Annotated in this window: 97 protein-coding genes, 8 tRNA genes, 3 rRNA genes, 1 riboswitch and 2 other annotated features (2 of these 111 running past the window's edge); of the genes, 93 read left to right on the top strand and 15 right to left on the bottom strand. The window is 50.2% G+C overall.

All coding sequences use genetic code 11. The annotated features are described in order from the left end of the window. The 6 genes from alaS to trxA all read left to right on the top strand — a co-directional run. Positions 1-594: the final stretch of an alanine--tRNA ligase gene (alaS, locus tag ACYVUU_RS07925; RefSeq protein ID WP_484500579.1), read on the top strand. The gene continues 2,040 nt to the left of window position 1, outside the view; 594 of the gene's 2,634 nt are visible here — the last part of the coding sequence; its start codon lies beyond the left edge, outside the window; the stop codon is at positions 592-594. A gap of 64 nt (positions 595-658) precedes the next feature. After that, positions 659-916, top strand: a complete 258-nt coding sequence (locus ACYVUU_RS07920) for an IreB family regulatory phosphoprotein (RefSeq protein WP_002876574.1) — start codon at positions 659-661, stop codon at positions 914-916. Further along, positions 916-1,344: a Holliday junction resolvase RuvX gene (gene ruvX / locus ACYVUU_RS07915; RefSeq protein ID WP_439775406.1), complete on the top strand. Its 429-nt coding sequence runs from the start codon at positions 916-918 to the stop codon at positions 1,342-1,344. The genes ACYVUU_RS07920 and ruvX overlap by 1 nt, the downstream gene beginning before the upstream one ends. Positions 1,345-1,346: 2 nt before the next feature. Next, complete coding sequence (locus ACYVUU_RS07910) at positions 1,347-1,670, top strand: DUF1292 domain-containing protein (protein ID WP_002876576.1); 324 nt, start codon at positions 1,347-1,349, stop codon at positions 1,668-1,670. Between the two features lie 67 nt (positions 1,671-1,737). Beyond that, complete coding sequence (locus ACYVUU_RS07905; RefSeq protein ID WP_484500901.1) at positions 1,738-4,098, top strand: endonuclease MutS2; 2,361 nt, start codon at positions 1,738-1,740, stop codon at positions 4,096-4,098. A 92-nt stretch (positions 4,099-4,190) separates the two neighbouring features. Then, positions 4,191-4,502 (top strand): thioredoxin, encoded by a 312-nt coding sequence (gene trxA / locus ACYVUU_RS07900; protein WP_439775405.1) that lies wholly within the window; start codon positions 4,191-4,193, stop codon positions 4,500-4,502. A 92-nt stretch (positions 4,503-4,594) separates the two neighbouring features. Here the strand turns inward: trxA and ACYVUU_RS07895 are convergent, their stop codons facing one another. Continuing rightward, a complete protein-coding gene (locus tag ACYVUU_RS07895; protein ID WP_484500578.1) occupies positions 4,595-4,990 on the bottom strand; it encodes a YslB family protein in 396 nt (131 codons plus the stop codon). 238 nt (positions 4,991-5,228) lie between these two features. Here ACYVUU_RS07895 and ACYVUU_RS07890 point away from each other — a divergent pair, with 238 nt between their 5' ends. Next, on the top strand, positions 5,229-5,849 hold the full coding sequence (locus tag ACYVUU_RS07890; RefSeq protein WP_484500577.1) for an XTP/dITP diphosphatase: 621 nt from the start codon (positions 5,229-5,231) through the stop codon (positions 5,847-5,849). Positions 5,850-5,891: 42 nt separating this feature from the next. On the opposite strand, the gene ACYVUU_RS07885 is transcribed toward ACYVUU_RS07890, so the two are convergent. After that, positions 5,892-6,743 (bottom strand): mechanosensitive ion channel family protein, encoded by an 852-nt coding sequence (locus tag ACYVUU_RS07885; protein WP_484500576.1) that lies wholly within the window; start codon positions 6,741-6,743, stop codon positions 5,892-5,894. 129 nt (positions 6,744-6,872) lie between these two features. Between ACYVUU_RS07885 and ACYVUU_RS07880 the strand changes: the two genes are divergently transcribed. Both ACYVUU_RS07880 and ACYVUU_RS07875 read left to right on the top strand, forming a co-directional pair. Further along, positions 6,873-7,298 carry a DUF948 domain-containing protein gene (locus ACYVUU_RS07880; RefSeq protein WP_439775091.1) on the top strand — a complete coding sequence of 142 codons (426 nt, stop codon included), beginning with the start codon at positions 6,873-6,875 and terminating at the stop codon, positions 7,296-7,298. Positions 7,299-7,314: 16 nt separating this feature from the next. Beyond that, positions 7,315-7,701: a DUF1269 domain-containing family protein gene (locus tag ACYVUU_RS07875; RefSeq protein ID WP_484500575.1), complete on the top strand. Its 387-nt coding sequence runs from the start codon at positions 7,315-7,317 to the stop codon at positions 7,699-7,701. 60 nt (positions 7,702-7,761) lie between these two features. Here ACYVUU_RS07875 and pepQ read toward each other — a convergent pair whose 3' ends face one another. Beyond that, on the bottom strand, positions 7,762-8,868 hold the full coding sequence (gene pepQ, locus ACYVUU_RS07870) for a Xaa-Pro dipeptidase (RefSeq protein WP_439775089.1): 1,107 nt from the start codon (positions 8,866-8,868) through the stop codon (positions 7,762-7,764). Positions 8,869-9,020: 152 nt separating this feature from the next. Here pepQ and ACYVUU_RS07865 point away from each other — a divergent pair, with 152 nt between their 5' ends. The 6 genes from ACYVUU_RS07865 (at position 9,021) to ACYVUU_RS07840 (ending at position 13,801) form a co-directional block, all read left to right on the top strand. Beyond that, on the top strand, positions 9,021-10,022 hold the full coding sequence (locus ACYVUU_RS07865) for a substrate-binding domain-containing protein (protein WP_439775088.1): 1,002 nt from the start codon (positions 9,021-9,023) through the stop codon (positions 10,020-10,022). A gap of 104 nt (positions 10,023-10,126) precedes the next feature. Then, positions 10,127-10,459, top strand: a complete 333-nt coding sequence (locus tag ACYVUU_RS07860; RefSeq protein WP_439775087.1) for a hypothetical protein — start codon at positions 10,127-10,129, stop codon at positions 10,457-10,459. 10 nt (positions 10,460-10,469) lie between these two features. Continuing rightward, complete coding sequence (locus tag ACYVUU_RS07855) at positions 10,470-11,882, top strand: bifunctional metallophosphatase/5'-nucleotidase (protein ID WP_484500573.1); 1,413 nt, start codon at positions 10,470-10,472, stop codon at positions 11,880-11,882. Then, positions 11,848-12,432 (top strand): YutD family protein, encoded by a 585-nt coding sequence (locus tag ACYVUU_RS07850; RefSeq protein ID WP_484500572.1) that lies wholly within the window; start codon positions 11,848-11,850, stop codon positions 12,430-12,432. The genes ACYVUU_RS07855 and ACYVUU_RS07850 overlap by 35 nt, the downstream gene beginning before the upstream one ends. Then, complete coding sequence (locus ACYVUU_RS07845) at positions 12,429-13,199, top strand: TIGR01457 family HAD-type hydrolase (protein WP_484500571.1); 771 nt, start codon at positions 12,429-12,431, stop codon at positions 13,197-13,199. The genes ACYVUU_RS07850 and ACYVUU_RS07845 overlap by 4 nt, the downstream gene beginning before the upstream one ends. Further along, the gene (locus ACYVUU_RS07840; protein ID WP_484500569.1) at positions 13,196-13,801 is read left to right on the top strand and encodes a TIGR01906 family membrane protein; all 606 of its coding nucleotides are present in this window, start codon (positions 13,196-13,198) and stop codon (positions 13,799-13,801) included. The genes ACYVUU_RS07845 and ACYVUU_RS07840 overlap by 4 nt, the downstream gene beginning before the upstream one ends. Positions 13,802-13,880: 79 nt before the next feature. Here ACYVUU_RS07840 and ACYVUU_RS07835 read toward each other — a convergent pair whose 3' ends face one another. Both ACYVUU_RS07835 and ACYVUU_RS07830 read right to left on the bottom strand, forming a co-directional pair. Beyond that, on the bottom strand, positions 13,881-14,540 hold the full coding sequence (locus tag ACYVUU_RS07835) for a VTT domain-containing protein (protein WP_484500568.1): 660 nt from the start codon (positions 14,538-14,540) through the stop codon (positions 13,881-13,883). Positions 14,541-14,588: 48 nt separating this feature from the next. Further along, positions 14,589-15,515 (bottom strand): NAD(P)/FAD-dependent oxidoreductase, encoded by a 927-nt coding sequence (locus tag ACYVUU_RS07830; RefSeq protein WP_484500566.1) that lies wholly within the window; start codon positions 15,513-15,515, stop codon positions 14,589-14,591. A 548-nt stretch (positions 15,516-16,063) separates the two neighbouring features. Here ACYVUU_RS07830 and ACYVUU_RS07825 point away from each other — a divergent pair. From ACYVUU_RS07825 to ACYVUU_RS07770, 12 genes are all read left to right on the top strand, one after another. After that, a 16S ribosomal RNA gene (locus ACYVUU_RS07825) occupies positions 16,064-17,626 on the top strand. A gap of 114 nt (positions 17,627-17,740) precedes the next feature. Beyond that, positions 17,741-17,814, top strand: a tRNA-Ile gene (locus tag ACYVUU_RS07820). 68 nt (positions 17,815-17,882) lie between these two features. Continuing rightward, positions 17,883-17,955: transfer RNA gene (locus ACYVUU_RS07815), tRNA-Ala, on the top strand. Between the two features lie 127 nt (positions 17,956-18,082). Next, positions 18,083-20,988: ribosomal RNA gene (locus tag ACYVUU_RS07810) — 23S ribosomal RNA — on the top strand. Positions 20,989-21,057: 69 nt separating this feature from the next. Next, positions 21,058-21,174, top strand: a 5S ribosomal RNA gene (gene rrf, locus ACYVUU_RS07805). The 16S, 23S and 5S rRNA genes sit together here with 7 tRNA genes alongside, the layout of an rRNA operon. Positions 21,175-21,181: 7 nt before the next feature. After that, a tRNA-Asn gene (locus ACYVUU_RS07800) sits at positions 21,182-21,254 on the top strand. Between the two features lie 8 nt (positions 21,255-21,262). After that, positions 21,263-21,353, top strand: a tRNA-Ser gene (locus ACYVUU_RS07795). Positions 21,354-21,359: 6 nt separating this feature from the next. Further along, positions 21,360-21,433: transfer RNA gene (locus ACYVUU_RS07790), tRNA-Met, on the top strand. 135 nt (positions 21,434-21,568) lie between these two features. Next, a tRNA-Glu gene (locus ACYVUU_RS07785) sits at positions 21,569-21,640 on the top strand. A gap of 3 nt (positions 21,641-21,643) precedes the next feature. Next, positions 21,644-21,716, top strand: a tRNA-Val gene (locus ACYVUU_RS07780). A 65-nt stretch (positions 21,717-21,781) separates the two neighbouring features. Then, positions 21,782-21,869: riboswitch (SMK box riboswitch) on the top strand. After that, positions 21,867-23,063 (top strand): methionine adenosyltransferase, encoded by a 1,197-nt coding sequence (gene metK / locus ACYVUU_RS07775; protein ID WP_484500565.1) that lies wholly within the window; start codon positions 21,867-21,869, stop codon positions 23,061-23,063. Its footprint overlaps the riboswitch before it by 3 nt. A gap of 63 nt (positions 23,064-23,126) precedes the next feature. Continuing rightward, positions 23,127-24,575: an MDR family MFS transporter gene (locus ACYVUU_RS07770; protein WP_484500564.1), complete on the top strand. Its 1,449-nt coding sequence runs from the start codon at positions 23,127-23,129 to the stop codon at positions 24,573-24,575. A 59-nt stretch (positions 24,576-24,634) separates the two neighbouring features. Here the strand turns inward: ACYVUU_RS07770 and ACYVUU_RS07765 are convergent, their stop codons facing one another. Beyond that, positions 24,635-25,294 (bottom strand): phosphatase PAP2 family protein, encoded by a 660-nt coding sequence (locus ACYVUU_RS07765; protein WP_484500562.1) that lies wholly within the window; start codon positions 25,292-25,294, stop codon positions 24,635-24,637. A 69-nt stretch (positions 25,295-25,363) separates the two neighbouring features. Then, positions 25,364-25,546 (top strand) — a binding site (T-box leader). A gap of 43 nt (positions 25,547-25,589) precedes the next feature. Here ACYVUU_RS07765 and leuS point away from each other — a divergent pair. The 5 genes from leuS (at position 25,590) to spxB (ending at position 35,920) form a co-directional block, all read left to right on the top strand. Further along, a complete protein-coding gene (gene leuS, locus ACYVUU_RS07760) occupies positions 25,590-28,004 on the top strand; it encodes a leucine--tRNA ligase (protein ID WP_484500560.1) in 2,415 nt (804 codons plus the stop codon). 93 nt (positions 28,005-28,097) lie between these two features. Continuing rightward, positions 28,098-29,717 carry a putative polysaccharide biosynthesis protein gene (locus ACYVUU_RS07755; RefSeq protein WP_484500559.1) on the top strand — a complete coding sequence of 540 codons (1,620 nt, stop codon included), beginning with the start codon at positions 28,098-28,100 and terminating at the stop codon, positions 29,715-29,717. A 396-nt stretch (positions 29,718-30,113) separates the two neighbouring features. Further along, a complete protein-coding gene (ppsA, locus tag ACYVUU_RS07750) occupies positions 30,114-32,528 on the top strand; it encodes a phosphoenolpyruvate synthase (protein WP_484498970.1) in 2,415 nt (804 codons plus the stop codon). 161 nt (positions 32,529-32,689) lie between these two features. After that, a complete protein-coding gene (locus tag ACYVUU_RS07745; protein WP_484500557.1) occupies positions 32,690-33,847 on the top strand; it encodes a hypothetical protein in 1,158 nt (385 codons plus the stop codon). Positions 33,848-34,069: 222 nt separating this feature from the next. After that, positions 34,070-35,920: a pyruvate oxidase gene (gene spxB / locus ACYVUU_RS07740; protein ID WP_484498971.1), complete on the top strand. Its 1,851-nt coding sequence runs from the start codon at positions 34,070-34,072 to the stop codon at positions 35,918-35,920. 234 nt (positions 35,921-36,154) lie between these two features. Here the strand turns inward: spxB and ACYVUU_RS07735 are convergent. Further along, positions 36,155-36,238 (bottom strand) — tRNA-Leu (locus ACYVUU_RS07735). A 99-nt stretch (positions 36,239-36,337) separates the two neighbouring features. On the opposite strand from ACYVUU_RS07735, the gene ACYVUU_RS07730 reads away from it, so the two are divergent. The 12 genes from ACYVUU_RS07730 to ACYVUU_RS07675 all read left to right on the top strand — a co-directional run bounded on the left by ACYVUU_RS07730 (position 36,338) and on the right by ACYVUU_RS07675 (position 53,026). Continuing rightward, positions 36,338-37,624 carry a serine hydrolase gene (locus ACYVUU_RS07730; RefSeq protein WP_484500556.1) on the top strand — a complete coding sequence of 429 codons (1,287 nt, stop codon included), beginning with the start codon at positions 36,338-36,340 and terminating at the stop codon, positions 37,622-37,624. A gap of 1 nt (position 37,625) precedes the next feature. Next, on the top strand, positions 37,626-38,477 hold the full coding sequence (locus tag ACYVUU_RS07725) for an NAD(P)H-hydrate dehydratase (protein ID WP_484500554.1): 852 nt from the start codon (positions 37,626-37,628) through the stop codon (positions 38,475-38,477). Between the two features lie 15 nt (positions 38,478-38,492). Beyond that, entirely contained in the window at positions 38,493-40,046 is a 1,554-nt protein-coding gene (locus tag ACYVUU_RS07720) for a Rib/alpha-like domain-containing protein (protein ID WP_484500553.1), read from the top strand. A 467-nt stretch (positions 40,047-40,513) separates the two neighbouring features. Further along, positions 40,514-44,557, top strand: coding sequence for a SpaA isopeptide-forming pilin-related protein (locus ACYVUU_RS07715; protein WP_484500551.1), 4,044 nt, complete (start codon positions 40,514-40,516; stop codon positions 44,555-44,557). 164 nt (positions 44,558-44,721) lie between these two features. Further along, positions 44,722-45,381 carry an IS607 family transposase gene (locus tag ACYVUU_RS07710; RefSeq protein ID WP_484500548.1) on the top strand — a complete coding sequence of 220 codons (660 nt, stop codon included), beginning with the start codon at positions 44,722-44,724 and terminating at the stop codon, positions 45,379-45,381. Continuing rightward, a complete protein-coding gene (locus ACYVUU_RS07705) occupies positions 45,305-46,903 on the top strand; it encodes an RNA-guided endonuclease TnpB family protein (RefSeq protein ID WP_484500546.1) in 1,599 nt (532 codons plus the stop codon). Before ACYVUU_RS07710 ends, ACYVUU_RS07705 begins: the two co-directional genes overlap by 77 nt. Positions 46,904-47,302: 399 nt before the next feature. Next, positions 47,303-48,919 carry an isopeptide-forming domain-containing fimbrial protein gene (locus ACYVUU_RS07700; protein WP_484500545.1) on the top strand — a complete coding sequence of 539 codons (1,617 nt, stop codon included), beginning with the start codon at positions 47,303-47,305 and terminating at the stop codon, positions 48,917-48,919. Next, a complete protein-coding gene (locus ACYVUU_RS07695) occupies positions 48,909-49,730 on the top strand; it encodes a class C sortase (RefSeq protein WP_484500544.1) in 822 nt (273 codons plus the stop codon). The genes ACYVUU_RS07700 and ACYVUU_RS07695 overlap by 11 nt, the downstream gene beginning before the upstream one ends. Positions 49,731-49,746: 16 nt before the next feature. Then, a complete protein-coding gene (locus ACYVUU_RS07690; protein ID WP_484500543.1) occupies positions 49,747-50,553 on the top strand; it encodes a pilin N-terminal domain-containing protein in 807 nt (268 codons plus the stop codon). Then, positions 50,550-51,110 carry a sortase gene (locus ACYVUU_RS07685; protein ID WP_484500542.1) on the top strand — a complete coding sequence of 187 codons (561 nt, stop codon included), beginning with the start codon at positions 50,550-50,552 and terminating at the stop codon, positions 51,108-51,110. The genes ACYVUU_RS07690 and ACYVUU_RS07685 overlap by 4 nt, the downstream gene beginning before the upstream one ends. A 174-nt stretch (positions 51,111-51,284) precedes the next feature. Then, positions 51,285-51,989, top strand: a complete 705-nt coding sequence (locus ACYVUU_RS07680; protein ID WP_484500540.1) for a L,D-transpeptidase — start codon at positions 51,285-51,287, stop codon at positions 51,987-51,989. Positions 51,990-52,114: 125 nt separating this feature from the next. Continuing rightward, positions 52,115-53,026, top strand: coding sequence for a ketose-bisphosphate aldolase (locus ACYVUU_RS07675; protein WP_215440933.1), 912 nt, complete (start codon positions 52,115-52,117; stop codon positions 53,024-53,026). A gap of 94 nt (positions 53,027-53,120) precedes the next feature. Here ACYVUU_RS07675 and ACYVUU_RS07670 read toward each other — a convergent pair whose 3' ends face one another. Beyond that, positions 53,121-53,966: an RluA family pseudouridine synthase gene (locus ACYVUU_RS07670; protein ID WP_484500539.1), complete on the bottom strand. Its 846-nt coding sequence runs from the start codon at positions 53,964-53,966 to the stop codon at positions 53,121-53,123. A 170-nt stretch (positions 53,967-54,136) separates the two neighbouring features. Here ACYVUU_RS07670 and ACYVUU_RS07665 point away from each other — a divergent pair, with 170 nt between their 5' ends. The 12 genes from ACYVUU_RS07665 to ACYVUU_RS07610 all read left to right on the top strand — a co-directional run bounded on the left by ACYVUU_RS07665 (position 54,137) and on the right by ACYVUU_RS07610 (position 68,559). Further along, the gene (locus ACYVUU_RS07665) at positions 54,137-56,194 is read left to right on the top strand and encodes a PBP1A family penicillin-binding protein (protein ID WP_484500900.1); all 2,058 of its coding nucleotides are present in this window, start codon (positions 54,137-54,139) and stop codon (positions 56,192-56,194) included. Positions 56,195-56,237: 43 nt separating this feature from the next. Continuing rightward, positions 56,238-56,591, top strand: coding sequence for a YlbF/YmcA family competence regulator (locus tag ACYVUU_RS07660; RefSeq protein WP_439775169.1), 354 nt, complete (start codon positions 56,238-56,240; stop codon positions 56,589-56,591). A gap of 2 nt (positions 56,592-56,593) precedes the next feature. Further along, on the top strand, positions 56,594-57,799 hold the full coding sequence (locus ACYVUU_RS07655; RefSeq protein ID WP_484500538.1) for a metallophosphoesterase family protein: 1,206 nt from the start codon (positions 56,594-56,596) through the stop codon (positions 57,797-57,799). After that, complete coding sequence (locus tag ACYVUU_RS07650) at positions 57,796-60,222, top strand: ATP-binding protein (protein ID WP_484500537.1); 2,427 nt, start codon at positions 57,796-57,798, stop codon at positions 60,220-60,222. The genes ACYVUU_RS07655 and ACYVUU_RS07650 overlap by 4 nt, the downstream gene beginning before the upstream one ends. After that, on the top strand, positions 60,215-61,165 hold the full coding sequence (locus ACYVUU_RS07645; protein WP_484500536.1) for a 3'-5' exoribonuclease YhaM family protein: 951 nt from the start codon (positions 60,215-60,217) through the stop codon (positions 61,163-61,165). The genes ACYVUU_RS07650 and ACYVUU_RS07645 overlap by 8 nt, the downstream gene beginning before the upstream one ends. A 379-nt stretch (positions 61,166-61,544) precedes the next feature. Continuing rightward, positions 61,545-62,081, top strand: coding sequence for a shikimate kinase (locus tag ACYVUU_RS07640; protein ID WP_484500534.1), 537 nt, complete (start codon positions 61,545-61,547; stop codon positions 62,079-62,081). A gap of 97 nt (positions 62,082-62,178) precedes the next feature. Further along, complete coding sequence (gene aroC, locus ACYVUU_RS07635) at positions 62,179-63,345, top strand: chorismate synthase (RefSeq protein ID WP_484500532.1); 1,167 nt, start codon at positions 62,179-62,181, stop codon at positions 63,343-63,345. Further along, positions 63,345-63,575, top strand: a complete 231-nt coding sequence (locus ACYVUU_RS07630; RefSeq protein WP_439775816.1) for a hypothetical protein — start codon at positions 63,345-63,347, stop codon at positions 63,573-63,575. Before aroC ends, ACYVUU_RS07630 begins: the two co-directional genes overlap by 1 nt. A gap of 146 nt (positions 63,576-63,721) precedes the next feature. Continuing rightward, positions 63,722-65,428 carry an RNA-guided endonuclease TnpB family protein gene (locus tag ACYVUU_RS07625; RefSeq protein WP_484500531.1) on the top strand — a complete coding sequence of 569 codons (1,707 nt, stop codon included), beginning with the start codon at positions 63,722-63,724 and terminating at the stop codon, positions 65,426-65,428. A gap of 327 nt (positions 65,429-65,755) precedes the next feature. After that, entirely contained in the window at positions 65,756-66,094 is a 339-nt protein-coding gene (locus ACYVUU_RS07620) for a hypothetical protein (RefSeq protein WP_484498976.1), read from the top strand. Between the two features lie 46 nt (positions 66,095-66,140). After that, positions 66,141-67,430 carry a 3-phosphoshikimate 1-carboxyvinyltransferase gene (gene aroA / locus ACYVUU_RS07615; RefSeq protein ID WP_484500530.1) on the top strand — a complete coding sequence of 430 codons (1,290 nt, stop codon included), beginning with the start codon at positions 66,141-66,143 and terminating at the stop codon, positions 67,428-67,430. Positions 67,431-67,473: 43 nt separating this feature from the next. Then, on the top strand, positions 67,474-68,559 hold the full coding sequence (locus ACYVUU_RS07610) for a prephenate dehydrogenase (protein ID WP_484500528.1): 1,086 nt from the start codon (positions 67,474-67,476) through the stop codon (positions 68,557-68,559). A 71-nt stretch (positions 68,560-68,630) separates the two neighbouring features. On the opposite strand, the gene ACYVUU_RS07605 is transcribed toward ACYVUU_RS07610, so the two are convergent. The 3 genes from ACYVUU_RS07605 to pyrF form a co-directional block, all read right to left on the bottom strand. Then, positions 68,631-69,554 carry a peptidylprolyl isomerase PrsA gene (locus ACYVUU_RS07605; protein WP_439775832.1) on the bottom strand — a complete coding sequence of 308 codons (924 nt, stop codon included), beginning with the start codon at positions 69,552-69,554 and terminating at the stop codon, positions 68,631-68,633. 126 nt (positions 69,555-69,680) lie between these two features. Beyond that, positions 69,681-70,304 carry an orotate phosphoribosyltransferase gene (gene pyrE / locus ACYVUU_RS07600; protein ID WP_439775831.1) on the bottom strand — a complete coding sequence of 208 codons (624 nt, stop codon included), beginning with the start codon at positions 70,302-70,304 and terminating at the stop codon, positions 69,681-69,683. Continuing rightward, on the bottom strand, positions 70,294-71,016 hold the full coding sequence (pyrF, locus tag ACYVUU_RS07595) for an orotidine-5'-phosphate decarboxylase (protein ID WP_279189185.1): 723 nt from the start codon (positions 71,014-71,016) through the stop codon (positions 70,294-70,296). Before pyrF ends, pyrE begins: the two co-directional genes overlap by 11 nt. Before the next feature lie 272 nt (positions 71,017-71,288). Between pyrF and ACYVUU_RS07590 the strand changes: the two genes are divergently transcribed. Next, entirely contained in the window at positions 71,289-72,218 is a 930-nt protein-coding gene (locus ACYVUU_RS07590; RefSeq protein WP_484500527.1) for a dihydroorotate dehydrogenase, read from the top strand. Positions 72,219-72,291: 73 nt separating this feature from the next. On the opposite strand, the gene ACYVUU_RS07585 is transcribed toward ACYVUU_RS07590, so the two are convergent. Both ACYVUU_RS07585 and ACYVUU_RS07580 read right to left on the bottom strand, forming a co-directional pair. Continuing rightward, a complete protein-coding gene (locus ACYVUU_RS07585) occupies positions 72,292-72,642 on the bottom strand; it encodes a YtxH domain-containing protein (protein WP_484500525.1) in 351 nt (116 codons plus the stop codon). A gap of 16 nt (positions 72,643-72,658) precedes the next feature. Then, positions 72,659-73,096, bottom strand: coding sequence for an HIT family protein (locus ACYVUU_RS07580; RefSeq protein ID WP_300616976.1), 438 nt, complete (start codon positions 73,094-73,096; stop codon positions 72,659-72,661). A 103-nt stretch (positions 73,097-73,199) separates the two neighbouring features. On the opposite strand from ACYVUU_RS07580, the gene ACYVUU_RS07575 reads away from it, so the two are divergent. From ACYVUU_RS07575 to ACYVUU_RS07525, 11 genes are all read left to right on the top strand, one after another. Then, the gene (locus tag ACYVUU_RS07575; RefSeq protein ID WP_484500899.1) at positions 73,200-73,940 is read left to right on the top strand and encodes an ABC transporter ATP-binding protein; all 741 of its coding nucleotides are present in this window, start codon (positions 73,200-73,202) and stop codon (positions 73,938-73,940) included. Then, complete coding sequence (locus ACYVUU_RS07570) at positions 73,933-75,156, top strand: ABC transporter permease (RefSeq protein WP_484500523.1); 1,224 nt, start codon at positions 73,933-73,935, stop codon at positions 75,154-75,156. The genes ACYVUU_RS07575 and ACYVUU_RS07570 overlap by 8 nt, the downstream gene beginning before the upstream one ends. 81 nt (positions 75,157-75,237) lie before the next feature. Then, the gene (trmB, locus tag ACYVUU_RS07565; protein WP_484500522.1) at positions 75,238-75,894 is read left to right on the top strand and encodes a tRNA (guanosine(46)-N7)-methyltransferase TrmB; all 657 of its coding nucleotides are present in this window, start codon (positions 75,238-75,240) and stop codon (positions 75,892-75,894) included. Positions 75,895-75,972: 78 nt separating this feature from the next. Continuing rightward, a complete protein-coding gene (locus ACYVUU_RS07560; protein WP_484500521.1) occupies positions 75,973-76,293 on the top strand; it encodes a thioredoxin family protein in 321 nt (106 codons plus the stop codon). 22 nt (positions 76,294-76,315) lie between these two features. Next, complete coding sequence (gene ytpR / locus ACYVUU_RS07555; protein ID WP_484500519.1) at positions 76,316-76,963, top strand: YtpR family tRNA-binding protein; 648 nt, start codon at positions 76,316-76,318, stop codon at positions 76,961-76,963. A 118-nt stretch (positions 76,964-77,081) separates the two neighbouring features. Further along, complete coding sequence (gene murC / locus ACYVUU_RS07550; RefSeq protein WP_439775128.1) at positions 77,082-78,401, top strand: UDP-N-acetylmuramate--L-alanine ligase; 1,320 nt, start codon at positions 77,082-77,084, stop codon at positions 78,399-78,401. 47 nt (positions 78,402-78,448) lie between these two features. Further along, positions 78,449-79,126 carry a response regulator transcription factor gene (locus ACYVUU_RS07545; RefSeq protein WP_484500518.1) on the top strand — a complete coding sequence of 226 codons (678 nt, stop codon included), beginning with the start codon at positions 78,449-78,451 and terminating at the stop codon, positions 79,124-79,126. A gap of 4 nt (positions 79,127-79,130) precedes the next feature. Then, positions 79,131-80,453, top strand: coding sequence for a HAMP domain-containing sensor histidine kinase (locus ACYVUU_RS07540; RefSeq protein WP_484500517.1), 1,323 nt, complete (start codon positions 79,131-79,133; stop codon positions 80,451-80,453). A gap of 176 nt (positions 80,454-80,629) precedes the next feature. Next, positions 80,630-81,247 (top strand): VTT domain-containing protein, encoded by a 618-nt coding sequence (locus tag ACYVUU_RS07535; protein WP_439775125.1) that lies wholly within the window; start codon positions 80,630-80,632, stop codon positions 81,245-81,247. Positions 81,248-81,251: 4 nt separating this feature from the next. After that, entirely contained in the window at positions 81,252-83,042 is a 1,791-nt protein-coding gene (locus tag ACYVUU_RS07530) for a hypothetical protein (RefSeq protein ID WP_484500516.1), read from the top strand. Between the two features lie 20 nt (positions 83,043-83,062). After that, on the top strand, positions 83,063-83,887 hold the full coding sequence (locus ACYVUU_RS07525) for an undecaprenyl-diphosphate phosphatase (RefSeq protein WP_484500514.1): 825 nt from the start codon (positions 83,063-83,065) through the stop codon (positions 83,885-83,887). Between the two features lie 51 nt (positions 83,888-83,938). Here ACYVUU_RS07525 and ACYVUU_RS07520 read toward each other — a convergent pair whose 3' ends face one another. After that, positions 83,939-84,838 carry a helix-turn-helix domain-containing protein gene (locus ACYVUU_RS07520; protein WP_484500513.1) on the bottom strand — a complete coding sequence of 300 codons (900 nt, stop codon included), beginning with the start codon at positions 84,836-84,838 and terminating at the stop codon, positions 83,939-83,941. A 137-nt stretch (positions 84,839-84,975) separates the two neighbouring features. Here ACYVUU_RS07520 and ACYVUU_RS07515 point away from each other — a divergent pair, with 137 nt between their 5' ends. The 12 genes from ACYVUU_RS07515 (at position 84,976) to thrS (ending at position 105,981) form a co-directional block, all read left to right on the top strand. After that, entirely contained in the window at positions 84,976-86,460 is a 1,485-nt protein-coding gene (locus tag ACYVUU_RS07515) for an FAD-dependent oxidoreductase (RefSeq protein WP_484500512.1), read from the top strand. Positions 86,461-86,476: 16 nt separating this feature from the next. Continuing rightward, on the top strand, positions 86,477-87,676 hold the full coding sequence (locus ACYVUU_RS07510; protein WP_484500511.1) for an MFS transporter: 1,200 nt from the start codon (positions 86,477-86,479) through the stop codon (positions 87,674-87,676). Between the two features lie 331 nt (positions 87,677-88,007). Further along, complete coding sequence (locus ACYVUU_RS07505; RefSeq protein WP_484500510.1) at positions 88,008-94,871, top strand: mucin-binding protein; 6,864 nt, start codon at positions 88,008-88,010, stop codon at positions 94,869-94,871. A gap of 158 nt (positions 94,872-95,029) precedes the next feature. Beyond that, positions 95,030-95,446, top strand: a complete 417-nt coding sequence (locus tag ACYVUU_RS07500) for a MarR family winged helix-turn-helix transcriptional regulator (RefSeq protein WP_484498985.1) — start codon at positions 95,030-95,032, stop codon at positions 95,444-95,446. A 10-nt stretch (positions 95,447-95,456) separates the two neighbouring features. Then, positions 95,457-96,842: a DHA2 family efflux MFS transporter permease subunit gene (locus ACYVUU_RS07495; protein WP_484500508.1), complete on the top strand. Its 1,386-nt coding sequence runs from the start codon at positions 95,457-95,459 to the stop codon at positions 96,840-96,842. Positions 96,843-96,914: 72 nt separating this feature from the next. Continuing rightward, complete coding sequence (polA, locus tag ACYVUU_RS07490) at positions 96,915-99,578, top strand: DNA polymerase I (RefSeq protein WP_484500507.1); 2,664 nt, start codon at positions 96,915-96,917, stop codon at positions 99,576-99,578. Between the two features lie 10 nt (positions 99,579-99,588). Beyond that, positions 99,589-100,410: a DNA-formamidopyrimidine glycosylase gene (gene mutM, locus ACYVUU_RS07485; RefSeq protein ID WP_484500506.1), complete on the top strand. Its 822-nt coding sequence runs from the start codon at positions 99,589-99,591 to the stop codon at positions 100,408-100,410. An 8-nt stretch (positions 100,411-100,418) separates the two neighbouring features. After that, positions 100,419-101,003, top strand: a complete 585-nt coding sequence (gene coaE, locus ACYVUU_RS07480; RefSeq protein ID WP_484500504.1) for a dephospho-CoA kinase — start codon at positions 100,419-100,421, stop codon at positions 101,001-101,003. A gap of 13 nt (positions 101,004-101,016) precedes the next feature. Beyond that, on the top strand, positions 101,017-101,484 hold the full coding sequence (gene nrdR, locus ACYVUU_RS07475; protein ID WP_002879222.1) for a transcriptional regulator NrdR: 468 nt from the start codon (positions 101,017-101,019) through the stop codon (positions 101,482-101,484). Between the two features lie 3 nt (positions 101,485-101,487). Continuing rightward, entirely contained in the window at positions 101,488-102,816 is a 1,329-nt protein-coding gene (locus ACYVUU_RS07470) for a DnaD domain protein (RefSeq protein ID WP_484500503.1), read from the top strand. 10 nt (positions 102,817-102,826) lie between these two features. Beyond that, the gene (gene dnaI, locus ACYVUU_RS07465) at positions 102,827-103,750 is read left to right on the top strand and encodes a primosomal protein DnaI (protein WP_439775440.1); all 924 of its coding nucleotides are present in this window, start codon (positions 102,827-102,829) and stop codon (positions 103,748-103,750) included. Between the two features lie 299 nt (positions 103,751-104,049). Next, positions 104,050-105,981 (top strand): threonine--tRNA ligase, encoded by a 1,932-nt coding sequence (gene thrS / locus ACYVUU_RS07460; RefSeq protein WP_484500502.1) that lies wholly within the window; start codon positions 104,050-104,052, stop codon positions 105,979-105,981. A gap of 98 nt (positions 105,982-106,079) precedes the next feature. On the opposite strand, the gene ACYVUU_RS07455 is transcribed toward thrS, so the two are convergent. Next, the gene (locus ACYVUU_RS07455) at positions 106,080-107,480 is read right to left on the bottom strand and encodes an ATP-binding protein (RefSeq protein WP_484500500.1); all 1,401 of its coding nucleotides are present in this window, start codon (positions 107,478-107,480) and stop codon (positions 106,080-106,082) included. Between the two features lie 125 nt (positions 107,481-107,605). Between ACYVUU_RS07455 and ACYVUU_RS07450 the strand changes: the two genes are divergently transcribed. The 13 genes from ACYVUU_RS07450 to ACYVUU_RS07390 form a co-directional block, all read left to right on the top strand. Then, positions 107,606-107,968: a hypothetical protein gene (locus tag ACYVUU_RS07450; RefSeq protein ID WP_484500499.1), complete on the top strand. Its 363-nt coding sequence runs from the start codon at positions 107,606-107,608 to the stop codon at positions 107,966-107,968. A 71-nt stretch (positions 107,969-108,039) separates the two neighbouring features. Beyond that, complete coding sequence (locus ACYVUU_RS07445) at positions 108,040-108,354, top strand: hypothetical protein (RefSeq protein ID WP_484500498.1); 315 nt, start codon at positions 108,040-108,042, stop codon at positions 108,352-108,354. Positions 108,355-108,421: 67 nt separating this feature from the next. Then, positions 108,422-108,533: a sequence feature (ribosomal protein L20 leader region), on the top strand. A 47-nt stretch (positions 108,534-108,580) separates the two neighbouring features. Further along, complete coding sequence (infC, locus tag ACYVUU_RS07440) at positions 108,581-109,102, top strand: translation initiation factor IF-3 (RefSeq protein ID WP_270447633.1); 522 nt, start codon at positions 108,581-108,583, stop codon at positions 109,100-109,102. A 20-nt stretch (positions 109,103-109,122) separates the two neighbouring features. Then, complete coding sequence (rpmI, locus tag ACYVUU_RS07435) at positions 109,123-109,323, top strand: 50S ribosomal protein L35 (RefSeq protein ID WP_002879235.1); 201 nt, start codon at positions 109,123-109,125, stop codon at positions 109,321-109,323. Between the two features lie 44 nt (positions 109,324-109,367). Then, positions 109,368-109,724: a 50S ribosomal protein L20 gene (gene rplT / locus ACYVUU_RS07430; protein WP_002879237.1), complete on the top strand. Its 357-nt coding sequence runs from the start codon at positions 109,368-109,370 to the stop codon at positions 109,722-109,724. Positions 109,725-109,832: 108 nt separating this feature from the next. Continuing rightward, complete coding sequence (gene yqeH, locus ACYVUU_RS07425) at positions 109,833-110,942, top strand: ribosome biogenesis GTPase YqeH (protein ID WP_484500497.1); 1,110 nt, start codon at positions 109,833-109,835, stop codon at positions 110,940-110,942. Between the two features lie 10 nt (positions 110,943-110,952). Then, on the top strand, positions 110,953-111,591 hold the full coding sequence (locus ACYVUU_RS07420) for a nicotinate-nucleotide adenylyltransferase (protein ID WP_296225406.1): 639 nt from the start codon (positions 110,953-110,955) through the stop codon (positions 111,589-111,591). After that, a complete protein-coding gene (gene yqeK / locus ACYVUU_RS07415; protein ID WP_484500496.1) occupies positions 111,584-112,177 on the top strand; it encodes a bis(5'-nucleosyl)-tetraphosphatase (symmetrical) YqeK in 594 nt (197 codons plus the stop codon). Before ACYVUU_RS07420 ends, yqeK begins: the two co-directional genes overlap by 8 nt. A 42-nt stretch (positions 112,178-112,219) precedes the next feature. Then, entirely contained in the window at positions 112,220-112,567 is a 348-nt protein-coding gene (gene rsfS / locus ACYVUU_RS07410; RefSeq protein WP_439775376.1) for a ribosome silencing factor, read from the top strand. Between the two features lie 3 nt (positions 112,568-112,570). After that, positions 112,571-113,725, top strand: a complete 1,155-nt coding sequence (locus ACYVUU_RS07405) for a nucleotidyltransferase (RefSeq protein ID WP_484500495.1) — start codon at positions 112,571-112,573, stop codon at positions 113,723-113,725. Beyond that, complete coding sequence (locus ACYVUU_RS07400) at positions 113,725-114,303, top strand: DUF177 domain-containing protein (RefSeq protein ID WP_484500493.1); 579 nt, start codon at positions 113,725-113,727, stop codon at positions 114,301-114,303. Before ACYVUU_RS07405 ends, ACYVUU_RS07400 begins: the two co-directional genes overlap by 1 nt. Before the next feature lie 185 nt (positions 114,304-114,488). Further along, positions 114,489-115,202 (top strand): response regulator transcription factor, encoded by a 714-nt coding sequence (locus tag ACYVUU_RS07395; RefSeq protein WP_050952641.1) that lies wholly within the window; start codon positions 114,489-114,491, stop codon positions 115,200-115,202. Further along, positions 115,195-115,343, top strand: the 5' end (the start) of a protein-coding gene (locus ACYVUU_RS07390) for a HAMP domain-containing sensor histidine kinase (protein ID WP_484500492.1). 1,438 nt of this gene lie beyond the right edge of the window; 149 of the gene's 1,587 nt are visible here — the first part of the coding sequence; it begins with the start codon at positions 115,195-115,197; its stop codon lies beyond the right edge, outside the window. The genes ACYVUU_RS07395 and ACYVUU_RS07390 overlap by 8 nt, the downstream gene beginning before the upstream one ends.

Genomic DNA, 115,343 nt, shown 5'->3' with positions numbered 1-115,343 from the left:
GGCGTCTTCAAGATCATTTCTGAACAAGCCATCGGTGCCGGGGTCAGAAGAATTGAAGCCGTAACTTCCAAGCTGGCTTACGAATACTTAGCCGGCCGCTCAGACATCCTGGACCAGATCCAGGCTGAAGTTAAGGCTACTAAGGCAGATGGCATCCAAAGCAAGATTGCCAGCCTGCAAGAAGAACTCAGAAGTGCTGAAAAGCAAAATGCCGCTTACGAAGCACAAATCAACGCTTCCAAGGCCGGCAAGATCTTTGACCAAGTCAAGACGGTTGGCGACTTGACGGTTATCGCCACGATTGCTGACGTCAAGGGGATGAACGACTTGCGGGAAATCGCTGACCAATGGAAGAGCGAAGGCAAGTCTGACGTCTTGATCCTGGGCGCTAAGTCAGAAGACAAGGCCAACATGCTGATCAGCCTGGGCCAAAAGGCCCTGGACAAGGGCCTGAAGGCCGGTGACTTGATCAAGAGCGTGGCAGCCATCTTCGGCGGTGGCGGCGGCGGCCGGCCAAACATGGCCCAAGCCGGCGGCAAGAAGCCTGAAGGCCTGCAGGATGCCATTGACGCTGCAGTCAGCCAGCTGGACTAATTAGGCTAAATAATTGAGTTAAGGAAAATTTTTAAGTAGAATAGACAAAAGAGGGGGAATAACAATGAGTTCGCTTGATAAGACGATGCACTTTGATTTTAACCAGAATAAGGGAAAGAACATCCGCGACACTCTGGAAGACGTATACAAGGCCCTGGAAGAAAAGGGCTACAGCCCGATCAACCAAATCGTGGGTTACCTGCTTTCAGGCGACCCAGCGTACATCCCACGCCACAACGACGCCCGGAACCTGATCTTGAAGCACGAACGCGATGAAATCATCGAAGAACTGGTCAAGAGCTACCTGGGCAAGGACAAGTAATGCGCCTGCTGGGTTTGGACGTCGGCTCCAAGACCATCGGGGTGGCCGTCAGCGACCCTTTGGGCATCACCGCCCAGGCAGTGATGACGATCCCGATTGATGAAGACCGGCACAATTTCGGCATGCGGTCCTTAAAGAAGCTGGTCCGTGAGTATGACGCGGACGGCTTCGTCCTTGGCCTGCCCAAGAACATGGATGGAACGGCCGGCCGGTCGGTCAGCCGGAGCAAGGCCATGGGCGAGCGCCTGGAGCAGAAGTTCGGCTTGCCAGTCTACTATGACGATGAACGCTTGACGACCGTGGCCTCGGAGAGGATTTTGGTTGAAGAGGCGGGAATGCATGATCGCCGGCAGCGCAAGGAGGTCGTTGACCAAATGGCAGCTGTGTTGATTTTGCAGAACTATTTGGATTTACAGCGAAAGGAATAACTATGGCTTTTGAAGTTAGCGCCGAAGATCAAGACAGACAACTGACCTTGATCGATGAAGACGGCAACGAAGAATTATTTGAAGTATTGTTTACTTTCCATTCTGACGACAATGACAAGTCCTACATCCTGCTTTACCCGGCAGCTGTAGAAGATGACGACGAAATTGAAGTCCAGGCTTTCAGCTACGATGCCGACGAAGACGGCGACGTAACCAGCAGCGACCTGCACGAAATCACTTCTGACGCTGAATGGGACATGGTTCAAGGGGTGCTCAACACCTTCCTTGAAGATGACCGTTTGAGCGGCGACGATTCTGCAGAATAAGAAAGAAGCGGGTGCTTAGCCCGCTTTTTTTGTTAGGAAAAAATTTTTAGACAAAATTACTGAGATGATGAATCACAAAATTTTAGACATACTGGAATACCAGGAAATTACCAGCCGCCTGGCCGACCAGGCGGTAACGGCCCCGGCTAAAAGCAAGGCCTTAAAGCTTCAGCCGGCCAGCGACCGGGAGACGGTCAGCCGGGCCTTAAGCGAAACCAAGGCACTGGTTGATTTGGACCGGATCAAGGGACAGCTGCCCCTAACCGACTTTCAAGATGTTGAGCCAAGCCTCAAGCGTTTAAAGGTCAAGGCCGACTTGAACGCCCTGGAATTAGGCAATATCCTGCTGATTTTCACCCTGGCCCAGGAAAGCAGCCGCTTTGTAGAAGACGCGGAAGAAAACGAAACTTTGGATTTGGCGGCAATTGATGCCTTGCTGGAGGGTCTGGAACTGCCGGATGACCTTTACCGGCGCCTGCGCACTTCTCTGACTTATGACGGGGAAGTCCTGGATACCGCTTCAGCTGACCTGGCCCGCCTGCGCCACGGCCGCTTGGCAACCGAAGCAGAAATCAAGGAAAAGATGACCGCCTACACCAAGGGCAAGAACGGCCAATACCTGTCAGAACAGATTGTGACTATCCGGGATGACCGTTATGTTATTCCGGTTAAGCAGGAATACCGTAACAAGTTTGGCGGGGTGGTTCATGACCAAAGTGCCTCCGGCCAGACCTTGTTTGTCGAACCGGCCGCCATCCTGCCCTTGAACAACCGCCTGCAGAACCTGCTGGCTGAAGAGCGGCAGGAAGTTCGCCGGATTCTCCACGAATTGTCTTTGGACGCCAGAGAAGAGATGGAGGCCATCAAGCGGGTGGCCGCGGCTTTAAGCGAATTGGACTTCCTCCAGGCCAAGGCAAAATTAGCCAAGCAAATGCGGGCCAGCCAGCCGCTTTTATCTGCTGACCAGTCCTTTAAGCTCCTGGGGGCGCGTCACCCCTTGATCGATCCAGACAAGGTTGTGGCCAACGATATCGCTTTGGGCCAGGACTTTGACACGATCTTGATCACCGGGCCCAACACGGGTGGTAAGACGATCACTTTGAAGACGGCAGGGCTGCTGCAGCTGATGGCCCAATCCGGCCTCTTTATTCCGGCTAATGAAGGTTCCAGCGTGGCCGTTTTTGACCAGATCTTTGCCGACATCGGGGACGAACAGTCAATCGAGCAGTCGCTGAGTACTTTTTCATCCCATATCAACGACATCGTGGCGATCATGAAGCGGGTCAGTGACCAAAGCCTGGTCTTGATCGACGAAATCGGGGCCGGGACCGATCCAGAAGAAGGGGCCAGCCTGGCAATCTCGATTTTGGACTTCTTCAGAAAGAAGGGGGCCAAGATCATCGTCACGACCCACTACCCGGAACTCAAGCTCTATGGCTACAACAGAGAGCGGACGACCAACGCCTCCATGGAATTTGACATCAAGACCCTGTCGCCAACCTACCGCCTGCAGATGGGGATCCCGGGCCACAGTAACGCCTTTGCCATTGCCCGCCGTTTGGGCATGCGGGAAGACGTGGTAGTTGGGGCTGAGAAGCTGATGAGCAGCGATGATTCTGACATCAACCACATGATCGACGAATTAAACAAGCAGACAAAACTGGCTACGGAAAACAAGCAGAAGCTGCAGACCAGCCTGGACCGGGCCAAGCAGCTGGAAAAGAAGCTGCAGGATGCCCTGGACATCTACAACCAGCGGGTCCAAAAGCAGCTGGACTTTGCCCAGGACCGAGCTAACGAAATTGTGGCTAAGAAGCGCAAGAAGGCCGACAAGATTATTGCCGAGCTGGAAGAAGCCCGCAAGGAAGGGATGCAGGTCAAGACCAACCAGCTGATGGACGCCAAGGGCGAATTCAACCAGCTGGCCAAGCAGGAGGCCAACTTGGCCAAGAACAAGGTCTTGCAAAAGGAAAAGAAGCGCCACCATGTCCAGGTGGGTGACAAGGTCAAGGTTCTGTCTTACGGGCAGACCGGGACGGTCACCAAGAAGCTGGGCGAGCATGACTATGAGGTTTCCCTGGGCCGGATCAAGCTCAAGGTGACCGACAGAGACATCGACAAGCTGGCCGCCGGACAGAAGCAGCAGGCCCAAAGACGGGCTACTTCCGCCTCCCGGTCCAGCCGGGCCCACAGCTCACTGGATTTACGCGGGCAGCGCTATGAGGAAGCTATGGTCAATTTGGACCGGTACTTTGACACCATTCTTTTGTCCGGTCTTAGCACCGTCACCATCATTCACGGGATCGGGACCGGGGCCATCCGGCAGGGAGTCCAGCAGTACCTCAAGCGCAACAAGCACGTCAAGGCTTACAGCTACGCGCCAGCCAATGAAGGCGGGACTGGGGCCACGATCGTGACCTTAAAGTAAGCAAGTCACTTGCAAAAAGTAAGTAGATCTAGTAAACTAAAAACATCAAGTAGAAAATAATGTTTTTAAGATTAATGATTTGAGGTATTTACATGGTAGATGCAATTACTGACGCAACTTTTGAAGAAGAAACCAAGGATGGCGTAGCTCTGGTTGACTTTTGGGCAACTTGGTGCGGCCCTTGCCGGATGCAGTCACCAGTCATCGAAGCTTTGGCTGAAGAAAGACAAGACGTTCACTTCACTAAGATGGATGTAGACGACAACCCGGAAACGGCCAAGAACTTTGGCATCATGGCCATTCCAACCCTCTTGATCAAGAAGAACGGGCAAGTAGTTGACCGTTTGACTGGCTACACTCCAAAGGAAAAGCTGAACGAAATTCTTGACCAGTACGCTGACTAAGAAATAAAAAATCGAATAGAAACAAAAATACCAGAGCCGTTGGCTCTGGTATTTTTTATATATTCTTTTATCTAGCCCAATCTTCTGGCTTACTAGAAGAAGGCAGTGATCTGGACGGTCTGCTTCTTGTCGTCAATGCTGATTTCAGCTTCAGCTGACCGGCCCCGGTTTTGTTCAACCGCTTCGGCGATCATCCCGCTCTCCAGGGAGAATTCCCGGCTGCCGGCAGCCAGGCGGTCGCTGATTGGCTGCCCGCTCAAGGAGAAGATGACTGAGGAGCGGCGCTCCTTGACGATGGTCAAATCGCCAAATTCAGCCATCTTGAAGAATTCGCTTAAGTCTTCAAATTCACTGAGGGCATATTTGCGGGTGATCCGCTTGCCGGCCCAGTAAAGAATCGCCGGCGTGTCTCCGCCTAAAATCGTTGGCAACAAGAAGTCGCGGTATAGTTGATTGACAAAGTATACGTGTTCGTTGTGTTCTGACATAATCCTCATCCTTATTCGCTGTTTTCATTCTACCCTAAATATTACAGGATGGTGAAATTTTTTAACAAGTTTTAGAAAAAGGCTAGGAAATCGCCGGAAAATAGAAAAAAGTTCTCCAGGACTGAAAAAGCGGTGAAAATAGCAGAAATTACTCTCTTTGTAAGTTCGAAAAGGCTTGAATAAGTGGTAAAATTTCAGTAGAGAGATTTTTTATTTTTTGAAATGATAGGAGCACTATATGACTCAAGTACTATTGTTTGCTACAGATAATCAAAACAAGGTTAAGGAATTGCAAGAAGCTTTCAAGAAGGCTGGTCTGGACATCGAGCTTAAGTCAAATGCAGATTTGGACAACCCGCCATACGTCAACGAAAAGGGCACGACTTTTGAAGCCAACGCTAAGCTGAAGGCCCACGCTTTGGCAGACTTCAGCAAGCTGCCAACTTTGGCTGACGATTCAGGCTTGCGGGTTAAGAAACTGAACGGCGCTCCTGGCGTTCACTCAGCCCGCTACGGCGGTGAAGCCCACAACGATGCTAGAAATAACGGCAAGCTTTTGGCAGCCTTGGGCGGGGTTCCGCAAGACCAGCGGCAAGCCAAGTTTGTCACTGTCTTGGTTTTGACCATGCCGGGCCACGAAGACAAGGACCTGGTTGTAACTGGCACCTGCGAAGGCGAAGTGCTGGCAATTCCTCGCGGCAAGGATGGCTTCGGCTACGACCCGCTCTTCTACGTACCAAGCAAGGGCAAGACTTTCGCTGAAATGACCACTGAAGAAAAGAACGAAGTTTCCCACCGGGGCAAGGCAGTCAAGGCTTTGATCGAAGAACTGCCAGCCTGGTTCGCTCAATTCAACTAAGATCAAATAAAAAATGCTGGGCCGCGGCTCAGCATTTTTAGATCAAGCTTTTTTACTATTGTTGATGATGACTGGTTCCTGGCCAAATTTGATCTGGTTGACCCGTAAGTACTGCAGGTAGGTTTGCCAGTAGGCCTGGCGGATTTTGCCTTCAAAGCCCGGCTTGACCTGGAAGTGGACCCGGTAGGTGATGGTCTGTCCCTGCTGGCTGACAACCCCAATTTGGGTTGGCCCGCTGACCAATTTTTCGTGCCAGTCAAGCAGCTTTTCATCAGCTTGGTCAAGCAGGTTGGCCAGCAGCTTGAGGTCAGTGTCCGCATCCAGGTTCATGTCCAGGTTAAGACCAATCCCGCCGTGAGTCAGGTTTCTGACGATGGAAATCTGCCGGTTGGGGATGAAGATCAAGGTACCATCGGTGGTGACGATCTGAGTGGTTCTGAGGCCCAGCTGGGTCACGGTCCCGGTTTCAGTGCCGATTTCGACATTGTCGCCGACGTCATACTGGCCTTCACTTAAGATAAAGAAGCCGTTGACCAGGTCACTCATGAAGCCCTGGGCGCCAAGGCCGATGGCCAAGGAGAAGATCCCGGCACTGGCAATTAGGGTGCCGACGGGGATGCCCAGGATGGTCAAGATGGAGTAGACATAGAAAAAGACCATGGTGTAGCGGAAGAGGCTGTTCACCAGGGCTGAGATGGTCTGGGACCTCTTGGACAGGACCAGCTTGTCGTTGTGCTTGTCCAGGTAGCGCTTGATGATTTTGCGGCCGAAATGGCTGACCAGGTAGAAGACCAGGGTGGAAATCAGCAGCTTCCAGAGGATGGTCACGCCGCTGGTAAAAAGCTTGTCGACGTCGATGGAGATGCCGGCAATTTTGAAATCAAGATTTTTCATTAAAAAAATGCTCCTTTCAGCTATGCTTAAAGGATAACAGAAAAGCGGGCAAAAACTTCGGAAAATCTTTCGATTGTGTCTAAATCGTTTTCATGCTAGACTTTTTTTAGAAAGGAAAGGAAGCAAGCTATGACAATTTCATTTGGCGCTTTAGCCGGTTTGATCGCGGCCATTGCCTTTTTGGTACTGGTCCTGTTCACGATTCCCATGTTGCTTAATGTTTCTAAGACTTTGAAAGAGGCTGAGAAGACAGTCCAATTGACCAATGATTCTTTGGCCAAATTGACTAACGACATGGATGACTTGATGAAGCAGACTGGCGGACTCTTGGAAAAGACGGACGCGCTTTTGCAAGACGTCAATGGCAAGATGGAAACTTTGCAGCCGGTCGTGCAGGCCGCCGCTGACCTGGGCCAAAGCGTCTCAGACATCAACGAATCATCCAAGAAGATGATCAACAAGGTTTCCAATGCCCACTTTACCCGGACGGGAATGATCACTTCCGTAATTACGTCGGCTTTTGCCAGACATTTCCGGCGGAAGGGTCAGGATTAAGAAAAGGAGAACAACCATGAGCAAATTTGGTAGCTTTTTATTAGGGGCCGTCTTTGGGGCTGCTGCTGGGGTTGCAGCTGCCAGCCTGATCTCAGACGACAAGATTGAAGAAGTCAAGGACAAGCTTAAGAGCAATCCAAACGTTGAAGACTTGAAGGAAAAGTACGACAACGGGACGGAAATCTTGAAGAACCAACTGGCTTCTTTCCCAAAGAACATTGAAGATGATTCTGAACTGAAGGACTTCGACGACATCGTAATCGATGATTCAGCTAACCAGCCTGGCGAACAAGACGCCAGCGACCTGGACAATGCTGAAAAGAGCGAAGAAGGGGAAGAGAAGCCGGAAGAACCAAGTGCACCGGCTGAACCAACTGCGCCGACTAGTCCAGATCAAGAATAGTAAACGCGAATATAAAAAATGACGAGCCGCAAGACTCGTCATTTTTGTTTGTTTTCAGTCTTATTCCTTAACCGGCAGAACCTTCAATTCCTTGCTGGTGTGGGTGAATGGCTTGAAGCCTTCCTTGGTGAGGACCCCGCAGTCTTCGATCCGGACGCCGGCAAAGCCTGGGATGTAGATCCCTGGCTCAATGGAGAAGCACATGCCTTCTTCCAAAACGACGTCGTTGCCGTTAGCGATGGATGGGAATTCATGAACTTCCATCCCGATCCCGTGGCCCAGGCGGTGGATGAAGTATTCACCATAGCCAGCGTCAGTGATGATCTTGCGGGCTACCCCGTCAAGTTCGCTGGCCGTCATGCCTGGCTTAGCCGCGTCGATGGCTGCTTGCTGGGCAGTCCGGTTGACTTCGTAGATTTCCCGCATCTTGTCAGTCGGTTCCCCGTAAGCGACCGTCCGGCTGGAGTCAGAAGCGTAGCCTTCGTGCATGGTCCCTAAGTCAAAAAGCACCAGTTCATTTGGCTTAACTTGGTTCATGCTTGGGCCTTGGTGGGGGTTGGCCGCGTTCTCGCCGGCTTGAACGATGGTGTCAAAGCTGGTCTGCATCACGCCCTTTTGCAGCTTCAATTGGTATTCAATCTGGCTGACTACTGCCCGTTCGGTAACCCCGTTTCTGAGGGCTTCAAAACCGATCTGGAAGGCAAAGTCGGCTTCTTCCCCGGCCTTGCGCATCTTAACCAGTTCGCTTTCCGTCTTAAAGAGGCGGATGTGGGCGATGAAGTCTGACAAGTCCTTGGAGAAGTCAGCGTCCGGGAATTGAGCGTGCAGGGCCTGGTAGTGGGCAACCGTCAAGCCGTTCTTTTCGACAGCCCAGTTTTGATAGTCCTTGGTCCGCTTCTTGATTTCGTCAGCGATCTTGCTCCATGGGTCTTCGCTGTCCAGGTAGCCGACCACGTCCCCGTCCCAAGCAGATGCCTTGGCTTCTTCATAGTTCAAAGCCGGGCAGAAGAGGAAGGGTTCAGCGTCCTTGAAGGCGAAAAGCTTGAAGATTCTTTCTTCAGGATCAGTAATGAAACCCGTGAAATAGTTGATGGTAGTCGGGCTGGAAACGTAGGCCACGTCCATCCCGTTTTCCTGCAGCCAGTTTTGTAATTTGTCTAAATTCATGGCAAAATTCTCCTTACTAATGAAATTAACCTCAGTATAGCACTAAAAAAACTGAAAAAATCTGAAAAAGTAGCTGTAAGCGATTGCACCAAAAGCGTTCTCATGGTATCATTAAATCAGTAATTAGTATTTAGATAGGTGGGGCTGTTATTATGCATAAGCAAGATGTAACCATTTACGATGTTGCTCGGGAAGCCAAGGTCTCAATGGCCACGGTTTCCCGGGTAGTCAACGGCAACAACAATGTCCGTAAGGAAACCCGTGACCGGGTCATGGAAGTTATCAAGCGTCTGCACTACCAACCAAACGCGGTAGCGCAGGGTCTGGCTTCAAAGCGGACCACAACGGTCGGCTTGATCGTGCCGGACTTGACCAACTTGTACTTCGCTGAATTGTCAAAGGGGATCGACGACATTGCCGTTTTGTACAAGTACAATATCATCATCTCCAGCGTGGAAAACCGCTTGATGAAGGAAGACGCCGTCATTCAAGGCTTGCTCAACAAGCAGGTTGACGGGGTCATTTACATGTCCAACAAGCTGTCTGAAGAAGCAGCTGAAGCCTTCAAGCGGACTGACACGCCAGTAGTTTTGGCCGGAACTGTTTCCGACAACCTGGAATTTCCGTCAGTCAACATCGACTACAAGAAGGCCGACACGGAAGCTTTGAACCTGCTCTTAAACGACGGCAAGAAGAAGCTGGCCTTGGTTGTAGGCGACAAGGAAGCGCCAATCAACCGGGACCACCGGATTCCGGCCTTTGAGAAGTTCGTGGCTGACAATGAGCTGGAAGGCTGCGAGATTTTTGACAGCATCAAGGACTACTCCGACGGCTACAACCTTTACCCGGAACTGGCCAAGAAGGGGATCAACGGGGCCATCGTCACCAAAGACGTTTCCTCAGTTGGCCTGCTCAACTCAGCTTTGGACCGCGGGGCTAAGGTGCCGGAAGACTTTGAAATCGTTACGGCCAGCGCGACCCAAATCGCTTCAGTTGTCCGGCCAGCCTTGACCACGATCAAGCAGCCGCTCTACGACTTGGGTGCCGTGGCCATGAGAATGCTGACCAAGCTGATGAACGATGAAGGCCTGGAAGACAAGCACATCGTTTTGCCATACGAACTGATCAAGAAGCAAAGTACCTTGAACAAGTAAGATTTTTCTAAAGAGCCTGCCAAACGGCGGGCTCTTTTAGTTTCGTCCGGGCAAAGGCAACTGAACTTTGTGTTACAATCTTTTTATAAGAATGGGGGACACAAATGGATCACTTATACGAGCAATTTGACTTGATCGAAGAGATTACCAGAAATGACGGCAGCCAGTACTATGAAATTTCCAACATCGACCAAAATGGCTTCGCGGAACTGGCCGTCAACAATGGCTTAATCAAGAACGTGCGGATTCTGGTCATCAACATCCCGCGTACCAAGGCGCTGGAAACCTACGAGCAGTACATTAACAAGGCCTACCAGCTGCATACTTTGATGAATGAAGAAGACTGGGAGAACCCGCAATGGGTGGAATGGGACAAGCCCAAAGGTCCAGTTAGGGATGCTTATGAAATGGTTTTGAAAGCCAACAAGATCGGCTAGGAGGAAGAAAATGGAAACTTTGCGGATTCTGCATACCAACGACCTGCACTCGCACTTTGAGCATTTTCCAAAAATCAGGCGCTATTTGCATCAGGTGCAAAAAACGGCGACGGCCGACCAGGTATTGACCTTTGACGCCGGCGACTTTATGGACCGGTCCCATCCCTTGTCTGATGCTACAGAAGGCCAGGCCAACATCCGCTTGATGAACGACTTTCATTATGATGCCATTACGATCGGCAACAATGAGGGGATTTCCAACCCCCATGCCGTTTTGGAGCGGCTTTTTGACCACGCCAACTTCCCGGTCCTCTTGTCTAACCTCAGAGAAGAAGACGGCAGCTGGCCGGCCTGGGCCAATGACTACAAGATCATCAAGACCAAGAAGGGGACCCGCCTGGCACTAGTGGGCTTAACCGCCGCTTATCCGCTGACTTACGGGCCTAATCATTGGCAGATCAAGATGCTGGGCGAGACCATGGACCGGGTTTTGCCGGAAATTGCCGGCAAGTACGACTGCTTGATTCTGATCACCCACGTGGGCCTCAGAATGGACCAGTGGCTGGCCAAGCACTACCCGGAAATTGACCTGATCGTGGGCGGGCACAGCCACACCCTTTTGGAAAAAGGGGTCAAGGAAGGCCACACTTGGATCACCCAGACGGGCAAGTGGGGCAATTATGTGGGCGACATCAGCTTGGAAATCGGCGATGACCACAAGATCCTTTCGATTAAACCAACTACTGTGCCAGTGGCGGATTTGCCAAGTGAGGAAGGCGATGAAGCAGAAATTGCTGCCTTATATGATGAAGGGCAAAAAATGCTGCAGAGCCGGCAGGTGGCAGACTTGCCAGAGAAGTTCAAGGATGACAAAATGGCAGCCATTGACGTCTCCCTTGAAGCAATCGCTGACTTCGCCGGAACCGACCTGGCCATGCTGAGTACGGGTCTCTTTTTGACGCCATTTAAGAGCGGGCCAATCAACCAGTTTGACCTCCAGCATGCGCTCCCGCATCCGATGCATGTCGTCCGGACCACGCTTTTAGGCCGGGACTTGTGGCGGCTGGTCATGGAAGTGGAAAAGAACCGGCATTTTTTGGAACATTATCCTTTGATTGGGATGAGCTTCAGAGGGAAGATTTTTGGCGAGGTCTACTACAAGGGGATCAAGTATGACCGGATGACCAGGAACGTTTTCGTCAACGGGCAATTGCTGGATCCAGCACAAGAGTACAAGATTGCCGTTTTGGACCACTATGTCTTGATTCCGTTTTTCCCGACTTTGGCCATTGTTGGTGAAAATGAATTCCTCTTCCCGCAGTTCTTAAGGGAAGTCGTGGCTGGCTACTTAAGCCGCAAATATCCTGTAAAAAAAGAAGGTGAACTTATTGAGGAAAGAGCAGAAAGAAGTGAAAAAAGATAAAGAGAAAAAGCTGAAAGAAGCTAGGGGCAGGAAAGAGCAAAAAGAAAAAACAGCTGAAGCCAAGCCCCTCCACCCTTTGGCAGAAGTCGTGGTTGCCGGCGAAAAGGTCGTGATCAACCAGCGCGAATACCGCCTTTTGGTCAACCAGCGGGATGCTTTAGACCGGGAGGTCTTAAAGCAAAAATACGATCCATACCTGGACCAGTACGATTACCTGGTCGGGGATGTTTCCAGCGAGCATTTGCGCCTTAGGGGCTTTTACAATGACTATGTCAAGACCTCCATTGACCGGAAAAAGTCGACTATCGTTGACTACCTGACTGAATACTGCAACCCGGGCGCGCCTTATTTTATCCTGGAGTCCCTCCAGCCAAGCCGCAAGCCCCGGCCGACCCAACGCCGGCGGCCAGCCAAAAAGCGGCCGAAGAACAAGGCGGCTTTTACCGAGAGAAAGGTCAAGGACGGCCGGCCCAAGAAGGGCAGCTATGCCGAAGGCCGCAAGAAGAACCGCCGGCACAAGGCATTTGTGATTAGAAAGAAGAAGCCGTGAAAGATTACCGCTTATTTTTGATTGATTTGGACGGGACGATTTACCGGGGCAAGGAGACTATTGAATCCGGCGTCCGCTTTGTCAAGCGCCTGGATGAGGCGGGACTTGACTACTTATTTTTGACCAACAACACGACCAGGACGCCCCAGATGGTGGCTGACAAATTGGCCGGGCACGGGGTCAAGACGAACGTTTCCAAGATCTACACGCCCAGCATGGCCACGGCCAGCTATATTTTGGAAAAAGAGGCGAAAAGGCCGATCGGTGTCTATATCATTGGGCAAATTGGCCTGTGGAAGGAAATCCTGGACCGGCCGGAATTCTATTATGACGAGGAAAATCCTGACTACGTGATCGTGGGGATGGACACGGATTTGACTTACCACAAGCTCATGGTGGCCACCCGCTGCATTCACCGGGGGGCGGTCTTTATTGGCACCAATTCCGACCAGAACCTGCCGGTGGGTAAGGAACTGCGGCCGGGCAACGGCTCAATTTGCGCGGCTTTGGAAGTCGCCTCTGGGCAAAAGCCGCTTTTTATCGGCAAGCCGGAAGCCATCATCGTCAACCGCGCCTTGGACTTGGCCGGGGTAAAGGCGGAAGAAGCCTTAATCGTTGGGGACAACTATCCAACCGACATCATGGCCGGAATCAACAGCGGAGTCGACACCCTTTTGACCTTGACCGGGGTGACCCAAAAGGCGGACCTGGCCGGCCTCACGCCGCCGACTTATTTAGTGAATAATTTGGACGAATTTAGCCTATGAAAAATTTTTTGAGCAAACTGGGCCAGCCCCTTTTTCATTTTCTATTTGCGGTCTCCAGTGCCGTCGTCGGCGCGATCGTAATCAGCTGGCCCCTGCTTTTGCTTTTTACCTTGCTGGAGAAAACTTACCAAACGGTCAACCTGACCGTGGGCCAGGTCATGAGCAATTACAACCAGCTCCTGCTTTACCTGGTCTGGCCCGGTCAGACCAAGCTCAAGATGAGCAACTTGCCAACTTCGGCTTCAGCGGCGGCTCACTTTGCCGATGTCAAGAATCTCTTTATTCTGGCCGAGCTGGTTTTCCTCTTATGTTTGGCCCTTAGCAGCTATTTCCGCAATTACAAGAAGCCAATTAAATTGACCCAGACCCAGGCCCTGCTCTTGATGCTGCTGCCGGTCGTGGTCATGCCTTTTGCCTTGACCGACTTTGACAGTTTCTTCCGGGTCTTCCATACTTTCTTTTTCCGCAATGACAACTGGCTTTTTGACCCGGCGACTGATCCAATCATCAACGTCTTGACGGAAGGTTTCTTTGCCTCCTGCTTTGCCGTTGGCGGAGCGATTTATGAGCTCTACCTGGCCCGGTATTTGCTGAAAAAGTAAAGAAAGGCAAGAAAAGCAAGCTAAACAAAATATAGACCGAAAAAAATAAGGACCGTCAGGTCCTTATTTTTTGTCTGCTTTAATTGTCGAACTTTTGCTCGCGCCGCATGGTCATTCTCTTCTTCAAGGCCACAACCATGATTGGCACGACTGAAACCAGGATGATGCCGATCACGATCAAGGAGAAGTGGTCCTTGACGACTGGGAAGTTGCCGAAGAAGTAGCCGATGCTGGTAAAGAGGGCCGTCCAGAGCAGGCCGCCCAGGATGTTGTAAATGACGAAGGTCCGGTAGTGCATCTTGCTGCCCCCGGAAATGAAGGGCACGAAGGTCCGGATGAAGGGGATGAAACGGCCGATCACGATGGTGATGGAGCCATGTCGTTCAAAGAATTTCTCCGCCGCCAGCCGGTTGTTTTCGTTGATCAGCTTGTTGAACCAGCTGTGCTTGGCCCCGGAAGTGACTGACCACTTGCCAATTTCGTAGTTGATGCTGTCACCGATAATGGCGGCAGCCGCGGCAGTAATATAGAGCAGCCAGACATTTAAGCCGTATTTTGGATTGGCGGCCATGGCGGCAGCCGCGAAGATCAAGGAGTCACCTGGCAGGAAGGGGAAGATGACCAGACCAGTTTCGATAAAGATGATGGCAAAAATGATCCAGTAGGTACCCGCCCCAAATTGGTTGACAATGGTGACCAAGTGGTCATCAATGTGCAGGATAAAATCAATCAATGGCATGTGTTAACCTCAGTTCTTATTTCTTAACTTTTCTTTTTACTTTTTCAGCTAAATACTAGTTGAGTGGATAGTTAGGCTCTTTTCCGGAAAGAGGTCTTGCATGATCGCGTTGACCGCGATCTGGGCTTCCCCAAAACCGATCCCGATAACTGGCACCCGGCCCGGGTAACCGCAGGCATCGCCAATGGCATAGATGCCAGGCACGCTGGTCTGCATGGACCGGTCAACAGAAATGAGTCCTTGATCCAGGTCAACTCCCCACTTGCTGACGAAGCGGTTGTCGGCCCGGAAGCCGTAGGCGACCAGGATTTGGTCAAAAGTTTCCTGAGCGACTTCATCTCCGCCGACCTTTTTCAAGGAAATTTGCAGCTGATCATTTTTAACCTGCATGCTCTTTGGCAGGTAAGGGGTCTTCAAGGTTACCTTTTGGTCAGCCTTCAAGTTTTCCACGCTGCTTTCCATACCCCGGAACTGGTCGCGCCGGTGGACGAGGGTGACGTCAGCAATCTGGGAAAGCTCCTGGGCCCAGTCAAGGGCCGTGTCCCCGCCGCCGAAGATGCCGATCTTCTGGCCGGCGAACTGGTCAGGCTTTTTGAAAAAGTAGTGGATGTGGTCTTCAGCCTCCGGGGTTGCCTTGAGCGGAAACTTTTTAGCCTTGAAGGCCCCGTTGCCAGTTGCCACGATAATGCTGCGGACCTGGTATTCGCCATCGATCACGAAGTCGTCAGTTTTCTCCAGCTGGCTGACCTTGTGGCCGGTGACCAGGTCCTGGTCGGTCAAGTTGCCTAAAAGGCGCTTGGTCAAGTCAGCGGCGGTGATTTCATTGAAGACAGGGATGTCCAGGATCTTCTTGAAGGGGTAGAGCATTTCCGGTTGGCCGCCCGGCTCGTTCAAGGATTCAAGGATAACCGTCTTTAAGCCATGCAGGCGGGCGAAGTAGGCCGCGAAGAGGCCGACTGGTCCAGCACCAATCACGGCAAGATCATATTGTTTGATAAGCGAGATCTCCTTTCGAAAATATACTAAAACAACTTTACCATAGAACGCCGGCAAAATTAATTAAGAAGCGAAACGAAAAAAGTAAAAAACTTGTTACAGAAATTTAAAGCTGAAAACGGCAAAAATCGAACTATTCTTTCCGGCAAAAACGAATTTTTTAGCTAAAAACAGAAAAGTGGAATATAAGCAGAAAATTATCTGTCACAACTCTGCCGGGTGCACCAATCATAAAACGAATGAAAAAGCAAATTTGACGAATCAAAAAAAGCTAGTATACTAATATTTGTTGCCGCGTGAGACAAGCAAGTCTTGCGGAGGCACGAAAAAGAAAATATCAAAAACTTGTTGACAAGAAGTCAACAAGCGAGTAAGATATAAAACGTTGCGTCACTTGACGCAAGTTGGTACTTTGAAAACTGAACAAAGTTTCGCAGTGTGCGGGTCAAACATTGTTTGATCCAAACAAATAAGCGAAGTCAATTCGCAAGCAAATAATCTGGAGCAGATTAAAAAGGCTCAATTTTCAAATTGAGAGTTTGATCCTGGCTCAGGACGAACGCTGGCGGCGTGCCTAATACATGCAAGTCGAGCGAGCTGAATTCAAAGATTCCTTCGGGATGATTTGTTGGACGCTAGCGGCGGATGGGTGAGTAACACGTGGGCAATCTGCCCTAAAGACTGGGATACCACTTGGAAACAGGTGCTAATACCGGATAACAACATGAATCGCATGATTCAAGTTTGAAAGGCGGCTTTTAGCTGTCACTTTAGGATGAGCCCGCGGCGCATTAGCTAGTTGGTGGGGTAAAGGCCTACCAAGGCAATGATGCGTAGCCGAGTTGAGAGACTGATCGGCCACATTGGGACTGAGACACGGCCCAAACTCCTACGGGAGGCAGCAGTAGGGAATCTTCCACAATGGACGCAAGTCTGATGGAGCAACGCCGCGTGAGTGAAGAAGGTTTTCGGATCGTAAAGCTCTGTTGTTGGTGAAGAAGGATAGAGGCAGTAACTGGTCTTTATTTGACGGTAATCAACCAGAAAGTCACGGCTAACTACGTGCCAGCAGCCGCGGTAATACGTAGGTGGCAAGCGTTGTCCGGATTTATTGGGCGTAAAGCGAGCGCAGGCGGAATGATAAGTCTGATGTGAAAGCCCACGGCTCAACCGTGGAACTGCATCGGAAACTGTCATTCTTGAGTGCAGAAGAGGAGAGTGGAACTCCATGTGTAGCGGTGGAATGCGTAGATATATGGAAGAACACCAGTGGCGAAGGCGGCTCTCTGGTCTGCAACTGACGCTGAGGCTCGAAAGCATGGGTAGCGAACAGGATTAGATACCCTGGTAGTCCATGCCGTAAACGATGAGCGCTAGGTGTTGGGGACTTTCCGGTTCTCAGTGCCGCAGCAAACGCATTAAGCGCTCCGCCTGGGGAGTACGACCGCAAGGTTGAAACTCAAAGGAATTGACGGGGGCCCGCACAAGCGGTGGAGCATGTGGTTTAATTCGAAGCAACGCGAAGAACCTTACCAGGTCTTGACATCCTGTGCTACACCTAGAGATAGGTGGTTCTCTTCGGAGACGCAGAGACAGGTGGTGCATGGCTGTCGTCAGCTCGTGTCGTGAGATGTTGGGTTAAGTCCCGCAACGAGCGCAACCCTTGTCTTTAGTTGCCATCATTAAGTTGGGCACTCTAGAGAGACTGCCGGTGACAAACCGGAGGAAGGTGGGGATGACGTCAAGTCATCATGCCCCTTATGACCTGGGCTACACACGTGCTACAATGGGCAGTACAACGAGAAGCGAACCCGCGAGGGCAAGCGGATCTCTTAAAGCTGTTCTCAGTTCGGACTGCAGGCTGCAACTCGCCTGCACGAAGCTGGAATCGCTAGTAATCGCGGATCAGCACGCCGCGGTGAATACGTTCCCGGGCCTTGTACACACCGCCCGTCACACCATGGAAGTCTGCAATGCCCAAAGTCGGTGGGATAACCGCAAGGAGTCAGCCGCCTAAGGCAGGGCAGATGACTGGGGTGAAGTCGTAACAAGGTAGCCGTAGGAGAACCTGCGGCTGGATCACCTCCTTTCTAAGGAAAGACACACAATCAGAGAGTGGGAACACTAATAGACGATTGTGAGTTACGGAAGCACACTGCAAAAGAAACTTTGTTCAGTTTTGAGAGTACCAACAATAAGAACTTGGGCCTGTAGCTCAGCTGGTTAGAGCGCACGCTTGATAAGCGTGAGGTCGATGGTTCAAGTCCATCCAGGCCCATTGAAATGCGAAGAAAAGTCTTTACATTTCGGCTAAGATGGAGTAACATCTTAAAAGTTGATATTTACGGGGGCATAGCTCAGCTGGGAGAGCACCTGCTTTGCAAGCAGGAGGTCATCGGTTCGATCCCGTTTGCCTCCATTGGCCTAACGGCCAAGTTTGTACGTTGAAAACTGAATATCTTAATTCCAAGAAAAAACCGAGAATCATTGAGATCAATGAAAACATTGCAAAGCGACCGAGAGAGTTCGAAAGAACTGACTTGCAAGGTCAAGTGAAGAAGGGCGCACGGTGAATGCCTTGGCACTGGAAGCCGATGAAGGACGCGACTAACCGCGAAAGTCTTCGGGGAGCCGTAAGTAGGCTTTGATCCGGAGGTCTCCGAATGGGGGAACCCAGCATGTGCAGACATGCTATTCTTGTGTGAATACATAGCACAAGAAAGGAACACGCAGTGAACTGAAACATCTAAGTAGCTGCAGGAAGAGAAAGAAATATCGATTTCCCAAGTAGCGGCGAGCGAACAGGAAAGAGCCCAAACCGGCAGATTTATCTGCCGGGGTTGTAGGACTGAGACATGGCACTTCAGAGGATAGCAGAAGCGTTTGGGAAGACGCGCCAGAGAGGGTGAGAGCCCCGTAAGCGAAATCCAAAGAAGGCCTATCAGTATCCTGAGTAGGGCGGGACACGTGAAATCCCGTTTGAATCCGCGAGGACCATCTCGCAAGGCTAAATACTAACCAGTGACCGATAGTGAACCAGTACCGTGAGGGAAAGGTGAAAAGAACCCCGGGAGGGGAGTGAAAGAGAACCTGAAACCGTGTGCCTACAAGTAGTCAAAGCCCGTTAAGGGGTAATGGCGTGCCTTTTGTAGAATGAACCGGCGAGTTGCGTTAGTCAGCAAGGTTAAGTCAGAAAAGACGGAGCCGCAGCGAAAGCGAGTCTGAAGAGGGCGAGCAGTTGGCTGACGCAGACCCGAAACCAAGTGACCTACCCATGACCAGGTTGAAGGCGCGGTAAAACGCGCTGGAGGACCGAACCCACGTAAGTTGAAAATTGCGGGGATGAGTTGTGGGTAGCGGTGAAATTCCAAACGAACTTGGAGATAGCTGGTTCTCTCCGAAATAGCTTTAGGGCTAGCCTCGCAAAGAGGATGCTGGAGGTAGAGCTCTGTTTGGACTAGGGGCCCGTCAAGGGTTACTGAATTCAGATAAACTGCGAATTCCAGACATTTATGTGCGGGAGTCAGACTGCGAGTGATAAGATCCGTAGTCGAAAGGGAAACAGCCCAGATCACCAGTTAAGGTCCCAAAATTCATGCTAAGTGGAAAAGGATGTGGAGTTGCGCAGACAACTAGGACGTTGGCTCAGAAGCAGCCATCATTCAAAGAGTGCGTAATAGCTCACTAGTCGAGTGACGCCGCGCCGAAAATTTACCGGGGCTAAGCATGATACCGAAACTGTGGATGTGCGCAAGCACGTGGTAGGAGAGCGTTCTAGCGGCGGAGAAGCATGACCGAGAGGACATGTGGAGCTTCTAGAAGTGAGAATGCCGGTATGAGTAACGAAAGACAGGTGAGAATCCTGTCCGCCGCAAGACTAAGGTTTCCTGGGGCAGGCTCGTCCGCCCAGGGTAAGTCGGGACCTAAGGCGAGGCCGAGAGGCGTAGTCGATGGACAACAGGTTGAGATTCCTGTACTGCACCGAATCGTTATGAGCGATGGAGGGACGCAGGAGGCTAGCAGCGCGTGGTGCTGGATACCACGTTCAAGCGTCAAGTCTGAGAGCGAGTCAAATGCTTGCTCTCATAAGGACAAGGCGTGATGAGGAGCGAAATTATAGTAGCGAAGGCTGCGACGTCACACTGCCGAGAAAAGCTTCTAGCCAGAGACGGTGCACCCGTACCGCAAACCGACACAGGTAGTCGAGGAGAGTATCCTCAGGTGAGCGAGAGAACTCTCGTTAAGGAACTCGGCAAAATGGCCCCGTAACTTCGGGAGAAGGGGCGCTGGTCGCAAGATCAGCCGCAGTGAAAAGGCCCAAGCAACTGTTTATCAAAAACACAGGCATCTGCAAAATCGTAAGATGAAGTATAGGTGCTGACACCTGCCCGGTGCTGGAAGGTTAAGAGGAGAGCTTAGCGCAAGCGAAGGTTTGAATTGAAGCCCCAGTAAACGGCGGCCGTAACTATAACGGTCCTAAGGTAGCGAAATTCCTTGTCGGGTAAGTTCCGACCTGCACGAAAGGTGTAATGATTTGGGCACTGTCTCAACGAGAGACTCGGTGAAATTATAATACCCGTGAAGATGCGGGTTACCCGCGACAGGACGGAAAGACCCCATGGAGCTTTACTGCAGTTTAATATTGGGTATCTGTCAAGCATGTACAGGATAGGTAGGAGCCGGAGAAGATAGGACGCCAGTCTTATCTGAGGCGCTGTTGGGATACTACCCTTGCTTGACGGATGCTCTAACTCAGGCCTGTGATCCAGACCGAGGACAGTGTTTGACGGGCAGTTTGACTGGGGCGGTCGCCTCCTAAAGTGTAACGGAGGCGCCCAAAGGTTCCCTCAGAATGGTTGGAAATCATTCGCAGAGTGTAAAGGTAAAAGGGAGCTTGACTGCGAGAGAGACAACTCGAGCAGGTACGAAAGTAGGGCTTAGTGATCTGGTGGTACCGCATGGAAGGGCCATCACTCAACGGATAAAAGCTACCCTGGGGATAACAGGCTTATCTCCCCCAAGAGTTCACATCGACGGGGAGGTTTGGCACCTCGATGTCGGCTCGTCGCATCCTGGGGCTGAAGTCGGTCCCAAGGGTTGGGCTGTTCGCCCATTAAAGCGGCACGCGAGCTGGGTTCAGAACGTCGTGAGACAGTTCGGTCCCTATCCGTCGTGGGCGCAGGAAATTTGAGAGGAGCTGTCCTTAGTACGAGAGGACCGGGATGGACGCACCGCTGGTGTACCAGTTGTCTTGCCAAAGGCATCGCTGGGTAGCTATGTGCGGACGGGATAAGCGCTGAAAGCATCTAAGTGCGAAGCCCCCCTCAAGATGAGATTTCCCATTTCTTCAAGAAAGTAAGACACCTCAGAGACGATGAGGTAGATAGGCCGGGAGTGGAAGAAGCGTGAGCTTTGGAGCGGACCGGTACTAATCAGTCGAGGACTTGACCAAAAGAGCGAAGCAATGAAGGTTTTGACTTGGAAAAGATATTCAGTTTTGAGCGTGCAAGCTCAAAGAGAGTGCGGTGGCAATGGCAAGAAGGATACACCTGTTCCCATGCCGAACACAGCAGTTAAGCTTCTTAACGCCGAAAGTAGTTGGTGGGAAACTGCCTGCGAGGATAGGAAGCTGCCGCGCTCAACATTCCGCCTTAGCTCAGTTGGTAGAGCGCTTGACTGTTAATCAGGATGTCGTCAGTTCGAGTCTGACAGGCGGAGTTTAATATGGAGTGTTGTCCGAGCGGCTGAAGGAGCATGATTGGAAATCATGTATACGGGTAAATACCTGTATCGAGGGTTCAAATCCCTCACACTCCGTTTTATGGCGGTGTAGCTCAGCTGGCTAGAGCGTCCGGTTCATACCCGGGAGGTCGAGGGTTCGATCCCCCCCGCCGCTATAAGCAATCCACGACATGGTCGTGGATTTTTTGTTTTTATTTTTATCTGTCTTGCTATTTTTCTGAAAATTTTTTCGTAAAAAAGACTTGCATTGGCAGGGAATTGCTGTATACTAGTAAACGTGCTTACGAAACGGCCCGTTGGTCAAGTGGTTAAGACACCGCCCTTTCACGGCGGTAACATGGGTTCAAATCCCGTACGGGTCATATGGAGGATTAGCTCAGCTGGGAGAGCATCTGCCTTACAAGCAGAGGGTCACAGGTTCGAGCCCTGTATCCTCCATTGTTCAGAAGGTTACCGGACGGTAATCTTTTTTTTTACAAAAAACTGAACATATTTAAAATATTATTTGTTACAAGTCCTGATAGGATTCACCAAATTGGTGAAGATGCCTTGTAACCGTGTAGCTAGTCTATAGGGGGACACACATAGATGGAAAAGCACTTATTTACGTCAGAATCAGTTTCAGAAGGACACCCGGACAAGGTCGCTGACCAGATCTCCGATGCCATCCTGGACGCGGTACTCGCGCAGGACCCGCAAGCCCACGTGGCCTGTGAGACTTCTGTAACTACCGGTTTGGTCTTGCTCTTCGGGGAAATCTCGACCACGGCTAATGTTGACTACCAGCAGGTCGCGCGAAAGACGATCCGTGAGATCGGCTATAATGACCCGGACCTGGGCTTTGACGCCGACAACTGCGCTGTATTGGTAGCACTGGACAAGCAGTCGCCTGACATCGCCGGCGGGGTTGATGAAGCCCTGGAAGTCCGGGGAGAAGACGACAGCGATGAACTCGACCAGATCGGGGCCGGTGACCAGGGGCTCATGTTCGGTTTCGCCATCAACGAAACGCCGGAACTGATGCCTTTGCCGATTTCCCTGGCCCACCGCTTGATGCGCAAAGTAGCCCAGCTGAGAAAAGACGGGACTTTCCCTTGGCTGCGGCCAGATGCCAAGGCCCAGGTCACGGTGGAATACGATGGTGCCGGCAAGCCTAAGCGGGTGGACACGGTAGTTATTTCTACCCAGACCAGTCCTGACGTGACTAACGAAGAGATCCGGGTGGCCATGGTCCACGATGTGATCAAGGAAGTCATTCCAGATAAGTTCCTGGATGACGAGACCAAGTACCTGATCAACCCATCCGGCCGCTTTGTTATCGGGGGGCCAAAGGGCGACGCCGGTTTGACTGGCCGCAAGATCATTGTCGACACTTACGGCGGCTATGCCCGCCACGGCGGCGGTGCCTTCAGCGGCAAGGACGCCACCAAGGTCGACAGAAGCGCCTCATACGCTGCCCGCTATGTGGCTAAGAACATTGTAGCTGCTGGCCTGGCTGACCGCTGTGAAGTGCAATTGGCCTACGCCATTGGGGTAGCCCACCCGGTTTCCATCATGATTGATACTGCCGGGACCGGCAAGGTGAGCGACCAGCTTTTGACCGAAGCTGTCCGGGCTAACTTTGACCTGCGGCCAGCCGGGATCATCAAGATGCTGGACTTGCGCCGGCCAATCTACAAGCAGACGGCTGCTTACGGCCACTTTGGCCGCACTGACATCGATCTGCCTTGGGAAAAGACCGACAAGGCTGAAGCTCTCCGAGCTTTCGTTAACGGCCGCAAGTAATATTTTTACGACAACTGAATACACGTAAGACATAACGTAACATAAATTTCGTTGGAGAAAAGAATGAAGAAAACAAACGTGAAAATGGTCACGCTCGCTGTCTTTATCACCACTTTTATGTCCGCGATCGAAGGCACCATTGTTTCGACCGCGATGCCAACCATTATCGCCGATTTGGACGGGCTGGCAATCATGAGCTGGGTGGTGTCTGTCTTTCTGCTGATGACGGCAGTCTCAACGCCAATTTATGGGAAACTGGCTGATAGCGTAGGACGCAAGCCAGTTTTTTTATTTGGCATCGGACTTTTTGTGCTCGGCTCAGCCCTCTGCGGCTTTTCGCATTCAATGGTGGAATTGATCATCTTCCGCGTCCTGCAGGGCCTTGGTTCAGGGGCTATTCAGACAGCCGGGGTGACCGTTTTAGCCGACATGTATGACATTGACAAGCGGGCAAAAATGCTGGGACTGACCTCGGGTTTCTGGGGCCTGGCTTCAGTTATCGCTCCGCTTTTAGGCGGCTTTATCGTCCAGCACTTGTCTTGGCACTGGGTCTTTATGATCAACGTGCCAATCGGCTTGATCGCCTTTTTGCTGGTCGCTTTCTACCTGCATGAGGATATTGCTAAAAACAAATTACAGATCGACCTCAAGGGCAGCTTCAGCTTAGTCATCTTTTTGCTTTCCTTGATGCTCCTTTTGCAGGGTCTGGAAAAAGGCTTCAGCTGGACCTTGCTGGCTTTGGCGGCAATCATGCTGGTCAGCCTCTGCCTTTTTGTCAAGGTGGAAAAAACTGCCGCTGACCCGATCATTCCCTTCAGCATTTTGAAAGACAAGGAATTTCTGTCGGTCAACATCTTACAGCTCCTGGTGTCCGGGGTCGTGATCGGCTTTGAATTCTATATCCCGACCTGGCTGCAGGGGATCAACGGGGTCAGCGCTTCAATCGCCGGCTTTGCCATTACGCCAAGCTCCCTTTTATGGGTCTGTGGATCCTTCCTGGCCGGCGACCTTATGGGTCGGTGGGGAACGCAGAAGTTCTTTGACGCCTCACTCTTTCTTTTGCTTGGGGCTGACCTGGCCTTTATCTTGATTCCAACCTACACGCCATTTTGGGTCTTCTGCTTGATTGCCGTCTTCAACGGGATTGGCTTCGGCAGCATCGCCACGGCCAGCCAGGTCCGGGCCCAGATGGTGGTCGACAAGAGCCAGGTAGGGGTGGCAACTTCTTTTAACACCTTGATGAAGTATCTGGGGCAGACCGTGATGATGGTCTTTTACGGGATGACCTTCAACGCGGTCGTGGCCAGCGGGCTCAAAAAGCACCCTTCCTTGACCAGTGAGATGATGAACAAGATTGTCTCCCCAGCCCAGGCTAAAAGCCTGGATCCGGCCGTTTTGGCTCCTTTGCGGGAAATCCTGCACTCAGCCATGCGGGGGATCTACATCGTTTCTTTGATTGCCTTGCTTTTGTCTTTGGTCTTCAACCATATCTACCGGCAGAAGAAGGACTAGGCAAAAATCTGAATGCAAACAAAAATCTGCTCACGGACTGGTGAGCAGATTTTTTGTTATTAAGGATTTAGTTTATTCTTTTTGTCCAAGGCCTTGAAAAAGAGCCAGCTAGCCAGGGAACTGAAGGCCAGGCCCTCACACCAGCCGCCTAAGACGTCGCTTGGCCAGTGAACGTGCAGGTACATTCTGGTAAAGCCAATCGACAGGGTGAAGAAGACGCAAAAGCCTATCAACCAGTATTTCAGCGGCTTCTTTTTTACCAGGACGACGATCAAGGCGATCAAGACCAAGGCCAAAGTCATAGAGCCGACTGAGTGGCCAGACGGGAAGGAGAAGCCGTCGGCGTGAACCGTTTTGTCCATCCGGGGCCGCTGGCGCTGAATGATGTTCTTGATAACCGAGTTGCAGTAATTAGCCGCGATCATGGTCAAGCTGGCGAAGACGGCGTGGATATAGTTCCGCCGGTAGATCAGGAAAAGGACCAGAATCACCGTAAAGACCGTGATGGTTAGCGTGTTGCCAAGCTGGGTCCAGTAAAAGGTCAGCTGCTTTTCGACTGGACTGTTGTTTCTGATGGCATTGTAGACTACCGTGTCAAAAGTTTTGATAAAGGGATTCTTGCTGGCGATCAGGTAGACCCAATAGGCAAAAAAGATGCTGAAGGCGCCGCCAAAAATTAAAAGCGGCTGATAATTAACTTTATTTTCTTTCGTATTCAATTGTTTTTAATTTTTCTCCTTGTAAAATTTTGGCCATGTGGTAAAGTATAATCGTTATAGAGAAAATAATAAAGGGCAGGGAGTAGTAGAAATTTTTCTTTCTTCAGAGAAGAGCCGGTGGCTGCGAGGCTTGAAAGAGAAATTTTGAACTCACCCGGACAATGCCAAAGTGTTGTTTCGCTTTAAGAAACATTTGAGTGTCACGCGAAAGCGTGGAACTTAGGTGGTACCGCGAAACAATTCGTCCTATGTTTGAACATAGGGCGTTTTTTGTTTTTAGGAAAGGATTTAGCAGATGTACAACCATAAAGTTGTCGAAAAGAAGTGGCAAAAGTACTGGCTGGAAAACAAGACTTTTAAGACTGGGACTGACCCAAAGAAGCCAAAGTACTACGTACTTGACATGTTCCCTTACCCATCAGGCAAGGGGCTGCACGTTGGTCACCCGGAAGGCTACACGGCTACTGACATCATGGCCAGAATGAAGCGGGCCCAAGGCTACAACGTCTTGCACCCAATGGGCTGGGATGCCTTCGGCCTGCCGGCTGAACAATACGCCCTGCAAACTGGTAACGACCCGGCTACTTTCACTGACCAAAACATTGCCCACTTCAAAAAGCAGCTGCAAGCTTTGGGCTTCTCTTATGACTGGGACCGGGAAATCAAGACCACTGACCCGAACTACTACAAGTGGACCCAGTGGATTTTTGAACAAATGTACAAGATGGGCCTGGCTTATGAAGCTGAAGTGCCAGTTAACTGGTCACCAGACCTGGGCACGGTTGTCGCCAACGAAGAAGTTATCGACGGCAAGACTGAACGGGGCGGCTACCCGGTTTACCGGCGCAAGATGCGGCAATGGATGCTGAAGATCACCGCTTACGCTGACCGTTTGCTGGATGACCTGGATGACTTGGACTGGCCAGAACCGATCAAGGAAATGCAAAGAAACTGGATCGGCCGCTCAGTTGGGGCTCAAGTAACCTTCAAGATCAAGGATTCAGACAAGAGCTTTGACATCTTCACCACCCGGCCAGACACCCTCTTTGGCTGCTCATACACGGTTTTGGCACCGGAAAACGACCTGGTCAAGGAAATCACTACGCCAGAACAAAAGGAAGCAGTTGATGCCTACATCAAGTCCATCGAATCCAAGTCTGACCTGGAAAGAACTGACTTGAACAAGGACAAGACCGGGGTCTTCACTGGTGCTTACGCCATCAACCCAGTCAACGGGGAAGAAGTGCCGGTCTGGATCTCTGACTACGTACTGGCAACTTACGGGACCGGGGCAGTTATGGCTGTTCCAGCCCACGACGAAAGAGACTACGCTTTTGCCACTAAGTTCGACCTGCCAATCAAGGAAGTCGTTGAAGGCGGCGACATCAGCAAGGAAGCCTTTGCTGGCGACGGTGCCCACGTCAACTCAGAATTTTTGAACGGCCTCCGCAATGAAGAAGCCAAGGCCAAGATGGTTGACTGGCTGACTGAAAAGGGCGTCGGCGAAAAGAAGGTCAACTACAAGATGCGGGACTGGAACTTCTCCCGTCAGCGCTACTGGGGTGAACCAATTCCGGTTATCCACTGGGAAGACGGGGAAACCACTTTGGTTCCAGAAGACGAATTGCCGCTGCGTCTGCCAAAGGAAACCAACATCAAGCCATCTGGTACTCCGGAAAGCCCGCTGGCTAACCTGACTGACTGGGTCAACGTTGTTGACGAAAACGGCAGAAAGGGCAAGCGGGAAACCAACACCATGCCGCAATGGGCTGGTTCAAGCTGGTACTTCCTCCGCTACATCGACCCGCACAACGACAAGGCTCTGGCAGACCCGGAACTCTTGAAGAAGTGGATGCCGGTTGACCTCTACATCGGCGGGGCAGAACACGCGACCCTGCACCTGCTTTACGCTAGATTCTGGCACAAGGTTCTTTACGACCTGGGTGTCGTGCCAACCAAGGAACCGTTCCAAAAGCTCTACAACCAGGGCTTGATCCTGAAGAACCATGAAAAGATGTCCAAGTCCCGCGGCAACGTGGTCAACCCAGACGATGTCGTTGACGAATACGGTGCAGACAGCCTGCGGACTTACGAAATGTTCATGGGGCCACTGAATGCTTCAATCGACTGGGACGACAACGGTCCTTCCGGTGTCAAGAAGTTCCTTGACCGGGTATGGCGGACTTTTGTCAACGACCTGGACCTGGACCCGATCCCGTCTGAAAAGATCAGTGACGAAAACGACGGCAAGCTGGACAAGATCTACAACGAAACGGTCAAGGTCGTTACGGAACACTTTGAAGAATTGCGCTTCAACACTGCTATTTCCCAAATGATGGTCTTCATGAACGCCTGCCAAAAGGTCGACAAGATTCCGCGGGAATACGCTGAAGGCTTCGTCAAGCTGATGGCGCCAGTTGCTCCGCACATGATGGAAGAAATCTGGCATGTCTTCGGCCACGACGAAAGCGTGCAGTTTGCTAGCTGGCCAACTTACGACGCAAGCAAGCTGGTTGAAAGCACGGTTGAAATGGCTGTTACGGTCAACGGCAAGAAGCGGGGCAACTTCCAAATCGCCAAGGATGCAAGCAGAGAAGAAGCCCAAGCAGCCGCAACCGCTCTGCCGCACGTCAAGGAATTTTTGGAAGGCAAGGAGATCAAGAAGGTCATTGTCGTGCCAAACAAGATCGTGAACATTGTTGCCAAATAATCTAAAATTTTCCTAAAAAATCAATTTATGGTATATTTCAAGCTGGATCAGGAATATGATAGTAGGTTGAAGTATAAGGATTAGGGAAGTTTTATGGCAAAAAACAAATCACAGACCAACTCCCAGGCCCAGCTTTTAAAGGGCTCGGCCTGGATGACTATTGGCTCTATCCTGTCGCGGATTCTTGGGGCGATCTATATCATCCCTTGGTATGCCTGGATGGGAAAGTATGGCAACTTGGCCAACTCACTGACGGCGAAGAGCTACAACATCTATAGCCTGTTCATTATCATCTCCACCGCGGGCATTCCAGGGGCAATCGCCAAGCAGATTGCCAAATACAATGCCCTTAATGAATACGGGGTCGGCCGCAAGCTCTTTAGGCACGGCCTGGTCTTGATGGGAGCTTTCGGGATTATCTCGGCGGCCTGCATGTACTTTTTGGCCTTGCCGCTGTCTGGCTTTAACCCCCAGGAAGTTCCGGTGATCCGGAGCCTGTCCATCGCGGTTTTGATCATCCCGATCTTGAGCATTTTGCGGGGCTATTTCCAGGGCTTCAACGACATGATGCCAAGTGCCATGTCCCAGTTTGTGGAACAACTGGCCCGGGTGATCTGGATGCTTTTGACGGCCTATGTGATCATGCGGGTCCAGCATGGCAATTATGTTGACGCGGTAACTCAGTCCAACCTGGCTGCCGCGATCGGGGCCGTGTTCGGTATTGGCCTGCTGGTGATTTTTTACCTCAAGCAGAAGCGGACGGTGGATCCCTTGATCGCCCAGTCCAACAATCAGGTGCAAGTTTCGACCAACAGCCTGCTTTTTGAAATCATTCAGCAGTCGATTCCCTTCATCATCATTGACTCCGGGATCAACATCTTCCAGCTGGTGGACCAGTATACCTTCCACCCGATGATTGCCAGCTTCATGCACGTGCCTTTTGATGAAGTAGAAAGCTGGTACGCCTTGTTCGGCTTGAACGCCAACAAGCTGATCATGATCGTGGTTTCCTTGTCAACGGCCATGGCCGTTACCGCCATTCCGCTTTTGTCAGGGGCCCACGCCAGAAGGGACTACCGGGATATTTCCCGCCAGATCGGCAATACCTTGGAACTTTTCCTGTTTGTCTTATTGCCGGCTTCACTGGGGATGGCCGCGATTTCAGATCCTCTGTACACGATCTTCTACGGCTATGACCGGCTGGGAGCCCATGTCTTGTACTTGTCCTCCTTCACGGCCATCAGCTTGGGGATGTTTACGGTCCTCATGGCCATCTTGCAGGGGCTGGATGAAAACATGTACGCGATCCGCTATCTGATTCTCGGTTTGGTCATCAAGTCAATCGTCCAGTACCCGATGATCCGTCTCTTCAAGGTCTATGGCCCGCTTCTGGCGACCAATCTGGGCCTTTTGGCGGTCATCGCCATGTCCCTCAAGCACCTCAGCGTGAAATACCGCTGGCGGGCTGACCGGACCATGCGGCGCTTTATCGGGATTGCCAGCTTCTCCTTAGTGATGTTCGCGGCAGTATTTGCCACGGTCAAGCTGGGCGGGCTCTTCCTCAGTCCATACCGCCGCCTGTCAGCTATGCTGCTCAGTGCTCTTGCGGTTGGGGTAGGCGTAATAGTCTACGGGGCCTTGAGCCTTAAAACCGGCTTGGCTGAAAACATCTTGGGCAGCCGGGTGACCCGGATCATGCAAAAGTTCAGATAAGTTTGGATAAAAAGAATAAGAGTCATTGAAAGATCCTCCTTTTGGAGGGTCTTTTTTTCGCCATTTTTGGAATTTTTTCATTCGCTTTTTTGCCCAAATCGTCTATTCATGGCAAAAATCTTGCGAAAAAAGTTGCAAAAGGTCTTGGTCTGACGGGGGATAGGCGGTCTTTTTGATAAAACTATTTTTTAGTTTGTGAATAAAAACAATTCGATGGTTGCCAGTACTTTAACAGAAAAGTCTTTTGGAAAGATTGTTATTTTGGCAAAGGAAACGGTTACAAGAAATTCCTCCAAAAAACTTGTAAGAAACTGTTGACATTTTTTCACAAAAGGGCAATAATCAATAGTGAAAAGTGAAAAGGCTTACAAGCTCTAGTGATATGAGGTGAAAACAATGGAAGTTAACGACAAGAAGGAATTGACTGAGGAAGAACGCCAAAATGCATACGTTCTTTGGTTTAACCAACTGCGCCGCGAAGACGTGGCCCTGGTTGGGGGCAAATCATCATCATTGGGTGAATTGACTTCAGGTACTGACGTGCCAGTGCCTTATGGCTTCGCGACTACTGCTCACGGCTACCGGCACTTCATGGAAGTCAATGGCTTGAACGAGAAGGTAAATGCCTTGCTGGCAACTTTGAAGGACCCAGAAGACTCAGAAGAACTGCACCGGGTCTGCAGCCAGATCAGAAAGATCATGCGTGAGGCACCAATGCCGGAAGACTTGGCCGAAGACATCGGCAACTCATATGACGAACTGGCCAAGATGACCGGGCAAAACGAACCATACGTTGCGGTTCGTTCAAGTGCTACGGCCGAAGACCTGCCAGATGCTTCATTTGCCGGGGAACAGGACACTTACCTTAACGTTAGAAGCCGCAAGGATGTTATCCGCAAGGTACAAGACTGCTACGCTTCCCTGTTCACGGACCGGGCAACCTACTACCGGATCAAGCAGAACTTCCCGCAAGAGAAAGTTGCTTTGTCAGCAGCTGTCCAAATGATGGCCTTCTCCAAGTCAGCCGGGGTTATGTTCACGGTTAACGTTGCCAACGGTGACGACACCAAGGTCATGATCGAAGGTTCATGGGGCCTGGGCGAATACATCGTTCAAGGGACAGTTACCCCGGACAACTTCGAAGTTGACAAGGAAAGCATGCAAATCGCAAGCAAGACCATCAACAACAAGAACATTGAATTGATCCGTCTGCCAGGCGGCGGGGTTGAACAAAGAGACGTCCCGGAAGACGTAGCCAAGACTCCATGCTTGACTGATGAAGAAGTCATTGAACTTGCCGGCTACGCTAAGCAGATTGAAAAGCACTATGGCTGCTACATGGACATGGAATGGTCCAGAGACCAGGACGACAAGCTCTGGCTCGTTCAAGCCCGTCCGGAAACTGTTTGGTCACAAAGAAAGAAGGAGGGCGGCGCCAAGGAAGAAACTGACGTTAAGGCTCCAAGCTCCAACAAGGTTTTGGTCAAGGGTCTGCCAGCCAGCCCAGGCGTAGCTTCTGGTATCGTGCACGTAATTGACGACCCGAAGGACATCGGTGAATTCAAGGAAGGCGAAATCCTGGTTACCTTGATGACCTCACCAGACTGGGTACCAGCCATGAAGAAGGCGGCCGCTATTGTTACCAACAACGGTGGGATGACCTGCCACGCCGCTATCGTTTCCCGGGAAATGCAGATTCCATGTATCGTTGGTACCGCCAGCCGGGGGACTTTTGCAACCAGATTGCTGAAGACTGGCCAGGAAGTAACGGTTGACGCCAAGAACGGGGTTGTCTACCAAGGTGTAGCCGAGGAAGTCGTTAAGCCAAAGAAGGCTGAGACCGCGCCAATGGCCGCTGCTGAATACTTCCCGCCAACGGCAACCAGAGTCATGATGAACCTGGGTGACCCAGACCTGGCTGAAAAGTACTCAACTCTGCCAGCTGATGGTATCGGTTTGATGCGGGAAGAATTCTTGTGGACCACTTACATCCACCAGCACCCGCTTTACTTGATTGAAACCGGCCACCCAGAACGGGTTGTCAACGAACTGGCCAACGGGATCAGCAAGGTCTGCCGGGCCATGAACCCAAGACCAGTTGTCTTAAGATTCTCTGACTTCAAGTCCAGCGAATACCGGAACTTGAAGGGCGGGGAGAAGTACGAACCGCATGAACCAGCTGACCTGCTTGGCTGGCGCGGGGCAAGCCGCTACTACGACCCGAAGTACATTGAAGCCTTCAAGCTGGAACTGGAAGCAGTCAAGAAGGTTAGAAACGAATTCGGCCTCAAGAACTTGAACGTCATGATCCCATTCTGCAGAACTGTTGAAGAAGCAGAAAAGGTAACCAAGATCATGGCTGACGAAGGGCTTGAGCGCAGCCGTGACTTCAAGGTCTTCATGATGGCGGAAATTCCATCCAACATCATTTTGGCTGACAAGTTCAACAAGTTTGTTGACGGCTACTCAATCGGGTCAAACGACTTGACCATGCTGATCATGGGGACTGACCGGAACAACGACGCCGTTTCCGCCCTCTACGACGAACGCAACCTGGCTGTTAAGCGGGCAATCCGTCACTTGATCAAGACCGCCCACAAGGATGGCAAGACCGTTTCCATCTGCGGCCAGGCACCTTCAGAATACCCAGACTTCACTGAATTCTTGGTTAAGAGCGGGATTGACTACGTTTCCGTAAACCCGGACATGGTTAAGGAAACCAAGCTCAACGTGGCTCACTTTGAACAAAGAATCCTGCTGGACAAGGCTACTGGCCTGGGGATGCAGGACACTGAAGATTACGAATGGTAATTAGACTGATTTGATCATCAAGTCGCTCCTTATGGAGCGGCTTTTTTGTTGAATATTGCAAAAATCAAGCATTTCATGTCAATTTGACGTAAAATTGAAAATGAATTATCATAATTTTTTTAGCAAAAATCAGCACTTTAAGTTAAGAGGAAAGCAGATACATGGCACAACAATACTACTCAATGGATCAAATCGCAAAATTGGCACAGGTTTCCCAGCAGCAGGTCTACTACCTGATCAACATGAAGTTTAAGTTCAAGCCGACCTTGACTGACCCAAGCGGAAATAAATTTTATGACGAGCGAGCGGTGGGCCAGATCTTCCAAGAGCTGGGCAAGGTTTTGCCCAAGTCGGCAGCTTCGCCGGCAACCGACAACGGCCTTTTGGACATCAATGCCCTGGCAGAAACCACTGGCCTGGGCAAGAAGAAGCTGCGGATCTTTTTGCGGGAACACAAGGAATTGAAGCCAGACTTCGTTGATGAAAAGAACCACAACAAGAAGTACTGGGGACCAAACGCCATCCAGTACATCAACGACCACTTCGCAGCTGAAGAGGAAAAGGCTGAAGAAAAAGCAACAGACCAAAAGACTGAAGCTGAAGAAAAGAGCTCTGAGGCTGAAGTCAAAGAAGAAAAAGCTGCAGAAGCAGTAGAAGTAGCAAAGACTGAAGACAAGCCAGCAGAGGAAGAAAAGCAAGAACAAGAAAGCCAGGAAAAGCAAGTAGAGACTACTGATACAGCCGAAGAAGAAAAGGTTGCAGAAGAAGCAGAAGATAAGCCAGCTGGTCCGCGCTTTATCAAGAAGGCACCGCGCCAGGCAACGGAAAAATTAGTTGAACACCCGCAAGTTGAATTGCCTTTTGCCTTTGATGATACCGAGGAAGCCGAAAACAAGGCTGAGGAGGCCGAAAAGCCTGCTCCTAAGCCAGAGGCCGGGGAAGAAGCAAAGCCGGCCGAAAAGGCTGAAAAGAGCCATGAGCCGGCAAATGACCAGCAGTTTGTCGTCCGTAAACGTACTAGCGACGACAAGCGGGGCCGGGGCAATTACGGCAAGCGCAGAAACAACCAGAGAAATGGTTACCAAAACCAAAACCGGACCAACAATTACTCTAAGCGGCGGGAACTTTTTGCCGGCAAGATGAAGCTGGTTACGGAAAAGGGGACTTTCTACACTGACCAGTTTGCCAGCCTGGAAGAACTGGCAGAATTCGTCTTTTCATCTAAGGACGGCTTCATGAAGGTGGAGAAGTACAACCGGGGCGAATTTTCACCAGCTTACATCTCAACCAAGAGCATTATCGAATTTGAAGAAGCTTAAAAAAAGCGGATCGGATGATCCGCTTTTTGCATGCTTTCATTGATAAAATTTTGTCTAATATTCATAGAATCTTTCTTAAAGCTGTGAAAAGCAAGAGATTGTCCTGGCAATATCCAAGAAAATAAAATTAATATTTTCACAATGTTGACAGCGCTTACAAGAAGCCTATAATTATTAATGTAAGTAATTTTTTGAAGGTATTAAATGTAAGGAGATTCACTTATGGCAAAAATTAAGGGTGCTAACGCAGTTTTAGATGTTATGTACAAGTGGGGCATTGACCACCTCTACGGTTTCCCAGGCGGTTCATTCGACTCAACCATGAACGCGATCTATGAAATGCAAGACAAGATCAAGTTCATCGAAGTTCGTCACGAAGAAGCTGCTTCTCTGGCTGCCTCAGCAGAATACAAGCTTACTGGCAAGCTTGGCGTCTGCATGGGTTCAGCCGGCCCTGGTGCCATCCACTTGATGAACGGCTTGTACGACGCTAAGTACGACAAGACCCCAATGGTTGCCCTGGTAGCCAACGTTCCAACTCCTCGTCAAGACATCAACTTCTTCCAAGCCTTTGACGAAATGCCATGGTTCCGTGACGTTGCCGTTTGGGTACACCAAGCCAAGACCAAGGAAGCTTTGCCAGTCTTGATGGACACTGCTATCCGCCAAGCTTACGCAAAGAAGGGTCCAGCTGTTTTGGTAATTCCTAAGGACTTCGGCTGGCAAGAAATCGAAGACAACTACCGCGTTTCCGCAAGCAACCACGTTGCTGACAACTACGCTGCTCCAACTGCTGAATCAATTGAAGCCGCAACTAAGTTGATCAAGGAAGCTAAGAACCCAGTTGTTTACTTCGGTTTGGGTGCTTCCGGCGCTGCCGACGAATTGAAGGAATTCTCTGACAAGTTCAAGATGCCAATGATGTCCTCATACCTGGGCAAGGGTATCGTTGAAGACAGCTTCAAGCCATACTTGGGTACTATCGGCCGTATCGGTGCCAAGGCTCCTAACGAAGTTCAAGGCCACACTGACCTGGTAGTATGGGTTGGTAACAACTCACCATTCTCAGTCTTGTGGTTCCCTAAGAACGCCAAGGTTATCCAAATCGACGTTGACCCAGAAAAGCAAGGCAAGCGTCACTCAGTTGACGTATCAATCCTGGCAGACGCCAAGAAGAGCTTGCGTGCTTTGATCGACGCTGGTGAAGCCCGTGAAGAATCACCACTTTACAAGGCTGCTTTGGCCGACCGTGAAGAATGGGACGCATGGACTGCTTCATTTGCTGACGACCACTTGAAGGACGAAGGCCGCGTACGCCAAGAACCAATCTGGGACGTCATCAACAAGGAAGCCGCAGACAACGCTGTCTTTGCAATTGATGTTGGTAACGTCAACATGGACCACGTACGTCTGTTGAACATGAACGGCAAGCAGCGCTGGACTACTTCCGGTTTGCACGCAACTATGGGCTACGGTTCACCAGCTGCCATTGCAGCCGCAACTGCTATGCCAGACCGTGAAGTATGGCACTTGGCCGGTGACGGTGGCTTCGCTATGATGAGTGAAGAACTGCTGACTTTGGCTCGCTACAACATGCACGTATTGACTGTTGTCTTCACTAACGAAACTTTGGGCTACATCGAAGCAGAACAACGTGACGAATCAAACCAGCCTCTGTCAGGTGTTATCTTGCCAGACAACGACTGGGCAAAGGTTGCTGAAGGTATGAACATGAAGGCCTTCACTGTTCACGACAAGGCTGAATTCCAAGCAGCTGTAGAAGAATGGAAGAAGATGGACGGCCCGGCCTTCATCGACGTTAAGTACACTAAGCACATGGCTTACTCAACTGAACTTAACACTTTGGACGACCCAGAATTCGTGAAGTACTACCACGCAGAAGCTCTGCACCCATTCTCATACTTTGCTGAAAAGTTTGGTTTGGACATTGACGCGGCTTCAGGTGCATCTGGTCACTCAGAAGACAAGGCTGACGCATTGCAAGTTCAAGCAACTACTAGCGCTTCATCTCCAGAAACTGCACCAGACACTACTTCAGGTGCTTCTCACTAATAGTCTAAACGGCGAATAAGAGCAAAAGAAGATCTCCTTTTTTGAGGGAGATCTTCTTTTTTGTCTTTGCCTTCTATTCTTTTTCTATATTTTCTCTTTTAGAAAAAATTAACTCTTTCTTAGAAGCAGTTTTCTATTATTTTGCTAGGCTAAAAAGGCAGTAGAAGCAAAAAAGAGCCGACCCTAAGGTCAGCTCTCAAAACTCCCATGCTGGACGTCCCAGCTATTCATTCATGCCCACTAAAGGAGTCGAACCTTCACTCTGTTGCCAGAACAGCGACCTGAACGCTGCGCGTCTGCCAATTCCGCCAAGTGGGCATCTCGTGCCTCAGCACATATTTAATAATAGCAAAAATTTGGTAAAATGGAAGTGCTAATTCAAAATTTTCGTAATTTTTTTTGAAAAGAGGAGCGATTTTGTTAAAAAAGATAAAAAAGGCGCTGCTGAGTCTGGCAGCCAGTGGATTTTTGCTGACCGGAATAAGTACTTGGCAGGCGGCGCCGGTTTCCGCGGCAACTGCCAACTATCAGCAGCAGGACCTGAACCTGGACGTCAAGGCAGCGATTGCCGTTGATGCCGACAGCGGGCAGATCCTTTATGCCAAGAATGCCACGACTCCGCGGCAGATTGCTTCCATGACCAAGCTGGTGACGGTTTACCTGACCCTGCAGGCCATTAAGCAAGGCAAGCTGTCCTGGACCAGCACGGCCAAGCCAACGTCCGCGATTGCCAAGGTCAGCCAGAACTCCGAGTATTCCAACGTGCCTTTGACCAGTGGCCATGCCTACACGATCAAGGAGCTCTACCGGGCTACTCTGATCGAATCCGCCAATGGGGCAGCTATGACCCTGGCCCAGGCTGTCAGCGGCGACCAGGTGACTTTTGTTAAAAAGATGCGTCAGCTTTTGACCAGCTGGGGGATCAAGGACGCCAAGATCTATAACGCCTGCGGCTTGGCCAACGGCAACCTTGGCTCAGCGGCTTACCCGGGCGTAGGCAAGAATGTTGAAAATGAGATGTCAGCCACTGACATGGCTATCGTCTGCCAGAAGCTCTTAAAGGACTTCCCGGAAGTCTTGCAGACGACTTCAATCACCAGCGCTACTTTCTCATCCGGCTCAACTCAAAGCCAGATGACCAACTGGAACTGGATGCTGAAGGGGCTCAGCAGCTACTATTCTGACCTGCCAGTTGACGGTTTGAAGACGGGGACGACTGACAAAGCAGGTGCCTGCTTCGCCGGGACTGTTAAGAAAAACGGCCACCGGATCATCACTGTAGTTTTGGGCGCCAAGCACGCAAACAGCCAGGACCCGTCCCGTTTCGTGCAGACGGCCAAATTGATGCACTATGTTTACCAAAACTACACGGCTGTTACCTTGAAGAAGGGGTCCAGCATCAGCGGGGCTAACACGGTCAAGGTGCCAGAAGGCAAGGAAACCAGCAGCAAAGTTGTTTTGGGCAAGACGGTGACCATCTGGGCCAAGCAGGGCAGCAAGCTGCAAACCTCTTTGTCCAAGACTGCAGTATCAGCACCTGTAAAGAAGGGGAGCAAGCTGGCCAGCTACAAGTTTTCAGCAACTAGCGGAAAATTGCCATCTCTTAGCGGTAAGACGGTGACCGCGCCAGCTGTAGCAACCAAGGACAATCAGGAGGCCAACTTCTTCGTCCGTCTGTGGCGGAGCATTTTTGGCAGCAAGTAAGATGAAAAGCATTGATGAAGATTTAGCCCGGCAGGTGGTCCGCCCCCGGCCGGCTGAAAGCCACAAGGGCAATTACGGCCGGGTCCTGCTGATTGGCGGAAATCGCCAGTACGGCGGAGCCATCAGCATGGCTGCTGAGGCCGCGGTATGTTCTGGGGCGGGCCTAACGACGGTAGCGACTGACCCGGTCAATTTAGCCGCCCTCCATTCCCGCCTGCCGGAAGCGGCCGTGCTTGACTACAATTCAGATCTGGCTGAGCAGATTTCCAAGTCTGACGTAATTTTGTGCGGTCCGGGCCTGGGCCTGGATGAAAAAGCCTGGAAAATTCTGGAAGCAGTCTGCAAGTATGCAGGCCTAAAGCAGACGATAATTTTTGACGCCAGCGCTTTAGACTTGCTCAGCCAAAAGCCAGACCTGCTCAAAAATCTCCAGGCTGGTTTGGTCGTTCTGACTCCCCACCAGATGGAATGGCAGAGGCTGAGCGGGATCAAGATTACTGACCAGGAAGACCAGGCCAATCAAGCGGCTCTTTCGCGTTTGTTTTCGGGCGAAATGAAAAATGTTATACTGGTCTTGAAGGCACATCGAACGCGAGTATATGGTTTTACAGGTGAAATCTACCGCAATTCAGCCGGCAACCCAGGGATGGCTACGGGTGGAATGGGCGATACTTTAGCCGGTATTATTGCCGCTTTTATTGGCCAGTTTGGACCCAAGCTGACCAGCGTTTTAGCAGCGGTTTACTGCCATTCAAGGGCAGGAGACGACCTTTACCAGTCTTCCTACCTTGTCCGGCCAACGCAAATCTCTGCTTATATGCCGCGCTTGATGAAGCGCCTAAGCACCTGTTAGATATCGGAGGAAATTATGAAAAAGTCAAAGTATCTTACCCTGCTTTCAGTGGCCGCTTTGACCCTGCTGACCAGCGGAATCGGCAGCCAAGCTGTCTTGGCCGACACGGATACGGCGCAAACGACGGACACGACGACCAATACGTCAACTAATACGACTACGGATACGTCGGATGCATCAACTGCTTTAAACCAGCAGGAAGCCAAAGGGCAGAAGATGACCACGACCGTGGGCACTCTGCCGGATGCTTCTGACGCCATCAGCAACAAGTCTGATTTAAAGAGCGTTCAGGGTTACAGCTGGAAGACCACGCCAGACGTGTCAACTGCCGGCAGCCAGAAGGCAACGGTAGTCATCACTTATACTGACGGGACGACCAGTGAAGTTGCAGTCGACTTAGTAGTAACCAGTTATGCCAGCCAGAACAGCCCGGTCGCCAAGACTGGCTTGACTGCCAAGGTTGGCCAGACTTTGTCGGCCAGCTCAGCTATCAGCAACCTTTCCAGTCTCAAGAACGTGGCCAGCGTGACCTGGAAGCAGGCGCCAAGCACCGCCAAGGCTGGCACGGTTAAAGGGATTGTTTTAGTAACCTACACCGACAAGTCGACCGACACGGTAGATATCACGGTTAAAGTGTCTTCAGTCGTGACGACCAAGAAGTCGGTCAAGAAGAGCAAGAAGAAGCAATATGTAACCAAGACCCGGAAGATCATCTTGGACCGTCCGGGCAAGAACAAGACCATCACCCAAAAGGTTAAGCTGTCCAGAACGGTGACGACGACCACCACGACAACTAAAAGCTATACTGATGGCAAATTGACCAAGACTTCGACCAGCTCTAAGAAGAGCTATGGCAAGTGGTCAAAAGGGACCTGGAAGAGTTATAAGGTTCCTACTATAAGCGGCTACAAGCGCAGCACGACTAAGGTTAAGGCCAAGACGGTAACCAGCAAGACCAAGAACGTTACGGTCAAGGTTAGCTACAAGCAGGTCCTTCATAAGCCGGCCAACGCTCCTTACTATGACCCAGCAGACATGCGGGCCAAGACCGGGGACTACTACTTCAAGTCAAGCGAGAAGCGGGCTTACCCGAACCTGGCCAAGTACAAGAATGTTTGGATCCGGGTTTCCATTTTGGGCAACCGGGTCTACGTCATGAGCGGCAAGAAGGTCATCTACACCATGTACTCGTCAGCCGGCCGTTTTGAAATGACTAATGGCAAGTACCAAAGCGACACGCCGCGCGGCACCTTCTCGATCAAGGCAGCCTATGGTCCGTCCTTTGTCTCATCAGACGGCGTAGGGGCCCGCTACTACATGGCCTACTATGGCAGTGACTACTTGTTCCACAGCGTGCCGATCAACAACTACGGCTCTGGTGTCTACTACAAGGGCTACCACTATGGCTACGGCGGCGTCGGCAGCAATGCCCACTTGACTGTGCAGGGGACCAAGCCGGACTCCCACGGCTGCATCCGCTTGACCTTGAGCGATGCCCGCTGGCTGTACGGTCAACGGACTTCAGGCAAGCTGAAGGTAGGGACCAAGGTCGTTATCAAGTATAAGTAGGCCTTTAAGTAGAATTTCTGGTCAAAAGAGCAATATTGCTTGTTAATGTAAAAGTAAACAGGACTTTTTCACAGAAAGTGAAAGAGCCCTGTTTTTTTGTCTTGTATAGACTTAAAACGACTAGTATTACGATATTACAAAGATGTGTAATGGCTGCGTATAGAAAACTATATCTGTAATACAATTCAACTATTTTTGTGAATTAAATTTAAGCCCCATATGATAACTAAAAACTAATTACTTTTTTGTGAAATAATTTTGCGTAAAAGATGATAGAGGCCTATATTTAAGACGATAGTTGAAGGTTTAGCCCCGGCTTTTTAAGGGGTGATGAGTTTGTGTATTAACTTAATGTTATTTATGCCTTATAGGCGTAGGAATAACGTTATAATTAGTTCCTTAACAATTGGATAAAGCAGTATAAAAAGTTTCACTTTGAGAAAAGATGATAAATTGGGTGATTTGAAATGAAATGGGTTAAAAAGAAGAGCTGCTGGAAGCTTCTCCACTCGCTGACGGCACTTGTGCTCACTTTGAGCCTGCTTCTGCCATGTGGGGCCGGAATAGCGGAATATATTCTCGCCCCTTCTTCAGCAGTAGCTGCAGTTAAGAGCAGCGCGGACCTGGCTGAAGAAAAATGGATTAAGGATATAACTATTTCGACCAAGCAAAATATCAATGGCCAGGCCAAATGGGTCAAGGTCGATAGCGGCAGCAGCCTGGAGAACGGGGCAAACGTGCAAGCCAAGATTGACTTTACGATTCCGCATGATTCATTAGCGGCCAAGGGCAAGGTTACTTACCAGTTCCCCGATGGCTTCAAGATCGACAAAGAACTGTCCGGTCATGTCTATGACAAGAAAGACACCAGCAAGATAATCGGTGACTACACTATTTCTACTTCTGGGAAAGTTGAGATCAGCTTCAATGACAATTTTGATCCGGCTGCCGGCCTGGAAAAAGCGGAACTGATGGTCACCGGGACTTTGGAAAAATCCAGCTCCTCTAGCGATAAGCCGATAGTTTTCCCGGGATCGGGAACCAGCATTACGATTAAGAAGCATGAGGAAACGGAAACAAAAGACATTTCCGTCAAAAAGACTGGCCAAGTCTCCAGCGACCAGAATAAAGTAGACTACACGGTTACCGTTTCATCGCAAAACGGCAGCCCGGACAAGGTCAATGTGACTGACCAGCTGGCTTGGATCAACAATGCGACCGGCAAGTATAAAGAGGGCAGCTTCAAGATTGTCAAAGAAGATGCCAGCGGCCAAAAGACAGAGATGAGTCTGTCAGACTACAAGCCGCAGATCGACAACAATACTTTTACAATTAAAGATCTGCCGCAACTGGGCAAGGGTGAATCTTACAAGATCACCTACTCAGTTGGAATTACCCCTAAAGACGGGACTAACGGCTATGTGCAGGTTGGCAACAACGTTAAGGCGACCTCCGGGAAAAAAGAAAGCTATGGTGGAGACCAAGAGACAGTTTCCAAGTCTCTGGTTGACAAATCCGGCAATTACAGCAAGGGCGGGATCGATTGGACGATCACCGTCAATGACGCCCGCCGGGATATCAGCCACTACCAGCTTAGTGATGATCTGCCAAACAAGCTGACTTTGGACGGCGACATAACGATCACTGACAACGATGACTCAAGTCAGTCAGCAAATGTTTTGAATAAAGTGATTGTTAAGGGCAAAAAAGGCGACAGCCAGATTCAGCTGGACTTTTCAAAGTTGCCGGACAGCTTGAAGAAGCACAGTTTCAAGATCGTCTACAAGACAAAGACAGCTTCTTTACCAGCAAACACCAAGGTGACCAACAAGGCTGACTTCAAGGGTGACGGCCACAGCTATACGGCTAGCGGCGAAACAACCGTAACTGAAGAAACTGGCAATTTTGACTTAAAGAAACAGTATGACTCAGAAGAAAAGCTGAATGCCGATGAGCAGCGCTACAAGTGGCACTCAGATATGACCTTGACTGGTGAAAAGCTGTCAACCTTGACTTATGAAGACTACATCTACAATGCTTCAAGCTATACCAGTCACGATGAAGCCGCGGTTGACCGGGGAAACAGCAGTCACTACGCTTTAGCAAGTGAGCTCTACCGGGAATTGACTGACAAGAGCCAGCAAAGTCTGACTGGCGAAAACAGCAGCTATGTTTTAGGCAGAGACTACAAGCTGGAACTGACCTGCTATGACAAGGACGGGAAGGTCGTTGCAAATACTGACTCATCTACTCCAGTCAAGAAGTTCAAGTTGCAGCTGACGGCCGTTTCTGGCAAGACTTTGACGCCGACTAAGTACACGATTCACTATTCAACCCGTGCCAAGGTCAGCGAAGCAGTTGCCGGTGAAACCTGGACCTACTACAACAAGGGGACCTTGGTCAGCGTCAATGACAAGAAGCAAAACAAGGAAAGCTATGACCAGCACAGCTTCTCAGTCAAGAACCACATCAGCAAGCTGGCCAGCTTGACTGGTGATGCGGGCAGTTACCAAAGCAAGCCGATTACGTCAGATATTGACAAGGCCAACGGCAAGATCTACTACAAGCTTTTGCTTGACGTGGACAAGGGTTCAAGCGGCAAATTGGTCGTTACGGACACTCTGCCAAAAGGCTTGACCTATGTTGAAGGATCCCTTAAAGCGGCCTTTTACTCAAACGATTGGTACACTTGGACCAAGCAAGACAACGGCTATGACCTGGACAAGGAACAAAAGCCGCAGATCGCAGCTGAGAAAACTGCTGACGGGCAGACCAAGCTGACTATTACCCTGCCAGCAGGTTACGACAGCAGCAATGACCAAAAGATCCAGCTGACCTACGAAGCATCGTTTGAAGATGACAGTGCTTGGAAAAACATGAAGAATAAGTCCGAGACTTATGTCAACACCGCCAGTTTCAAAGGTGATGAAGACAGCCAGAAGACGACCATCAACCGGGATGTTCCTGTTTTGGCCAAGACTGGCAGCCAGGTCAAGGACGCCAGTGGCAGCTTGACCAATGAAGTTGCTTACCAGGTCAACATCAATCCAGCGGCTGATGACCTTAATCCAAACGGGGACACGGTTATTTTGACCGACCAGTTGTCCATGCCGGACGGGATGCAGGCTTACCTTAAATTGAAAGAAACCAAGCTTTACCAGTATGACCCAACTGCTAAGGACCACTTGGGCAAGGAATTAGATCCAAGCTTATACAGCTTGAACTATGACCCAGACAAGCAGCAATTAAAGCTGGAACTGCCAGACAAGCAGGCCTGCGTTCTGGTCTACCATTACAGTTTTGACAGTGGGGACAACATTGATCCGACTGTTTCCAACAGCGCTTCTCTGGCTGGCCATTACTCAGCAAATACTTCCAGCAAACTGACCAACAGCGACTCCTCCGCTTCCATCGCGGCTAAAAAGGTGACCGTCTACAAGGTCGACGCGGACAACAATGCCAAGACTTTGCCAGGAGCCCAGTTCAGCCTGGAAGAACAGGACAACGGCAGCTGGAAGAAGGTTTCATCAAACTTGACGACAGATAAAGAAGGGAAGGTTGTTGTTGCTGACTTAGACAACAACGCGGTCTACCGGATCAAGGAAACTAAGGCGCCAGAAGGCTACGGCCTCAACCAGAACTACTACTACCTGTCCTGGATGAACGGCAAGAAGAGCAAGAGCGAGATCTACAGCGGTCTTGCTGCAAATATCCAAAATGAAATTGGCGGGCAAAAGAACGTTCACTTCTTTGCCAGTGCCGGCGGCTCAATCTACGTGCCAGACAGCTACTGCCAATTGAAGGTAAGCAAGACCTGGCTGAACCATGACGGCACGGCCGGCCAGGCTGGAGTGCCGGAAATTACGGTTCACCTCTACCGGGCTGTCAAGAAGCTGGATGGGGTGAAGGTCAAGGTAACCGTTATAGATGGCTGGGGCAATACAAATAGCAGCTATGACTGGACAGTCGCCAAGGGCAGCACGGTCAGCCTGTCTTGGGAAAAGCAGGGAGCCATTGATAGTTCCGGCTTAGCCAGCGTCCTGGTTAACGGGATTGACCAGCAGCTGCAGTCTGGCAGCAAGGCTTTTGCTTCCAGTGCCCTTAATGAAGATACAAATATCGTCATTAAGGCCAACAGTTGGATCAATTCACCGGAAATCGACAAGACAGATCCGCAGCTGGCGATTGACCAGACTAGTAAGACCTTGGTTGACACGGTCAAGCTCTCCAGTGCCAACAACTGGCAATATGTCTGGAGTGACTTGCCGCAAGAAGATAAAGATGGAAACAGCTTAGTATATTTCGCAGAAGAGGAGGCGGTGCCAGGATACACCAGCAGCTACCGGAACAACAATGGGATCAAGAATGGGGAGATCACCATCTTGAACCAGGCGAAGAGTGAAAACTTTGCCTTGCCAAAAGCCGGCGCGACCGGTATCTGGGCCTACGCGGCGATCGGCGTCAGCGCGGCCTTGACAGCTAGCTGGACAGCCAGAAGGAAAAAGAAGTAAATCAGCAGAGTAACAAGAGAGAATCAGCATAAAGAGAAAAAAGAAAGAGTAAACAAAGAGGGTGTAACTGCTAAAAATTATTCATTTCATCCGATGCTAAATAGCAACGTTTCTTACCAATTCTTGATATAATATCTATATCGAAAGATTGGAAGGAAGAAACGATGAGCGAATACATGTCCATATCAAAAGCAGCTGAGTACCTTAACGTTGCCAAGTCAACTCTCCGCAATTGGGAAGCTGAGGGATTGATTACACCGCTTAGAACCGCCTCCAATCAACGTCGCTACACTAAAGAAATGCTAGATGAAGTTCTGCAAGGAAATGTGAAGGCATCTAAGCCTAAGAAGCTACTGACCATCGGCTATTGCCGGGTTTCTTCTGGTCATCAAAAAGAAGACCTCCAAAGGCAGAAGGACGTAGTGTCTAGATATTGCGAAGTCAATGGCTATCAGTTTAAGATCGTTCAAGACGTTGGATCTGGTCTTAACTATAAGAAAAAGGGCCTGACAGAGCTGATCAACATGATCTGCAAGAAGCAGTGCGAACGAGTCGTGGTAAATTACCAAGACCGGCTTGTTCGTTTTGGCTTTGAAATGATTGAGACAATCTGCCAGGCAAACGACGTAGACTTGGTTGTCATCAATCAGACAGACAACGTTGATCCAAATTCAGAACTAGTCGAAGATGTTTTATCTATAATCACTGTTTTCTCAGCTAAGCTGTATGGAAAGAGGTCGCATCAGAATGCAAGAGTCATCCAAGAAAGCAAAAAGCTCTTCAATCAAGCAGACAGTGACAAAGACTCAGCCCAAGACAGTTAGAGTCTACTCCAAAAAGTTAAGCGATGAAGAATTTGCCAGAATGTCCGACTTCTTTGAAAGATACGGCAGATGTCGGCATTTCTTTTTGAACCGCTACTGCGGCATCAAGTCGATGCTTGCGGTTAATAGCTGGCAGGCCCTGCGCAACCAAGTTCGCAAGTGGGACAAACCGGTTAAAGGCGCAAAAGGAAAGCTGGAAACAGTCTACAACTTTCAGACCAAGCACTGGGTAGGTGCTCTCCGCGAGGCATGTGCCAACATAAAAAGTATGTGGTCGAATCTGGCTAACCGCTTGAAGAAAGTGATTCAAGGAAATGAAAATCTTTCTGCAGATCAGCGCCACCTTTTGTTCTTTATCTTGAAATTTAAAAGTGCATGGCAAGCCGTTCTTCTTCACAAGCCAATCGATTTGCCGGAAGAATATGCCGAAGCTTTAACTGAAATAGAAGCTAAGCTGACGGATAAGCAAATCAAGCAAGCATACAGCTACTTACGCCGGATTACGTATCGCTATCACTACCGAGCACGCAAGTCGGGCAAGCTTGGCTCTAGCATGAAGTGTGACTTGAATTGGGCATTTGAAGGAAATATTTTTTCATTCAGTTCAGACGTGCCTAGAAAGCAGTTTTCTGTGGAGATGACCAGCCCGTGGAGTTATCCACGCACCGGCGATATCACAGTAGTGCTAGACCGCATCAAGCAGCGCCTCGAAGTTCATAAGCTGATCACTAGCAAGCGTTACAGTAACAATTCAAAGAAGGCGATCGGCATTGACAAGGGGCTTGCCACCCTTCTTTCCTGCAGCAGTGGCAATGAATATGGTGAAAATTTTAGCAAGCTTGCCAATGCCATCGTTGACAAGTACGGCAAGCGAAACGCAAATCGGCAGCCTTATATGAGTTTGCGCTGGCTGCTCAATCAGCAGCTTGAGCAACTGGAAAAGGCAGACAAACCTTTGTCTAGGACAGCTTCGAAGAAGAAAAGAAAACTGCTTGGCAAGCTTAAGAATCTGGAGCAGAACAATATCGGCAGAAAGTCGTATGACAAGAGTTACCGCTCAGCGCAAGAAACTGTCAGAAGCTTTATCAACTGTGCGATAAACAGGATGATTGAGACAGAGCATCCGGCAGTCATTGCCAAGGAAGACTTGACGTTCGTAAAAGAAAAAGGCGTCAAATCAGATAACAGCAGATTCGCAAGAAAAATGCGCAAGCGCTTGAATTCATGGACTAAGGGCCAACTGGATGAACGCATTGAATATCTTTCAAGCAAGAATTCGATTGAAACTCATGATGTCAATCCGGCATATACTTCTCAGTACTGTCCGATCTGCGGGCAGCATTTTGAGGAAAGATACGGCAGTCATCATGAACTGACTAAATGCAAGAAATGCGGCGAGATGAATGCGAACATCGCCGCTGCAAAAAATATATTGAGTAGATTAACTGACGAAGAAATTACGCTTTACACGCCTTACAAGCGAGTTAAGGAAATTCTTGACAGTCGGATAAAAGAAGCATAAGCCTAGTAATACTACAACGTTGAAGGCTCTAGCATGTAAGAGCAGTCAGCTTTAACGAACTTAGTTCGGGGTATTAAAATCGCGGCTTGACTGCTTCGAGAAGGCATCACGATATGCTTGCCTGCTTTTTTGCGGGCAAGATGCCTTCAAGACTGCCATGCTAAAAGTTTTCAGTGGGGTAGATAAAAAGCTATTGGATGACGCCATCCGGCGTTGTTTGACAGCCAACCGTACTCACTGACCTTAACTTCAAAAGGTTAAAAATCTGATTTCTTTTGCCAAGTTGAATCTACCCGTAGATTTAACTAGAAAGGAATATCAGAAAAACTTACCAATACTGATGTGATTATCAAGATTTAGTAAGTTTTATGATTCGGTTAGGAAAACATGACTAGTAAAATGACGAGAAAGCTGAGCAGCCTGTTCAGCGCCCTGGTTTTGCTGTTCGGCCTGCTCGCTGCCATTCCGGCCAGCCTGCAGACTGTCCACGCGGCCAGTTCAATCAAGGTAACAATCAACGGTACTGATTCAAAGTACAATGGCTATCAGCTTTTGAAGGCTGAAGTCGGTTCTGACGATGCCGTAACTTACACTTTAAACAGCAAGTACAAGGACATCGTTTTAAAGGCCGCAAGTGACGCCAGCGGTAAAACCGTCAGCGACTTTGATGGCTTGAAGGATTTCATCAAGGCTCACTCCAAGTCAGACAACTCAACTGCGGGTGAAGACGCAACCTTGCGGAAGTTCGCTGACGCTGCCTACAAGGGGATCAGTTCAGCCAAGCTGGAAGCTGACCAGACCTTCAAGAGCGGGGAAAACACCCTGTCTACTGACAACGCCGGTTACTACCTGCTGGCTGACGCGACCGCGGACAATGCAAGTGACCCGCACAACTACTCAGCAACTCTGCTGACTGGCCTGGTTAACAAGGACGTGACTCTGAACGTTAAGTCCACCACTCCAACTGTTCACAAGAAGGTTCTGGAAGGCAACCCGGGTGCTACTAGCTCAAGAGACTATGTAGACGCTACTGACTACAACATTGGCGACACTGTTCCATTTATGGTTACTGGGACCATCTCCAGCCAAATCAAGTCATACGACAACTACACTTACTACTTTACTGACACCCTGCCAAAGGGCTTGACCTTGGACGAAAGCTCAATCGTTGTTCAAGCTGAAAACGTAACTTCTGGTTATGCTAAGGGGATCAACGCTACTGGCGCTACTAAATTGACCAAGGGTACCGACTACACTGTAACTACTACTAAGAACAACGACGGCAGCACCACTTTCAAGGTTGAATTGACTGACCTTAAGAAGCTGGTTGAAGCTGGCACGGTTAAGACTAGCGACACCATCGTCGTAACTTACAACACCAAGCTGAACGAAAACGCCGTAGTCGGTCAAGCTGGCAACGTCAACAATGTTAAGCTGACTTACTCCAACAACCCATACAGCAACGGTACTGGCACGACTACCAACAAGAATGCCAAGGTTTACACTTACGAACTGGTAGTCAACAAGACTGGTAACGGCAATAAGCCATTGACTGGAGCGGGCTTTACCCTGCAAAAGAAGGATGGCGACACTTACAAGACTATCGCTAAGATCGACCCGGACAAGACTACTGACAACAGCAGCATTGTTGCCAAGATCGTTGACGGGACCAAGTTCGAATTCTCCGGTCTTGACCAGGGTGAATACAAGATCGTCGAAAGCACGGTGCCAAAGGGCTACAAGAAGGCTGCTGACATCGACTTCAAGATTTCAGCAACTTTTGACAAGCAAAACTCTGCTGATGCTGCTTTGACTTCACTGTCTGTTAATAACTCTGCCTTGTCAGCTGACACGGCTTCAGGCGTCATCGAAACCACTGTGAACAACAAGTCCGACAGCGCCTTCGTTCTGCCAAGCACTGGTGGCATGGGCCGCTACATCTTCCTGGCAGCAGGTGCCCTGGTGGTTATTGCCGCTATCGCAGCTCCAAGCTTGAAGAAGAAGCGTGCAAACTAAGAGAAATACGCTGATCATTCGTTTAGTGGTCATTTTGGCCGGCTTTGCCATCTCCCTGTACCCAATCGTCAGCGACCACTTCAATACTCAAAACAGTGGCCGGAAGGCTGACGCCTACGCGAAGCTGGCGGCCAGGCAAAACAAGCGGCTGAAAGCCAACTTGTTTGCCAAGGCCAGAAAGTATAATAGGCGGCTAGCTCAAACGCCAGCCGCCTTTTATCATCCCAAAATTATCCCCGGCTACTGGCAAGACATGGTGGTGCCATCAACAGACGTGATGGCTTATGTCGATATTCACAAGATCCGGGTCCATCTGCCGATTTATCATGGCACGGCCAAGGCAGTCCTGGGGGATGGGATCGGTCATATGGAAGGCACCAGCTTGCCGATTGGCGGTAAGTCGACCCACGCGGTTTTGGTCGGCCACCGGGGCCTGCCCAGCGCGACGCTATTTACGGACTTGGATGAGCTCAAACTGGGTGACCATTTTACAGTGACTGTTTTAGACCGGAAGATCAGCTATAAAGTCGACGCGATTCATGTCGTCAAGCCGGACAGCTCTAAATATTTGAAAGTTGTTAAAGGCAAGGACTATTGCACCTTGCTGACTTGCACTCCTTACGGGATCAATACCAAGCGGCTTTTGATCAGGGGAGTCAGGGTCAAGAATCCGGCAGAGAAGACCAAGGATGCCTTCCATTTGCCGCTTAAAAAAGTTGTATACTATAGTGTAGTAGCCTTGATGTTCCTCCTGGTTCTTATTTGGCTGGGCCAACTGATAAAGGAACACAGGCAAGAAAGACATAAATAGAAGGAGGGTGGACAGCTTGCTTTCCAAGTCGAACAAAGTTGGCTTGTTAGTGGCCTTGCTCAGCTTGTTTTTAGCTTTTGCCGTGGTCAATCCTGTTCAAGCAGCTGATACTGGCTCATTGACAGTGCAGATGCGGGACCAGAAGACTGGCAAGGCGATTTCCGGCGGGAATTTAGTGGTTTATCAAGTTGCCAAGCTTGATTCAGCGAAAAAGTATCAATATACCAGTGACTTTGCCGAAATGAGCCAGAATATCGCTGGCCTGTCGCAAAATGAGATTATGACGGCGAATTTTGCCAACAGTTTGGCTGATTATGTTGCTGACAAGCAGCTCAGCGCGCAGACAACTGAGATTTCATCCAGCGGGGATGCCTCAATCAGCCTGGAGTCAAACGCGGTCTATCTGGTAGTGCAGACAACCAGCGCTGCTGGCTATGAGAAGATCAACCCCTTCTGCTTGGTTCTGCCATATACAATTGACGGGCAGACGGTTAATAATATCGTAGCTCAGCCAAAGGACACCCAGAAGACGCCGTCTAATCCGGCCACACCTAATACGCCAAGTACGCCGTCTTCTTCAAGCTCAAGTAACCGAAAGGTTTCAAGCAAGCCGCAGTACCCAGGCACGCCAACGATTACGGCTAAGAAGAAGACCAGCAAGAGCAATGGCAAGACACCGACAGGCAGCACGGTCCCGACTTTGCCGCAAACTCCGCGCTTGCCGCAGACCGGGCAATTGAACTGGCCGATCCCACTCTTGGCTTTGGCGGGCCTCACCCTGTTTGTCTGGGGCTGGGCTGATCAGAAGAAAGGTGAAAGATGAGAAAAAAGGGCAGAATCAAAATGGCGCTAGGAGCCATCTTTATCTTGCTGGCCGGCTTATTGCTGGCTCACAACCTAATTGAGGACTACCGCGCCGGCAGTTCTGCCAAGGCAATCGTCCGGACGATCGAGCAGGCGCCAAAGACTGAGAAATCAAGCAAGAGCACGATTAAAGTCAACGGAACAGCCTACAGTGGTTATCTTAATTTCCCGACTTTGAACTTGACTTTGCCGGTAGCTAGCAAGTGGCGCTTCAGCCAGCTGGAAGTATCTCCGGCGACTTATACGGGGACGGCAGAAGACCGGGACTGGACCGTGGCCGGGCACAATTTCGTGAACCACTTTGGCCGCTTGAACCAGCTGAAAGTCGGCGACAAGATTTATTTTGAAGCCGCAACTGGCCAGCGTTACGTCTACCAGGTTCAGAAAATGGAAGTCCTGCAGCCGACCGCCATCAGTAAGATGGTCCGCAGTAAGTACGACCTCAGCCTATTCACATGTACTTATGACGGCACGACCCGTTTTACAGTTAGATGTCGTTTATTACAAATCAAATAAGTTTTCATGAAGCAATCCTTTTTGGATTGCTTTTTCTTTAAATTTCGGGCAAACTGAAGTGGTTTGACTAGGTTTTTCATGTGATTTGTAAGATAATAAACTTAATCCTTTGTGAAATCGCTTTGCTGGCGGTTGCAGAGTTATAAAAAGAAGATTAGGAAAAGAGTGTAATTGATGAACAAGGCCCATAAACGTATCGGAATGCTGCTGATTGCCATAATCGCGTGCTTGATGATCATTCCAGTCTTTGAGCCCCTGCCGGAAGTCGGCGGCAAAAGCAAGGTCCAGGAGCATCCCCCTAAGAAGGAGCGGGTCGCCAAGAAAGAAAACAACAGACCATACGCTGATCCAAGCGACATGCGTCCGATGACCGGCCGCTACTACCTGTACTCCAGCGAAACCAAGCGCAAGTACCCAGACCTTGCCAAGTATAAGAATGTCTGGATCCGCGTCTCTATCCTCGGAGCCCGGGCCTATGTCATGTCCGGCAAGAAAGTCATCTACACCATGTATGCTTCCCCGGGCGCGATCAAGAAGAACGGCGAAAGCCGGACCCCAGTTGGCAACTACCGGATCCAGGAAGAAGCTGGTGAGGTCTTCTACAATAATGATGGGGTAGGGGCCCGCTACTACGTTTCCTACCACCAGCACGGGGTCTACCTTTTCCACTCAGTCCCGATCAACAACTTCAATTCCGGGGTCAAGGCCGGCAACTACCACTATGGCTACAAGGGCGGAGCCCACTTAACCACCCTGGGCAAGAAGCCGGACAGTCATGGCTGCGTCCGTTTGTCGGTCAGCGATGCCAAGTGGCTCTATGAGCAAAGACTGAGCGGCGGCCTGCCTGTTGGCAGCAAGGTTGTCCTCAAAATGCGCTAGGAATTCCGCATAGAGAAAGCGAACACAAATATTTTTAGTATAAAACGCTTACAGGCAAGAATTTGTTTGCTCAAATATTCATTATTGGGTACAATAGAGTCGTAAGAAGCTTAGGAGGTATTTTTATGGCTTATTTCGTTAACGGTAATGACATTTTTAAGAAGGCTCGTAAGGAACACTACGCTGTTGGTGCCTACAACACTAACAACTTGGAATGGACCCGCGCTCTTCTTCGTGGTGCTGAAGAAACCAGAACTCCATTGTTGATTCAAGTTTCAACTGGTGCTGCTAAGTACATGGGTGGCTACAAGCTCGTTAAGGACTTGGTAGAAGACTCAATGGACGCTATGAACATCTCAGTTCCAGTTATCTTGAACTTGGACCACGGTGACTACGACTCAGCTGTTGAATGTATCAAGCTTGGTTACTCAAGCGTTATGTTCGACGGTCACGCATTGCCAACTGAAGAAAACTTGGCCAAGACCAAGGAAATCATCAAGCTGGCTCACGAACGCGGCATTTCTGTTGAAGCTGAAATCGGCAAGATCGGTGAAAACCAAGGTGCCGGCGAACTTGCTTCAGTAGAAGACGCTAAGGCCTTCGTAGCTGCTGGCGTTGACAAGCTTGCCTGCGGTATCGGTAACATCCACGGTGTTTACCCAGAAGGCTGGAGCGGCTTGAACTTCGACCGTCTTAAGGAAATCGCTGAAGCTGTTCCTGAAACTCCACTTGTATTGCACGGTGGTTCAGGTATTCCTCAAGACCAAATCGAAAAGGCAATTTCTTTGGGTATCTCAAAGATCAACATCAACACTGAATTCCAACTTGCATTCCAAGAAGCTACTCGCAAGTACATCGAAGAAGGCAAGGACCAAGACAAGAGCAAGAAGGGTTACGACCCACGTAAGCTGCTCTTGCCAGGTACTGAAGCTATCACTGACTCAATGAAGGAAATGATCAGCTGGATGGGTACTCCATCAATCGACGACAAGGAAGCTGACGCTTCATTCGACAGAAGCTCACTTAACGAAGAATAATCTGAATCTTCAGAATGTTTTTCATGAGAAAAGGCTCTGTAACAGCATTTGCTGCTACAGGGCCTTTTCTTTTGCTCTTATTAAGTTTTTGCTGTCATTTGTCCAATCTAACCGTAACCTGGTCAAAGCTGTAGGGTTTGACAAAGGTCAGCTGCCAGCCAGTTAAAGCTAGGTCTTCGCCGGCAAAATTAGGGTTGTAGAGGGGATCGCCTACGATCGGCCAGCCCGAGGCCGACAAGTGGACCCGGATCTGGTGGGTCCGGCCAGTTTCCAAAGTTACCAGCAGTTTAGCCTGCTTTTTTTCCTCGTCTTTTTCTAAAACCTGGAAGTGGCTGACCGCTTTTAAGCCGTCAGCTCTGACCTGTCTTTTTCTTTGATCAAACGGGTCTTGACCGATCGGCAGGTCAATTGTTCCGCTATCGGGTATTGCTTTGTTTAAATCAACCGTGGCCAGGTAGTCTCGCCTTAAAGTCTTGCTAGTCAATTGCCGGTTCAAAATCGGGACGACAGCGGGATTTTTAGCGACCAGCAAGAGCCCGCCCGTCAGCATGTCCAGCCGGTGGACGATGTAAGGGCTGTAGCCTAAGTAGCTGGCGCAGTCATTAAGGGCTGTCCCGTTTTCGCCTTGGTTGGGGTGGGTCTTTTGCCCCTTGGGCTTGTCAATGACTAAAACATTTTCGTCTTCATAGACGACTTTTGGCAAGTGGCCACTGGCCGGGTAGTCCCCCTGGAGCGATTCCACCTGGTCTAAGTTGAGGTCAACTTTTTCATTGCCCTTGACCAGTTGGTTGAAGCTGCGGTATTGGCCATTGACTAAAACCTGCTTCTCAGTTCTTAGATAGTGCCGCCACTTGCGAGGAATTAAGAGCTGCCTGAGCAGGTCGCTGACGGAGACGGGAGGACGGTTTGCGGGATAGATTAAGCTGAAATGATAGATCATGACTGGATGTATTTTCTTTCTAAAAACCTTATTAGCGCAATTAAGAAATGGATAACTTGCTTCTTGGAAGATAGCCGCGGGCAGCTTTTATGTTAAAATCAAACTGTTTAGACTATGTTCTAACGAAGGAGCAGAAATCAATGGAAAACAGGCGCAAAGCGCGTAAACAAATGAACGACTCCCAGCCTAAAAAGGGCTTATGGGGATGGCTGAAAAGGATCAACTACCGCTTCCAACTGATAAGATGGTTGATTTTGATCGTTTTGAGCCTTTTTTTAGCTGTATCTTCTTATTATACCTTTAAAGTCAAAACAGCCAACCTGTCCAACCTCCAGGCTTCCCTGGCTAAGACCACGGTTATCTATGACCAGAATGGCAAAAAAGCCGGGTCCGTCTCTTCAGGCAAGGGGACCTATGTCAGCTTGAGCAAGATTTCCCCCAATGTCCAAAAGGCCGTAGTCGCCACCGAAGACCGGACCTTCTGGACCAACATCGGGATCAGCCCGAAAGGCATTCTCCGGGCGGCGGTCAGTTACGTCATCCATGGCGGCAATATCGCCGGGGGCGGGTCGACCATCACCCAGCAGCTGGTTAAGAACTCTATTTTGACCCAGCAGCAGACCCTGTCCCGGAAGGTAGAAGAAATGTTCTACGCCATCCAGGTGACCAAGGTCTATTCTAAAAAGCAGATTATGGCCATGTACCTCAACAATGCCTACTTTGGCAACGGGGTTTACGGGGTCCAGGACGCCAGCCGCAAGTACTTCGGCAAGAACGCCAGCCAATTGACGGTAGCTGAAGGGGCAACCCTGGCCGGCATTTTGCGGAACCCTTCCTACTACAACCCGATCGATTCCCTCTCGCACTCAGTTTCCAGAAGAAACCTCATCCTGCAGCTGATGGTCGACAACAAGTCCATCAGCCAGAAGACCGCCAACCAGGCCAAAAAAGAGGGGATGAACCTGGTCGACACTTACAAGGCCACCAGCGGCTACAAGTATCCTTACTACTTTGACGCCGTCATCTCTGAAGCCATCAGCAAGTATGGCCTCAGCGAAAACGAGATCATGAGCAAGGGGCTGAAGATCTACACGACCTTGGACCAAAACTACCAAAAGTCCATGCAGGCCAGCTTCAAGAATAAATACAACTTCCCGACCAACCCAGCCGGCACCTCCCGGGCCCAAGGAGCCAGCGTGGCCATGGACCCCAAAACCGGGGCGGTCAAGGCCCTGGTCGGCGGACGCGGCAAGCATGTCTTCAGAGGCTACAACCGGGCCACGCAAATGCAGCGCCAGCCCGGCAGTGCCATCAAGCCCCTGGCCGTCTACGCGCCGGCTTTGGAGAATGGCTACCACTATGACTCTGACCTCTCCAACAAGCGGCAGAAGTTCGGCAAGAACGGCTATGAGCCGGTTAACGTCGACAACCAGTATTCGACCACGATCCCAATGTACCAGGCCCTAGCCCAGTCCAAAAATGTCCCGGCTGTCTGGCTTTTAAACAAGATCGGGGTTTCCACCGGGGTCAGCTACTTGAAGAAGTTTGGCATTACCGTCTCAAAGAGCGACCAGAACTTGGCCCTGGCCTTGGGCGGGGTTTCCACCGGGGTCAGTCCCCTGCAGATGGCCCGGGCCTACTCGGCTTTTGCCAACAGCGGGAAGCTGCCGGACAGCTCTTACATGATTACTAAGATCACTGACGCCAGCGGTAACGTGATCGCGGAAAACAACAATACCGGGACCAGCCAGATCATTTCAGCTGACACGGCCAAGGAGATGACCCAGATGCTGCTCAGCGTCTTCACTTCCGGGACAGCCGTTAACGCTAAACCAGCGGGCTACTCAGTAGCCGGCAAGACCGGGTCTACTGAAGTATCTTTTGCCTACGGGACCAAGGACCAGTGGATCGTCGGCTACACCCCGGACGTGGTCGTGGCTACCTGGGTCGGCTTTGACACAACCGACAAGAACCACTACATGCAGGGGATTTCTGAAACCGGGATCACCACCCTTTATAAGGACGAAATGACCAGGATTTTGCCTTACAGCAAGCAGACCAGCTTCACCGTCCAATCGGCCGATTCCCTGGCCCAGAGCAACGGAACTTCCAGCTCGTCTTCAAGTTCATCGGGCTGGAGTCAGAAGCTGAAAGAATCGATCAGCGATGGGGTAAAGAATGCCGAATCAACGATTCAGTCATGGTACAATAAGATTACTGGAAAATAAGCAAACAGAATTTTTATGGAATAAAAAAAGGAGAAAAGAAAAAATGGTCAACATTTACGACACTGCCAACCAATTAGCTAACGACTTGCGGGAAACCCAACAGTTTGTTGCTTTAAAGCAAGCCATGGACGCCGTTAAGGCAGATGCTGACAGCCTTGCCTTGTTCAAGGAACTGGACGCTGCCCAAATGGAAATCATGGAAGCTCAGCAAACTGGCAAGGAACTGACTGAAGAGCAGCAAGACCACTTCAAGAGCTTGAATGAACGGGTCGGCCAAAACACCACCTTGCAAAACATGCTCTTGGCAGAACAAGCAGTTTACACCCTGCTCAATGACGTACAAAAGAATATCGGCCAGCCCTTGTCTGAAGCATACGAGGATTTGAGAAAAGCCTAATCATGAAATTCATTCATTTAGCTGACGCGCACTTAGATAGCCCCTTTCGTGGACTATCTTTTTTGCCAAACAGGGAATATGCTGAAATCCGTCAGTCAGCTGCCCAGTCTTTGACCCGGATCGTGGACCTGGCCTTAAAAGAAGAGGTTGACCTGGTTTTAATCGCCGGCGACACCTTTGACTCAAACAAGCCGTCTCCAGCCAGCCAGCTCTTTTTAGCCCGGCAGGTAAAGCGGCTGACTGACGCCCAGATCCAAGTGGTCATGATTTTCGGCAACCACGACTACATGACCCGGCAGGATCTCTTGCTTGAAAACAGCCCATACTTCTGCCTCTTGGGCGACCAGGAAAAAGTTGACCGGGAATTTTTCAAGACTAAAAATGGCTTCTCCTACAACGTGACCGGCTTTTCCTACAGCCAGAACCACATTGAAGAAGACCTCTTGGACCAGTTCCCGGAAAAAGAGGGCTATACAATTGGCCTTATGCACGCGGCCCAAAGAGCGGCTAGCGGGAATGTCTACGCTCCTTTCGATTTAAGCAAGATGAAGGAGCTGGGCTACGACTACTTTGCCCTGGGTCACATCCACGCCCGGCAAATTTTAAGTCAAAAGCCGCTGATCGTTTACCCCGGCAATATCCAAGGCCGGGATGTCGGCGAACTTGGGGAGAAGGGCTGCTACCTGGCTGAAGTCGATGAGACCAGCGGGCAGACCAGCCTGACTTTTGTCCAGACGGCCCCAATTACCTGGAAGCAGCTGACTTTAGAGCTGGATCAGGCAATTGATAAAAGCAATTTACATGCTAAAGCCCTGGAGCTTTTGCAAAAAAACAGTCAAGGCAAGACTTACTTCAGCTTGAAGATTTCGGGCTCAGAATATTTGACCAGTGAAGAGCTCGACCTTTGGCAGGACCAGGAGGCCTGGGCCGGCCTGTCCGCGGCTTTGGCGCCATCACAATTGGTTGACGTCCGTTTATCCATCCGGGGCCTGGTCAGCCTCAACAACAGCGACCGGGAAGCCCTGGCCGCTGCTGAAAAAGAAGTTCTGACCGACGAGAAAATCCAGCAGCTGGCCGCTTCTTGGGCCAAGAAGGACCCATATGCCCGCCACCTTTTAGAAGACGAGGAATTCCGCGGTCAGGTCAGGGACTTGGTGGCCGTCAAGCTGGCCAGCCGCCTGCAGGCAATGACTGGGGGAGAAGAATGAGACTCAAGCAGATTCAAATCTACAATTTCGGCCAGTTCAGCCAGGAGACTTTTGACCTGCCAGAGGGCAATTTAGCGGCCTTCTTCGGGGGCAATGAAGCCGGCAAGAGTACGACCGTGGCCTTCATCAAGCAGATCCTTTTTGGCTTCAATTTGAAAAACACCAGCTCAGTCTTTTTTGAAGACTATGAACCCCTGACCAAGAGCTACCCGATGGGGGGCCAGCTGGTCTTTGCCAGCGGCGAAGGAGAATTCACCCTGGAGCGGACCTGGAGCAAGGGGGACAAGAGCAAGACCGGGGCAGTAAAGGTCCTCTTAAACGGCCAGGAAGTCCCAGCCAGCGTCTTTTACGACCAGATTCAAAACATTGACGGGAGCTTTTACGCTGAAAGCTTTATCTTTAACGAAGACCTCCTCCGCCAGGTCAGCTCCTTGTCTGAAGGCGAGATCCTGGAGAACATCTACTATCTGGGGGCAGCCCAGAGCAGCCAGCTTTTGGCCATCCGGGCCGACTTTGACAAGGAAGCCAAAGACCTCTTCAAGCCAAGCGGGAAGAAGGCCCCGGTCAACCAGGACTTGCTCAAATTGGCTGAGCAAAGAGACAAGGTAGCTTCTGACGGCCAGGAATTTGACGCCTACCAGCAGCTGGAAGGCAAGCGGCTGGCTGAAGAAAAAGAAGCTAAAAAGCTGGAAAAAGAAGTCCAGGAAGTAAATGGCCAGTTAAGTAAGCTGGACAAGCAGCTGGAGCAGGTGAAAAACTACCAGACTTATTTAGACCTTAAAAAGCAGGTCAGCCCGGTAGTTTTTGACCAGGAGCTCTACCAAAAGGCCCTGGATCTTAATGCCCAGATCAAGGCCCTCAAGGCTTCCATCAAGGAGGAAGAAGCAGCAGTCGACCCAGCCCTTTTGGCCAAAAGAAAGGACCAGGTCCGGGCCTGGCGGCAGGAACTGGGGCAAATCAGCCAGAGCCTGGAAATGCTTAAGCAGCAGGTCAAGCAGCTGGAAGAAAAGCAGGCCAGCCTCTTAGAACTGACCCCGCATTTAGACCAAGTGGCTGATTTATCCATGGACCAGTTCCAGCAGATGCAGGCTGACTGGGAAGAAAGCCAAAAAACTGAAGAAACGCCAAAGACCCTGCCGCCATATGTCGGCTTGATCGTGGCCATAATTGGTCTGGCTTTGATCGGCCAAAAACGGATTTTGGCAATATTGTTAATCCTTGCCGGCGCGGCTTTAGCGGCTTATGCCTACTTCAAAAAGCCTGCCAAGGGGCCGGACAAGGCTAGCGCCTTTAAGGAAAAGTACGGCATCGATGCCAGCGTTAAGGTCGACTCCTTGCTTGCCCCTTACCGGGACCTGGCCATCAACCGGCGAGACTTGGCAAATGCCCAGGAAGAACTGGCCCAGAAAGAAAAACAGGCCGCTGATCTGGCCCGGCAATTGGGCCTGCAAGGCAGCGACATTGCGGCTATCAGCCAGCAGCTGGGCCGCTTAGAAGAGCAGGTGGAAGCTGAGAGCGCGGCTCTACGGGCGAGCCAGGAGGTCAAGGCGGCCAACTTGAACTACCAAAAGCAGATTAGTGATTTAACTGAGCAGCTTTTGGCCATCTACCAGACTGCCGGGGTGGAAAATTTGGCAGGCTACCAGTCCCTGGCCAAAAAGCAACAGGAGCAAAAGGCCCTGGCCGCCCAGATTACTGCTTTAAAGAACAACTTGGGTGACCAGTTAGCTGCTTTTGAAGAAAATGGCCTGGATTCTGCAAAATTGCTGGGGCAAAAGCAAGAGTTGGAAAAAGAGCTGGCTGATAAGCAAAGAGCCGTCTCAGCCCGCCAGCAGGAAATGGCCAACCTTTTGGCGGATGAAAAGCGCTACGCTTCTTCCAGCCAGGTAGCTGAAGACAAGCAGATGCTGGCTGAAATTGCCGACAGCTTCAGAAGAGACAGCCAGGACTACCTGGCCAGCCTGTTAGCCGGGGAAGTCATTGGCCGGACTCTGGATCTGGCCTCAAACGACCGCTTCCCGAAGATGCTGAAATTAGCCCAGGACTACCTGGAAATTCTGACTGGCGGCCGCTACCAGGAAATCCTTTTGCCAGCCAAATTGTCCAAGAAGACCCCGCTTAAGGTGGTCAGAAAAGACAAAAAGAAAATCCCCCTGGCCTACCTGTCCCGGGGGACTCAAGAGCAGCTCTATTTTGCCTTGAAACTGGCTTTTGTCATGCAGATCAAGGACAAGATCGACCTGCCGGTCTTGATCGACGATTCATTCGTCAACTTTGACGGCCCGCGGACCGGCTACATTATGGACATGCTCAAGAAGATGAGCGAAGACAAGCAGATCCTGGTCTTTACGGCCAGAGAAGACTTGGCTGAAGCCGTCAGCGCCGCGCCAATCAAATATAAGAAGGGGGAGCAAAATGCTTAAACGTTTGCTCGATTACAATGAAGGGGAAGAATTTGATCTGGTCTTGATGGTCAAGAATTCCCAGCTGCGCCAAGACAAGAGGGGCAAGCACTACCTGCTCATGCAGCTGGCCGACTCTTCTGGCAGCATCCGGGCCAATTACTGGCAGGCCAAGGCTGAGGACGCCAGCCGCTTCAATGCCGGTACGGTAGTTGAGGCTTCAGGGATGATTGAGGACTACCACAACCATGACCAGATCAAGCTTTTCAGCATTCATCCGGTCAGCCCAGATGACCAGGTGGACTTAAGCCAATTGGTGGCCTCTGCTCCGGAAAAGCCAGCTGAGATGGAGAAGGAGATCAAGGGTTTTGTGGCTCAGATCGACAATAAGCACTGGCATGACCTGGTGGACTTCCTTTTGAAAAAGTGGTCCAGCCGCTTCTTCGCTTATCCGGCTGGCAAGTCTAACCACCACGCCTATAAGGGCGGCTTGGCCTTCCACACTTTGACCATGCTGAAAGACGCCAGAGGCTTAGCTGACAACTACCCAGCCGTCAACCGGTCGCTCCTTTATGCCGGCTGCATCTTGCACGACATGGGCAAGGTGCTGGAATTGTCGGGGCCTGTTGCGACTCAGTACACGGCAGAAGGCAACTTGATTGGCCACCTGGTTTTGATCGACGAGCAGCTGATGCTGGCCGCCCAGGAACTGGGAATCGATCTGGCCAGTGAAGACCTGCTTTTACTGCGGCATATGGTCTTATCCCACCATGGCCGCTATGAGTACGGGTCACCAAAACTGCCGGCGCTGCTTGAAGCAGAGCTTTTGCACCGGATCGACGACCTGGACGCGGCGGTCAATGCCATCACGACTGAACTGTCCACGACCAAGCCGGGAGAATTTACCCCGCCGCTTTTGTCCCAGGACGGCCGCCGTTATTACCGGCCAAGGCAGGAAAGATAGGAAAAAATCTTCTTTTTCTCTTTTTCTCTTTTCCTTGTTTGATTTTTTGCTTAAAAGCTTGACAGAATCAATGAGAGATGTTTTAATATTTTTAATCAAACAATCATTTAAAAGAGAGGATCTAACAATGAACTTGCTCAAGACAAACATGACTAGTTTCTTTTATGGCTATGCTTATTTCGACTAAAGCGTCCGCGGATACGGACGCGAGACGTTCGTATCTCAGCTAGCCAATGTTTGTTGAGCCTGCTAGATACAAATTCAATCTAGCATGGCTGAGGGCAAGGGCCCACTCTTTATAGAATTTGCAACCATCTGGATTGGAGACGTCTTCCAAAACAGGTGGTTTTTATTTTTTAGCTTAGAAAGAGTGGACAAGATGAGAATTGTATTAGTAGGCTTCATGGCATGCGGGAAAACGACGGTTGGCGATTTGCTGGCGAAAAAGTTAAACCAGCTGCAGATCGACTTAGACCAGGCCATTGTTGAAAGAGAGAGGATGACCATCCCGGAAATTTTTGCCAAATTCGGCGAAGACCACTTCCGCCTCTGCGAGCACCGGGCTTTAGTAGACAACATCAACCAAGACGCGGTGATCACGACCGGGGGCGGGACCCCGATGCGGGACGACAACGCCGCTTGCTTGATCAATTCCGGTGCTCCGGTAATCCTTTTGGACGCGGAGATCGAGACTATTGTTGACAGGATCGGCAATGACAAGAATCGCCCGCTTGCCAACAGCCTGGACGTAGAGGGCATGGCCAAGCTCAAGGCCAGCCGGCAGGAAAGATACGAGCAGGTGGCCAATTTGAAGATCCAGACCGACCACTTAAGCCCGGAAGAAATCTGCCAGCAGATCCTGGACTTCTGCCAGGCCTGGAATGAAGAAGGCAATCTCATGACGGCTGTCCGTTAACTTTTGGCATGATTGTTGAAGAAAAAGCTAATAGCAAAAAAGAAAAAAGTAAAAAGAGAAAACATAGAAGATAAGGCATAAAAACAAAGGAGCTCACATGTACTACTTAACCGCGGGGGAATCCCATGGACCACAATTGACGGCGATTATTGAAGGCCTGCCGGCGGGCCTGAAGATCGACATTGCCGAAGTCAATGCTGCTTTAAGCCAGCGGCAGGGAGGCTTTGGCCGGGGCGACCGGCAAAAAATCGAAAAAGACCAGGTTGAATTTGTCGGCGGGGTCCGCCACCAGGTAACCTTAGGCGGGCCGGTAGCCTTAGTGGTCAAGAACCGGGACCACGGCAACTGGGGCGAGATCATGTCGCCGACGGCTGAAGAAACGGCGGAAAATTCCCAGCGGAAACTCGAGCACCCGCGGCCAGGACATGCGGATTTGGTCGGCGGGATGAAGTACCGGCACCGGGATCTGCGCAATGTTTTGGAGCGGTCATCAGCCAGAGAAACCACCCTGCGGGTAGCTTTAGGCAATATCGCTCAGCAGTTTTTGCGGCAGCTGGATATCGACATTGTGGCTTATGTAGCTCAAGTCGGGCAAGTTGCGGCTGATTCAGAAAAGCCCCTGGACGTTAGTGAGATCCGGGAAAAGATTTTTCAAAATGACATGCACGTCATCGACCAGGACAAGGTGGAAGATTTGCATAAGCTGATTTCAGAGACCAAGGAAAAGGGCGACACCTTGGGCGGGATCATCCGCTTGGTGGCAACTGGCTTGCCGGCGGGGCTGGGCAGTTACGTAAGCTGGGATACGAAATTAGACGCCAAGCTGGCCGCGGCCGCTGTCGGCGTCAATGCCATGAAGGGGGTCAGCTTCGGGGACGGTTTTGAACTGGGGACCAAGTTCGGCAGCCAGGTCATGGACCAGATCGACTGGGAAAAGGGGACTGGCTTTACCCGCCTCAGCGACCACCTGGGCGGCTTTGAAGGAGGAATGACCAACGGGATGCCGCTAGTCATGAACGTAGCCATGAAGCCGATTCCGACCCTCTACCAGCCTTTGCAGACGGTGGACATCAATACCAAGGAAAAGCATCTGGCCAGCATTGAGCGGTCAGACACGACCTCAATCGTGGCGGCCTCCCTGGTTATCCAAAGCGTGATCGCTTTGGAACTGGCCAAGGCCATCTGCGAGCAGTTTGAATCCAGCAATTTGCAGCGCCTGCAGGAAGAATTGGCCCGCTACCGGCAGGAATGCCGGGAATACTAGTGCGGCTGCACACGTTAGGGCTGGAGGCAACCGACAGCTGGAAGGCGGCAGTTTTTTACCGGGAAAAAATGCAAGATAAAGCAGATATCGGAATCATCGGCCATGCTAGCTTTGAGGACATCTTGGCAAACCTGGCGGACTTATCTGGTGACTATCTCTTGATCCCGGCAGCTTTTCAGTCCCAGAAACTGGGCCTGGCCTGGGAAGTCAGCAGCTGTAAAAATATATAGTCAAAAATAACAATTAAAGACTACTAATGCTTATTTGTAGTCTTTTTCTATTCTAGGTCATGTTATCAATGTATTTGGACGAGCTGTTGTGATATAATACGGCTAGACGCGAACATAAGATCGTAAAAAGAAAGTCGCTTCCAAAAATGACCAGAAAAAAGAGAAGAACCCAAACTAAGACAGTCAGAGCTTATACTGTAAAGTTAACTGGTGACGAACTAAAAGAATTGGATGAGCTGTTCACTGCTTACGGCAAATGCAGAGACTTCCTTTATTCACAGTTGTGCGGCATCAATCACATGACTGATGTTGCTAACTGGTATGGCCCTAGAGATAAAATCCGCGAGCATGACGGTGAAATCAAGAAAGCCCGCAAAGCGGTCAAAGACTGGAAAAAGGCCTATAAGAAGAATAAAGCTCAAGGATTGAAATCTCCCGATTCAAGAACGGTCAGACTCTCAAAGCAAAAGCTTCTGAGCGAGCAGTTTGGAATTCAGGGCCGGCATGTAACAGAAGCGGTTAAAGATGTGTGCATGAATCTCAATTCCATGTGGTCAAATCTTGGCTTGAAACTGAAAAGGATGGTTCAAGCTAACGATGCACTGGCTAATGCTGAGCGCCATTATCTCAATTACGTCTTCACTTCTCCGTATTACTGGCAGCTCGTTCTGCAGAGACGTGAGAATGAAGCACAGCCAAATGAAGAAATGAGCCAGTATCCTGCACTAAGAGCCGCTTTATCCGAGAAGCAGCTTCGGCACTGTTTTGGATATATCAGACGTCTCACCAGAAAACATAAACCCTACCCTCATTCAACAGAAGCACGATGCATGCTCTGTGACGAAATGATGTGGAGAGTTGTTGAAAAAGATGGCTCAAGCTACCTAGAAATCATGACGGCAAAATGCAGAAAGAAAAAGCAGTTTAAGCTGACAGGACCATACTGCTATGCCAATAAGAAGAAACGTGGCGATATCCAGCTCATTCTTGATCGAGACAAGAAGCGGCTGGAAGTTCATCGTGCTATTAAAGCTGTTGCTCATGAGATCCGCAAGCCACGGAAGAAACTGGGTATGGATAAAGGATTGGCAACTCTCATCTCATGCAGCAGTGATCAAGAATATGGAGCAGATTTCAGCAAGCTGGTAGGCGCTGAAGTTGAGCGGTGCAATGACCGCAATACAAATCGCAATGAATACATCCAGTTAGCCAAGGAATTAAGAGAAGAAAAGTCTGCTTTGCAGGAAAAGTTAGCCAAGGATTATTCAGCTAAGACAAAGAAACGTATCAAACACCGCATTGGAAGTCTTGAGCGCCAAATTGCCCGTCTTGAAGAACACCATCTTGGCAGCAAGCTCTACCACCGCCAACATGAAAGAAAGAAGCGCAACATGGAGCGGGTGATGAACACAAGCATTAGACAGATGCTTGTGGCAGAAGACCCAGATGTTCTTGTCAAGGAAGATCTGACTTTTACTAAAGAGAAATTGCCTAAAGCATCAAACCGCTATGAAGCAAAAGTGAGACGGAAGTTATCGTCATGGACTAAAGGAAGACTGGATAAACGTATCGAGTATTTATGCGGCAGTCTGGGAATTCAAACCATTGACGTTAATCCAGCATATACGTCTCAGTTCTGTCCAAGATGTGGTGCACATTTCAGTGAAAGAAAAGGCGCACATCATGAAATGGCTGTCTGTCCAAATTGTGGAGAAATGAACGCAAATACAGCCGCAGCGGTAAATATTTTGCAAAGAGCGGATGACAAAGAAATAACGAAATACATGCCATACAAGAATGTTAAGTTGATTCTTGAAGACCGTTACGCAAACAAACAGTTGGTGATGGCATAGTCTATCAATCAAAGCGTCACAAGCGTGGGTTCGTCCCTGCTTCAAGTCATGGACTGGGCGCTGCCCTAGAGCCTCGGCACTAGGGAAACTTAGGATATATTCCTGCCCGTTTTGTGAGACTGAGTCTTCGGGCTTTGTTAAGCAAAATATGGCGAACTCTTTGACTGTGCGTATGATAAAAGTATCAGAAGCTAAGGGAAACTTTAGTGGAGGTACATACAACTGAGCGCACAAGGCATTTCCCTGTGAAAAAGCCTAAAAAAATCCTCTAGCTGAAGCTAGAGGACAAGAATATGTTCATTAGTGTTCACTTGAATATTAATGGATATGTTTTTGAATTCGGGGGACATGCACTACCTCTACCAAAAGCAGCTGGGTTTAAAAGAAGCCTTTGTCATGAACTTGAACCCCATGCTGCTTCTGGAAAATTCCTATGTCCACAACCACTTGGCCTTTACCCATGCCGCCGTGGCCAAGCTGCTGCTCCAGTACGTGCCGGACGCGGAAGTCGTGACCTGTCCCAGCAAGTACCTGGCCTACCAGGAATACCGCCGGCGGGGGCAGTACGTTTTGACCAATGAGCAGAACGTGACCCTGCGGCCTTTTGAAAAAGTCCTCGCCCGGATCGAAATTCCCATGGTCTGGTGCGTCTACCAGATTAAGTAGTAAAATTTAGCAAAAATAAAAAGACAGAAAACAGAAAGAACAAAGCATGAAAGAATTAGCGATGGCCCCAAATGGCCTCTCTGGCCAGTTAACCGTTCCTGGCGACAAAAGCATTTCCCACCGGGCCGTGATGCTGGGAGCGTTAGCCAAAGGTGAGACAAGGATCAAGCACTTTTTGCCCGGCCAGGACTGCTTGACCACAGTCAAGGCCTTCCGAGACCTGGGGGTAAGAATTGACCGGGAAGGGGAAAAACTAGTCGTTTACGGGCAAGGCTTAAGGGGGCTCAAGCCAGCGAATAAAGCTTTAGATATGGGCAATTCCGGCACGACGACTCGCCTTTTAATGGGGATTTTGGCCGGCAGCTTTTTTGCCAGCCAATTGATCGGGGATGCCTCTTTAAGCAAGCGGCCGATGAAGCGGGTCAGCCAGCCCTTGGCTAAGTTCGGGGCAGAGATTGCCTTGAGTCCGGCCGGGACCTTGCCGGCCACGGTCAAGGGGCAGAAGCTGCATGGCGCAGAAATCCAGCTGGAAGTTGCCAGCGCCCAAGTCAAAAGCGCGGCCATCTTTGCGGCCCTGGCAGCAGATAGCCCGTCAACTATTATCGAAAAGCTGCCGACCAGAAATCACACTGAGATCATGTTGCGACAGTTTGGGGCGGATATTGCGACTGATCCCGATAATTTAACCATTCATGTCAAGCCCGGCCAAGAATTGACAGGCCAGGAAGTAGAAGTGCCCGGCGACATGTCTTCAGCCGCTTTTTGGCTGACGGCCGGGGCCATCGTGCCAAATTCAAAAGTTACTTTAACCCGCGTCAACCTCAACCCGACCAGAACGGGGATCGTCAAGGTCTTAGAGCAGATGGGGGCAAAAATTGCCATCGAACAAGTGCCAAGCAAGGGAGAAGAATTGGGTAATCTAACGATTGAGACCAGCCAGCTGGTTCCAGTCAAGCTGACGGCGGAAGATATTCCGGCTGTCATCGATGAACTGCCCCTGGTGGCGCTCCTGGCGGCATGCGCTGACGGAACTAGCGAGATCCGGGGAGCAGAGGAGCTCAGAGTCAAGGAGACTGACCGGATCAAGACGGTAAGCCAGGAATTGGGCAAACTGGGCGTGGAAATCACTGAACTGCCGGATGGGATGATCATCAAGGGCCGGAAAAACTGGCAGGTCAAAGATGCTACCTTGGACAGCCACGGAGACCACCGGCTGGGGATGATGGCAGCCATCGCAGCATTAAAGAGCGACAAAGCTCTTCGTCTGGCTAATGAAGACAGCATCTCCGTGTCTTACCCGGGCTTTTTCAGTGACTTGGAGAAGCTGGTTAGGTAAGCAATAGGCATCAAGCAAAAGCTAAAACAGAAGGAAAAAAGCAATGACGACAGTGTTTATCAAGGGCCTGGGACTGATTGGCAGCTCCCTGGCCCGGGCAATCAGAGAGGGGCATCCAGACTACCGGATTTTGGCCTCTGACCCCGATCCTAAAACCCAGGAATACGCCTTAAGCCAGCAATTGGCCGATCAGATGCTGCCAGGCTTAGCAGGGGCAGAAGGGGCGGACTACATCATTTTGGCCGGCCCGGTTGACGCCATAAAGGCCGATATCAGGCAATTGAGCCAGATGGAGCTGAAAAAGGGAGTCCTGGTAACTGACGTCGGCTCAGTCAAGCAGGCAATTGTCGACCAAGCACAGGCTTTAAGCCAAAAAGGAATCGACTTTATTGCCGGCCACCCCATGGCCGGGTCGCACAAGACTGGGGCTTGGGCAGGTCGGGCCTTGCTCTTTGAGAATGCTTTTTACTTCTTGATTCCTGCAAGTCAAGCAGCAGAAAAGAGGCTGCTTGAATTAGAAGACCTGCTTAAAGCCACTAGAGTGAAATGGCTGCAGCTGACGGCAGAAGAACATGACAAGATTGTGGCGCAAATCAGCCACCTGCCGCACATCATCGCTGCCGGTCTGGTCAACCAGACTGAAGAGACTTTTGCTGGCCAGCCGTTGGGGACCAGGCTGGCTGCCGGGGGCTTTAAGTCCATCACCAGAATCGCTTCATCAGATCCGACCATGTGGAGCCAGATTCTTTTGAACAATTCAGAGGACATCTTAAAGCAGCTGGCTGAATTTCAAGCTGAGCTCAAGGAAGTGGTCAGGGAAATTGCAGCAGGAGATAAGGCTGCCCTTTATGACTTTTTCCAAAAGGCAAAAATCAGCCGGGACAAGCTGGGGCCAGACCAGGTGGGGGCAGCGCCAGGTCACTACGACCTCTTCGTCAATATTCCCGACCAAGTTGGTGCTTTAGCCGATGTGACCCGCCTGCTGGCAGAAGCCGGCATCAGCATCGTCAGCCTGCAGATTTTGGAAATCAGAGAAGAAATCGACGGGGTCCTGCAATTGACCTTTGCCAGAGAGGCAGACCGCCAGCAGGCCAAGGAAATCCTGGCCGCTTATGAGCTGAAAAAGTAGTAGCGAAGCAAACAAAAAAGACCCGATTCAAATGAATCGAGTCTTTTTTATCATCTAATCGTCAGCTCTCATTAGTTTGAGCTTGATGATGAGCTAGATGATGATGAAGTGCCAAGGTAGTTAGCCAGCAGGTTCTTGTCCTTGAGGTCCTTGTCCTTGATGTTGACGTTGGCCTTCTTCAGAACCTTGCTGATGATCTTGGTCATAGTGTTGGAGTCAGCTGCCCACTTAGCGTAGAGCTGCTTGTCGATGAACTTCTTGTTCTTAGTGTATGAGCCCTTTTCAGTGGTCTTCAAAACCTTGATGACTTCGTAGCCGGATGAAGTCTTAACTGGCGTGGTAGTGTATTCGCCTTCCTTAAGCTTCCAAACAGCTGACTTGAAAGTGCTGCTCAAGCTGGTGTCAGTTGAGTCGAAGGCTGACAGCTTGCCGGCCTTGTTCTTGGTAGCAGTGTCAGTTGAGTACTTCTTAGCCAGAGTAGCAAAGCTGGTGCCGCTCTTCAGCTTCTTGATGACAGTTTCAGCAGTTGACTTCTTGGCAACTACGATGTGCTGAACAGTGGTCTTGGTGTGGTAGCTCTTCCACCAGTTCTTTTCTTGCGTGGTGGTTGGCTTCTTCAAGTCCTTCAAAGCAGCAACTGAGTACAAGTTGGTAGCCAGGTTTTGCTTGAATGACTTGGTAGTCAAGCCGCTGTAGCTCAAAACAGTGCTGAAGCTTGAGCCGTATTGCTTCTTGTACTTGTTGTATTCGGCGTCGATCTTCTTTGAAGATACCTTGTCACCGTATTGGGCCTTCAGCGTGCGGTAGATGATCAGGCTGACCAAAGTTGATTGGCCGGCTGAAGTGTCCTTCATAGCTTCGTAGTATTCGTCTTGAGTGATCTTGCCACCCTTGTAGTTAACTACAGTAGCTGAGCTGCTTGAGCAAGCGGCAGTGGACAGACCGATAGCTGCGGCACCTGCCAAAACGGCGATTTTCTTCAAATGCTTTTTCATAAAATTAAATCTCCACATCCTTCATACGTACTGGTTACTAATATAACATATTTTTCCAGCTATAGAGTTCCTGGAGGCAAAGTTCATGAAAAAATCCGCCTTTCTTAGGAATTTCTTTACCTGCTCTTACCGCTTCCAGTTCCAAGGATCCTGGTGCCAAGCCAACAATTCCTTATATTGTTCTTCGCTGACCGTTTCGGCAATTTCCTGTTCAATCAGTTCCCGGTAGTTCAAAAGCGGGGCAAACTTGGTGTCGGCCTTCTTGAAGTTTTCGTCAGCGTCTGGCAAAAGGTAGGTGAAGATTGAGCTGACCCCGTCAACGTGAGCGCCGGTGTCCTTGACTGCTTGAACGGCAGATAAAACGCTGCCGCCAGTTGAAATGAGGTCGTCGATCAAAACGATGTGGTCGTCCATGGACAGGCGGCCTTCGATTTGCCGGCCCTGGCCGTGGTCCTTTGGCTTGGAGCGGACGTAAACCATTGGCAGGTTCAAGACTTGAGCAACCCAGGCTGCGTGCGGGATGCCGGCAGTAGCGACACCGCCGATGACCGTAACTTCCGGGAATTCCTTCTTGATCAAGGCTGCCAGGTTTTCAGCGATTGCTTGCCGCAGTTCCGGGAAGGAAATGGTCTGCCGCAGGTCAGTGTAGATCGGGGAGTGCATCCCGCTGGCGTAGACAAAGTCCTTGTCTGGAGAAATAGTCACAATCTTCTTGTCGATCAGCTGGCGGATAATTTCGTTATTTTGCATCGTTCTTGCTCCAATCCTTTAAAATCTCTTCATATGCTTTTTGCGGGTCAGCGGCCTGGGTGATTGGCCGGCCGACAACGATAGCGGTTGACCCGTTTTCTCTAGCCTGGGCCGGGGTGGCCACCCGGGCCTGGTCGTCTTTTTGGTAGCTCTTTGGCCGAATGCCCGGAGTGACGAACATGAAGTCGTCGCTGAATTCGCTCTTCATCGCCTTGACTTCCAGTGGTGAGCAGATGATCCCGTCAGCCCCGGCTTCCTGGGCCTGGTGGGCCAGGCTCTTTACTTCGTCAGCCAGGCTGAGTGAGCAGTGCTGTTCATTCTTCAAGACTTCTTCAGAGATGGAAGTCAGTTCAGTCACGGCCAAAAGCTTTGGAACCGGCTTGCCGGCCGGGGTGCCTTCGATCAAGCCTTCTTTAGCGGCCTGGATCATCTGCTTGCCGCCCAAGGCGTGGACAGTCGTGCAGTAGACGCCTAAAGCAGCCAGCTGGTGAGCCGTCCGCTTGACGGTGTTGGGAATGTCGTGCAGCTTGAGGTCAAGGAAGATCTGGTAGCCCTTGGCGGACAGATCACGGACGATTTCCGGCCCGTACTGGTAGAACATTTCCATTCCCAGCTTGACGTGCAGGCCCTGCTTGTCTTTCAGCTGGTTGAGGAACAGCCACATTTTCTCCTGATCATCATAGTCCAAAGCGATAAATAACGGTTTGTTCATTGCGACTCCTTAAATTTACAAAGCGCGTATGACCGCATAAGAAAAGCCCGCCAGAGTCTACAGAGACCCCAGGCGGGCAGAATGCGTGCATACCAAAAAGATTGTGCTGCTTGTGGTCTCTCTGTACCAATTAAAGCTCAGTTAACAAAAGACTATCACGAACTTTCTTAAAAATCAAGGGCCAGGCTAGCTTGCCTTTTTTATTTTTTTGTAGGATAATTTTGGCGAATTGAAAAGTTAAAGAAGTCACATGAAGTCACACGGGAGGAAAAATGACCGCAGAAGTTAATTTGGCTGTTGAACTGCCAGGCTTGAAGCTGAAGAATCCGGTAATGCCGGCGAGTGGGACCTTTGCCTTTGGCGACTTGCCAGAGAATTTCGACTGGGACGAGATGGGGGCGATTGTTTTAAAGACTGCTACCCGCCACGCCCGGGCCGGCAACCCGCAGCCGCAGATTGCCTTGCTGAGTGACGGGGTCATGAATGCCGTAGGCTTGACCAACCCAGGCGCTGAAGTCGTGGCTAGTGAAAAGATCCCGGCTTTAAGAGAAAAGCACCCGGACCTGCCGATCTTGGCCAGTGTGGGCGGGGAAAGCGTGGAAGACTACGTGGAAGTTGCTGAAATCCTGGCCGAGGCCAAGCCGGATGCCCTAGAGCTCAACTTGTCCTGCCCGAACGTGTCTGAAGGCGGGATGACTTTTGGCATCGTGCCGGAAATGGTGGAGAAGATCACCCGTCTGGTCAAGGAAAAAGTGGACCTGCCGGTATACGTGAAATTGACGCCAAACGTTACCAGCATTGTGGAAATTGCCCAGGCAGCGGAAAGAGGCGGGGCTGACGGTTTGACCTTGATCAACACCTTGCTGGGTCTGCACCTTGATTTAAAGACCCGGCGGCCGGTTTTAGGCAATGACTTTGGCGGCTTGTCTGGTCAAGCAGTTAAGCCAGTAGCTGTCCGTATGGTGGCCCAGGTCAAGCAGGCAACCAATCTGCCAATTATCGGGGTCGGCGGGATCAACAGCCCGGAAGACGCGGCTGAATTCATCTTGGCTGGGGCCAGCGCTGTCCAGATCGGCAGCATGGCCTTCCATGACAAATTGGCCATCAAGCACGTGATTGACGGCCTGCCAGCAGTTTTGGCCGACATGGGCGCAAGTGACGTTGCCAGCCTGGTTGGCCAGTGGCAGTCAAATAAACAATAGAATATTTTAGAGCCAAAAAAAGTGTTGAGTAATTACTTCAGAGTAATCATTCAACACTTTTATCATGTTCTGATTAATTTTCGCTCTCGTTCAGGTCCTGGTTGAGCTCGCTGCTTAGTTTGTCAATCTTGGCCTGCAGGCGGGCGATTTCCTCGTCAGCTTCCTGCTTGAAGCGGTCGACGTCGGTATTGAGGTCGCTGACCATCTGCTCAGCTGCTGGCAGTTCACTGGCTAAGCGGCTGCCGGCTTCCTGGGCCCGGGAGAGGCCGTCTTGCAGCTCCTTGTGGCCTTCCTTGAAGTCTTCCGCGTCTTCTTTGAGATAGTCCCTGGTGCTTTTGCCGTTCTCATCTGGCAAGAAGGCAAAGACTGCCCCTGCTGCTGCACCGAGCAAAAAGCCCAGGCCAAAGTGCTTGAAATTCCGCATTTTTCTACCCCCTCAGTTAAAACTGGGCCTTGATCCGGTCGCAGACTTCCTGGTACTTCTTTTCGTCGTATTGGTCGGCATTGTTTCTGGTGAAGAACTTGATGCCGTCGCCTTCCCAGCGGGGGATGAAGTGGATATGTGAGTGCATGACCACTTGCCCGGCAATTTCACCGTTGTTGCTGGTGATGTTCATGGCCTGGATCCGCGGATCAGAGGCCTTGATGGCCTTGGCGATTTCCGGCACGTATTGCAAAAAGCGGCTGGCGTCTTCAGCGCTGTAGTCAAAGAAGTTGGTCAAGTGCTTCTTCGGCACCATCAACACGTGGCCTTCGTTGACCTGGGAAATGTCCAAAAAGGCCTTCACGTCGTCATTTTCAAAAACGGTGTAGCTGGGAATTTCGCCGCGGATAATCTTACAGAATAAACAGTCGTCAATTAATTCAGCCTTAGTCATTGTGTTACCTCTGATCAATTTTAATGAGTTATTTTTTCAGTTTCTCTATGTCTCCATGCTATCATAAGAGGCAGATAAAAACATGAAGAAAGATAGGGAAAATATGACTCTAGAAATATCGCATTTGACCGGGGGCTACAGCGGCATCCCGGTAATCAAAGACGTCAATTTGACCATCGCTTCCGGTGAAGCGATCGGCCTTATTGGCTTGAACGGGGCCGGCAAGTCTACCACCATCAAGCACCTGCTGGGGCTTCTGCGGCCGCAAGCCGGCAAAATCACTTTAAACGGGATCAACCTGGCTGAAAAGCCAGCTGAATTCAAAAAGCTGGTAGCCTACATCCCTGAAACGCCAGTCATCTACCCGGAACTGACCTTGAAGGAGCACCTGGAACTGACCATCCTGGCCTACCAGCTGGATCCGGATAAGGCCTGGGACAAAGCTAAAGAACTCTTGACCATGTTCCGCCTGGAAGATAAATTGGACTGGCTGCCGGTCCACTTTTCAAAAGGGATGCAGCAAAAAGTCATGATCGTGGCCGCCTTTTTGACTGACGCCCAGCTTTTAGTGATCGATGAGCCATTTACCGGCCTTGACCCCTTGGCTGTAGCCAACTTCATCGGCCTCATCAAAGAGGCGCAAGAGTCCGGCAAGGAAATTCTGATGACCACCCACGTGTTAGCCGATGCCCAGCAGGCCATCAAGACCTACGCGATCTTAAACCAGGGCACGATCGAGTTCACCGGCAGCCTGGATGAAATTAGGGACCACTATGGCTTAAAGGCCAGCGACTCCTTTGACAAGCTCTACCAGCTCTTGTACCAGGAGCAGAAAAATGCGTGAGTTAGCTAAGAAAAGACTGCAAAGTAACTTCCAGCAGTCAGCCAAGTATTTGGCCCTGGTTTTCAATGATTTCTTTGTCCTGGCTCTGATCTTCATCTTTGGGGCAGTCATGTTCTGGTATGCCCAGGTGATGAAGGTTCTGCCAGTCAAGGCCTGGTATTATCCCCTGGTATTATCCGCCTTGCTCTGGCTGGCCTACTTGCCGGGCAAACTGGTGACCCTTTTAGAGGCCGCTGACCGGCAATTCTTGCTGGCTACTGACGACCGGCTGGGCGAATATCTAGCTCCCATGCGCCGCTACAGTTTGGTCCTGCCGGCCCTGCTTTTAGCCTTAGCCGGCGGGATCATGTATCCCTTTGCCAGTTTAAAAATGGGCCTCAGCAATCTGAACTACTTTAGCTTGGTCTTGGCCCTCTTTTTCACCAAGGCCTTTGAGCAGGGGGCAGTCAGCCGCAGCCTGACTTTTGACCATAAGGTCAAGCAGGTATCTTGGCTGATTAGGCTAGTCCTTTTAGCCTTGCTTTTGGCGAATTTGTATTTCCTGCCAAATGCCTTGTACCTGCTTTTGGCTGCTGCTATTATTTCCGTCTTAGCCTTGCGGGCCTGGAAAAATTCCGCCTTTGATTGGCAGTACGCCATTGACTATGAAGCAAGACGGAAAGAGGCGGTTTACGCTGGCTTTGCCATGTTTACCGACGTCAAGGAAAGACAGGTCAACATCAAGCGGCGCAAGTACTTGGACTTTTTACTGCCGCCTTTTGGCAAGGAAAGCCCAAACAGCTTCTTGTACCGGCGGAGTCTTTTGCGGGACCCGGAATACTTGAACCTTTTAGCCCGGATGACGGCCTTTGCCCTTTTATTGACAGTCATGATCCAGGATCCGGTCTGGTCACTGCTTCTGTCCTCCCTGGTCATGTATCTGACCGTCTGGCAGCTTTTGCCTTTAGGGCAAAAATATGACCAGAACATCATGTACCGGGTCTACCCGATTGCCCAGAAAGACCGGGGGCAGGAACTCAGCCGGGTCTTAGCCTGGGCCTTGCTATTGCAGACGGGGCTGATTATAATTTTCTGGCTGGCCATTATGCCGGGCCAATTTGCCTGGAGCCTTTTGCTTTTAGTCTGGTGCGGCCTTTTGGCAAAAATCTACCTGCCGTATAAGACCCAGCAACTGGCGAAAAAATCCCGCTATAAGAACAAGAAGCGGAGAAAATAGGGCAGAAGAGAAAAAAGTTAAAGCAAACGGTAAAATAAGAAATAGATAAAACAAAAGATTAGAAAGAACAGAGAGAAAGACATGCGTTTAAAGAACAAGCCTTGGGCAAACGAACTGGTAGAAGAGCATCCGGAAAGCGCCTTGGACCGGCCGGATCCAGCGGAAAAGATCAACTGGGCAGCCCGCTTTGGGAGCGATAAGCCAATTGAAATCGAAGTTGGCTCAGGCAAGGGGCAGTTTATTACCACTTTGGCCAAGCAGCACCCTGACCGCAACTTCGTGGCCATGGAAATCCAGAAGACGGCAGCTGGCATCATCTTGAAAAAGAAGCTGGATGAAGGTTTAGACAACCTGCAGATCCTCTGCGCCGACGCGGCCAACCTGGTGGCCTACTTCGGGGAAAATTCCACCAGCAAGATCTACCTCAACTTCAGCGATCCCTGGCCAAAGAGCCGGCATGAAAAGCGCCGCTTGACCTACAAGGACTTTTTGGCCAAGTACCAGGCAGTCTTGACAAGTGACGGGGTGATTGAATTCAAGACCGACAACTCCGGCCTTTTTGCCTACAGCGTCAAGAGCATGAACAATTACGGGATGCACTTTGACTTCGTGTCAGTTGACCTCCACCACGAAAAAGAAGAAATCGTGGAAAAGAACGTGGAAACTGAATATGAGCACAAATTTGCCAGCAAGGGGCAGCCGATCTACTGCCTGCACGCGGGCTTTCTGGCCAAGTAGAAAATTTCCCTTTTCCGGGAAAATCGGTTAAAATAGCTAGTAAACGATTCTCTTATTAAAAGTAAGCAGGAGGCAAACATGGAAGAATATAAAGTAGTTGACCAAGCAAAGCTGGCTGACTTAGTCAAGAGCGGGCGGACCGTTGTCGAATTCTCCGCAGACTGGTGCTCAGACTGCCGCTTTTTGGAACCAGCCATGCCAAGTATTGAAGCTGACTTCGCCGACAGCAAGTTCATCAAGATTGACCGCGATGGTTCTATCGACTTGTGCAAGGAAATGAACATTATGGGAATTCCTTCATTTGTTGTCTACCAAGATGGGCAAGAAATTGGTAGACTAGTTAATGGAGACCGCAAGACCAAGCAGGAAGTAGAAGCATTTTTGCGGTCGCTTGACTAGATAAGAGGGGACTTGAGATCAAATGATCACTAGTATTAACAAAGTAAGCTATCCCAACACTTTGATCGTCATCTTGGCGCAAGGCGATGGCGAAAGCAATTTCGAAGAAAAGGCCGACGTGACCCGGGTTACGGACGGCAAGGGCGAATTGACCGGCTTCAACTTCTTTAACGTTGACCAGGTACTGGACTACGACAAGCTGCCAAACGGCGAAGTCAAGCTGGATGAAGACCAAGTGGCTGCTTTAAACGAAAAGCTGGCCAGCGTTGGCTTTTCCGACAAGCTGACTGTTTCAAAGCCAACTTTGGTTTACGGCTACGTTAAGGAATGCGCTGCTCACCCGGACTCTGACCACTTGCACGTAACGCAGATCGACGTTGGCGACGGTCAAGACCACCAAATCGTCTGCGGTGCGCCAAACATTGCCCAAGGGCAAAAGGTCGTTGTGGCTCTGCCAGGCACTTTGATGCCAACTGGGGCCCAGATTTGGCCAGGCGCCTTGCGCGGGGTTGAATCAGACGGGATGATCTGCTCAGCCAGAGAACTGGGCCTGGCCCACGCTCCGCAAAAGCGGGGGATCATGGTTGTCCCAGACAGCTTCAAGATCGGTGACGAATTTGAACCGACCAAGTGTGACGAACTGCTGGCCAGCGGCGTCATCACCCTGTAATTGTTAAAAAACGGCAAAAAACAAAGAGCTTTAGGCTGATTATGGCCCGGAGCTCTTTTTTCTTAGCCTAATAATGATAAAATAAGGGTCGAACGTTTGAAACAAATGGAGCGAAAAAATGTTAGACAAGACTAAACAAATTTGGTTTATTGGGATCAAGGGGACCGGGATGGCTTCCTTGGCCTTGATTTTGCACGACTTGGGCTACAAGGTTGCCGGCAGCGACATCGACAAGTACACCTTCACCCAGGATCCGCTGGAAGCCGCTGGGATTGAAGTTGCTTCTTTCTCTAAGGACAACATCAAGGAAAGCGGCCAGGTGATCGTCAAGGGCAACGCCTTCAAGAGCGACAACATCGAAGTTGCCGCCTGCGAGGAAAAGGGCGTTAAGTGGCAAAGCTACCCGGACACGGTTGAAGAAATCGTTCAGCAGTACACCAGCATCGGCGTAGCTGGCTCACACGGCAAGACTTCAACCACCGGCCTTTTGGCAACGGTTTTGGGTGAAGCCGCTCCGACTTCCTTTTTGATCGGTGACGGGATGGGCAAGGGGGTCAAGGACTCCCGCTTCTTCGTCTACGAAGCTGACGAATACCGGCGGCACTTTTTGGCATATCACCCAGACTACCAGATCATGACCAATGTCGACTTTGACCACCCGGACTACTTCAAGGACAGAGATGACTATGCCTCAGCCTTCCAGACGGCGGCTGACCAGACCAAGAAGGGGCTTTTTGTCTGGGGCGATGACGAACGCCTGCAGAAGATCCAGCCAAAGACGGCCAAGAAGTACACTTACGGCTTGAAGGACAGTGACGACTTCCAGGCCTTTGACGTGGTCAAGACCACTGAAGGGGCCAAGTTCCATGTCCGGGCTCACGGGAAAGACTTGGGCGAATTCACCATCCACCTTTTCGGCGATCACAATGTGATGAACGCTACTGCCGTTATCGCTATTGCTTTTACTGAAGGCATCGACCTTGATGTAGTCAGAAAGGGCCTGGTCAAGTACACCGGGGCCAAGCGCCGCTTCAGCGAAAAGGACTTCGGTGACACGGTGGTTATCGATGACTACGCCCACCACCCAACTGAACTGCGGGCTACGATTCAAGCTGCCCGGCAGAAGTTCCCGGACCGGAAGCTGGTTACCATCTTCCAGCCGCACACTTACTCCAGAACCAAGGAATTCGAAGAAGAATACGTGGAAATTCTGAAGGGGGTCGACAAGGCCTTCTTGACGCCAATCTATGGATCAGCCAGAGAAAAGGCTGGCGACATCAAGAGTGAAGACATCACCAGCCAGATTCCAGGTGCTGAAGTCATCGACTTTGACAACTTGAAGGATCTTTTGGCCTACAAGGGCGACTGCATCGTCTTCATGGGTGCCGGCGACATTCCTAAATACGAAGTAGCATTTGAAGAAATGCTGGAAAAGTAATTGAGCAAGCAGTCCTTTAGGGGGCTGCTTTTTTGAAGGAGACAGCGATGACTGAAACGATTTTGCTGGTAGAAGATGAGCCGGGTCTGGCCCAGAGCCTCAATAAAGAATTCCAGTTTGAAGGCTACCAAGTCCTCTTGGCCGGGGACGGGGAGCAGGCAGTCGCGGAGTTTGAAAAATTCCAGGCTGAGATCAACCTGGTCATTTTGGACTGGATGCTGCCGAAATTGGATGGCCTGGGCGTCTTGCGCCGGATCCGCCGGATCAGCGAGGTCCCGGTGATCATGCTGACAGCCCGGGACTACGCCGGCGACAAGGTGTCTGGTTTAAAGAGCGGGGCAGATGACTACGTGACTAAGCCATTTGACATTGAGGAGCTCTTGGCCAGGATGGAGGCAGTCTTGCGGCGGACGCGGCCAAACGGCGGTCAGGAAGAGTATTCCCTCAAGGGGCTGACTCTCAACTTGAAGAGCCGGGAAGTCATCAGAGAAGGGCAAATCATCCAGCTGACCCAGCGGGAATTTCTTTTGCTAAGCGAGTTCATGCGGCAAGCTGGCCAGGTTTTAACCAGAGACGAGCTCTTGGACGCGGTCTGGGGGGCAGACTTTGCAGGCCAGCCCAACACGGTCGATGTCTATGTCCGCCTGCTTAGGAAGAAGATTGACCAGAATTTTTCAGAAAAACTCCTCCACACCGTCCGGGGCGTGGGTTATATGTTGAAGTGATCATATGAAAAACAGTAATTCAGCCATCCTGCTCAGAAACCTTCTGGCTTTGACGACCATCTTGACCTTTCTTTTTGGCCTCTTGACCATGCTGGCTGTGGTTCAGCAGGAACTGGCTAACAGCAGCGCCAATACCAGGACCATCGTTCGCCGCTTGAAGGGGGCGGTGATCGACGACGACCAGGACTGGAAAAACTGGCAGGTCAACAATGGCTTGAGCAGCAGCCAGACTTATGTGCACGTGGAAAACCGCCGGTCTGATGCCAAGCGGAAAAATTACTATTCAGCCAATGCCAAGCAGCTGACTAAGACCCTTCAGCCCCTGCCGTTTTTTAGCGGGATCTATTATAAGGGGGATGCTCTCTACGCCTATGCTTCTGGCCACGCCCGGGGAATTTACTACCAGGTCTGGGTGGATTTACACCAGCAAAAGCAGGTGGTGAAGAATGTTCTTTTAGCGATCTTGCTTGTTTGGGTCATTGTTTTAGCTATCAGCGTCTTGTTCGCAGTCTTTTTGTCTGACAAACTTACCCAGCCCTTGCTGGTCTTGAACCTGGCTGCCAAAAAGGCGGCTGATTCTGGCCGGGGGCAGTTGCCAGTGCCGGAGAAGCCGACGGAAATAAAGGAACTGGCCGTCAGCTTCAATGAGCTTTTAGGCCAGCTCTATGACCAAAACGAGCAGGAAAAGAGCTTCGTCAACAACGCCGCCCATGAATTGCGGACCCCGATCGCGGCCATCCGCAGCAACGCCCAGCTGATCAAAAGGCGGGGAGGCGAGCACCCAGAGGTGATCCCAGAAGCCGTGGCCTTTATCGATGACGAAGCCAAACATATGCAGAAGATGGTCGATGAACTCTTGATTTTGGCCCGGACTGACCACCGGCAGCTTGAGAAAAAGACCTTCAACTTAAAAGAAACCCTGCAGTCTGCTTTAAGAAGCGCCCAATTGGCCCAGCCGGTCCAGCTGGACTGCCCGGATGAGCTTGTTTTGACCAGTGACCGGGACTGCCTGCTTGAAATTGTCTTGAACCTTTTAACTAATGCCGGCAAGTATTCGCCAGCTTCCAGACTGGTTTTGGTCAAGGCTGAAGAAAAAGAGGGCAGGGTGACGATCAGCGTGGCCGACCAGGGGCCGGGGATCAGCGCCAAGGACAAGGAGCACGTCTTTGACTACTTCTACAGAAGTGACGAGGTCCGGGGGCAGATTCAAGGCACGGGCTTGGGCTTGGCCATTGCCCGAAAGATGGCTGATTTGCTGGGCGGAACTTTGACCTTGGCTGACAAGGAGCCGCATGGGAGCATCTTCAGTTTGACGATCAAAAAATAAAAAATCCCGACTTTTTTCGGGGGATAAAAAAGCCTGACGGCCTGCCAGAAATGGCGCCGTTAGGCCTTTTTATTTCTTTTCTGAAAAAACGTCAGAATTGCTTCATGAAAAGTCTGTATAAGGCAGGAAGGGATTTGTCTAAGATTAAAGCATGCTAAACAAACGGAGGTAAAAATATGACTGCTTTAATCAACAACATGCTCGCCCAGACTGGGATGTGGAGCTACTTCATCGTTGCCGGCCTGCTTTTTATAGAAACCGGTCTGGTAATCATGCCTTTCCTGCCAGGTGACTCCCTGCTTTTCTTGTCGGGGGCCTTCCTGGCCAGCCAGTTCGCCAACCCGCTTCCGGCCCTGGCTCTGTTCATCGCTGCCGTAATTGCTGGTGACTGGGTCAACTTCTCCAGCGGCCGCCTTTTTGGGCAAAGCTGGCTGAAATCTGACTTCTTCAAGCGCTTCGTGAAGGAAAAGCACCTGCAGGAAAGCCACGACTTCTTCGCTAAGTACGGTCCTAGCGCGGTGACTATTGGGAGATTCGTGCCGATCATCCGGACTTTGATTCCCTTTACTGCCGGGATCAGCCAGATGAAGCGGGAAGTCTTTCTCATGTTCAACATCATCGGGGGCTTTTGCTGGGTACTCTGCATGACTTTAGCCGGCTACTGGCTGGGCAGCGTCAGCTTTGTCCGTCAGCACTTCTCCATCATCATGCTGGCCATCATCGTGATTTCCTTCCTGCCGGTTGTCTGGACTTTTGCCAAAAAGCAGCTGGCAAGTCAAAGCAGAAAAAAATAAAGCAATGATCAACAAGCAAATGGAAAAATGGCTGAAGGAGCTGGCTATCGTCTTAATCGCTGCTGCTTTGGCAGCTTACCTGGTTAGCGCCCAAGTCAGGGCGGGCCAGCTGATCATCGGCTCTGACAGCATCTTTCACTTCAACCGGATTTATGAGGCTAGCCAGCAGATAAAAACGGGCAACTATTCCTGGTTCATGTCTGTCTACGGCTTTCACCAAAGTGGCCGGATTGTCAACGCCTTTTACGGCCCCCTCTTCGCCTACCTGCTGGGCTTGATCTTGCTAGCGGCAGGCAGCTGGTACAGATTCCAGCTCTTGACCAGCTTTTTGGTCTACTTCTTTGCCTGCCTGGGCATGTACCGGGCAGGCCGGCGGGTAGGGGGCAACCGCCTGGCCGCCCTGTGGAGCGGGGCCGTCTACCTGACTGTGGGCTGGCTGGCCCGCTGGGAGATGGGGAGCAATTTTTCCGCCATAACGGCGCTATTAGCGCCCTGGCTCATGATTGCCATCATTGACCTATTGGATTTAAAGCAAGAATACCCGGTCAAGCGGCTGGTGATCCTGCTCTTTATCAGTTTAGAGAGCCATATGCTGACGGCTTTGCTTTTTTCGGCTGCCTTGCTGCCAGCAGCTGTCTACAGACTGGTGAAAGAGGGCAAGCTGGCCTGGATCAAGCTGGTCAAAGCGGCAGGAATCTGCCTTCTTTTGACCATGAACTACTGGCTGCCCTTGGTCTATTTCGGCTTGACCAACCAGCTGCTTGCTCCAGGAAAAATGTCGCTGACTGGCAATGCCTTGCGCCTGTCGCAGAAGACAACGAGCAAGCTGACCGGCCTGGTCCTTAATTCAAGCACCAGAGACCAGCTCAGCCAGCTTATGTTTATCTTCTTTGCCTTGCAGATTTTGGCCTGCCTGCTTCTAGCCTTCGACCGGACATTTACCAGCCGCTTGAACCGGATCTTCACCCTGTCCGGAGCTGGGCTTTTGTATCTGAGCTCAGCTTTGGCTCCTTGGGATAAAATCGGCCAGGCCCTGCCATTTTTGGCCAGCTACTTGCAGTTCCCGGCCCGCCTGGCCAGTTTGGCCTATGCCTTCCTGCTTTTGGGGGCGGTCTTGACGATCAAGCAGCTGGAAGACCGGCATTTGGACTTGCAACTGGGAGTCGTCCTTGCCATAGCCTTATCCCTGCTCTTATTCTTTGACCTGCGCTATTTAAGAAATCAGATCTATACCAACGCGGTCAGAGGCTACATGCCTGGCGTTGCCCGGTCCAAGACGACCAGTATGGGCAGTGACAATGACAAGGATGACCGGCTTCTGGCCGGGCAAGCTGCTAAAAAAATGGACCCAGGTCTGTTTTTACAAAAAGCCCGCAAGACTGTGCCGGATTATTTGCCGGCTGGCGGGGGGGACTTTAAGCAGGTTGAAGCGGCTTACAGACAAGCAGTTCTTGGCCAGCATTTCTTTACGAAAAAGACTGCCGGGCAGACGGTTCAGCTCAACTGGACCAGTAGTAAAGACGGAGAAATCCGCCTGCCCCTGGTTCTGTACCGGCAGTCGAAGCTGACCGTAAACGGCCAGCAGGTCAAGGTGAAGCCAGGGGCCGGGGGTCTGGCGACTATTATGAGTTGGAAGGGAAAGAACACGGCCAGCCTGGCCATAGAAATACCATTTTGGCTGCAGGCGGGCTTATGCCTGTCGCTTCTGGCTGACTTGCTGGCAGCCTTATATCTGCTAGGCAATTGGCTGGGCAAAAGGCTGCAGGGCCTGGTCAACAAGGAATTGGAAATTTAGAAGGAAAGAGTAGTGAATAAATGCTAGATATTTTTAAAGCGGTAATTTTAGGTATTATCGAAGGGCTGAGCGAATTTTTGCCCATCTCTTCAACCGGCCACCTGTATTTGGCAGATTATGTCATCAAGCTGGGCCAACCGACCAGCTTTGTCAACATGTTCATGGTGGTCATCCAACTGGGCGCCATCATGAGCGTGGTGGTCCTTTATTTCAACAAATTGAATCCTTTTGCCAGAAGTAAGTCCGGCCCGGAAAAGCGGGCGACCTGGCTGCTCTGGTTTAAAGTGATTCTGGCGGTTTTGCCGGCGGTGGTTATTGGCCTGCCGCTGAATGACTGGCTGGACAAAAACATGACCAGCTGGCAGGTAATTTCCGCCACCCTGATCATTTACGGGATACTTTTCATCATTTTAGAAAACTTTTATGCCAAGCGGCAGCCGACGGTAACGAAGCTGAGTGACTTGAGCTGGCACTTTGCCTTCTTGATCGGCTGCTTCCAGGTTTTGTCTCTGATTCCCGGCACCTCAAGATCATGGGCCACGATTTTAGGGGCCATGCTGCTGGGCGCCAGCCGCTACGTGGCGACTGAATTTTCCTTCTTTTTGGCCATTCCAACCATGTTTGGGGCATCCTTGTTGAAGCTGGTCAAGTTCTTTAAGGCCGGGGGTATCCTTGCCGGCAGCCAGCTGGCCATCCTTTTGACGGGGATGATCGTATCCTTCGTCGTTGCCTATTTGGCAATCAAGTTTTTGCTGAAGTACGTGCAGACCCACGACTTCAAGCCTTTTGGCTGGTACCGGATCATCTTAGGTCTGGTTGTAATTCTTTGCGGCTTCTTTATGTAGTGTATTAAGCCTATCGTGTATATCAAGTGTTTTAGTATTATGTATTAAGTGTTAGCTGTTGTATATTTGATTAAGTGTGTATTTTTTCCGGTATTTGCCTGGGGTGATGCCAGTGGATTCGGCAAAGGCCTTGGAAAAGCTGGACAAGTCCTGGTAGCCGAGTTCAGAAGCGATTTCTTCCAGCTTCTTGTTGGTTAAGCGGAGCTGGTCTTCAGCCAGGTTGATCCGGATATTGCGGCGCAGGTGGACGAAGTCCATAGCAAAGAGCTTGCGGCAGAGGCGGGAAAAGTAATTCGCCTGGTAGCCGAAGTACTGGGCCGCTTCTTTTAAAGAGACCTGGCCATTCTGCTGGGTCAGGTAAGTCATAATAGCGCCAGATTGTGCGTCACGGTTAGCGTGGCGCACATTTTTTCTTGGAAAATTTGACCTGCTCTTGGAGATCTTCTGCCGGTGCTGGTGGAGCAGTTCAGTCAAAAGCAGGCCGGCCAGGCGCTGGACTTGGAAGTCATCGTATTCGTCTTTGTCTCTTTTTGCCAGAAGCTCAAGCAAATTGATATAGCCAGTGGTCATCCCATCAGTCAGATTTTGAAAAACGATGTAGGCATATTTGCCGGACTTGTCATTCATTAAGTCATGGATCAAGGCGTTATCGGCAACTAAGTACTGGTTAAGAGGGTCCGGGTAGGCCAAATCAATTTGGAGGAGGCGGAAGGAGGCAGAAGTACCAGCTTTGCTATTTTCAGCTAAAGGAGACAAGTGGACTTCTTTGAAACCAGTGGCGACGATGATGTCGAATTTTTTTAAAGAGAAGAGGCGCTTATCGGCAGACAATACGGCATCAGTCAAGCATTCCAGGAGGTCAATATGAAATGTATGGCTGCTTTTTCTAGCATAGGGGGAAGTAGTCGTGGTCAAGTCTTGTTCGCCAGTCAGGCGCTTTACGTTCAGCATAGCTAAGTCCTTTCACAATAAAGATATTTAAGCACAAATTTTAGGATAACTTAAGCGCTTAAATTGTAACACCTTTCCAAGTATGATGAAAAAGAAATCAAGAAGAAAAGCAATATTTTGAAAGGCAGGAAACTAAGATGAGCAAAGAATACACGGTTGATTTGGTCGTAGCAGGTTGTGGCGGTACCGGGATGGCGGCAGCTGACGCGGGTGCAAGCCAGGGGCTTAAGACAATGGTTGTTGAAAAGCAGGCCCAGGCAGGCGGCAACACCAAGATCTCCAGCGGCTTTTTCGCCATTGACACCAAGGAGCAACGGGAAGCTGGTTTGAAGCTGTCAACGGAAGAAGCCATCCGGCAATTAAACGAGTACAACCACTACTTGAACAACGGGCCACTGACCCGGCGGATCGTGGAAAACGCCAAGCCGACTCTGGAAGAAATTGAGAGCCTCGGTATGGAGATCAAGCTGAACCCGACCAGCCAGACCACCCAGTTTGCCCACCTGGACAATCCATATGCCGGCGGTTCTTACCACATGTACCAAAACAAGCCGGAATCCTGGGACAGAGTACAGAAGTCAGTTGAAGAAAAAGGCGTGGAATTTCTCTTTGGGACGACCATGCAGGACTTGCTGAAAAATGAAGCAGGGGAAATCTGCGGCTTGACGGCAGTTGACGAAAATGGTGAAGAAGTAATCGTTCATGCAAAAGCAGTCGTTGTGGCCACTGGCGGCTTTGGCGGCGACAAGGACCGGGTAGCCAAGCTCATGCACACCGACCGGATGCGGGGCCTGGGCGTGCCAAACATGGGCGAAGGGATGACGGCTTTGGAAAAGGCCGGCGCCGTCAACATTGACTCTCATGCTCTGATCCACGCTTCACAACTGGCCAAGTCCAAGGTAACCCAGAACACTTCCAAGAAGCACCTGGCCGGCTTTTCAGACAATCCTTTGACCCGGCTGCTTCTCACTCCTTTGATGTGGGTTGATCCAAACGGCCTCCGCTTTACCGATGAAAACACGGTTTACGATACGGTTTTGTGGGCCAACGCTGCTTACAACGTCGGCGGGATGTACTATATCATCGTTGACACCAAGACTTTGAACGAATACACCAAGGGCACCAAGCTGACTGTGTCTAAGGCAGGTCCTGGGGCAACTGACAAGCCTGGCGACTTTATTGAGCTGGCAGAAGAAGCTGTAGCTAACGAAACGGCCTTTAAGGGCGAAAGCCTCAGCGACTTGGCAGAAAAGGCTGGTTTTGACGAAGATAATTTATCCAAGGCTGTAGCTGACTACAATCAGGCAATTAAGGACCAAGATGACAAGGCCTTTGCCAAGGGCAAGGAAAGTCTGGTCTACAGCGTTGAAGAAGGGCCATTTTATGCCTTTAAGGCCCAGGCAGCCTACCTGGGGACAGTTGGCGGGGTCAGAGTTGATGACCACCTGCGGGTTTTGGACGCTGACTTCAAGCCAATCAAGGGCCTGTACGCCGGCGGTGCCAACGCGGGCGGCTACTATGAAGGGCAGAGCTATCCGGCTTATGAAGGGCTGGCTTCTGGCTTTGCCTGGACTTCCGGCCGCCTGGCAGGTTTAGCCGCGGCAGAAGACTTAAAGAAATAGACAGGCGGTGATGATGATGGGAGAAACAGTTACGGCAAAAGCTGATCAAGCTTATGTGTCCAAGACCAGAATCGGTGTTTTGGCGGTCAGTGCCATGGGAATGGCGGCTTTGGCGATTACGCCGTCATATAACGCGATTGCCAAGTCCTTCAGCTTAAGCGCCACGGCAGTGCAGATGCTGACGTCACTGCCAAACTTGTTCATGATGCTGGCCGGGCTTTTGATGGGGAAGTTGACGGCTGGCAAGATCAAATTGAAGAATTTGACGATCGTCATGATCATACTCTGCTGCGTGGGTGGCCTTCTGCCTCTGTTTTATCATGGCAGCTTCGCCTTCCTCTTGGTCTGCTCATGTCTGGTAGGTTTAGGGCAAGGGGCCTGCACCAACCTGTCACAAGTGTTGATTGCCAGCATGCTGCCGGCGGCTGAGCGGCAGAGCACGATGGGCTTGACTACGACTTTCACCAACTTAGGGGGGATTGTCTTCATCATGGGCGGCGGCTCTTTGGCCAGCAAGAGCGGCTGGGTTGCCAACTACTGGATCTATTTGTTCGCGGTACTGGTATTGATTACCGTTTTGGCTTTGGTTCCTTTGAACCCGCTGCCGGTTGATGACGGGCGGGCAGGAGCAAAGACCGGCAAGATCCAGCTGAACAAGTATGTCTTTGGCTGCGCGGGCTGGGCCTTTTGCACCATGCTTTTGAACAATGTTTTGAACAACAATATTTCCTTGTTTGTGGCTGAGGAGAAGCTGGGGTCAACCGCGCAGGCGGCACTCACGTCAACTATTTCCTTGATCGGGGGGATGCTGTGCGGCTTTATTGTCGGTAAGATCGGGAAGAAGTTCCCGCATTCGACCATTGCTTTAGCCTTCTTCCTGTACGGTCTGTCATATATTTTGATTGGCCTCTGCCACAATTTATTTGGGATTTTTGCCGGGAGTTTTGTTGTCGGAGCAGCGATGAGTATTGCCATGGGGCAGTTTGCCTACTTGATTTCAATCGTGGTTGACCCGGTCAGCACATCGATGGCGCTCGGGGTATACCAGGCGATCAACTCCATCGGCGGGGTGGTCAGTCCTTTTGTAGTCAACAGTTTGACGGCGGTATTCCACGTTAACGCATTTGTAGTGAGTGGAATTTTGGCTTTGCTTTTAGCAGCAGTTGCTTTAGGCAGCAAATTCCAGAAGAAGCTGCTGGCTTTTGCAGGGATGTAGCGGCTTTTTAGAAAAAAGCAAGAAAAAATTTGGATTTAGACCGAGAAATAAGGGATCTTCCGTGGGAAGATCCCTTATTTTATTAGCAAAAGGTTACGATATTATAGTTTCTCTATAGGGAGAAAAGTGGATTTTGGTGGCGCAAATAGCGGCACAGCAAAAGTGTAAACGGTTGCGTAAATAAAAGGGTGGGTAAGTAAATTAGTATAATCATAGTGTTAAAAAATGGTTTATGTTGTGTTATGATATTTAGCAGGTTATAAGACTATAGACTTAAATCAAACTTAGACTATAGTTTAGAAGAGAAATTCAAACAGAAAGAGGAAGAAATATGTTGTCCAAGAACAACCGGAAACTTCAAGAACGCAAGCTTGAGCAAAAGCAGCGTTTTGGTTTTAGAAAATACAGCTTCGGTTTGGCATCAGCCTTGATCGGTGTGTCATTCATGCTGACTACTGGGGGTACTGTTTCAGCGGATACTACTACTCCAGCTGAAACTGCTGTGACTGCGGCTGCTACTACGAGCAGTGAAAATACGAGCACGTCAGGGGATGCAACTAGCACTACTGCCAGCTCAGAGAACACTGACACTAAGAGCTCAGAAACAACTGATACTGCTTCAACGACTGCTACTACTGACAGTTCAAGTACTAGTGACAGCACTGAGACTACCAGCTCAGAAAGCACTGACTCAAGCGACAAGTCAACTGCAACTGACAGTTCAGATACTAAAACTGAAAGCACTACTTCAGAAACTAGTGACAGTAAAAGTGAATCCACTACTACTGATTCAGCAACTGACACGGCTAAGACTGCATCCACTGAATCTACGAACAGTGAAAATAAGACTGAAACTGCAACTAGTGACTCCAGTGCAGATCAGTCAGCTAGTTCAGCAACTTCTGACTCAACTTCAGAAGCAACTACCTCGTTAAAGGCTACTGCTACTGCAGCAACTACGGACGCTTCAACTACTACTGCAAGTACCTCCACTACTACTGATGATGCTGCGTCTGCAGAAGGCAAGCTTACTGACGAAGCTAAGGCCAAAGGCTTAACTGACAGCGATGTTTCCCCTGAGATGAGCGACGCTAATGGAGCAAGTCTTAAACAGGATAGTTCAAAGATTCCATCCGGCTACAAGGCTGATCCAACTGAAGGGCGTTACACTTTTGGGATTCTCAGCTTAGGGCCAATCGATACTAGTGGTCTTACCAGTTATAACCAAACGTATGGAACAAATTACTATATCCGGGTATCAACAGCAGCTCAAGCTACTAACGGAGTATATGACGACACTGTTTATATTCAATTGGTTGATGCAGATCAAGACACAGTTCTTTGGGAAAGCTCAGCCAAGCCGGGTGATTTAAACAAGACCATTGATGCATTAAATTCTACAAACGGTAATCCGTTCCAATACTCATATGCAGAAAATGTTGTCAATGGTGTAACTACAAAGGCTATTAAATTTGATGCCAGCCCAATTGATGCTAATAATGGTCCAATGTACTCTACGGCTGTATATCAAGCAGACAGCGATAATCAAACTTCTGGGACCTCTATCAGTTTCAATTATCCGGATGCAAGTACTATTGAAACACGCTACATTGCAAAGGACGCTGCCGGTAATGAAACCGTATTAGCAACATACGATGAAACCGGTAGACCGGGTTCAATCTATACCGCGTCAGGTCTGCGTGATTTCGTTGGTTATGACTTGGTATCCGTCCCTTCCGAAACAACTAGCACTTTAAAGCGTAGCTATACAGTCGGTGATCTTTTAGTTCCTACCCCAAGAAAGTATTCAAATTACATTCAAATGGTTCGGACTAGTTTGATCACGAGTACTGACGGTAGTAGCATTATCAGTATTCGCATGGCTCTAAATGGTGCGAGCCTTGATGATATTAATAATCCTGATGTTTGGAAGGTTGTCTTTACTAGTGAAGAGCTGAAGCCTGGTGAATGGTCTACTACTGGTAATAATCTTGCAAATTATAATGGTTCTCACGAAAAGGGAGCGTTCGTTATTACAGACGAGATAGCTAAGGCTGCTGGTTTTACCGATGAGCAAATGGTGGGCAAGTACGTATTTAACTGGTTATTGCTTAACATTAACCCAGAAGGTCAAAAGCCAGTTGACTACTACTACGCTCCACAAGGCCAAGTTCGCGTTAACTATGTAACCAGTGATGGCACTGTAATTCAATCACCAGTAACTGCTTACGAAAACTCAAGCAACAACACTACTTATGACGTATCTGGCTCAACTTACAAGCCAGAAACCATCACTGTTAACGGTAAGACTTACCGTTACGTTATGAGTGACAAGTCTAAGGGAACCGCTGGTACGACAGAAGTCAACGGTTACACTTACAACGTAACTCCATCTGACGAAACTGGTCGTATTAGTTCCAACACTGTTAATGACGTTTACTACGTTTACGAATTGGTAACTTACCACACTGAAGCTGAAACTAAGAACGTAACTCGGACGATCGAATACTACGACAGCGTAACTGGTGAACCAATTCCTTCTAACTTGGAATCAACGGTTACTCAAACCGCAACGCTGAACCGTAACAAGATCTACGATGACCAAAACAACTTTGTTGGCTACGGTACTATCTCAGCTGATAGCTCAAGTTACACGATTAACGATAGTTGGAATGTTGATGCACAAACTTGGACTCAACAGGACTCTGCAGATCTGTCAGAATATGGCTACACTGCACCAGATAGAGCTTCAGTTGCAGCGGTAACTGTTGACGGCAATACCACCGATGTAACGGAAAAGGTATACTACGGCCACCAAACCACGCCAGTAACTCCAACTGATCCAAAGACTCCAGGCAAACCAATCAATCCTAAGGGGGACGTAAACTACCCAGATGGCGTGTCAAAGGATGACTTGACTTCAACTGTTAAGCGGACCATCAACTACGTTGACGAAGACGGCAATGCGGTTAACGGTTCACCAGATGGCACTAGCTCATACGAACAAACTGCTGAATTCACTCGGACTGCAATCGTTGACAAGGTAACTGGCAAGATCCTTGGTTACGACACTAACAACGATGGCAAGGTTGACACTGAAAGTGCAGATCGTGCATGGCTTCCAACCGAAAAGACTTTGGAAGCAGTTAAGTCAGCAGACCCAAGCTCAGTAGGTTACGACAAGGTTGATATTTCAAACGTTTCATCACTGGTAGTAACTCCAGGCCAAGCTGATACTACTGTCACTGTAACTTACAGCAACAACCAAGTGTCAGGTACTATCAAGTACATCGATGACACTACTGGTGTAGAACTTGACAGCGACACTCTGCCAACTGGCAAGGTTGGTTCAACTATCAACTACACTACCGCTGACAAGATCAAGAGTTACGAAGACCAAGGCTACGAACTCGTTTCAAACGACTTTACTGATGGCAGCCAAGTGTACAAGAAGGATGGCAACGACTTTGTTGTTCACCTGAAGCACAAGACTCAAACCATCACTCCAAACGATCCGAACCCTGTAACTCCAGGCGAACCGATCAACCCTAACGACCCTAACAGCCCAGTTTACGGTGAAGAAACTGACCGGAAGAACCTGGTTAAGGACGCAAGTCAAACTATTCACTACGTAGGCGCAGGTGACAAGACTCCAGCTGACAACGTTGTAACTCAGAAGGATGCCTTCACTCGGACTGTTACTATCGATAAGGTGACTGGTAAGGTTCTGTCATACACTGACTGGGAAGGTGAAAAGACCTTCAACACTGTCGACACTCCAGTAGTAGACGGCTACCACGCTGACAAGAAGACGGCAGGTGGCCTGACTGCAACTGTAGACAACCCAGACGTTGAAGAAACTGTAACTTACTCACCAAACGGTAAGCTTGTTCCAGTTGACCCTAACGGTACTCCAATCCCAGGTGCAGACACCCCAACTTACCCAACGGACCCTAACGATCCAACTAAGGTGGTTCCAAACGAACCAATTCCAGAAGTTCCAGGCTACACCCCAGTAGATCCAAGCCCTGTAACTCCATCTAACCCAGGTGAAGATACTCCAGTACCTTACAACCAAGTCGTAACTGGTACTATCAAGTACGTTGACGACACTACTGGCAAGACTCTGAGCAGCGAAGATCTTGAGAAGGGTACTGTAGGCTCAAAGATTAACTACACTACTGCAGACAAGATCAAGAGCTACGAAGACCAAGGCTACGAACTCGTATCAAACGACTTCACTGATGGCAGCCAAGTGTACAAGAAGGATGGCAACGACTTTGTTGTTCACCTGAAGCACGCAACTGAAGAAACTACCAGCTACAAGGATGCAACTCAAACTATCCACTACGTTGGTGCGGGCGATGACACTCCAGCTGACAAGGTTCAAACTCAGAAGGATGCCTTCAGCAAGACTGACACGATCGACAAGGTAACTGGTGAAGTTGTCAAGACTACTGGCTGGACTGGTACTAAGACTTTCGGTACTGAAGACACTCCAGTAGTCGATGGCTACCACGCAGACAAGAAGGTAGCAGGTGGTCTGACTGCAACTGTAGACAACCCAGACGTTGAAGAAACTGTAACTTACTCACCAAACGGTAAGATCGTTCCAGTAGATCCAAACGGTACTCCAATTCCAGGTGCAGACACCCCAACTTACCCAACGGACCCTAACGATCCAACTAAGGTAGTTCCGAACGAACCAATTCCAGATGTTCCAAACTACACTCCAGTAGATCCAAGCCCTGTAACTCCAGCAGATCCAGGCAAGGACACTCCAGTTGTCTACAACCAAGTGGTAACTGGTACTATCAAGTACGTTGACGACACTACTGGCAAGACTCTGAGCAGCGAAGATCTTGAGAAGGGTACTGTAGGCTCAAAGATTAACTACACTACTGCTGACAAGATCAAGAGCTACGAAGACCAAGGCTACGAACTCGTATCAAACGACTTCACTGATGGTAAGCAGGTTTACGCTAAGGAAGGCAACGACTTCGTTGTTCACCTGAAGCACGCAACTGAAGAAACTACCAGCTACAAGGATGCAACCCAAACTATCCACTACGTAGGTGCGGGCGATGACACTCCAGCTGACAAGGTTCAAACTCAGAAGGATGCCTTCAGCAAGACTGACACGATCGACAAGGTAACTGGCGAAGTTGTCAAGACTACTGGCTGGACAGGTACTAAGACTTTCGGTACTGAAGACACTCCAGTAGTAGATGGCTACCACGCAGACAAGAAGGTAGCAGGTGGTCTGACTGCAACTGTAGACAACCCAGACGTTGAAGAAACTGTAACTTACTCACCAAACGGCAAGCTTGTTCCAGTTGACCCTAACGGTACTCCAATCCCAGGTGCAGACACTCCAACTTACCCAACGGACCCTAACGATCCAACTAAGGTAGTTCCGAATGAACCAATTCCAGATGTTCCAAACTACACTCCAGTAGATCCAAGCCCTGTAACTCCAGCAGATCCAGGCAAGGACACTCCAGTACCTTACACTAAGAACGAAACTCCAGCAGCTAAGTATGGTCTGACTGAGAAGTTTGTTGACGAAGACGGCAACGAACTGTTGCCAAGCGTAAACAAGGGTACTGACTACAAGACTGGCGACTCCTACGACGTAACTAAGGATGCTAAGGTTGTAGAAGGCTACGTACTTGTTAAGACTACTGGCACGACTGGTACTTTCACTGACAGTGACAAGACCGCTGTCTTCACTTACAAGAAGGTCGGCAAGATCGTTCCAGTTGACCCTAACGGCAACGAAATTCCAGGCGCGGACACTCCAAGCTACAAGAACGATCCAGACGACCCAAGCAAGGTGGTTCCAAACGAACCAACTCCAGAAGTACCAGGCTGGACCACTGACGTTCCAAACGTAACTCCGGAAGACCCAACTAAGGACACTCCAGTTCCTTACACTAAGAAGACCACTCCGGAAACTCCTTCAACCCCAGAAACTCCAGCAGCTAAGTACGGCCTGACTGAAAAGTTTGTTGACGAAGACGGCAACGAACTGCTGCCAAGCGTGAACAAGGGCACTGACTACAAGTCAGGCGACAGCTACGACGTGACTAGCGACGCCAAGGTAATCACTGGCTACGTTCTGGTTAAGACTACTGACACGACTGGCACTTTCAGTGACAGCGATAAGACCGCAGTCTTCACTTACAAGAAGGTCGGCAAGATTGTTCCAGTTGACCCTAACGGCAACGAAATCCCAGGCGCGGACACTCCAAGCTACAAGAACGACCCAGACGACCCAAGCAAGGTGGTTCCAAACGAACCAACTCCAGAAGTACCAGGCTGGACTACCGACGTTCCAAACGTGACTCCGGAAGATCCGACTAAGGATACTCCAGTTCCTTACACTAAGAAGACCACTCCGGAAACTCCTTCAACTCCAGAAACTCCAGCAGCTAAGTACGGCCTGACTGAAAAGTTTGTTGACGAAAACGGCAACGAACTGCAACCAAGCGTAAACAAGGGTACTGACTACAAGAATGGTGATTCTTACGACGTAACTAAGGACGCCAAGGTTGTAGAAGGCTACGTACTGGTTAAGACTACTGACACGACTGGTACTTTCACTGACGGCAACAAGACTGCTGTCTTCACTTACAAGAAGATCGGCAAGATCATCCCTGTAGACGAAAACGGTACTCCAATCCCAGGTGCCGACACGCCAAGCTACAAGAATGACCCAACTGATCCAACTAAGGTTCTGCCAAATGAACCAACCCCAGAAGTTCCTGGCTGGACTACTGACGTGCCAAGCGTAACTCCGGCAGATCCAACTGCAGATACTCCGGTGCCATACGCTAAGAAGACTACTCCTTCTACTCCAGAAGTACCAAGTAATCCAGATACTCCATCCAACCCAGAAACTCCAACTACTCCGGACAAGCCAGAGGTTCCGAGTCAACCACAAAAGCCTGCATCCCCATCAGGCCAAAACAACCCGACTCCGGTAAACCCAACTACTACTCCGGCAAGTCCAAAGCAAACCACACTTACTGGCAAGCAGACTCCTGCTCCAAACAAGACTGCAACTGCCAGCCAGCTGCCGCAAACCGGCGCCGATGAAGAAAAGGCCAGCCTGCTTAGTGCCTTAGGTCTGGGCCTGGTAACCCTGACTTCACTCTTCGGCCTCTTGGGCGGCAAGAAGCGCAAGCATTAATCCATAACATAAATTCAGCTTAATTAAATTTCTCTTCTAAGCACGCGAGCAGCGCCAAGGTCCCCCAGCCTTGGCGCTGTTTCTTTTTCAAATTGCTAGACATCTAACAAAATACCGACTATAATAATCGCTAGATGTCTAACAAAAGGAGGATACAGGTGGAAGAACCAATCCGTAAATGGATCAAACGGGCGGCCAAAAGCATCGACCAGCATTCCGGCCCCTTTGCCAGAAAGGAGCGCTTGACGCGTGAACAGATGGCAGTGCTGGATTTTCTAAGCCAGCAAGCAGGCCAAACAGCTAACCAGCATGCTTTGGACGAGGAATTTGCCATCCAGCGCTCGACCACGACCATCATGCTGCAGCGCCTGGAAAAGCGGGGCTTAATTAGGCGCCTGCCAGATCCCAATGATAAAAGGCAAAAACTGGTGCAGCTGACGAGTGAAGCTAATGAGCTCATCCCGCAGATCCGTGAAGAAATCAAAGACGATGATCTTGAACTCCTCCAGCAGTTCAGCAAGGAAGAATTAGCCACCGTCAGAAAGCTTTTAAAATACATTGCAGAAGAGGGGTAATAGTTTACACATGAATTCAAAAATTCCTAAAAAAGTCTACGCGGCCATTGTGGCAACAGGACTGATGTCCTTTAGCGGGGTTCTGGTGGAAACGGCAATGAACGTTGCCTTTCCAACCTTGATGAAGCAGTTTGGCCTGGCCACCAACACCGTTCAGTGGATGACCTCGATTTACCTCTTGGTCATCTCCGTTGTTGTGCCACTGTCTGCTGTTTTGAAAAGTTCTTTTAAGACCAAGCAGCTCTTTGTTTCAGCCAACTTGCTCTTTTTCTTTGGCCTCTTGCTGGACGCCTTAGCGCCAAATTTCGCGGTTCTGCTCTTTGGCCGGGCCATTCAAGGTCTGGGCACCGGGATTGCCTTGCCCTTGATGTTCAATATCATCCTGGAGCAGGTGCCCGCTGAAAAAATTGGCATCATGATGGGTTTTGGCAACTTGATCACGGGTGTTGCTCCTGCCTTGGGGCCAACTTTCGGCGGTTTGATCATCAACACTTTGGGCTGGCGCTATGTCTTCTTTTTCTTAATGCCTTTGATCATCTTGTCTCTCTTCCTGGGCCTTTACGGCATCCAACAGAAGTCCAAGATCGTTAAGATCAAGCCGGACTTCTTGAGCATTGTCTTTATCGCTGTCCTTTTTGCCGGCGTTATCTATGGCTTCAGCAACCTTTCCTCAGGCAAATTGCTGACCAACCTGTTCCCAATCTTTATCGGTCTCTGCTCTTTGGGCTTTTTGCTGGGCCGGTCGAAAAAAATCTCCCAACCAATCCTGCACTTTGAAATCCTCAAGAACAAGTCCTTCAGCGTGCACTTGCTGGGCTTCCTCTTAATGCAGCTCTGTTCTCTGGGCAATGCCTTTCTTTTGCCCAACTATGTCCAGCTGGTCAATGGGGGAACGGCAACTCTGGCTGGCCTGGTCACCATGCCCGCCGGCATCATCGGAGCGGCCATGAGCGTGGTCGGCGGCCGTCTCTACGACGCTAAAGGGGCCAGATTGCCCATGATCACTGGCGTCAGCATGATGGCTATTGAACTGATTGCTTTTGCCTGCTTGTCCCAGCACATGTCCAACTTGGTAATTTGCCTCATCTACGTCATCTATATGACTGGGATGGGGATGTCTGTTGGCTCAATCATGACTAATGGCCTGGCCAGCTTGAAGCCGAGCCAGTCAGCTCAGGGCAATGCCTTCTTAAACACTATCCAGCAATTTGCCGGCGCCATCGGGACTTCAGTGACTTCAGCAATCGTGGCCCTCAGCCAAGCTCAATATGGGTCAAAGGGACCGCGGCCGACGGCGATCGGCACCCAACATGCCTTTATTTTCCTGGCTGCGATAGTTATCTTGCTCTGGCTCATGTTCTACAAGAACGTGAAAACAGAAGGCGGGTCTAAATAATTAACGAACGTGTAAAAACTGTTAAAATACTAGATAGGTATTTTGACAGTTTTTATTTTGCAAGGAATGACAATGAACAAGAAGAAGTTACTTTTAATCGATGGCAATTCCGTGGCCTTCCGGGCCTTTTTCGCCATGTACCAGCAATTAGACAAGTTTAAAAATCCAGAAGGCCTCCACACCAACGCCCTCTATGCCTTTAAAAACATGCTGGACGTGGTCTTGAAGCAGGAAGACCCGAGCCATATCCTGGTGGCCTTTGATGCTGGCAAGACTACCTTCAGAACCACCATGTACAAAGACTACAAGGGAGGGCGGGACAAGACCCCGGCAGAACTCTCCGAGCAGCTGCCTTACCTGCGCGAGATGCTCAAGGACATGGGGATCAAGAGCTACGAACTGGCTAACTACGAAGCCGACGACATTATTGGTACCATGGCCAAAAAAGGGGCCGAAGCCGGCTATGAAGTGGCCGTTGTTTCCGGGGACAAGGACTTGACCCAGCTGGCAAGTGACCACGTGACCGTCTACGTGACCAAGTCCGGGGTAACTAAATTAGAAGCTTTTACCCCAGACCACATGAAAGAAGTCAACGGGGTGACGCCGACCGAATTCATCGATATGAAGGCTTTGATGGGTGACCCGTCTGACAACTACCCAGGCGTGGCCAAGGTTGGCCCGAAGACTGCTTCTAAGCTTATCCAAGAATACGGCAGCGTGGAAAATCTGTATGACCACGTTGACGAAATGAAGAAGTCCAAGTTGAAGGAAAACCTGATCGCCGGCAAGGACAATGCCCTTTTGGGTAAAAAATTAGCCACCATCAACTGCGACAGTCCAGTAGAAGTGACCCTTGCTGATCTTGAATATCAAGGCAGCAATATCGACGACCTCCGCCGCTTCTACGAAAAGATGAACTTCCGCCGCTTTTTGGCAGATTTAGCCCAAAAAGGGGAATTGACTGAAAGCAAGACGGAAGTCAAAAAGCAGGACTACATCGTTCTCACTGCTGACAATTTAGACCAGCTGCCAAAGGCTGCTGAAGTCACTTTCTACCTGGCCATGTTTGGCGACAACTACCACCTGGCCGACTTCGCCGGCTTTGCCTTGAGAATTGGCGAGGAAACTTTCGTCAGCCGGGAAGTTACCTTGTTGCAGGAAAGCCCCTTGAAGGAAATGCTGGAAGATCCTGCTGTCCAAAAGAATGTCTTTGACTTAAAGCGGACCACTTACGGCCTCTACCGGCTGGGAATCAAGGCTGAATCTTTGACCTTTGACCTGCTTTTAGCTTCTTACCTGGTTGACAATGAGAAAAATTCCAACGACTTGGGTGAACTGGTCCAAGGCTACGACTACTATGATTTAAAGACCGACCTGGAAGTCTACGGAAAGGGGAAGAATGCCAAGATTCCGGCAGATGATTCAGCCTTCTTCAACCACCTGGCCGGAAAAACCGCGGCTATCGCGGCTTTGAAGGAATCTCTTTTAAGCAAGCTGAAAGAGCACGAGCAAGACGACCTCTACGACTCGATCGAATTGCCAACGGCTCGCGTTTTGGCCAAGATGGAAATGAACGGGATCAAGGTCCAGCCTTCCCGCTTAAAGGAACTGGAAAACGACTTTGCTGTCCGTTTAAAGGACCTGGAAGAGAAGATCTACAAGGAAGCCGGGGAAGAATTCAACTTGAATTCACCAAAGCAGCTGGGCGTCATCCTTTTTGAAAAGCTGGGCCTGCCAGTCATCAAGAAGACCAAGACCGGCTACTCCACTTCAGTTGAAGTCTTAAACCAATTGAAAGAACAAAGCCCAGTCGTCAGCGACATCCTGGAATACCGGCAGATCTCCAAGATTCAGTCTACCTACGTCAAGGGCCTCTTAGACGTCATCGATGAGCGTGACGGCCGCATCCACACCCGCTATTTGCAAACTTTGACGGCAACTGGCCGCCTGTCTTCAGTCGATCCTAACTTGCAGAACATCCCAACCAGAACGGAAGAAGGCAAGCAGATCAGAAAGGCCTTTGTCCCATCAAGTCCGGATGGCTATATCTATTCCTGCGACTATTCCCAAATCGAGCTCCGGGTCCTGGCCCATGTTTCAGAAGACCCGAACATGCAGGAAGCCTTCAAGACCGGCTACGACATTCACGCCCACACGGCCATGAAGATCTTCCACTTAAAGAGCGTTGACGAAGTAACGCCGCTCCAAAGACGGCGGGCCAAGGCTGTCAACTTCGGGATCGTCTACGGGATCTCTGACTACGGCCTTTCCAAGAACCTGGACATCTCCCGCAAGCAGGCCAAGGAATTCATCGACGAATACTTTGACCAGTACCCAGGCATCCAGGCCTACATGGACCGGGCCGTTAAAGACGCCAGAGAAAAGGGCTACGCGGAAACTATCATGCACCGCCGCCGCTATCTGCCAGATATCCACGCCAAGAACTTCAATGTCCGCTCTTTCGCGGAAAGAACAGCCATCAACTCCCCAATCCAAGGGTCAGCTGCCGACATCATGAAGATTGCCATGATCAATATGCAAAAGAAGCTGGATGAACTAGGGTTAAAGACCAAGATGGTTGTTCAGGTCCACGACGAATTGATTTTTGACGTGCCAGCTGATGAATTAGAAACGATCCAGAAGATTGTCCCGTTAGTCATGCAGTCAGCCGTTAAGTTGGACGTGCCTTTAGTCGCTGATGCCGGCTGGGGCCATGACTGGTATGAAGCAAAGTAGGAGGTAAAAAATGCCAGAAATGCCTGAGGTTGAAACGGTCCGCCGGACCCTGCGGCCCTTGGTCGTGGGCAAGACGATCGACCATGTCGATATTTGGTATGACAAGGTCATCACCGGCGACCCGGAAGCTTTTAAAAAGGAGTTAAAGGGCAAGACCTTTACTGCTGTTGACCGCTATGCCAAATTCCTGCTCTTCCGTTTAGGCGACTTGACCGTCGTTTCCCATTTGCGGATGGAAGGCAAGTACCACTTAACGACTTGGGATGCACCAGTAGACAAGCATGAGCACATGCAGTTTGCCTTTACTGACGGAAGTGCTCTCCGCTACGCGGATGTTCGCAAATTCGGCCGCCTGCAGCTGGTGGAAACTGGAACTGAATTCCAGATTACGGGCTTGAAGAATTTAGGCCTTGAAGCAAATACGCCAGAATTTACCCTGGACTATTTTGCAAAAGGCTTGAAGAAGAGGAGCCAGGGAATCAAGACCCTGCTCATGGGCCAGACCCTGGTGGCAGGTCTGGGCAACATTTATGTTGATGAAGTTCTCTGGCAAAGCCAGATCAACCCTTTGATCCCTGCCAACGAATTAACTGAGGACCAGGTCAAGCGGCTCTATACAGCCATCAATGAAACCATTGAAGAAGCTACCAAATGCGGAGGCACGACCGTACACAGCTTCTTAAACGCTGACGGAGAAGCCGGCCACTATCAAGAAAGGCTCAAGGTCTACGGCAAGGAAGGACAGCCATGCCCGCGCTGCGGGGAAAACTTCGTCAAGATCAAGATCAGCGGGCGGGGGACCACCTACTGCCTGCATTGTCAAAAGAGGTAGAGCAGCAGATGACTTTTTATCTGGGACTGACCGGCGGGATTGCCACAGGCAAGTCGACCGCCAGCCGGATATTAAAAGATATGGGCTGCCAGGTTATCGACAGCGACGCCATTGCCCACCAGCAGGCCGAAGTTGGCCAGGTCTCCTGGCAAAAGATCTTAGAAGAATTCGGGCCGGACTTTTTTAATAAAGATAAGACTTTAAACCGGAAGAAGCTGGGCCAGTATGTCTTTGCCAATCCTGATGCTTTGAAAAGATTGTCTGAAATTACCCAGGGCGAGGTCTTAAAAGAAGTTCAAAAGCAGATGAAGAACAGTCAGGCTTCTGTCTGCGTCATCGACGTGCCCCTGCTCTTTGAAGCTGGCTGGCAGGACTACTTTGACGCTGTCCTCTTGATCGCGGCGCCGGAAGAAGTAGAACTAGAGCGTTTGATGGCGCGGGACTCTTTAAGCCAAGCAGAAGCTAAAAGGCGGATGAATGCCCAGCTGCCATTGGGGGAAAAACGCCTGTTGGCTAGCTATGTGCTTGAAAATACTGGTACAATAGAAGAACTAAGAGAGAAATTGAGCAATCTGCTGAAAACTATCGCGTGAAAGGAGCTTCAACATGCTTTGTCCAAATTGCCATCAAAATGCCTCCCGGGTTATTGATTCTCGGCCGACTGACGAAGGGCGGACCATCCGCCGGCGGCGGGAATGCGAAAACTGCGGCTACCGCTTTACGACTTTTGAACGGGTGGAACAATCACCCCTTTTGGTGATCAAGAACGACGGCACCAGAGAGGCCTTCAGCCGGGAAAAGATCCTGAACGGGGTGGCGGCTGCCTGCCAGAAGCGGCCGGTAACCAGTGAACAGCTCAACAAGCTGGTCGACAATGTTGAAAACCGGATCCGAGCTAAAGGAGTCAGCGAGATCTACTCCAAGGAAATCGGGGAATTAGTCATGGACCAATTAGCCGACATCGACGACGTTGCCTACATCCGCTTTGCCTCCATCTACCGCCAGTTCACTGACATGTCCAGCTTCATGAAGACCATGGAGGACATGATGGACCGGCACAGCAAGGCCAAGTAGTCCATGTACGAGAATTCCAATCCGCGTCTGCGCTACGTCGTTTTAAATGAGCTGCCAGGCCAATCCGGCCAGGGGCAGGTCTTGATCAAGCTCTACCAGCCCTTGATCGGGGCTTTAGGGGTTGCCCTTTACCAGACTCTGGTCCAGGACTTTGATCCTTACCGGTCCTTGTCTGCTTCAAGTGCCCTGTACAGCTTGCAAGAAGACCTGGACTGCAGCCTCCGCCAGCTCTGGCAGGCCCTGCATAAACTGGAAGCTGTGGGGCTCTTGAAGACCTATGTCAGCCACAATCTCCGCTTGGGGGATATTTTGGCTTTTAAGCTGCATGCCGTGCCGGATGCCAGTGAATTTTTCAACACTTCGCTGTTAGCCAGCCTCTTAAAGGAAAAAGTTGGCGGTGTCCGCTTCAGCCAGCTTTCCCGGGAATTTGCCAAGCAGGCCCAGGTCAAGGAGCGGCAGCTGGACAATCTAGAAGAAGTTTCCGCTTCATTTTTTGAAGTCTTCCGCCTGCCGGAAAATGAGGCCATCAATCCTTCAGAAGATGTCCAAAAGGCAGCTGAGGAAAATGCCAGCCAAAAGACTGAAGATGCCCAGGTCAATTTAAAGCAGATCGACTGGCAGTACTTGAAAGACCGCTTCGCGACTTACCAGATCCCGGAAAGCGAGATCGACCGGCAAAAAGACGAAATCCGGTCCATCATGGAGCTTTACGGCTTAAGCGAGGAAGAGTTTATCAACGAAACCCTGCCGACCCTGCATGGCAGCTACCAGCTGGATGCCGCGGCGATTAGAAAGAGCCTCAACTACAACTACAAGGCTGACCACCGCCGCAAGCAGGTAATCAAGCGCCAGGAAGAAAAGCAGGACCGGCCAAGCGTGGACCAGCAGGACCAGGAGCTTTTAGACCTGGTTACCTCTAAGACGCCGATTAATTTTTTGGATGACATGAAGCTGGAGAAGGGCGGCTTTACCACGGCCAGAGAGCGGCAGATCGTCAACAACCTGGACAGACAGATTCACTTGAACCATGGCTTGATCAATGTTCTGGTCTACACCTGCCTCAACTACCAGCCAGTTTTGACCCAGGATTTGGCCAACAGGATCGCCAACGACTGGCTGCAAAAGGGAATCACGACCCCGGAAGCCGCCATCAAGCATCTGCGCGATGGAAAGAAGCAGGCCCAGGCAGGGCAAAAGAAGAACTACTCAGCGGGCAACCGGCGGCTTGAAAAGGGGACTGACTGGAACAAGAAGCAGTTTGTCCAGCCGGTCAATATTTCAGATGAAGACTTGCGGAAGATGCTGCAGGGGCCGGACAAGAAAGACAAGTAAGGGTGATTAGATGAGAGCAATTGGCGACATGTTGAGTGAAGCGGCTAAGGCCGCGGCAGCCAAGAACGGGCAGGATTTTTCGGCGGAATCATTTGAAAAGATGAAAAAGCAGGTTTTCGCTGACCCTGACGTCCGGGCTTTTCTTACTGCCCACCAGGACCAGCTGACCAAGGAGAGCGTGGACGCCAGCTTTGCCAGCCTCTATGAATACTGCCAGCAAAAAGACGGCCACGACAAAGTGATCAGCGGTTATTTGCCTGAGCTTTTTATGGAGGGACCCCTAATCGGGATCCGCTACCAGGCCAGCCAGGCTAAGCAGCGCCGGGACAAAGAAGAAGCGGCCAAGCGGCGGATTGAGCTGATTGACTTGCCGGAGAAATTGCGCCGGGTCAAGTTAGAAGACTTGGACGTGGCAGTTGAGCGCAAGCAGGCCTTGTTTGAAGTAGGGGCCTTTTTGCAGGCTTACCAGAGCAATCCCCACGCCAAGGGCCTCTATTTAAGCGGAGACTTTGGGGTCGGGAAGACCTACATTTTAGCGGGCCTGGCCAACCGGGTAGCGGAAATGGGGGCCAAGGTGATCTTTTTGCACATGCCGACCTTTATCGCGGGCCTGTCCAGCCACTTTGGCGACAACAGCCTGCAGGCTGAAATCCAGCGCCTGGCTGCTTGCGATGTCTTGATTTTGGACGACATTGGGGCAGAGACCCTCAGTCCCTGGTCAAGAGATGACGTTTTGGGCGTGATTCTTCAGGCCCGGATGGACAATGACCTGCCGACCTTCTTCAGCTCCAACTTTGACATGGATACGCTTGAGAGCCACTTTAGCGCGACCAAGAATGCAGATGACCCGGTCAAGGCGGCCCGGCTGATGCAAAGAGTACGCTATTTGGCTAAAGAAGTGGTTGTTTCTGGGAACAACCGCCGCCTGCAGTAATTTTTTGAAAAAAGTGGCAAAAAAGCCTTGTCTTATTTGGGCAAGGGGGTATAATCGAAAAGTAAATAGAAGACATGATTCCTCCCGCTTCAGAGAGAGGGGCCCCGTTCTGAAAGCCCCCATTTGGGAGGAACCCCACCTTCTATGACCCCAAAAGATAAATGACAAGGTTGGACGCCGTTATCAGTCCAATAAGAGAGGCCGCTTGAGGCCTGAATTTTGGGTGGAACCACGATGATTAATCGTCCCGAGCATGTATTTGTGCTCGGGACTTTTTTGTTTTTGGAGGATTTAAACCAATGAGTTTTGCTTTGACTCTGCCAGATGGCTCAAAGAAAGAATTTGACGCAGCCGTTTCCGTTGCTGACCTTGCTTCCAGCATTTCAACTTCCCTGGCTAAGAACGCCGTTGCCGGCAAGGTTGACGGGGAAATCAAGCCCCTTGACTTCCAACTGGACGCTGACCACGAAGTTGCCATTTTGACCAACAAGGACGCTGAAGGCTTGAGCGTTTTACGGGCAACTGTTGCCTTCGTTTTGGAAGCTCTGGTTAAGGACAAGTACCCGGAAATCAAGCTGGGCCAAGCTGAAATTTCAGAAGACGGCTTCTTCATCGAAACTGACAAGGAAGACCAAATCAAGGTTACTGAATTGCCAGACTTGGAAAAGGCCCTGCAAAAGGCCATCAAGAACGGCGAAGCCATTGAACACGTACAAGTAGCTAAGAGCGAACTGGCTGAAGCCTTCAAGGACGACCCATACAAGAGCGAACTTTTGGCTAAGGAAGGCGACGTGGTTGACGCCTACAAGCTGGGTGACTTCGTTGACTTTGGTTTTAGCGCCCTTTTGCCAAACACTGGCAAGATCAAGAAGTTCAAGCTTTTGTCAGTAGCTGGTGCCTACTGGAAGGGCAAGAGCTCAAACCCAATGCTGCAAAGAATCTTCGGGACTGCCTTCTTCAAGGAAGCTGACCTGGAAGCTGACCTCAAGCGGCGGGCAGAAATCAAGGAAAGAGACCACCGGACTATCGGCCGGGACCTGGACCTCTTCTTCGTTGACCCTAAGGTTGGGGCAGGTCTGCCATACTGGATGCCAAAGGGTGCTACTATCCGCCGGATCATTGAACGCTACATCGTGGACAAGGAAGTCGCAGCCGGCTACCAACACGTTTACACTCCAGTTTTGATGAACCTGGACGCCTACAAGACTTCCGGCCACTGGGCTCACTACCGGGAAGACATGTTCCCGCCAATGGACATGGGTGAAGGCGAAATGCTGGAATTGCGGCCAATGAACTGCCCATCCCATATCCAAATCTACAAGCACCACATCCGCTCATACCGGGAACTGCCAATCCGGATTGCTGAACTGGGTATGATGCACCGGTACGAAAAGTCTGGTGCCTTGTCAGGCCTGCAACGTGTCCGGGAAATGACTCTGAACGACGGTCACACTTTTGTAGCTCTGGACCAAGTGCAAGAAGAATTTGCCAGAACTTTGCAAATCATCATGGACGTCTACCACGACTTCGACATCAACGACTACTACTTCCGTCTTTCATACCGGGATCCAAAGAACACTGACAAGTACTTTGCCAACGATGAAATGTGGGAAAGAAGCCAAAGCATGCTGAAGGCAGCTATGGACGACATGGGCCTGGACTACGTTGAAGCTGAAGGTGAAGCTGCCTTCTACGGTCCAAAGCTGGACATCCAAACCAAGACTGCTTTGGGCAACGACGAAACCATGTCAACCATCCAACTGGACTTCATGCTGCCAGAACGCTTCGAACTGTCATACATCGGCGCTGATGGTGAAGAACACCGCCCAGTTATGATCCACCGCGGGATCGTCGGCACTATGGAACGGTTTATCGCTTACTTGACTGAAATCTACAAGGGTGCCTTCCCAACTTGGCTGGCTCCTGTTCAAGCTGAAATCATTCCAGTTAACCTGGACGCTCACTCAGACTACGCTAAGAAGGTTCGCGATGAACTGGTAGCCAAGGGCTTCAGAGCTGAAATCGACTTCAGAAACGAAAAGCTGGGCTACAAGATCCGTGAATCACAAACCCAAAAGGTACCTTACACTCTGGTGCTTGGGGATGATGAAATGAACGCCGGCACGGTTAATGTCCGTCCTTACGGGACTGAAGAACAAAACTCCGAAAGCCTGGCTGAATTCATGGACAAGCTGAGCAAGGACGTTGCAAACTACTCCCGCGAAGACTAATTCCTTCCTTATAAAATTGAACCCTTTCTGACATAAAAAAACATCCTGTCTCAACTTTGAGGCGGGATGTTTTTGCGTATGTGCTTTTACATTTGGGCTTACATTATGTCGAAGCTGATTAAGTGGCAGTCGACTTGCTGGGCTAGTTGGCGGCATTTGTCAGTAAAGCCGGTCTTGGAGAACAGATAGTAATTTTTCTTAGGAGTAGGGAAGAGGCTGCTCCGGTAGATGAGGGTTTCAAGGATATCCGCGGAGATCGGTTCGTTTTTCCACTTGCATTCGCCAAAGTAGCCGTTCAGCTTTTGGTCATCGAAACCGACTATGTCCATTTCAACTTGCTTCTTTTCCTTGGGATCAGGCCCCCACCAATTGCCTAAGTTTACAAAAGGCTCTGGCACCAGGTCTGGATCAAACAGCTTGGACCAGAGGTATTCTTGGGATAGTTTCTCAAATTCTGGTCCCATGAAGTGGGGGAGCTGCTTTATGATGTAGTCTAAAATTGGCTCGGTAATCCCCCGTTCGATAAAGCTGACCCGTTTGCCGACGAAAGTATACCAGAAGCGGAACATGACATCCTTAATGGCATAGATGGTCTTCCGGCTTCTGGCTTTATCAATTTCTGTAACCGGCACCCGTTTTTCGATAATGCCCAGGTCGATCAAATTGTCCAGGTAAGGGCTAAGGGCCCCGCTGGCAATACCAGTTTTAGTTGAGATCTCTGACTGCCGGCTGGCCCCGGCCGCGATGGCACTGATGATGGAGCTGTAACTTGCTGGCTCGCGGAGTTCTTGATTGAGCAGACTCATCGGTTCCGCATAGAGCATGGCGCTGGTTGTCAGAAAGTTGTCCTTGATATTGTCCCTAAGGGATTTTTCTGGAGACATTAGGGACAGGTAGAGGGGAATTCCACCGGTGATGGCATTGAGTTCAAAAACTTCTTCCTTATTTAACTGCGGGAAAAATTCTTCGGCATCATGCAGGCTAAAGGGTTTCAGCTTAAACTGGGCAGTTCTGCGGCCATAAAGCGGACTCTTGTAGCCAAGCACTTGCTTTTCCATGAAGGACATGGAACTGCCGCAGAGAATAAGAAAGAGTTTGTTCTGTTTAAAATAATGGTCGATGTAGGATTGCAGCATTGAACTGATTGGCGGATAGGCTTTCGCCAGGTAAGGAAATTCATCAATGACTAAGATCAAGCGGTCATTTTTCTCAGAGATATGAACGAGATATTTGAAGGCTTGCTCAAAGGAGGCAAAATTCGGCCCATCCAGATAGCTGGGATCTTCGTAGGCGTGAATCGCGTCAGAAAAACGAGATAAACTATCCTGGAATTTTTCTTCAAGGCCAGTAAAGTAGATAGCTTGCTTGCCTTTTAGAAATTGGTTGATCAAGCTGGTTTTCCCGATACGATATCTACCATAGATGACCGCAAATTGAAAGCTGTCTTCTTGATAGAGCTTATTCAAAGCTGAAAGCTCTTGCTTTCTGCCGATAAACATTGGAATCACCTCGTTATCAATACTATGTTTTACAACATCATACTTTACAAGTTTACGATATACAAGTTTACGATATTGTTAATTGCGGGATGTTTTTTGTATATACAAGGACACATTTTAGATGAATGATTGATAAAAGCGAATGGAGAATTTCCTTGATCAATATGGTTATAAATGATAATTTCAAAAGAAAGCGAATTAAAGAGATGAGAAAAGAGAAGGATGAAGGCAATATGAAGCAGATTGTTGTGAAAGTTCTTGCGAATACGTTGATTCTGTTCATTTTGACTTATGTCGTTGATCTTTTGACCCACCACAATAGCAACTACTGGAACATTATTCCGATATCACTGGCAGGCTTAGGCAGTTATGAGCTTTTGCGGAGTGATTCGGTCTCTGACAGAGTCAAAAAGATTATCAATTGGATCACATTTACAGCTGGAGTTATATTGGCGGCAATTCTTATATACATCAGTTTGATGGAATAACATCTAATATTTACCTACTGCTAGAACATTAGCCTTTTGGATTAGACAAGCATTGGAGTTCGTGGTATAAAATGTCAGAAGAAAATGAATTAGACTATCAACTGTATTTGATCAAATCAGTCTTAGCAGACTGCATTGACAAGCTTGACATGCCGAAAAGTCGAACAGCGTTTTTGCTCTATTATGATATCAGCGCCGAAGATTCTCATGAGATCGACAAACTGTTTGCGGAGATATCTCTCAATGATGACGTGATCGGCTTTGCCGATTTCCAAGAGAAGCTGAATGAAAGATTGAGCCTGCCTTTGGCAGAGAAAGTCGTTAAAGAAATGCTCCAAGCATACAAGGAATACGTTCCTGTCGCGATTGGCAAAATTAAGCTTTAAGCAATCAGGCTGAAAGTGAAATTGACCCTTGACGGGCAATCTTAGACCTAGTACAATAGTAGAAGTTGAGAACAAGAAGAAGCCCCCGCTTCTCGCCTAAGTTATTCAACCTCTGGGCAAATCGATATTTTCTGTTGATTTTAAAGGCGGGTGCAATATGCCCGCTTTTTTCTTGTCCTCGAAATTAACATGGAGGTGAACAGTTATACCACAGAAACAAAACAACATGATCCTTAACGAAAGCATCCGCGCTCGTGAAGTTCGGCTGATCAACGCTGAAGGTGAACAAGTTGGGGTCGTGTCAAGAAATGAAGCTCTGCGCCAAGCGAGCGATGCCGGCCTTGATTTGGCTTTGATTTCACCAAATGCCAAGCCGCCTGTAGCAAAGATTCTTGATTATGGTAAATACCGGTTCGAACAGCAGAAGAAGCTGAAGGAATCACGCAAGAATTCCAAGCAGGTCAGCGTTAAGGAAATCCGTTTGAGCCCGACGATTGAAGGCAATGACTTCGAAACCAAGCTTAAGCATGCCCGCAAGTTCTTAGAAAAAGAAGGCGCCAAGGTTCGTGTTTCGATTCGTTTCAGAGGCCGCGCGATCACGCACAAGGAATTAGGACAACAAGTGCTGGAAAAGATGGCCGAAGAAACTTCGGATATTGCTGTTGTAACCAGCCGGCCAAAGATGGAAGGCCGTCAAATGTTTTTAATGCTCAGTCCTAAGAGTGATAAAGACAAGAACAAAAAATAGTTAATTGGAGGAATTTTACCATGCCAAAGATGAAAACCCACCGCGCTTCAGCTAAGCGTTTTAAGAGAACTGGTAACGGCGGTTTGAAGCGCCACCACGCCTTCACTGGCCACCGTTTCCACGGTAAGACCAAGAAGCAACGTCGTCATTTGAGAAAAGCCGCTATGGTTTCACGCAGCGACTTGAAGCGCATCAAGCAAATGCTTTCCCAAATGCGTTAATTTACTATTTTTTAATACACTAACGATATTAGGAGGATTTTCAGATGCCAAGAGTTAAAGGTGGTACCGTTACACGCGCACGTCGTAAGAAGGTTTTGAAGCTTGCCAAGGGTTACCGTGGTTCAAAGCACGTTCAATTTAAGGCTGCAAGCACTCAATTGTTCGTTTCATACAAGTACGCATTCCGCGACCGTAAGAAGCGCAAGAGCGAATTCAGAAGACTGTGGATCGCCCGGATCAACGCAGCTGCTCGTCAAAACGGCTTGTCATACTCAAAGATGATGCACGGCTTGAAGCTGGCTGGTGTTGACATGAACCGTAAGATGTTGGCTGACATCGCCTACAACGACGAAAAGACTTTTGCCGCTTTAGCAGAAACTGCTAAGAAGGCTTTGGCTTAATTCTTTGGAAGAAACGCATCTAGCTTGGCTAGGTGCGCTTTTTCTTTGTTAAATGCCGGCTTTCAGATATAATTAAGGAAGATGAAATTTAAGGAGGAAAACTCAGACATGAGTGAAGAAATTCGCTGCATCGGCTGCGGCGCCGCCCTGCAGAGCCAGGACGCCAAAGCCCCCGGCTATCTGCCTGCCAGCGCCCTGGCCAAGGTAGAAAATGGTGAAAGAGAAGAAGTTTACTGCCAGCGCTGCTTCCGCTTGCGCCACTACAACGAGATCATGCCGGTTTCTTTGGACAATGACGACTTCTTGGCCCTCTTGAACACTTTGGGTGAAAAGAAGGCCCTGATTGTCAACGTGGTGGACCTGTTTGACTTCTCCAACTCGCTGATTTCTTCTTTGAAGCGCTTTGTCGGCAACAATGACTTTATCCTGGTCGGCAACAAATTGGACCTCTTCCCGAAGAATTCCAAGGAAAGCAAGATCAAGGACTGGATGCGGCAGGAAGCCAACCGGATGGGCCTGTACCCCAAGGACATCTTCTTGATCTCCGCAGCCAAGAAGAAGAACCTGGACACTCTGATTGAATACTTGAACAAGCACAGCCAGGACCAGGACGTCTACTTCGTCGGCACGACCAATGTCGGCAAGTCGACCTTGATCAACGCCATTATCGATGAAATGGGGGACGTCCAGGACTTGATCACTACTTCCCGCTTCCCGGGGACCACTTTGGACCAGATCGAGATTCCTTTGGACAACGGTCACTTCTTAGTCGACACGCCAGGGATCTTGACCGACAAGCAACTGGCCAGCCGGCTGGACCCGAAAGACCTGGACCTGGCTTCGCCAAAGAAGCCGCTTAAGCCGGCCACTTACCAGCTTTTGCCAGGCAATACCATCTTCTTGGCAGGCCTGGGCAGAATCGACTACCTGAAGGGGCCGTCAACCAGCTTTACCATCTACGCTGCCCGGGGCATGTACATCCACCGGACCAAGACGGAGAAGGCTGACGAATTTTACCAAAAGCACGTCGGTGAATTATTGTCTCCGCCAGGGCCAAATAGCGACCTGCCGCCGCTTAAAGGGCAGGAGTACAGCATCAAGTACCGCAGCGACGTATTGTTTGCCGGGGTAGGCTTCATCACCGTGCCGGAAGGCTGCGTGATCAAGGCCTACACGCCGGGCGGAATTGGCTTAGGAACCAGAAGAGCTTTGATTTAGAGGTTTAAGTATGGATTCATTGGTAGATTTCAGTAAAGAAACGCAAGTAAAAGTGCAGACGGCTGAAAGCCAGAGAAAAGGCAAGCAGATCGGCATCATGGGCGGCACCTTCAACCCGGTGCATATGGCCCATTTGGTTGCCGCTGAGCAGGCAATGACCAAGCTGCACCTGGATGAAGTCTGGTTCATTCCGGACAATATTCCCCCGCATAAGGACGCTCCCTTAAACGTGTCTGCCCGCGACCGGGCCACTATGCTGGATTTAGCCACCCGGGACAATCCTCGTTTTAGGGTCAAGCTGCTGGAACTTTTCAGAGGCGGCGTTTCTTACACGATTGATACCATGCGCTATTTGACCAAGAAGGCGCCGGAAAATACCTACTACTTGATCATGGGCAGCGACCAGGTCAACAGCTTCCACAAGTGGAAGAACGCTGATGAACTGGCTAAATTGGCTACCTTGGTCGGCATCCGCCGGCCGGGCTACCCGCAAGATCCCCAATATTCCATGATCTGGGTTGACGCTCCGGACATCCGGCTCAGCTCAACCGCTATCCGCCGGGCTGTTTCAACAGGGACCTCAATCCGCTACCTAGTACCGGACAAGGTCCGCGAATATATTGAAGAAAAGGGGCTTTACCGTGACTGATCCAGTTTTTAAGGAAACATATTCTCCCTTGTCCAGCAGTGAATTAGTGGCCAAGGAAAAGAGCATGATGGATGAAAAACGCTTTGCCCACTGCGTCCGCGTCAGTGAAACTGCCCGGACCCTGGCCAAACTCAATGGCTATGACGAAGACAAGGCATCCTTGGCCGGTTTTGTTCACGACTACGCCAAGCAGATTCCAGTCGAAGAATACGTCAAGGTCATCAAGGAAGAGGGCTTTGACCAGGATCTTTTGAACTGGAACCGGGCTATCTGGCACGGGATCGTGGGCAGCTGGTTTATCAAGCGCGACCTCGGCATTACTGACCAGGAAATTTTGACCGCTGTTTACCGCCACACCACCGGGGACGTGGAAATGACCACTCTGGATCAGATCGTCTTTGTAGCTGACTATATCGAGCCTGGCCGGACCTTTGCCGGCGTTGAAGAGGCCAGAAAGACCAGTTACGCGGATTTAGCTTCCGGGGTTGGCTATGAACTTGCTCACACTCTGGCCTTTTTGATTGAAAAGAGAAGCAAGATCTACCCAAGGACTTTGGCTGCTTACAATGTCTGGGCAGCTGAGTAAAAATAGATAAAATTAAAAGTAAGAAAACATTAGGAGAAAAATTTGAAGAGCGAAGAATTACTTGACTTAGTTTTAAACGCAATCAGCGAACGGCACGGGGAAGACACCGAAGCCTACGACATGCGCGGCATCAGCATCCTGGCTGACTACTTCGTGGCCACCAGCGCCACTTCCAGCCGTCAGCTGCACGCCATTGCCAACAGTATCATCGAGGCCTGCCACGAAGCCGGCTTCTACGACTACCGGGTTGAAGGCAACCATGACTCAGAATGGCTCCTGGTTGACCTGGGCGACGTCGTGGTCAACATCTTCTCAGAAGATGCCCGGGCCTTCTACAACCTGGAAAAGCTCTGGGCTGACGGCAAGCGCGTGGAACTTGAGGAAGACTAGGCAATGAGCGTTGTCGGGATTGTTGCTGAATATAACCCTTTCCACAGTGGTCATGAATTCTTGATGACCCAGGCCCGCTTGATCGCTGGCGATGACCCCATTATCGCGGTCATGTCCGGCAATTACGTCCAGCGTGGGGAAATGGCTATTCTGGACAAGTGGTCGAGGGCCCGCAGCGCCATTGAGGCCGGGGCTGACCTGGTTTTTGAATTGCCATTTTCCTATGCAGTCCAAGCAGCTGACATGTTCGCTACCGGCGGGGTCGACCTTTTGACCCGCTTGGGGGCCAAGAACCTGATCTTTGGGGTTGAAGACGCCAACTTGAACTTTGAATATTTCGGCGACCGGATCTCCAAGATCCCCCGGCAAAGGCAGGAATTCGCTGATTACAGCCAGACTTATTCCACCCAGTACAACCAGATGGTGGCCCGGGAAGTTGGCCATGAAGTCAGCGAGCCCAACGCGATTTTGGGCCTGGCCTATGCCGTGGCCAATGCCAATCTTGGCTCACCGTTAAAGCTCAGCCCGGTCAACCGGGTAGGGGCCGGCCATGACGATATCCTGCAAAGAGAAGCTGCCGTCCAAAGCGCCAGCGCAATCCGCAACCTCCTTTTAAACGGGGCAGAGCGGGAGGAATTGGAGCAGTGGCTGCCGAAAGGGGAAATCGCTGCTTTTGACCAGGAAAAGGTCCTGCCTAACTGGGAACTGCTCTTCCCATTTCTGAAATACCGGCTGGAATCAGCTTCAATCAAGGAATTGCAGCAGATCTATCAGATGAGCGAAGGCCTGGAATATAAGTTCAAGGCGGAAATCCACCTGGCTGAAAACTTCGCTGATTTCCTCCGCCGGGTCAAGTCCAAGCGCTACACCTATTCAAGGTTAAGAAGATTGAGTCTCTACACCTTGCTGAACGTGACTGAAGCAGATGTCTTAAACAGCTACGACCATGTTTCCACCATGCTTTTGGCCTACAGCAAGCGGGGGCGGAAGTATTTGAAGCAGCAGCGGAAAGACTTTGCAGTCGACATCGTTTCCAAGGTGGACCGCAAGAATGCCCAAGAAGGGACCCTGGGCCTGCAGGTCAGGGTTGACCGCTTATTTGAACAGATTGTTGGCGCTGACCAGAACTTTGGTCGGCGGCCACTCGAGGTAAATTAATGCTAGAACTTTCATTTTTCCAAATCAAGAACAGCCGGGAGCCTTTGACCCAGATCTCAGCTGATTTGACTTTTGCTGACGGCTTTTACGAGCGGGCCAAGGACCTGGTCTACGAGGTCAAGAGCGCCCACGTGGAAGGGCAGCTCTTTTATGACGAACCCTTCGTGACTGGCAATTTCCAAGTGGAAGCCGACCTACTGGTTCCGTCCTCCCGCAGCCTGGAAGCTGTGCCTTTAAAGCAGAAATTCAGCTTTGTGGAAAATTATTCCGACCATGAACCGACCCAGGAAGAAAAAGAACAGGGCTTGATGATCATTCCGCTGGACGATGACCGCATTGACGTGCAAACGGCCGTGGAAGACAACATGCTCTTGAATATTCCAAGCACGGTTTTGACCAAGGAAGAAGCTGAAGAAGATCTTTATCCGGAAGGCCAGGGCTGGGAAGTCATGTCTGAACAGGACTTTGCCGGCCAGAAGAAGGACCGGGTCAACCCGGCCTTCGCTCAGCTGCAGGGTCTTTTGGACAAGATGCAGGCTGAAGAAGACAAGAATAAAGCAGAAGATGAAGAAAAATAAAAACATTCTTCAGTAAAACAGGTCTTTTTCCAGAGAAAATTCATCTGGCAAGGGACTTGTTTTTCTATGGGACTTGTTAAAAAGCTGATTTTGGGCTATCCTAGAATTATTAAAATATACTTTAAGATTATACTTGGATTCAGCAGACCCAAAAATTAATCAGTAGGACGTGAGGGGATAAAAACATGCCGAAAATTTTAATTGTTGAAGACGAAAAGAACCTGGCTCGTTTCGTCGAACTCGAACTCCAGCACGAAGGCTATGAGACCGTAGTGGAAAACAACGGCCGCAAGGCTTTGGATCGTGCTTTGAGTGAAGACTTTGACGCGATCTTGCTGGACTTGATGCTGCCAGACTTGAATGGTTTGGAAATTGCCCGCCGTGTGCGGCAGAGCAAGACCACGCCGATCATCATGATGACTGCCCGCGACTCCGTAATTGACCGGGTATCAGGCTTGGACCATGGGGCTGACGACTACATCGTCAAGCCATTTGCCATTGAAGAACTGCTGGCTCGCCTGCGTGCTGTCTTGCGCCGGGTCAAGATTGAAAAGGATGCTTCAAAGGACAAGCTGCCGCGGCAAAAGGTGGTCAAGTTCAAGGACTTGACCATCGAAACCGCAAACCGGATCGTTCACCGGGGCGACGGCAAGACTGTTGACTTGACCAAGCGGGAATACAACCTGCTCATGACCTTGATCGAAAACAAGAACAATGTTGTTGGCAGAGACCAGCTCTTGAACAAGATCTGGGGGCCGGAATCAAACATCGAAACCAATGTTGTCGAAGTTTACGTCCGTTACCTCCGCAACAAGATCGACATCCCTGGCCAGCCATCTTACATCAAGACGGTGCGCGGAACCGGCTACATGGTAAGAGACGAGGACGACAATGCATAAGCAAAGCGCCAGCGGCAAGAAGGAGACCAGGCACGTTTCACTGATCGTGAGATGGGTCAGCATCGTCGCCATGACGATCACGGTCTCCTTTCTTGTTTTCTCAGCTGTCGTCTACAATACGGTCAAGCAGGAAGCCCTAAG

It is taken from the genome of Lactobacillus sp. WILCCON 0058, assembly GCF_057198005.1.
Note: the sequence above shows the minus strand (reverse complement) of the source record. Positions and strands in the feature narration are given on the sequence as shown.

Bases quoted from the DNA above. Each gene is read 5' to 3' on its own strand.
- ACYVUU_RS07395 (WP_050952641.1), top strand. From the start codon at position 114,489: ATGCCGAAAATTTTAATTGTTGAAGACGAAAAGAACCTGGCTCGTTTC.
- ytpR (WP_484500519.1), top strand. From the start codon at position 76,316: ATGATCACTAGTATTAACAAAGTAAGCTATCCCAACACTTTGATCGTC.
- ACYVUU_RS07585 (WP_484500525.1), bottom strand. From the start codon at position 72,642: ATGCGGAATTTCAAGCACTTTGGCCTGGGCTTTTTGCTCGGTGCAGCA.
- ACYVUU_RS07885 (WP_484500576.1), bottom strand. From the start codon at position 6,743: ATGAAAAATCTTGATTTCAAAATTGCCGGCATCTCCATCGACGTCGAC.
- ACYVUU_RS07455 (WP_484500500.1), bottom strand. From the start codon at position 107,480: ATGTTTATCGGCAGAAAGCAAGAGCTTTCAGCTTTGAATAAGCTCTAT.
- ACYVUU_RS07880 (WP_439775091.1), top strand. From the start codon at position 6,873: ATGACAATTTCATTTGGCGCTTTAGCCGGTTTGATCGCGGCCATTGCC.
- aroA (WP_484500530.1), top strand. From the start codon at position 66,141: ATGAAAGAATTAGCGATGGCCCCAAATGGCCTCTCTGGCCAGTTAACC.
- ACYVUU_RS07660 (WP_439775169.1), top strand. From the start codon at position 56,238: ATGGTCAACATTTACGACACTGCCAACCAATTAGCTAACGACTTGCGG.
- infC (WP_270447633.1), top strand. From the start codon at position 108,581: ATGATCCTTAACGAAAGCATCCGCGCTCGTGAAGTTCGGCTGATCAAC.
- ACYVUU_RS07545 (WP_484500518.1), top strand. From the start codon at position 78,449: ATGACTGAAACGATTTTGCTGGTAGAAGATGAGCCGGGTCTGGCCCAG.
- ACYVUU_RS07510 (WP_484500511.1), top strand. From the start codon at position 86,477: ATGGGAGAAACAGTTACGGCAAAAGCTGATCAAGCTTATGTGTCCAAG.
- ACYVUU_RS07625 (WP_484500531.1), top strand. From the start codon at position 63,722: ATGACCAGAAAAAAGAGAAGAACCCAAACTAAGACAGTCAGAGCTTAT.
- aroC (WP_484500532.1), top strand. From the start codon at position 62,179: ATGTACTACTTAACCGCGGGGGAATCCCATGGACCACAATTGACGGCG.
- spxB (WP_484498971.1), top strand. From the start codon at position 34,070: ATGGCAAAAATTAAGGGTGCTAACGCAGTTTTAGATGTTATGTACAAG.
- coaE (WP_484500504.1), top strand. From the start codon at position 100,419: ATGACTTTTTATCTGGGACTGACCGGCGGGATTGCCACAGGCAAGTCG.
- ACYVUU_RS07560 (WP_484500521.1), top strand. From the start codon at position 75,973: ATGGAAGAATATAAAGTAGTTGACCAAGCAAAGCTGGCTGACTTAGTC.
- ACYVUU_RS07920 (WP_002876574.1), top strand. From the start codon at position 659: ATGAGTTCGCTTGATAAGACGATGCACTTTGATTTTAACCAGAATAAG.
- ACYVUU_RS07420 (WP_296225406.1), top strand. From the start codon at position 110,953: ATGGATTCATTGGTAGATTTCAGTAAAGAAACGCAAGTAAAAGTGCAG.
- ACYVUU_RS07640 (WP_484500534.1), top strand. From the start codon at position 61,545: ATGAGAATTGTATTAGTAGGCTTCATGGCATGCGGGAAAACGACGGTT.
- ACYVUU_RS07745 (WP_484500557.1), top strand. From the start codon at position 32,690: ATGGCACAACAATACTACTCAATGGATCAAATCGCAAAATTGGCACAG.
- ACYVUU_RS07405 (WP_484500495.1), top strand. From the start codon at position 112,571: ATGAGCGTTGTCGGGATTGTTGCTGAATATAACCCTTTCCACAGTGGT.
- ACYVUU_RS07665 (WP_484500900.1), top strand. From the start codon at position 54,137: ATGAACGACTCCCAGCCTAAAAAGGGCTTATGGGGATGGCTGAAAAGG.
- ACYVUU_RS07535 (WP_439775125.1), top strand. From the start codon at position 80,630: ATGACTGCTTTAATCAACAACATGCTCGCCCAGACTGGGATGTGGAGC.
- ACYVUU_RS07715 (WP_484500551.1), top strand. From the start codon at position 40,514: ATGAAATGGGTTAAAAAGAAGAGCTGCTGGAAGCTTCTCCACTCGCTG.
- trxA (WP_439775405.1), top strand. From the start codon at position 4,191: ATGGTAGATGCAATTACTGACGCAACTTTTGAAGAAGAAACCAAGGAT.
- metK (WP_484500565.1), top strand. From the start codon at position 21,867: ATGGAAAAGCACTTATTTACGTCAGAATCAGTTTCAGAAGGACACCCG.
- ACYVUU_RS07835 (WP_484500568.1), bottom strand. From the start codon at position 14,540: ATGCCATTGATTGATTTTATCCTGCACATTGATGACCACTTGGTCACC.
- ACYVUU_RS07400 (WP_484500493.1), top strand. From the start codon at position 113,725: ATGCTAGAACTTTCATTTTTCCAAATCAAGAACAGCCGGGAGCCTTTG.
- ACYVUU_RS07710 (WP_484500548.1), top strand. From the start codon at position 44,722: ATGAGCGAATACATGTCCATATCAAAAGCAGCTGAGTACCTTAACGTT.
- ACYVUU_RS07865 (WP_439775088.1), top strand. From the start codon at position 9,021: ATGCATAAGCAAGATGTAACCATTTACGATGTTGCTCGGGAAGCCAAG.
- ACYVUU_RS07580 (WP_300616976.1), bottom strand. From the start codon at position 73,096: ATGACTAAGGCTGAATTAATTGACGACTGTTTATTCTGTAAGATTATC.
- ACYVUU_RS07570 (WP_484500523.1), top strand. From the start codon at position 73,933: ATGCGTGAGTTAGCTAAGAAAAGACTGCAAAGTAACTTCCAGCAGTCA.
- ACYVUU_RS07610 (WP_484500528.1), top strand. From the start codon at position 67,474: ATGACGACAGTGTTTATCAAGGGCCTGGGACTGATTGGCAGCTCCCTG.
- ACYVUU_RS07675 (WP_215440933.1), top strand. From the start codon at position 52,115: ATGGCTTATTTCGTTAACGGTAATGACATTTTTAAGAAGGCTCGTAAG.
- ACYVUU_RS07725 (WP_484500554.1), top strand. From the start codon at position 37,626: ATGAAAAGCATTGATGAAGATTTAGCCCGGCAGGTGGTCCGCCCCCGG.
- ACYVUU_RS07450 (WP_484500499.1), top strand. From the start codon at position 107,606: ATGATTGATAAAAGCGAATGGAGAATTTCCTTGATCAATATGGTTATA.
- ACYVUU_RS07650 (WP_484500537.1), top strand. From the start codon at position 57,796: ATGAGACTCAAGCAGATTCAAATCTACAATTTCGGCCAGTTCAGCCAG.
- ACYVUU_RS07860 (WP_439775087.1), top strand. From the start codon at position 10,127: ATGGATCACTTATACGAGCAATTTGACTTGATCGAAGAGATTACCAGA.
- trmB (WP_484500522.1), top strand. From the start codon at position 75,238: ATGCGTTTAAAGAACAAGCCTTGGGCAAACGAACTGGTAGAAGAGCAT.
- leuS (WP_484500560.1), top strand. From the start codon at position 25,590: ATGTACAACCATAAAGTTGTCGAAAAGAAGTGGCAAAAGTACTGGCTG.
- ACYVUU_RS07720 (WP_484500553.1), top strand. From the start codon at position 38,493: ATGAAAAAGTCAAAGTATCTTACCCTGCTTTCAGTGGCCGCTTTGACC.
- ACYVUU_RS07620 (WP_484498976.1), top strand. From the start codon at position 65,756: ATGTTTTTGAATTCGGGGGACATGCACTACCTCTACCAAAAGCAGCTG.
- ACYVUU_RS07670 (WP_484500539.1), bottom strand. From the start codon at position 53,966: ATGATCTATCATTTCAGCTTAATCTATCCCGCAAACCGTCCTCCCGTC.
- ACYVUU_RS07515 (WP_484500512.1), top strand. From the start codon at position 84,976: ATGAGCAAAGAATACACGGTTGATTTGGTCGTAGCAGGTTGTGGCGGT.
- ppsA (WP_484498970.1), top strand. From the start codon at position 30,114: ATGGAAGTTAACGACAAGAAGGAATTGACTGAGGAAGAACGCCAAAAT.
- polA (WP_484500507.1), top strand. From the start codon at position 96,915: ATGAACAAGAAGAAGTTACTTTTAATCGATGGCAATTCCGTGGCCTTC.
- ACYVUU_RS07605 (WP_439775832.1), bottom strand. From the start codon at position 69,554: ATGAAAAAGCATTTGAAGAAAATCGCCGTTTTGGCAGGTGCCGCAGCT.
- ACYVUU_RS07905 (WP_484500901.1), top strand. From the start codon at position 1,738: ATGAATCACAAAATTTTAGACATACTGGAATACCAGGAAATTACCAGC.
- ACYVUU_RS07530 (WP_484500516.1), top strand. From the start codon at position 81,252: ATGATCAACAAGCAAATGGAAAAATGGCTGAAGGAGCTGGCTATCGTC.
- ACYVUU_RS07525 (WP_484500514.1), top strand. From the start codon at position 83,063: ATGCTAGATATTTTTAAAGCGGTAATTTTAGGTATTATCGAAGGGCTG.
- pepQ (WP_439775089.1), bottom strand. From the start codon at position 8,868: ATGAATTTAGACAAATTACAAAACTGGCTGCAGGAAAACGGGATGGAC.
- ruvX (WP_439775406.1), top strand. From the start codon at position 916: ATGCGCCTGCTGGGTTTGGACGTCGGCTCCAAGACCATCGGGGTGGCC.
- pyrF (WP_279189185.1), bottom strand. From the start codon at position 71,016: ATGAACAAACCGTTATTTATCGCTTTGGACTATGATGATCAGGAGAAA.
- ACYVUU_RS07575 (WP_484500899.1), top strand. From the start codon at position 73,200: ATGACTCTAGAAATATCGCATTTGACCGGGGGCTACAGCGGCATCCCG.
- ACYVUU_RS07495 (WP_484500508.1), top strand. From the start codon at position 95,457: ATGAATTCAAAAATTCCTAAAAAAGTCTACGCGGCCATTGTGGCAACA.
- pyrE (WP_439775831.1), bottom strand. From the start codon at position 70,304: ATGCAAAATAACGAAATTATCCGCCAGCTGATCGACAAGAAGATTGTG.
- ACYVUU_RS07445 (WP_484500498.1), top strand. From the start codon at position 108,040: ATGTCAGAAGAAAATGAATTAGACTATCAACTGTATTTGATCAAATCA.
- ACYVUU_RS07655 (WP_484500538.1), top strand. From the start codon at position 56,594: ATGAAATTCATTCATTTAGCTGACGCGCACTTAGATAGCCCCTTTCGT.
- ACYVUU_RS07910 (WP_002876576.1), top strand. From the start codon at position 1,347: ATGGCTTTTGAAGTTAGCGCCGAAGATCAAGACAGACAACTGACCTTG.
- yqeH (WP_484500497.1), top strand. From the start codon at position 109,833: ATGAGTGAAGAAATTCGCTGCATCGGCTGCGGCGCCGCCCTGCAGAGC.
- ACYVUU_RS07505 (WP_484500510.1), top strand. From the start codon at position 88,008: ATGTTGTCCAAGAACAACCGGAAACTTCAAGAACGCAAGCTTGAGCAA.
- ACYVUU_RS07680 (WP_484500540.1), top strand. From the start codon at position 51,285: ATGAACAAGGCCCATAAACGTATCGGAATGCTGCTGATTGCCATAATC.
- rpmI (WP_002879235.1), top strand. From the start codon at position 109,123: ATGCCAAAGATGAAAACCCACCGCGCTTCAGCTAAGCGTTTTAAGAGA.
- ACYVUU_RS07855 (WP_484500573.1), top strand. From the start codon at position 10,470: ATGGAAACTTTGCGGATTCTGCATACCAACGACCTGCACTCGCACTTT.
- ACYVUU_RS07840 (WP_484500569.1), top strand. From the start codon at position 13,196: ATGAAAAATTTTTTGAGCAAACTGGGCCAGCCCCTTTTTCATTTTCTA.
- rplT (WP_002879237.1), top strand. From the start codon at position 109,368: ATGCCAAGAGTTAAAGGTGGTACCGTTACACGCGCACGTCGTAAGAAG.
- ACYVUU_RS07470 (WP_484500503.1), top strand. From the start codon at position 101,488: ATGTACGAGAATTCCAATCCGCGTCTGCGCTACGTCGTTTTAAATGAG.
- ACYVUU_RS07895 (WP_484500578.1), bottom strand. From the start codon at position 4,990: ATGTCAGAACACAACGAACACGTATACTTTGTCAATCAACTATACCGC.
- thrS (WP_484500502.1), top strand. From the start codon at position 104,050: ATGAGTTTTGCTTTGACTCTGCCAGATGGCTCAAAGAAAGAATTTGAC.
- ACYVUU_RS07875 (WP_484500575.1), top strand. From the start codon at position 7,315: ATGAGCAAATTTGGTAGCTTTTTATTAGGGGCCGTCTTTGGGGCTGCT.
- ACYVUU_RS07755 (WP_484500559.1), top strand. From the start codon at position 28,098: ATGGCAAAAAACAAATCACAGACCAACTCCCAGGCCCAGCTTTTAAAG.
- ACYVUU_RS07705 (WP_484500546.1), top strand. From the start codon at position 45,305: ATGCAAGAGTCATCCAAGAAAGCAAAAAGCTCTTCAATCAAGCAGACA.
- ACYVUU_RS07540 (WP_484500517.1), top strand. From the start codon at position 79,131: ATGAAAAACAGTAATTCAGCCATCCTGCTCAGAAACCTTCTGGCTTTG.
- ACYVUU_RS07770 (WP_484500564.1), top strand. From the start codon at position 23,127: ATGAAGAAAACAAACGTGAAAATGGTCACGCTCGCTGTCTTTATCACC.
- murC (WP_439775128.1), top strand. From the start codon at position 77,082: ATGTTAGACAAGACTAAACAAATTTGGTTTATTGGGATCAAGGGGACC.
- ACYVUU_RS07645 (WP_484500536.1), top strand. From the start codon at position 60,215: ATGCTTAAACGTTTGCTCGATTACAATGAAGGGGAAGAATTTGATCTG.
- dnaI (WP_439775440.1), top strand. From the start codon at position 102,827: ATGAGAGCAATTGGCGACATGTTGAGTGAAGCGGCTAAGGCCGCGGCA.
- ACYVUU_RS07685 (WP_484500542.1), top strand. From the start codon at position 50,550: ATGAGAAAAAAGGGCAGAATCAAAATGGCGCTAGGAGCCATCTTTATC.
- ACYVUU_RS07590 (WP_484500527.1), top strand. From the start codon at position 71,289: ATGACCGCAGAAGTTAATTTGGCTGTTGAACTGCCAGGCTTGAAGCTG.
- ACYVUU_RS07520 (WP_484500513.1), bottom strand. From the start codon at position 84,838: ATGCTGAACGTAAAGCGCCTGACTGGCGAACAAGACTTGACCACGACT.
- ACYVUU_RS07890 (WP_484500577.1), top strand. From the start codon at position 5,229: ATGACTCAAGTACTATTGTTTGCTACAGATAATCAAAACAAGGTTAAG.
- ACYVUU_RS07700 (WP_484500545.1), top strand. From the start codon at position 47,303: ATGACGAGAAAGCTGAGCAGCCTGTTCAGCGCCCTGGTTTTGCTGTTC.
- mutM (WP_484500506.1), top strand. From the start codon at position 99,589: ATGCCAGAAATGCCTGAGGTTGAAACGGTCCGCCGGACCCTGCGGCCC.
- nrdR (WP_002879222.1), top strand. From the start codon at position 101,017: ATGCTTTGTCCAAATTGCCATCAAAATGCCTCCCGGGTTATTGATTCT.